This window comes from Arthrobacter sp. L77 (assembly GCF_000816565.1).
In the GTDB taxonomy this organism is placed as follows: domain Bacteria; phylum Actinomycetota; class Actinomycetes; order Actinomycetales; family Micrococcaceae; genus Arthrobacter_D; species Arthrobacter_D antioxidans.
Map to the genome: position 1 here is coordinate 169644 of NZ_JWSU01000004.1, position 112086 is coordinate 281729.

General features: G+C 70.4%; 112 protein-coding genes (2 of these 112 running past the window's edge). 77 read left to right on the forward strand and 35 right to left on the reverse strand.

What is annotated here, in order from left to right:
* Positions 1-320: the beginning of a transglycosylase domain-containing protein gene (locus tag RY94_RS03320; RefSeq protein ID WP_052273885.1), read on the reverse strand. 1942 nt of this gene lie to the left of the window's left edge; 320 of the gene's 2262 nt are visible here — the first part of the coding sequence; it begins with the start codon at positions 318-320; the stop codon falls past the left edge of the window.
* 35 nt (positions 321-355) lie between these two features.
* On the opposite strand from RY94_RS03320, the gene RY94_RS17620 reads away from it, so the two are divergent.
* The 4 genes from RY94_RS17620 to RY94_RS17095 all read left to right on the forward strand — a co-directional run bounded on the left by RY94_RS17620 (position 356) and on the right by RY94_RS17095 (position 2982).
* Complete coding sequence (locus tag RY94_RS17620) at positions 356-511, forward strand: DUF4177 domain-containing protein (protein WP_137370103.1); 156 nt, start codon at positions 356-358, stop codon at positions 509-511.
* A gap of 2 nt (positions 512-513) precedes the next feature.
* Positions 514-996, forward strand: a complete 483-nt coding sequence (locus tag RY94_RS03325) for a RidA family protein (RefSeq protein ID WP_043441791.1) — start codon at positions 514-516, stop codon at positions 994-996.
* Positions 997-999: 3 nt separating this feature from the next.
* Positions 1000-1914: an NUDIX hydrolase gene (locus RY94_RS03330; protein ID WP_043441794.1), complete on the forward strand. Its 915-nt coding sequence runs from the start codon at positions 1000-1002 to the stop codon at positions 1912-1914.
* A 141-nt stretch (positions 1915-2055) separates the two neighbouring features.
* Positions 2056-2982: a hypothetical protein gene (locus tag RY94_RS17095; RefSeq protein WP_043441796.1), complete on the forward strand. Its 927-nt coding sequence runs from the start codon at positions 2056-2058 to the stop codon at positions 2980-2982.
* A gap of 316 nt (positions 2983-3298) precedes the next feature.
* Here RY94_RS17095 and RY94_RS03340 read toward each other — a convergent pair whose 3' ends face one another.
* A complete protein-coding gene (locus tag RY94_RS03340) occupies positions 3299-3976 on the reverse strand; it encodes a Crp/Fnr family transcriptional regulator (RefSeq protein WP_043441798.1) in 678 nt (225 codons plus the stop codon).
* 231 nt (positions 3977-4207) lie between these two features.
* On the opposite strand from RY94_RS03340, the gene RY94_RS03345 reads away from it, so the two are divergent.
* The gene (locus RY94_RS03345) at positions 4208-5407 is read left to right on the forward strand and encodes a MarP family serine protease (RefSeq protein WP_231554396.1); all 1200 of its coding nucleotides are present in this window, start codon (positions 4208-4210) and stop codon (positions 5405-5407) included.
* Here RY94_RS03345 and RY94_RS03350 read toward each other — a convergent pair.
* Positions 5404-6429 carry a DUF2332 domain-containing protein gene (locus tag RY94_RS03350; protein WP_043441802.1) on the reverse strand — a complete coding sequence of 342 codons (1026 nt, stop codon included), beginning with the start codon at positions 6427-6429 and terminating at the stop codon, positions 5404-5406. The genes RY94_RS03345 and RY94_RS03350 overlap by 4 nt on opposite strands.
* Positions 6430-6636: 207 nt before the next feature.
* Here RY94_RS03350 and RY94_RS03355 point away from each other — a divergent pair, with 207 nt between their 5' ends.
* From RY94_RS03355 to RY94_RS03365, 3 genes are all read left to right on the forward strand, one after another.
* Positions 6637-8331, forward strand: coding sequence for an ABC transporter substrate-binding protein (locus tag RY94_RS03355; protein ID WP_052273886.1), 1695 nt, complete (start codon positions 6637-6639; stop codon positions 8329-8331).
* Positions 8332-8427: 96 nt separating this feature from the next.
* Positions 8428-9432 carry an ABC transporter permease gene (locus RY94_RS03360; protein ID WP_043441809.1) on the forward strand — a complete coding sequence of 335 codons (1005 nt, stop codon included), beginning with the start codon at positions 8428-8430 and terminating at the stop codon, positions 9430-9432.
* Positions 9429-10370 (forward strand): ABC transporter permease, encoded by a 942-nt coding sequence (locus tag RY94_RS03365; protein WP_043441812.1) that lies wholly within the window; start codon positions 9429-9431, stop codon positions 10368-10370. Before RY94_RS03360 ends, RY94_RS03365 begins: the two co-directional genes overlap by 4 nt.
* Positions 10371-10436: 66 nt before the next feature.
* Here the strand turns inward: RY94_RS03365 and RY94_RS03370 are convergent, their stop codons facing one another.
* A complete protein-coding gene (locus tag RY94_RS03370) occupies positions 10437-11393 on the reverse strand; it encodes a DUF5996 family protein (RefSeq protein WP_231554397.1) in 957 nt (318 codons plus the stop codon).
* A gap of 290 nt (positions 11394-11683) precedes the next feature.
* On the opposite strand from RY94_RS03370, the gene RY94_RS03375 reads away from it, so the two are divergent.
* Positions 11684-13159 carry a reverse transcriptase family protein gene (locus RY94_RS03375; RefSeq protein ID WP_082046022.1) on the forward strand — a complete coding sequence of 492 codons (1476 nt, stop codon included), beginning with the start codon at positions 11684-11686 and terminating at the stop codon, positions 13157-13159.
* Between the two features lie 6 nt (positions 13160-13165).
* Here the strand turns inward: RY94_RS03375 and RY94_RS03380 are convergent, their stop codons facing one another.
* From RY94_RS03380 to RY94_RS03395, 4 genes are all read right to left on the reverse strand, one after another.
* The gene (locus tag RY94_RS03380) at positions 13166-14986 is read right to left on the reverse strand and encodes a dipeptide ABC transporter ATP-binding protein (protein WP_043441817.1); all 1821 of its coding nucleotides are present in this window, start codon (positions 14984-14986) and stop codon (positions 13166-13168) included.
* Between the two features lie 56 nt (positions 14987-15042).
* On the reverse strand, positions 15043-15525 hold the full coding sequence (gene aroQ, locus RY94_RS03385) for a type II 3-dehydroquinate dehydratase (RefSeq protein WP_043441820.1): 483 nt from the start codon (positions 15523-15525) through the stop codon (positions 15043-15045).
* 7 nt (positions 15526-15532) lie between these two features.
* Positions 15533-16858 (reverse strand): MFS transporter, encoded by a 1326-nt coding sequence (locus RY94_RS03390; protein ID WP_231554398.1) that lies wholly within the window; start codon positions 16856-16858, stop codon positions 15533-15535.
* Positions 16859-16974: 116 nt separating this feature from the next.
* The gene (locus RY94_RS03395) at positions 16975-17556 is read right to left on the reverse strand and encodes a TetR/AcrR family transcriptional regulator (RefSeq protein WP_043441822.1); all 582 of its coding nucleotides are present in this window, start codon (positions 17554-17556) and stop codon (positions 16975-16977) included.
* 105 nt (positions 17557-17661) lie between these two features.
* On the opposite strand from RY94_RS03395, the gene RY94_RS03400 reads away from it, so the two are divergent.
* Complete coding sequence (locus RY94_RS03400; protein ID WP_043441824.1) at positions 17662-18084, forward strand: organic hydroperoxide resistance protein; 423 nt, start codon at positions 17662-17664, stop codon at positions 18082-18084.
* 63 nt (positions 18085-18147) lie between these two features.
* Here RY94_RS03400 and acs read toward each other — a convergent pair whose 3' ends face one another.
* A complete protein-coding gene (gene acs, locus RY94_RS03405) occupies positions 18148-20106 on the reverse strand; it encodes an acetate--CoA ligase (protein ID WP_043441826.1) in 1959 nt (652 codons plus the stop codon).
* A gap of 287 nt (positions 20107-20393) precedes the next feature.
* On the opposite strand from acs, the gene RY94_RS16595 reads away from it, so the two are divergent.
* The 3 genes from RY94_RS16595 (at position 20394) to RY94_RS03420 (ending at position 23604) form a co-directional block, all read left to right on the forward strand.
* Positions 20394-21965, forward strand: a complete 1572-nt coding sequence (locus RY94_RS16595; protein WP_052273888.1) for a hypothetical protein — start codon at positions 20394-20396, stop codon at positions 21963-21965.
* A gap of 55 nt (positions 21966-22020) precedes the next feature.
* Positions 22021-22824 carry an endonuclease III gene (gene nth, locus RY94_RS03415; RefSeq protein ID WP_043441829.1) on the forward strand — a complete coding sequence of 268 codons (804 nt, stop codon included), beginning with the start codon at positions 22021-22023 and terminating at the stop codon, positions 22822-22824.
* A 96-nt stretch (positions 22825-22920) separates the two neighbouring features.
* Positions 22921-23604, forward strand: coding sequence for an NUDIX hydrolase (locus RY94_RS03420; protein WP_043441832.1), 684 nt, complete (start codon positions 22921-22923; stop codon positions 23602-23604).
* Positions 23605-23693: 89 nt separating this feature from the next.
* On the opposite strand, the gene RY94_RS03425 is transcribed toward RY94_RS03420, so the two are convergent.
* The gene (locus RY94_RS03425; protein ID WP_043443433.1) at positions 23694-25388 is read right to left on the reverse strand and encodes a bifunctional 3'-5' exonuclease/DNA polymerase; all 1695 of its coding nucleotides are present in this window, start codon (positions 25386-25388) and stop codon (positions 23694-23696) included.
* Positions 25389-25493: 105 nt separating this feature from the next.
* Here RY94_RS03425 and ssd point away from each other — a divergent pair, with 105 nt between their 5' ends.
* The 14 genes from ssd to RY94_RS17105 all read left to right on the forward strand — a co-directional run bounded on the left by ssd (position 25494) and on the right by RY94_RS17105 (position 37795).
* On the forward strand, positions 25494-26567 hold the full coding sequence (gene ssd / locus RY94_RS16600) for a septum site-determining protein Ssd (protein ID WP_052273889.1): 1074 nt from the start codon (positions 25494-25496) through the stop codon (positions 26565-26567).
* Positions 26564-28108: a TadA family conjugal transfer-associated ATPase gene (locus RY94_RS03435; RefSeq protein ID WP_442853432.1), complete on the forward strand. Its 1545-nt coding sequence runs from the start codon at positions 26564-26566 to the stop codon at positions 28106-28108. The genes ssd and RY94_RS03435 overlap by 4 nt, the downstream gene beginning before the upstream one ends.
* Positions 28105-28887: a type II secretion system F family protein gene (locus RY94_RS03440; protein ID WP_052273890.1), complete on the forward strand. Its 783-nt coding sequence runs from the start codon at positions 28105-28107 to the stop codon at positions 28885-28887. Before RY94_RS03435 ends, RY94_RS03440 begins: the two co-directional genes overlap by 4 nt.
* Positions 28884-29552 carry a hypothetical protein gene (locus RY94_RS18305; protein WP_052273891.1) on the forward strand — a complete coding sequence of 223 codons (669 nt, stop codon included), beginning with the start codon at positions 28884-28886 and terminating at the stop codon, positions 29550-29552. Before RY94_RS03440 ends, RY94_RS18305 begins: the two co-directional genes overlap by 4 nt.
* A 520-nt stretch (positions 29553-30072) precedes the next feature.
* Entirely contained in the window at positions 30073-30276 is a 204-nt protein-coding gene (locus tag RY94_RS03450) for a hypothetical protein (protein ID WP_043441835.1), read from the forward strand.
* Positions 30277-30318: 42 nt separating this feature from the next.
* Positions 30319-31746, forward strand: coding sequence for a recombinase family protein (locus tag RY94_RS03455; RefSeq protein WP_082046026.1), 1428 nt, complete (start codon positions 30319-30321; stop codon positions 31744-31746).
* 278 nt (positions 31747-32024) lie between these two features.
* Positions 32025-32234 carry a hypothetical protein gene (locus tag RY94_RS17625; RefSeq protein ID WP_156135000.1) on the forward strand — a complete coding sequence of 70 codons (210 nt, stop codon included), beginning with the start codon at positions 32025-32027 and terminating at the stop codon, positions 32232-32234.
* On the forward strand, positions 32231-32359 hold the full coding sequence (locus RY94_RS18545) for a hypothetical protein (RefSeq protein WP_269429726.1): 129 nt from the start codon (positions 32231-32233) through the stop codon (positions 32357-32359). The genes RY94_RS17625 and RY94_RS18545 overlap by 4 nt, the downstream gene beginning before the upstream one ends.
* Entirely contained in the window at positions 32352-34631 is a 2280-nt protein-coding gene (locus RY94_RS16605) for a hypothetical protein (protein ID WP_156135001.1), read from the forward strand. Before RY94_RS18545 ends, RY94_RS16605 begins: the two co-directional genes overlap by 8 nt.
* 782 nt (positions 34632-35413) lie before the next feature.
* Positions 35414-35620 (forward strand): hypothetical protein, encoded by a 207-nt coding sequence (locus RY94_RS03465; RefSeq protein ID WP_043441837.1) that lies wholly within the window; start codon positions 35414-35416, stop codon positions 35618-35620.
* Positions 35617-35952, forward strand: coding sequence for a hypothetical protein (locus RY94_RS03470; RefSeq protein WP_043441840.1), 336 nt, complete (start codon positions 35617-35619; stop codon positions 35950-35952). Before RY94_RS03465 ends, RY94_RS03470 begins: the two co-directional genes overlap by 4 nt.
* Positions 35953-35954: 2 nt before the next feature.
* The gene (locus RY94_RS03475) at positions 35955-36431 is read left to right on the forward strand and encodes a hypothetical protein (RefSeq protein WP_043441842.1); all 477 of its coding nucleotides are present in this window, start codon (positions 35955-35957) and stop codon (positions 36429-36431) included.
* 394 nt (positions 36432-36825) lie between these two features.
* Positions 36826-37185 (forward strand): hypothetical protein, encoded by a 360-nt coding sequence (locus RY94_RS03480; RefSeq protein WP_043441845.1) that lies wholly within the window; start codon positions 36826-36828, stop codon positions 37183-37185.
* 169 nt (positions 37186-37354) lie between these two features.
* Positions 37355-37795, forward strand: coding sequence for a helix-turn-helix domain-containing protein (locus RY94_RS17105; protein WP_197060582.1), 441 nt, complete (start codon positions 37355-37357; stop codon positions 37793-37795).
* A gap of 106 nt (positions 37796-37901) precedes the next feature.
* Here RY94_RS17105 and RY94_RS17110 read toward each other — a convergent pair whose 3' ends face one another.
* The gene (locus RY94_RS17110) at positions 37902-38108 is read right to left on the reverse strand and encodes an HNH endonuclease (RefSeq protein WP_197060583.1); all 207 of its coding nucleotides are present in this window, start codon (positions 38106-38108) and stop codon (positions 37902-37904) included.
* A gap of 185 nt (positions 38109-38293) precedes the next feature.
* Positions 38294-39115 (reverse strand): phage major capsid protein, encoded by an 822-nt coding sequence (locus RY94_RS03490; RefSeq protein WP_043441846.1) that lies wholly within the window; start codon positions 39113-39115, stop codon positions 38294-38296.
* 199 nt (positions 39116-39314) lie between these two features.
* Between RY94_RS03490 and RY94_RS17630 the strand changes: the two genes are divergently transcribed.
* The 4 genes from RY94_RS17630 to RY94_RS03500 all read left to right on the forward strand — a co-directional run bounded on the left by RY94_RS17630 (position 39315) and on the right by RY94_RS03500 (position 40936).
* Positions 39315-39869 carry a hypothetical protein gene (locus RY94_RS17630; protein WP_156135002.1) on the forward strand — a complete coding sequence of 185 codons (555 nt, stop codon included), beginning with the start codon at positions 39315-39317 and terminating at the stop codon, positions 39867-39869.
* A gap of 65 nt (positions 39870-39934) precedes the next feature.
* On the forward strand, positions 39935-40048 hold the full coding sequence (locus RY94_RS17115; RefSeq protein WP_082046139.1) for a DUF4244 domain-containing protein: 114 nt from the start codon (positions 39935-39937) through the stop codon (positions 40046-40048).
* A 77-nt stretch (positions 40049-40125) separates the two neighbouring features.
* Positions 40126-40548, forward strand: coding sequence for a TadE family type IV pilus minor pilin (locus tag RY94_RS03495; protein WP_231554399.1), 423 nt, complete (start codon positions 40126-40128; stop codon positions 40546-40548).
* A complete protein-coding gene (locus tag RY94_RS03500; protein ID WP_052273894.1) occupies positions 40541-40936 on the forward strand; it encodes an Rv3654c family TadE-like protein in 396 nt (131 codons plus the stop codon). Before RY94_RS03495 ends, RY94_RS03500 begins: the two co-directional genes overlap by 8 nt.
* A 77-nt stretch (positions 40937-41013) precedes the next feature.
* Here RY94_RS03500 and RY94_RS03505 read toward each other — a convergent pair whose 3' ends face one another.
* Together RY94_RS03505 and RY94_RS03510 are read right to left on the reverse strand one after the other, a co-directional pair.
* On the reverse strand, positions 41014-43500 hold the full coding sequence (locus RY94_RS03505; protein ID WP_082046029.1) for a DEAD/DEAH box helicase: 2487 nt from the start codon (positions 43498-43500) through the stop codon (positions 41014-41016).
* Positions 43501-43547: 47 nt separating this feature from the next.
* Complete coding sequence (locus RY94_RS03510; RefSeq protein ID WP_043441849.1) at positions 43548-44198, reverse strand: GNAT family N-acetyltransferase; 651 nt, start codon at positions 44196-44198, stop codon at positions 43548-43550.
* An 84-nt stretch (positions 44199-44282) separates the two neighbouring features.
* Here RY94_RS03510 and trhO point away from each other — a divergent pair, with 84 nt between their 5' ends.
* From trhO to proC, 6 genes are all read left to right on the forward strand, one after another.
* A complete protein-coding gene (gene trhO / locus RY94_RS03515; protein ID WP_052273895.1) occupies positions 44283-45209 on the forward strand; it encodes an oxygen-dependent tRNA uridine(34) hydroxylase TrhO in 927 nt (308 codons plus the stop codon).
* Positions 45209-47020: a DUF7059 domain-containing protein gene (locus RY94_RS03520; RefSeq protein WP_052273896.1), complete on the forward strand. Its 1812-nt coding sequence runs from the start codon at positions 45209-45211 to the stop codon at positions 47018-47020. Before trhO ends, RY94_RS03520 begins: the two co-directional genes overlap by 1 nt.
* Positions 47021-47140: 120 nt before the next feature.
* Positions 47141-49888, forward strand: coding sequence for a type I DNA topoisomerase (topA, locus tag RY94_RS03525; RefSeq protein WP_043441853.1), 2748 nt, complete (start codon positions 47141-47143; stop codon positions 49886-49888).
* Positions 49889-49948: 60 nt separating this feature from the next.
* Positions 49949-50962, forward strand: coding sequence for a Ppx/GppA phosphatase family protein (locus tag RY94_RS03530; RefSeq protein WP_043441856.1), 1014 nt, complete (start codon positions 49949-49951; stop codon positions 50960-50962).
* Between the two features lies 1 nt (position 50963).
* Entirely contained in the window at positions 50964-51761 is a 798-nt protein-coding gene (locus RY94_RS03535) for a sugar phosphate isomerase/epimerase family protein (RefSeq protein WP_043441859.1), read from the forward strand.
* A 235-nt stretch (positions 51762-51996) separates the two neighbouring features.
* Positions 51997-52851, forward strand: a complete 855-nt coding sequence (gene proC / locus RY94_RS03540; protein ID WP_043441862.1) for a pyrroline-5-carboxylate reductase — start codon at positions 51997-51999, stop codon at positions 52849-52851.
* On the opposite strand, the gene RY94_RS03545 is transcribed toward proC, so the two are convergent.
* From RY94_RS03545 to RY94_RS03555, 3 genes are read right to left on the reverse strand one after another with little or no spacing between them, the layout of a single operon-like run.
* Positions 52820-54133 carry a glycosyltransferase 87 family protein gene (locus tag RY94_RS03545; RefSeq protein ID WP_052273897.1) on the reverse strand — a complete coding sequence of 438 codons (1314 nt, stop codon included), beginning with the start codon at positions 54131-54133 and terminating at the stop codon, positions 52820-52822. The two genes, proC and RY94_RS03545, sit on opposite strands and share 32 nt — an antisense overlap.
* Entirely contained in the window at positions 54117-54785 is a 669-nt protein-coding gene (locus RY94_RS03550; RefSeq protein ID WP_043441864.1) for a potassium channel family protein, read from the reverse strand. The genes RY94_RS03545 and RY94_RS03550 overlap by 17 nt, the downstream gene beginning before the upstream one ends.
* Positions 54778-56190 carry a TrkH family potassium uptake protein gene (locus RY94_RS03555; protein WP_043441866.1) on the reverse strand — a complete coding sequence of 471 codons (1413 nt, stop codon included), beginning with the start codon at positions 56188-56190 and terminating at the stop codon, positions 54778-54780. Before RY94_RS03555 ends, RY94_RS03550 begins: the two co-directional genes overlap by 8 nt.
* Positions 56191-56326: 136 nt before the next feature.
* On the opposite strand from RY94_RS03555, the gene RY94_RS03560 reads away from it, so the two are divergent.
* From RY94_RS03560 to RY94_RS17120, 4 genes are all read left to right on the forward strand, one after another.
* A complete protein-coding gene (locus RY94_RS03560) occupies positions 56327-57529 on the forward strand; it encodes an acetoin utilization protein AcuC (protein ID WP_043441869.1) in 1203 nt (400 codons plus the stop codon).
* 59 nt (positions 57530-57588) lie between these two features.
* Positions 57589-58134, forward strand: coding sequence for an ArsR/SmtB family transcription factor (locus RY94_RS03565; protein WP_043441872.1), 546 nt, complete (start codon positions 57589-57591; stop codon positions 58132-58134).
* A gap of 171 nt (positions 58135-58305) precedes the next feature.
* Positions 58306-58518, forward strand: coding sequence for a helix-turn-helix domain-containing protein (locus tag RY94_RS03570; protein ID WP_043441875.1), 213 nt, complete (start codon positions 58306-58308; stop codon positions 58516-58518).
* A 193-nt stretch (positions 58519-58711) separates the two neighbouring features.
* Positions 58712-58810 (forward strand): 30S ribosomal protein bS22, encoded by a 99-nt coding sequence (locus RY94_RS17120; RefSeq protein ID WP_003792170.1) that lies wholly within the window; start codon positions 58712-58714, stop codon positions 58808-58810.
* A 127-nt stretch (positions 58811-58937) separates the two neighbouring features.
* Here RY94_RS17120 and RY94_RS03575 read toward each other — a convergent pair whose 3' ends face one another.
* Positions 58938-59750 carry an HAD family hydrolase gene (locus tag RY94_RS03575; RefSeq protein WP_043441878.1) on the reverse strand — a complete coding sequence of 271 codons (813 nt, stop codon included), beginning with the start codon at positions 59748-59750 and terminating at the stop codon, positions 58938-58940.
* Between the two features lie 78 nt (positions 59751-59828).
* On the opposite strand from RY94_RS03575, the gene RY94_RS03580 reads away from it, so the two are divergent.
* Together RY94_RS03580 and RY94_RS03585 are read left to right on the forward strand one after the other, a co-directional pair.
* Entirely contained in the window at positions 59829-60092 is a 264-nt protein-coding gene (locus tag RY94_RS03580; RefSeq protein WP_231554400.1) for a glutaredoxin family protein, read from the forward strand.
* Positions 60093-60256: 164 nt separating this feature from the next.
* Positions 60257-60964, forward strand: a complete 708-nt coding sequence (locus RY94_RS03585) for a redox-sensing transcriptional repressor Rex (protein ID WP_043441884.1) — start codon at positions 60257-60259, stop codon at positions 60962-60964.
* A 23-nt stretch (positions 60965-60987) separates the two neighbouring features.
* Here RY94_RS03585 and RY94_RS03590 read toward each other — a convergent pair whose 3' ends face one another.
* Entirely contained in the window at positions 60988-61587 is a 600-nt protein-coding gene (locus RY94_RS03590; protein WP_043441887.1) for a hypothetical protein, read from the reverse strand.
* A gap of 199 nt (positions 61588-61786) precedes the next feature.
* Positions 61787-62344, reverse strand: a complete 558-nt coding sequence (locus RY94_RS03595; RefSeq protein ID WP_043441890.1) for a YceI family protein — start codon at positions 62342-62344, stop codon at positions 61787-61789.
* A 151-nt stretch (positions 62345-62495) separates the two neighbouring features.
* On the opposite strand from RY94_RS03595, the gene RY94_RS03600 reads away from it, so the two are divergent.
* The 5 genes from RY94_RS03600 to ccsB are packed head-to-tail and all read left to right on the forward strand — an operon-like array spanning position 62496 to position 67449.
* Positions 62496-63173, forward strand: coding sequence for a histidine phosphatase family protein (locus tag RY94_RS03600; RefSeq protein WP_043441892.1), 678 nt, complete (start codon positions 62496-62498; stop codon positions 63171-63173).
* A 39-nt stretch (positions 63174-63212) separates the two neighbouring features.
* The gene (locus tag RY94_RS03605) at positions 63213-63833 is read left to right on the forward strand and encodes a TlpA disulfide reductase family protein (protein WP_043441894.1); all 621 of its coding nucleotides are present in this window, start codon (positions 63213-63215) and stop codon (positions 63831-63833) included.
* A 57-nt stretch (positions 63834-63890) separates the two neighbouring features.
* Positions 63891-64646 carry a cytochrome c biogenesis CcdA family protein gene (locus tag RY94_RS03610; protein WP_043443461.1) on the forward strand — a complete coding sequence of 252 codons (756 nt, stop codon included), beginning with the start codon at positions 63891-63893 and terminating at the stop codon, positions 64644-64646.
* A 56-nt stretch (positions 64647-64702) separates the two neighbouring features.
* Entirely contained in the window at positions 64703-66424 is a 1722-nt protein-coding gene (resB, locus tag RY94_RS03615; RefSeq protein ID WP_231554401.1) for a cytochrome c biogenesis protein ResB, read from the forward strand.
* Positions 66424-67449 (forward strand): c-type cytochrome biogenesis protein CcsB, encoded by a 1026-nt coding sequence (ccsB, locus tag RY94_RS03620; protein ID WP_043441897.1) that lies wholly within the window; start codon positions 66424-66426, stop codon positions 67447-67449. The genes resB and ccsB overlap by 1 nt, the downstream gene beginning before the upstream one ends.
* A 227-nt stretch (positions 67450-67676) precedes the next feature.
* Here the strand turns inward: ccsB and RY94_RS03625 are convergent, their stop codons facing one another.
* Positions 67677-68123: a PLD nuclease N-terminal domain-containing protein gene (locus tag RY94_RS03625; RefSeq protein ID WP_082046030.1), complete on the reverse strand. Its 447-nt coding sequence runs from the start codon at positions 68121-68123 to the stop codon at positions 67677-67679.
* A 30-nt stretch (positions 68124-68153) separates the two neighbouring features.
* Here RY94_RS03625 and RY94_RS03630 point away from each other — a divergent pair, with 30 nt between their 5' ends.
* Positions 68154-68459, forward strand: coding sequence for a DUF4229 domain-containing protein (locus tag RY94_RS03630; RefSeq protein WP_043441901.1), 306 nt, complete (start codon positions 68154-68156; stop codon positions 68457-68459).
* Positions 68460-68607: 148 nt separating this feature from the next.
* Here the strand turns inward: RY94_RS03630 and RY94_RS03635 are convergent, their stop codons facing one another.
* From RY94_RS03635 to RY94_RS03650, 4 genes are read right to left on the reverse strand one after another with little or no spacing between them, the layout of a single operon-like run.
* Positions 68608-69495 (reverse strand): 1,4-dihydroxy-2-naphthoate polyprenyltransferase, encoded by an 888-nt coding sequence (locus tag RY94_RS03635; RefSeq protein WP_043441904.1) that lies wholly within the window; start codon positions 69493-69495, stop codon positions 68608-68610.
* Positions 69496-69545: 50 nt separating this feature from the next.
* Entirely contained in the window at positions 69546-70676 is a 1131-nt protein-coding gene (locus tag RY94_RS03640) for an AMP-binding protein (RefSeq protein ID WP_082046031.1), read from the reverse strand.
* Positions 70677-70683: 7 nt separating this feature from the next.
* Complete coding sequence (locus tag RY94_RS03645) at positions 70684-71637, reverse strand: 1,4-dihydroxy-2-naphthoyl-CoA synthase (protein ID WP_043441907.1); 954 nt, start codon at positions 71635-71637, stop codon at positions 70684-70686.
* Positions 71638-71686: 49 nt separating this feature from the next.
* Positions 71687-72124, reverse strand: a complete 438-nt coding sequence (locus RY94_RS03650; RefSeq protein WP_043441910.1) for a VOC family protein — start codon at positions 72122-72124, stop codon at positions 71687-71689.
* Positions 72125-72222: 98 nt separating this feature from the next.
* Here RY94_RS03650 and RY94_RS03655 point away from each other — a divergent pair, with 98 nt between their 5' ends.
* Positions 72223-73056, forward strand: coding sequence for a tyrosine-protein phosphatase (locus RY94_RS03655; RefSeq protein WP_052273898.1), 834 nt, complete (start codon positions 72223-72225; stop codon positions 73054-73056).
* Here RY94_RS03655 and RY94_RS03660 read toward each other — a convergent pair.
* Both RY94_RS03660 and RY94_RS03665 read right to left on the reverse strand, forming a co-directional pair.
* Entirely contained in the window at positions 73053-73919 is an 867-nt protein-coding gene (locus tag RY94_RS03660) for an SGNH/GDSL hydrolase family protein (protein WP_052273899.1), read from the reverse strand. The genes RY94_RS03655 and RY94_RS03660 overlap by 4 nt on opposite strands.
* Positions 73916-74287 (reverse strand): hotdog fold thioesterase, encoded by a 372-nt coding sequence (locus RY94_RS03665; RefSeq protein WP_082046142.1) that lies wholly within the window; start codon positions 74285-74287, stop codon positions 73916-73918. Before RY94_RS03665 ends, RY94_RS03660 begins: the two co-directional genes overlap by 4 nt.
* Positions 74288-74816: 529 nt before the next feature.
* Between RY94_RS03665 and RY94_RS03670 the strand changes: the two genes are divergently transcribed.
* The 5 genes from RY94_RS03670 to RY94_RS03690 are packed head-to-tail and all read left to right on the forward strand — an operon-like array spanning position 74817 to position 80558.
* Positions 74817-76109 carry an ABC transporter substrate-binding protein gene (locus tag RY94_RS03670; protein WP_043441914.1) on the forward strand — a complete coding sequence of 431 codons (1293 nt, stop codon included), beginning with the start codon at positions 74817-74819 and terminating at the stop codon, positions 76107-76109.
* Positions 76110-76112: 3 nt separating this feature from the next.
* Entirely contained in the window at positions 76113-77102 is a 990-nt protein-coding gene (locus RY94_RS03675) for a carbohydrate ABC transporter permease (protein WP_043441917.1), read from the forward strand.
* Positions 77099-78013 (forward strand): carbohydrate ABC transporter permease, encoded by a 915-nt coding sequence (locus RY94_RS03680; RefSeq protein WP_043441918.1) that lies wholly within the window; start codon positions 77099-77101, stop codon positions 78011-78013. Before RY94_RS03675 ends, RY94_RS03680 begins: the two co-directional genes overlap by 4 nt.
* Positions 78010-79479, forward strand: coding sequence for a glycoside hydrolase family 1 protein (locus RY94_RS03685; RefSeq protein WP_043441920.1), 1470 nt, complete (start codon positions 78010-78012; stop codon positions 79477-79479). Before RY94_RS03680 ends, RY94_RS03685 begins: the two co-directional genes overlap by 4 nt.
* Positions 79479-80558, forward strand: coding sequence for a LacI family DNA-binding transcriptional regulator (locus RY94_RS03690; RefSeq protein WP_043441922.1), 1080 nt, complete (start codon positions 79479-79481; stop codon positions 80556-80558). The genes RY94_RS03685 and RY94_RS03690 overlap by 1 nt, the downstream gene beginning before the upstream one ends.
* On the opposite strand, the gene RY94_RS03695 is transcribed toward RY94_RS03690, so the two are convergent.
* Positions 80489-82684: a S9 family peptidase gene (locus tag RY94_RS03695; protein WP_043441924.1), complete on the reverse strand. Its 2196-nt coding sequence runs from the start codon at positions 82682-82684 to the stop codon at positions 80489-80491. The genes RY94_RS03690 and RY94_RS03695 overlap by 70 nt on opposite strands.
* 168 nt (positions 82685-82852) lie before the next feature.
* Here RY94_RS03695 and RY94_RS03700 point away from each other — a divergent pair, with 168 nt between their 5' ends.
* The 4 genes from RY94_RS03700 to paaZ are packed head-to-tail and all read left to right on the forward strand — an operon-like array spanning position 82853 to position 87850.
* Positions 82853-84061, forward strand: a complete 1209-nt coding sequence (locus RY94_RS03700) for a thiolase family protein (protein WP_043441926.1) — start codon at positions 82853-82855, stop codon at positions 84059-84061.
* The gene (locus RY94_RS03705; RefSeq protein WP_043441929.1) at positions 84061-84801 is read left to right on the forward strand and encodes an enoyl-CoA hydratase/isomerase family protein; all 741 of its coding nucleotides are present in this window, start codon (positions 84061-84063) and stop codon (positions 84799-84801) included. Before RY94_RS03700 ends, RY94_RS03705 begins: the two co-directional genes overlap by 1 nt.
* Positions 84798-85748, forward strand: coding sequence for a 3-hydroxyacyl-CoA dehydrogenase family protein (locus RY94_RS03710; protein ID WP_052273900.1), 951 nt, complete (start codon positions 84798-84800; stop codon positions 85746-85748). The genes RY94_RS03705 and RY94_RS03710 overlap by 4 nt, the downstream gene beginning before the upstream one ends.
* A gap of 14 nt (positions 85749-85762) precedes the next feature.
* Positions 85763-87850, forward strand: a complete 2088-nt coding sequence (gene paaZ / locus RY94_RS03715) for a phenylacetic acid degradation bifunctional protein PaaZ (protein WP_043441932.1) — start codon at positions 85763-85765, stop codon at positions 87848-87850.
* Positions 87851-87965: 115 nt separating this feature from the next.
* Here the strand turns inward: paaZ and RY94_RS18310 are convergent, their stop codons facing one another.
* Positions 87966-88334, reverse strand: coding sequence for an endonuclease domain-containing protein (locus RY94_RS18310; protein ID WP_052273901.1), 369 nt, complete (start codon positions 88332-88334; stop codon positions 87966-87968).
* A 365-nt stretch (positions 88335-88699) separates the two neighbouring features.
* Complete coding sequence (locus RY94_RS03725) at positions 88700-89311, reverse strand: TetR/AcrR family transcriptional regulator (RefSeq protein ID WP_043441934.1); 612 nt, start codon at positions 89309-89311, stop codon at positions 88700-88702.
* A gap of 141 nt (positions 89312-89452) precedes the next feature.
* On the opposite strand from RY94_RS03725, the gene RY94_RS03730 reads away from it, so the two are divergent.
* The 7 genes from RY94_RS03730 to RY94_RS03760 all read left to right on the forward strand — a co-directional run bounded on the left by RY94_RS03730 (position 89453) and on the right by RY94_RS03760 (position 94860).
* On the forward strand, positions 89453-89905 hold the full coding sequence (locus RY94_RS03730) for a helicase associated domain-containing protein (protein WP_043441937.1): 453 nt from the start codon (positions 89453-89455) through the stop codon (positions 89903-89905).
* Between the two features lie 301 nt (positions 89906-90206).
* Entirely contained in the window at positions 90207-91187 is a 981-nt protein-coding gene (gene paaA, locus RY94_RS03735; RefSeq protein WP_043441940.1) for a 1,2-phenylacetyl-CoA epoxidase subunit PaaA, read from the forward strand.
* On the forward strand, positions 91188-91535 hold the full coding sequence (gene paaB / locus RY94_RS03740) for a 1,2-phenylacetyl-CoA epoxidase subunit PaaB (protein WP_043441943.1): 348 nt from the start codon (positions 91188-91190) through the stop codon (positions 91533-91535).
* Positions 91532-92356 (forward strand): 1,2-phenylacetyl-CoA epoxidase subunit PaaC, encoded by an 825-nt coding sequence (gene paaC / locus RY94_RS03745; RefSeq protein ID WP_043441946.1) that lies wholly within the window; start codon positions 91532-91534, stop codon positions 92354-92356. Before paaB ends, paaC begins: the two co-directional genes overlap by 4 nt.
* A 21-nt stretch (positions 92357-92377) precedes the next feature.
* Entirely contained in the window at positions 92378-92890 is a 513-nt protein-coding gene (gene paaD / locus RY94_RS03750) for a 1,2-phenylacetyl-CoA epoxidase subunit PaaD (protein WP_043441951.1), read from the forward strand.
* Positions 92890-94020 carry a 1,2-phenylacetyl-CoA epoxidase subunit PaaE gene (paaE, locus tag RY94_RS03755; protein WP_043441953.1) on the forward strand — a complete coding sequence of 377 codons (1131 nt, stop codon included), beginning with the start codon at positions 92890-92892 and terminating at the stop codon, positions 94018-94020. The genes paaD and paaE overlap by 1 nt, the downstream gene beginning before the upstream one ends.
* Positions 94021-94080: 60 nt before the next feature.
* Positions 94081-94860, forward strand: a complete 780-nt coding sequence (locus RY94_RS03760) for an enoyl-CoA hydratase/isomerase family protein (RefSeq protein ID WP_043443476.1) — start codon at positions 94081-94083, stop codon at positions 94858-94860.
* A gap of 22 nt (positions 94861-94882) precedes the next feature.
* Here the strand turns inward: RY94_RS03760 and RY94_RS03765 are convergent, their stop codons facing one another.
* Both RY94_RS03765 and RY94_RS03770 read right to left on the reverse strand, forming a co-directional pair.
* On the reverse strand, positions 94883-95542 hold the full coding sequence (locus RY94_RS03765; protein WP_043441955.1) for a dihydrofolate reductase family protein: 660 nt from the start codon (positions 95540-95542) through the stop codon (positions 94883-94885).
* A 55-nt stretch (positions 95543-95597) separates the two neighbouring features.
* Positions 95598-96041 carry an Lrp/AsnC family transcriptional regulator gene (locus tag RY94_RS03770; protein WP_043441957.1) on the reverse strand — a complete coding sequence of 148 codons (444 nt, stop codon included), beginning with the start codon at positions 96039-96041 and terminating at the stop codon, positions 95598-95600.
* Between the two features lie 241 nt (positions 96042-96282).
* Between RY94_RS03770 and pdhA the strand changes: the two genes are divergently transcribed.
* The 5 genes from pdhA to RY94_RS03795 all read left to right on the forward strand — a co-directional run bounded on the left by pdhA (position 96283) and on the right by RY94_RS03795 (position 103308).
* Positions 96283-97452, forward strand: coding sequence for a pyruvate dehydrogenase (acetyl-transferring) E1 component subunit alpha (gene pdhA / locus RY94_RS03775; RefSeq protein ID WP_052273902.1), 1170 nt, complete (start codon positions 96283-96285; stop codon positions 97450-97452).
* A complete protein-coding gene (locus RY94_RS03780) occupies positions 97449-98519 on the forward strand; it encodes an alpha-ketoacid dehydrogenase subunit beta (protein ID WP_043441959.1) in 1071 nt (356 codons plus the stop codon). The genes pdhA and RY94_RS03780 overlap by 4 nt, the downstream gene beginning before the upstream one ends.
* Before the next feature lies 1 nt (position 98520).
* Positions 98521-100218 carry a dihydrolipoamide acetyltransferase family protein gene (locus tag RY94_RS03785; protein WP_043441961.1) on the forward strand — a complete coding sequence of 566 codons (1698 nt, stop codon included), beginning with the start codon at positions 98521-98523 and terminating at the stop codon, positions 100216-100218.
* A 69-nt stretch (positions 100219-100287) separates the two neighbouring features.
* Positions 100288-100671, forward strand: a complete 384-nt coding sequence (locus RY94_RS17645) for a hypothetical protein (protein WP_156135005.1) — start codon at positions 100288-100290, stop codon at positions 100669-100671.
* 90 nt (positions 100672-100761) lie between these two features.
* Entirely contained in the window at positions 100762-103308 is a 2547-nt protein-coding gene (locus RY94_RS03795; protein ID WP_052274096.1) for an excinuclease ABC subunit UvrA, read from the forward strand.
* 28 nt (positions 103309-103336) lie between these two features.
* Here the strand turns inward: RY94_RS03795 and yczR are convergent, their stop codons facing one another.
* A complete protein-coding gene (gene yczR / locus RY94_RS03800) occupies positions 103337-104749 on the reverse strand; it encodes a MocR-like transcription factor YczR (RefSeq protein ID WP_043441970.1) in 1413 nt (470 codons plus the stop codon).
* 61 nt (positions 104750-104810) lie between these two features.
* Here yczR and yczE point away from each other — a divergent pair, with 61 nt between their 5' ends.
* Together yczE and RY94_RS03810 are read left to right on the forward strand one after the other, a co-directional pair.
* Positions 104811-105431 (forward strand): membrane protein YczE, encoded by a 621-nt coding sequence (yczE, locus tag RY94_RS03805; protein WP_043441972.1) that lies wholly within the window; start codon positions 104811-104813, stop codon positions 105429-105431.
* A gap of 234 nt (positions 105432-105665) precedes the next feature.
* On the forward strand, positions 105666-106526 hold the full coding sequence (locus tag RY94_RS03810) for an MBL fold metallo-hydrolase (protein WP_043441973.1): 861 nt from the start codon (positions 105666-105668) through the stop codon (positions 106524-106526).
* 13 nt (positions 106527-106539) lie between these two features.
* Here RY94_RS03810 and RY94_RS03815 read toward each other — a convergent pair whose 3' ends face one another.
* Positions 106540-107808: an FAD-binding protein gene (locus RY94_RS03815; RefSeq protein ID WP_043441975.1), complete on the reverse strand. Its 1269-nt coding sequence runs from the start codon at positions 107806-107808 to the stop codon at positions 106540-106542.
* A gap of 145 nt (positions 107809-107953) precedes the next feature.
* Here RY94_RS03815 and RY94_RS03820 point away from each other — a divergent pair, with 145 nt between their 5' ends.
* The 4 genes from RY94_RS03820 (at position 107954) to RY94_RS03835 (ending at position 111852) form a co-directional block, all read left to right on the forward strand.
* Entirely contained in the window at positions 107954-108970 is a 1017-nt protein-coding gene (locus RY94_RS03820) for a LacI family DNA-binding transcriptional regulator (protein ID WP_043441980.1), read from the forward strand.
* A gap of 43 nt (positions 108971-109013) precedes the next feature.
* The gene (gene arfA / locus RY94_RS03825; RefSeq protein WP_043441982.1) at positions 109014-110525 is read left to right on the forward strand and encodes an arabinosylfuranosidase ArfA; all 1512 of its coding nucleotides are present in this window, start codon (positions 109014-109016) and stop codon (positions 110523-110525) included.
* Positions 110522-111439 carry an aldose 1-epimerase family protein gene (locus RY94_RS03830; RefSeq protein WP_043441985.1) on the forward strand — a complete coding sequence of 306 codons (918 nt, stop codon included), beginning with the start codon at positions 110522-110524 and terminating at the stop codon, positions 111437-111439. The genes arfA and RY94_RS03830 overlap by 4 nt, the downstream gene beginning before the upstream one ends.
* A 152-nt stretch (positions 111440-111591) precedes the next feature.
* Positions 111592-111852 carry a DUF2630 family protein gene (locus RY94_RS03835; protein WP_043441989.1) on the forward strand — a complete coding sequence of 87 codons (261 nt, stop codon included), beginning with the start codon at positions 111592-111594 and terminating at the stop codon, positions 111850-111852.
* Positions 111853-111872: 20 nt separating this feature from the next.
* On the opposite strand, the gene RY94_RS03840 is transcribed toward RY94_RS03835, so the two are convergent.
* Positions 111873-112086, reverse strand: the final stretch of a protein-coding gene (locus RY94_RS03840; RefSeq protein ID WP_043443480.1) for a polysaccharide deacetylase family protein. It continues 737 nt past the right edge of the window; only the last 214 of its 951 coding nucleotides appear in the window; its start codon lies beyond the right edge, outside the window; its stop codon occupies positions 111873-111875.

Consider the following 112086-nt stretch of genomic DNA (forward strand, 5'->3'; position numbering starts at 1 on the left):
ATCGAGATCAGGGCGTCCTGCATGGTCGGCGACACCTGGTCGAGGGTGATCGGCTGACGGTTCTCCTCGAACAGCGTCGCGATGAGCGCCCCGTCCGCGGCCTCGATCCTGGTCGGCTGCGCCAGCGCCTCGCGCTCGAGCTCGGCCGGCAGTTCCTCGAAGAACTCGATCGACGCGGAGGCCCCCGTTCCTGCCGCGGCAGCCACGGGCACGAGGAGACCTGCGGCGAGCACGCCGGCAAGGCAGCTGATTCCGAGGAACGCGATGATCTTGCCGAGAGTGGTCGCCGTGTCGAACAGGGGTGATTTGCGCGCAGCCATTATTCCAGTTTACAAGCACGCGCTAGGCTTTCTTCATGACGAAATGGGAGTACTCCACGATTCCGCTCATCATCCACGCGACGAAGCAGATCCTCGATCAGTGGGGCGACGACGGATGGGAGCTCGTCCAGGTGGTTCCCGGGCCCGACGGCAACGGGCTCGTCGCCTACCTCAAGAGGGAGAAGAGCTAGCAGTGTCTGCAGGGAATCCGGTGATCTCGGGGGTCGAGGCACGTCTCGCCGACCTCGGGATCACCCTGCCCGCCGTCGTCCCGCCGGTGGCCTCCTACGTTCCCGCCGTCGTGAGCGGCAACCACGTCTACACCTCGGGGCAGCTCCCCTTCATTGACGGCAAACTCCCAGCTTCGGGCAAGGTCGGTGCGGGTGTCGACGCCGCGACCGCCACCAGCCTCGCGGCGATCTGCGCAGTCAACGCCCTGGCCGCGATCAAGAGCGAGATCGGCGACCTCGAGCGCATCACGCGGATCGTGAAGGTGGTGGGCTTCGTCGCCTCGGACCCCTCGTTCACCGGTCAGCCGGGCGTGGTCAACGGCGCGTCGGACCTCCTCGGTACCGTGCTCGGCGACGCCGGCGTGCACGCCCGCTCCGCCGTCGGAGTGGCCGTCCTCCCCCTCGACTCGCCCGTCGAGGTCGAGATGATCGCGGAGTTCGTCTAGGCCGTGGACCGTCTCAGCACCAGGTTCTTCCCCGTCCACCCGGACCAGCGGTCGGCAGCGGAGAGCTGGGTCGAGCACGGGGAGCGCACCCCCCTCAAGGCCCGCTCGGCGTCGTCCGTGGTCCTGTTGCGCGACAGCGCGATCGGCACCGAGACCTACCTGTCCTACCGGCGTGGGCAGTCCCCGCTGGGCGTCATCGGCTTCCCGGGCGGCAGCGTCGAGGAGTCCGACGACGACGAGATCCCCTGGTACGGCCCCACGCCGTCCATGTGGGCGAAGACACTGGGCGTCGAGGACCACCGGGTGGCGCGGCGCCACGTGCTGTGTGCCATCCGTGAGCTCTTCGAGGAGACCGGCGTGCTGCTGGCCGGACCCGATGCGTCGTCGATGGTCGAGGGCACCCAGGCCAGGGAGTGGATGAAGGCGCGCGAGGCCATCAACGAGGGGGAATGCCGGTTCACGGACATCCTCACCCGCCGCGGCCTCGGCGTCAGGACCGACCTCATCAAGCCGCTCTCGCACTGGGTCACCCCTGACTTCGCCCACCGCCGGTTCGACACCCACTACTTCGCGGCCGCGCAGCCCGTGAACCAGGAACCGAGCATCCTCGAGAGCAAGGGCGTCTGGGGCGAATGGCGCTGGGCCGCCCAGGAGGTGGCCGACCGCGACACCACGCGGCTCGGTGACGAGGTGAGCCAGCCGAACACCGTGGGCTGCACGCTCAGTGAGCTCGCGGTGCCGGCCGTGGAGATCATCCTCGAGAAGATCGGTTCCTCACGCGGCTGCATCGCCTACCTCTCCCACAAGCGCCCGGTGAAGCTGTACCACCCGGAACTCTCCGACCAGGACGGCCGCCTCATGCTGCAGGTCGAGTGCCCCAAGCTCACCGAGGGCGGGTCGGTTCAGCGCGGGCGCTGACGGTTCCGTCCCTGGGCCTCTCCTCGGCCCGTTGGGCACGTGGGGTGGGTGTCGTCGTCGTGGACCGACCGTACCTGCGCACTCACCGCGTTCGCCTGTGGACAATCACCTACGGGCGGGAGCCCGTAGTGGACTGGGGCGATGACCCGCCGCACCGCTCTGCCGCCGTCGATCAGTGGTGTGTCCTTCGCCCTCGTCGCGGCGTCGGACGTGCCGCGCAGCCGGACCCGCTGCGCCGACCTGATGACGCCCAGCCGCGGCATCCGGCACCCGCGCGCAGGCGGTGAGGGCTATGCCGATTTCTGCCGGCCGTACCTGCTGGTCACAGGGGACAGCTGCCTGAGCCATACGTCCGCGGCCCGTCTGCACGGCATTCCGTTGCCTCTCGAACTCGAGCAGGACCAGCGCGTGCACCTTGCGCGGCCCCGTGGTGCGGCCAGCCCGCGTCGCCGGGGAGTGGTGGGACGGCGGTTGTCGATCGACGACGACGAGATCGTCGGGGTCGAGGGCCTCAGGGTGACGTCACCGGCGCGGACCTGGCTCGACCTGGCGGCGATCGTCGATCCCGTCCACCTCGTCGTCGCCGGAGACTATCTGGTGAGCCTGCATCGGCGATCGTTCGGGGCCTGGACCGACCCGCTCGTTCCGATCGACGAGCTGCGCACCTACATCGAGGGCCACGGACGCGTGCGGGGCCTCGCTCCTGCCCGACGTGCACTCACCCGCCTGCGCGTCGGCGTCGACTCGCCGCCGGAAACCCTCCTCCGCCTCATGCTCGACGACGCGGGCCTCCCGGCGTTCGAGGTCGACTGCCCGATCCTGGGGCCGGACGGCGTCGCCGCACTCTGGCCCGATCTCACGAACGAGCAGTACAGGGTGGCCATCGAGTACGACGGCGCCCATCACCTGACGCCGGAGCAGCAGATGCGGGACATTTACCGCGACGCGCTGACGGCCGAGCTGGGATGGGTGCAGGTCAAAGTGAACCGCCTGGATCTCAAGCAGGGCCAGTGGTGGGTCGCCGCCAAGGTCGGCCGCGTACTCAGGCGACACGGCTGGCGGCCCTGACGGGCGTCGTCGCACGGGCATCACCCACGGCAGCGCCTCGAGTGCGCACGTGTGGTGGGTCCTGACGTTCAACACCCGCCACGGCTGCGCACTCAGGGAGGGGGAGGAGCGGCGCGCGAGAGGGGCCCGGTTTAGTGCGCACGTGTGGTGGGTCCTGACGTTCAACACCCGCCACGGCTGCGCACTCAGGGAGGGGGAGGAGTGGCGCGCGAGAAGGGCCCGGTTTAGGGCGCACGTGTGGTGGGTCCTGGCGCCGGACACCCACCACGGCTGCGCACTCAGGGGAGCGGAAAGGCGCCCAGGGAGACGCCGACGCTCAGCGGCTGCGCTGGCGCAGCCGCTGGATGTCGAGGATGACGACGGCGCGGGCCTCCAGGCGGAGCCAGCCGCGCTGGACGAACTCGGCCAGGGCCTTGTTGACCGTCTCGCGGGAAGCACCCACGAGCTGCGCCAGTTCCTCCTGCGTGAGTTCGTGGGCCACGAGGATGCCGTCCGTGGCGGGCCGGCCGAAGCGGTCCGCGAGGTCGAGCAGGGCCTTGGCCACGCGCCCCGGCACGTCGGAGAACACGAGGTCGGCCAGTGATTCGTTGGTGCGGCGGAGGCGGCGGGCCAGGGCCTGCAGCAGCTGGGCCGAGACCTCGGGGCGCGTCTCGAGCAGCGCCCGCAGGTTCTCGTTCTTCAGTCCGGCCAGGCGCGTCTCGGACACGGCGGTCGCGGTCGCGGTGCGCGGGCTCGGATCGAAGAGCGCCATCTCACCGAACAGCTCTCCGGGGCCGAGGATCGCGAGGAGGTTCTCACGACCGTCCTGTGCCGTGCGCCCGAGCTTGATCTTGCCGGAGACGATGAAGTACAGCTGATCGCCCTGATCGCCCTCGCGGAAGACCGACGACCCGCGGGGCAGATCGACTTCGATCAGCTCGTCCGTGAGTGCGGCGAAGACGTCGTCTCCCAGTGATGCGAAGAGGGGTGCCCGGCGCAGTACCTCGATGTCCATTAATTCTCCTGATGCGTCTATAGTGCGTCGTTCCGCGGCGGTCCCCGCTGTCTTCCCCTGTCCATCTTGCCGTACCTGAGCGGTTGTGACGACTGATACACCCCTTCCGGTCCGTATTGCGGGCCGGAAGGGGTGGGACTCCCCGCCTTCTCCCAAACTTCGCAGCTAGAATCGCACGCAGTGCCGGGACCTGCGCAGCCGTCCCGCGGCCATAGCCAGGGGAGAATGTACGTGCCGGAAGTCAGCCTCGGGGAGTTCACCCTCCTCGACATCATCCTGGTGGTGGTCCTCCTCGGCTATCTGGTCGCCGGGCTCCGCAACGGATTCCTCGTCACCCTCGGCGGGATCGCCGGCTTCGTCGCCGGAGCCGTTGCCGCCTTCTTCGCCGTCCCCCTGGTCAGCGGGTGGGTGCCGGACAATCCATGGCGCCTGATCGCGGTCATCGGCACGGTCATCGTCCTCATCATCGTGGGACAGGGCGTCGGCTCCGCCCTCGGAGCGTCCATCCGCCGCTGGTCCGACTTCCCGCCCCTGCGCCTCATCGACCGCATCCTCGGCGGGGTGGTGAACGTCGTCGTCGCCGCCCTGGTCCTGTCGATGCTCGCCTTCAGCGTCGGGACCCTGGGGGTCCCGTTCCTATCCCAGCAGCTCGCCTCCTCACAGGTCATCCGGACCATCGACACGGCCACGCCCGGGCCCGTCCGCACCTGGATGGCCCAGCTGCGGTCCATCGCGGTCGACGACGGCATCCCCACCATCCTCGAGAGCGTGGGACCTGCCACTCCCGCCGAGGTGCCCGACGCCTCGGTGGACACGCCCGAACTCGCCGCCGCGGGGGCCTCCGTGGTCCGCATCACCGGCACGGCCTTCCAGTGCGGGCAGAACCAGACCGGCTCGGGCTTCGTCATCGCGCCCGGGCGGGTCATCACGAACGCGCACGTCGTCGCCGGCGTCGACCGCCCCGTCGTCGAGGTGCCGGGCGGCGGCGCGCTGCCGGGCCGGGTGGTGCAGCTCGACACCGTGCGGGACGTCGCCGTGATCGCCGTCGACGGCCTCCAGGCCCCTGCGCTGACCCTCGGGGAGGAGCTCGCGAGCGGGGCGACGGCGGCGTTCGCCGGCTACCCCGCGGGCGGCCCCTACCGGATCCAGCCGGCGAGCGTGCAGGGCATCTCGCCCGTGCTCGTCAACAACATCTACGGCGCGGACCCCCGGCCCCTGCAGATCTACAGCCTCGCCGCCAACGTCCAGCAGGGGAACTCGGGCGGTCCGCTGCTGGACCTGCAGGGTCGTGTGGCGGGCGTCGTCTTCGCGAAGTCCACGGCGGATGCGCCCGTGGGCTACGCGCTCTCCCTCGCGGAGCTGCGCCCCATCGCCGAGAGCGCCGGGACGCTGGACGACACCGTCTCGGCAGGTCAGTGCACGCGCGGCTAGGCACCTGACCCGGACGGCTGGAGCCAGGCGATGGACTGCCCGTGCGGACCGGTCCGGGCCACCGACCGGCCGTTGTGCTGCAGCACGAACAGTCCGTCCTGCTCGCCGGGCGCCGGCTGCATGGCGCCGGGTACTCCGGTGAGTGTGCGATGGCCTTCGTGCGACAGCCAGTGGACCGGGCGGGTCCGGTCCGCCGCCAGCCCCAGCATGGTCCCGGCGAAGCGGTCACGGCCCGCCTGGTCGAGGTAGGCGAGCACCGCGCTGTGGAACACGACGACGACGGCGTCCCGCGGAGCGCGCTCGACGAGCGGCCCGATGTGCTCGTTCAGGTCACCGCGGACGAGCAGCGGCGGATCGGCGCGGACCACGCCGAGGGCGGCGCGGAGCCGCTCGGCGCGGAAGCCGTGCTCCGGCCAGACGAGCGCCTCGAGCCACCGGACGTCGTCCTCGTTCCGGGCATCGAGCGGATTCAGGTCGATCCCGGCCCGCCAGACGACCTCCGGCAGCCGCGCGGGCAGCGGCACGTCCCCCGATACCGCGCACTCGAGGGGAGGGACCGGCGAGCCGGTGTTCGGTGCGAGCACCGGCCCCGGGGTGTACGAATACGCGTACCGATCGGGGTAGAGGCAGGCCCCGGCGGAGGCGCCGACCTCGATGAGGGCGAGCGGCCGGCCCTCCTCGGCGCTGATGGCGGCGAGGAGGGGGAGCAGGACGGCGCACCGTCCGGCCTCGTTGGTCTGGGTGGTCCGGCTCTCCATGACCGCACGGATGGACGCCCACTCGGCGAGGACGAAGGAACGGAAGGCGGAGTAGCCGCCCAGCGGCACCCCGACGAAGCGTGCGGCGCCGAGGAACAGGACCGGCTGGCGGCGGTGGGGCGGCAGGGTGTCGAGGCGGGCGAGGACGTCGTCGTCGCCGCTGATCCCTGTGCACCACTCGTCGTACAGCGGCGAGTAGCCCCGCGCCTCCACCTCGGCGAAGCGGCGGTAACGCTCGGCGGTGGTCGCTTCCGTCTCCGTCATGGGTCCTCCTGGTCCGCGGGCACAGCCCGCCGGCGGGGTCGGCCCGACGCGCCGACGATACCAAATCGTAACCACCGCGACCCCCGAAATACTGTTTGCGCCCCATCCGGAAGTTAGGCTCGTCACACCTATCAGCGCGATCGTCGTCGTGATCCTCCGGGATGCCGGCACTTCCGCCAGGAATCACTCGTCACCAGGGAGTACTACATGTCTAACCGAGGCACATCCGTGCGCGGCGCAGGTTTCGCGAGGAAACGCGCTGCGCTCACCGCGGGAATCTCCATCGCCGCACTCCTCCTCACCGGCTGCGTCCAGAGCCAGCGCGAGGAGGACACCGGCGCCGAAGGCGACTCCGCCATCGACTCCACCTTCGTCTTCGCCGCGTCCTCCGACCCGAAGTCGCTCGACCCCGCCTTCGCGAGCGACGGCGAGTCCTTCCGCGTCAGCCGGCAGATCTTCGAGGGCCTCGTGGGCGTCGAACCCGGCACCGCCGATCCCGCCCCGCTGCTCGCGGAGTCCTGGGAGACCGCCGAGGACGGCCTGTCCACGGTCTTCCAGCTCAAGGAAGGCGTCACCTTCCACGACGGCACACCGTTCAACGCGGAGGCCGTCTGCTTCAACTTCGACCGCTGGTACAACTGGACCGGCATCCAGCAGGCCGAGACGACGTCGTACTACTACGGATCGCTGTTCCGCGGCTTCGCGGACAGCCCCGAGAACGCCGTCTACGAGTCGTGCGAGGCCAACGGGGACAACGAAGTCACCATCAACCTCGCCACGCCGTTCGCCGGGTTCATCGCCGCACTCTCGCTGCCGGCCTTCGCCATGCAGAGCCCGACGGCGCTCGAGGAGTTCGCGGCCGACGAGATCGGCGGCACCGCCGAAGCCCCGTCGCTGAGCGAATACGCGCTCGGCAATCCCGTGGGCACGGGCCCCTTCAAGTTCGATTCGTGGAACGTCGGCCAGCAGCTCGAGCTCTCGATCTACGACGACTACTGGGGCGACAAGGGCCAGATCACCAAGACGATCTTCCGCATCATCGACGATCCGCAGGCACGCCGCCAGGCCCTCGAGGCCGGGGACATCGACGGCTACGACCTCGTGGCTCCCGCCGACACGCAGTCCCTGAAGGACGCCGGCTACAACATCACCGCGCGCGACCCGTTCACCATCCTGTACCTGGGCATGAACCAGGCCATCCCCGAGCTCGAGGACCCGAAGGTCCGTGAGGCCATCGCCCACGCGATCGACAAGGAAGCCCTCGTGGCGCAGACCCTGCCGGAAGGCACCAAGGTCGCCACACAGTTCATCCCCGACGTCGTCGACGGGTACAACGAGGACGTCACCACCTACGACTTCGACCCTGCCCGCGCCAAGGAACTGCTGGCCGAGGCCGGGTACCCCGACGGCTTCGAGGTCACGTTCAACTACCCGACGAACGTCTCGCGTCCGTACATGCCCACCCCGGAGCAGGTCTTCACCAACCTGCAGGCCCAGCTCAGCGAGGTCGGCATCACGGTCACCCCCGCTCCGGCGGCCTGGTCCCCGGACTACCTGAACCAGGTCCAGGGCACCCCCGACCACGGCCTGCACCTGCTCGGCTGGACCGGCGACTACAACGACACCGACAACTTCATCGGCGTCTTCTTCGGCCAGGAGAAGCTGGAGTTCGGCTTCGACAACCCCGAGCTGTTCGCGGCCCTCGACGAGGCCCGCGGCATCAGCGACCGCGAGGAGCAGACCGAGCTGTACAAGGAGATCAACGAGCAGATCGCCGAGTTCAACCCGGCCATCCCGCTGGCCCACCCGGCTCCCTCGCTGGCGTTCGCGCCGCGCGTCACCTCCTACCCGGCGAGCCCCGTCAACGACGAGGTCTTCACGGACATCGAGCTGAGCGAGTAGCAGCAGTACGCAGCGCGGGCCGGCCACTGATCCCGGTGGCCGGCCCGCCCTGTCCTACCCCCGCCCGGCATCCCGGTCCATCCGGAAGGATCCCCAGTGTTACGCGTCATCGGTAAGCGGCTAGCCCTGCTCATCCCCACCCTCTTCGGCCTGTCCATCCTGCTGTTCCTGTGGGTACGCAGCCTCCCCGGCGGGCCGGCGACGGCCCTCCTCGGGGAGAAGGCCACCCCGGAGGCCATCGCCCGGGTCAACGAGCTGTACGGGTTCGACCGCCCGCTGATCACCCAGTACCTGACCTACATCGGCAGGCTGCTCCAGGGCGACTTCGGAATCTCCATCAACACCGGGCGGCCCGTGCTCGAGGAGTTCGCCACCCGGTTCCCGGCCACCGTCGAACTGACGATCATCGCCCTGATCTTCGCCATCGGCGTCGGCGTGCCGCTCGGGTACCTCGCGGCGCGGCACAACGGCCGGTTCATCGACCACAGCTCGGTGGTCCTCAGCCTGATCGGCATCACGGTGCCGGTCTTCTTCCTCGCGTTCATCCTCAAGTACCTGTTCGCGATCCAGTGGTCGCTCCTGCCCCCGGACGGGAGGCAGGACCCGCGGATGGATGCCACGCACTACACGCAGTTCTACGTGCTCGACGGGCTGCTGACCGGTGAGTACGACGCCGCGTGGGACGCCTTCCTGCACCTGATCCTGCCGGGGATCGCCCTCGGCACCATCCCGCTCGCGATCATCGTCCGCATCACGCGCGCCTCGGTCCTCGAGGTGCAGAACGCGGACTACGTGCGCACCGCCCGCGCCAAGGGGCTCAGGGAAAGCACCATCCGCAGCAGCTTCATCCTGCGGAACGCGATGCTCCCCGTCGTCACGACCATCGGCCTCCAGCTGGGCCTGCTCATCTCCGGCGCGGTGCTGACCGAGACGGTCTTCGCCTTCAACGGGATCGGCAGGTTCCTGCGGGACGCCATCTTCGGGCTCGACTACCCGGTCCTCCAGGGCTTCATCATCTTCATCGCCGTCCTCTACGCGCTGATCAACCTGATCGTCGACCTCTCCTACTCCGTCATCGACCCGAGGGTGCGTGTGCAATGAGTACCATCCTGCCCCCCGCCGCCGGCGGTTCCGTGGCCCCGAACGATCCCGCCATGGACACCGGGCGCGGCACGGGCCTGTGGAAGGACGCCTACCTCCGGCTGCGCAGGAACCCGCAGGCGATCGTGGGCGCCGTCATCATCGGGCTCTTCCTGCTCGTGGCGATCCTCGCGCCGATCCTCGCGCCCTACGGCGGCGACGAGCTCCCCGGACGCACGTCGATCACCCCCACCACCATTCCCGGTCCGGGCGAGATCGACGGATTCCCGCTGGGACTGGACCGCTTCGGCGGGGACGTCCTCAGCAAGCTCATCTGGGGGGCCCGGGCATCGCTGCTGATCGGCGTCGTCTCGACGGCGCTCGGTCTCGCGGGCGGCATGCTGCTCGGCGTCCTGGCCGGGGGCCTCGGCGGCTGGGTGGACAGCGCGATCATGCGGTTCGTGGACATCCTGCTGTCCGTCCCCAGCCTCCTCCTCGCCGTCAGCATCGCCGCGATGCTGGGCCAGAGCACCTACGCGATCATGATCGCCATCGGTGTCTCGCAGATCCCCATCTTCGCGCGGCTCCTGCGCTCCACGATGCTGTCCCAGCGGGGCGCCGACTACATCCTGGCGGCGCAGACCCTGGGCCTCAGCCGCCGGACAATCACCATGAGCCACCTGCTGCCCAACAGCATGGGTCCCGTGATCGTGCAGGCCACCCTCAGCCTCGCCACCGCCGTGATCGACGCCGCCGCGCTGGCCTTCCTCGGCCTCGGTGGCGGTCTGCCGCAGACCGCGGAATGGGGACGCATGCTCACCTACGCGCAGGCGGAGCTCGGCGTCGCACCGCAGCTGGCCTTCCTCCCGGGTGCATGCATCGTCATCACGGCGCTGGGCTTCACCCTGCTGGGCGAGTCGCTGCGCGAGGCGCTCGACCCGAAGACCCGCAGGAAGTAGCCGGGTCCCCTGCGGAAGCGGCCGTCGGCCCCTCGGGCCGGTGGCCGGGTCCCCTGTCCCGGCCGCTCAGCGGGCGTGCACGTCCAGGCGCCGGGGGTCCGTCAGGAGGCCGGCGTCCCAGCCGCCCGTCGTCGCTGCCGCGGCGTAGGTGGCCCGCAGGAAGGCGAGCAGTACCGCATCCGGGTCGGCAGCCGTCCGGACGGCTTCGTAGGGCAGCAGGAACTGGCGGAACTCGGCACTGTAGAACGCGCCCCCGACGTCGACGGGCGCGTCCCGGTAGCCCTCGGGTTCGGGGTAGGCGTACGAGTAGAACGCGCCCTCCTCGCCGCCGCCGGGCCAGAACCCGCAACTCGAGAGCTCGTGGGAGTAGCCCTCCTCCATGACCCAGTCCGCGCAGTTCGGGGCGCCCCCGGGGTGGGTGGGCGCGGGGCGCCCGGAGAACCGGGTGCAGGCGAGGTCCATGCCTCCCCAGAAGAAGTGCACGGGGCTCACCTTGCCGAGGAACACGGCCCTGAAGCGCGTGAGGACCCGCTCGGCCTGGATGAGCTGGCGCCAGAACGCCGTCACGGCGGCGGGATCGTAGGAGGCGTGGTCGTGGTCCTCGGCGAAGGGCACCGCCGGTTCCACCTCCGTGGGGACCGGCCGGATCGGGGCATCGATCCCCACGCCGGCCAGCGCCGCCATGGTCCGTTCGTGGAACCGGGCCACGGACTGCGGCTCGAGGGGGACGCTGCGGTCCTCACCCGCACTGGTGCGCACCAGCAGGCGGTGGTTCACGACGTCGAACTCCAGGTCGAAGAGGCCGTTGCCGTAGGGGATCGACGACGTGCCCCAGCCGCGCGGCGTCACGTAGAACGGCACCTGCCACCAGTGGTTGACGAGGGGAGCGTGGGCCATCCGGATCTTGCCGACGACCTGGCACCACATGTGCAGCGTGGCCCGGGTGTCCTGCCAGTCCTCGACCCGGAGCGCGGGCCAGCCGCCCGCCGTCGTCGTGCCGCTCATGGTGCCGTGCCCGCTCATGGTGACCCCCGTCGTCGTGTGCCGCCAATCTATGCGCCGGGCGGCGGCCGGTCCAGGGACGGGCCGGGACCGCTTGCTAGGGTGGCAGCGACGGACCCCGGCCGAGGCGGGACGCGTACGCAGTGCGCGTTCCTCTCCGGGGCAACCCCGGGGCACGCAGACCGACCAGCACAGGGCGCCTCAGGCGCCCGCCTGCGCTCCGCGCAGCTCAGCGCCCGAACAGAGGGACAGGTCGGCCGGGGTCCGTCGCACCACCGCGCGGCGGCCCGCGCGGGTTCAGAGGGGGAACCATGGACAGGACCGACCCGACGACGGGCGACGACGACCCGACGCGTCCCGCGACGCGCGATCGCGGCGCGCGTGGAACGCCGTCTCCACGGCCGACGCCGGCCTCGGCCACGCTGGCCCGGGAGCCGGCACCGGGCGTCCCGGGTCTCTCGCTCCTGCTGGCCCATGCCTTCCTCGCCGCTCCCCGGTGGCGGCGGCAGGAGCTGATCGCGGCGGGTGCCGCCCTCCTGGGCGCGCGACGGCGCTGGCTAAGTCCTCTCGTCCGCGGCGTCCTCTCCGGTCACCCCAGGCCGCCCGACGGCGCGCCCCGGGAGCTGGCCCGCTGGATCGCCGCCCAGCCCGCGTTCACGGAGGCGGTCGCCAGGGCATCGGCCCGCGGCACGCCCCTCCGTCCGGTTCATCATCTCCTTGCGGTCCCGGAGGCGCAGGCCCCGGCCGGGTCCACCGCTGCGGAGGGCGCCGCCGGGACGCAGGGGACGAGGGACCTCGCCTGGCTCGCGCGGGAGCTGCGGCTCACGCCCGGGGAACTCGACTGGTTCGCTGACACCCGGCACTGGAATCGGCGTGCCGCGCAGCGGGCGCTGCACCACTACCGGTACGAGTGGCGCGTGCGGTCGGGACGCGTGCCGCGGCTCCTGGAGATCCCCGGGATCCGCCTGCGGACGCTGCAGCGCCGCGTGCTGGACCACATCCTCGCCCCGATCCCGCTGCACGATGCGGCGCACGGCTTCGTGCCGGGACGCAGCGCGCGGACGGGCGCGGCGGTCCATACGGGGACCGACGTCGTCATCGCCCTCGACCTGGTGTCCTTCTTCGCGCGCGTCCCGCCGGGCCGGGTGTTCGGTGTCTTCCGCCAGACGGGCTTCCCGGAAGCGACCGCCCACGCCCTCACGGGACTGTGCACGCACGCGGTCCCGGACGCGGTGCTGCGGTCGATGCCCGACGGCGGCAGTGCCGGCGAACGCTTCGCCCTCCGACAGGCACTGCGGGCGGCGCATCTGCCGCAGGGGTCGCCGTCGTCGCCGGCCGTCGCCAACCTCGCCGTCCGGCGCCTCGACTCGCGGCTGGCCGGCTGGGCCGCCGCCGCCGGAGGCAGCTACACGCGGTACGCCGACGATCTCGCGTTCAGCGGCCCGCCCACCCTGGCCAGACGCGCCGACGCGTTCGTCCGCGGCGTCGAGCGCATCGTCGTCGACGAAGGCCACGCCGTGAACCGGCTCAAGACCCGGGTCAGTGGAGCCCCGGTCCGGCAGACCGTGACCGGCGTCGTCGTCAACGTGCGCACCAACGTGGCGCGGACGGACTACGACGCCCTCAAGGCGATCCTCCACAACTGCCGCGTGCACGGGCCGGAGTCCCAGCGGCGCGGGCAGGCCGACCTCCGCGCGCACCTCGCCGGGCGGATCTCCTGGGTGGAGTCCCTGAACCCGCAGCGGGGACGCCGGCTCAGGGACGCCTTCGAACGGATCAGCTGGTGAGGGACGTCAGGAGGCCAGCTCGCCGATGTTGAGCTCGTTGCCCGGGATGGACGCGAGCAGCTTCCGCGTGTACGGGTGGCGGGGGTTCTGGAAGACCTCCTCCGAGCTGGCCGCCTCGACCAGTTCGCCGTCCTTCATGACGCACACGTAGTCCGAGATGAGGCGCACCACCGCGAGGTCGTGCGAGATGAACAGGTAGCTGAGGCCGAGCTCCGACTGCAGGTCGCCGAGGAGCTTCAGGATCTGCGCCTGCACCAGCACGTCGAGTGCCGAGACCGGCTCGTCGCACACGATCAGTTCCGGCTTCAGCGCGAGGGCGCGTGCGATCGCGACGCGCTGCCGCTGCCCGCCCGAGAGTTCCGCCGGGTACCGGCGCAGGGCGTTCTGCGGCAGCGAGACCTGGTCCATCAGTTCGCGGACCCGGGCCGCGCGCTCCTTCTTGGACCCCCGCTTGTACGCGTTGAGGGGTTCCTCGACGATGCGCTCGATCGTGAACATCGGGTTCAGCGAGGAGTAGGGATCCTGGAAGATGGGCTGCACGCGCTGCCGGAAGTCGCTCAGCTGCGCCTTGTCGAGGGTCGCGACGTCCAGGCCGTCGAACGTCATGGTGCCCGACGTCGGTTCGATGAGCTTCAGCAGCATGCGCGCCGTCGTGGTCTTGCCCGAGCCGGACTCGCCGACGATCGCTACGGTCTGCCCGCGCGGGATGTCGAGGGTGACGTTCTTCGCCGCGTAGAAGTCCTCCTTGCTCCCACGCCGCCTGTACACCTTCGTGAGGTCGCGGATCTCGACGGCAAGATCCTCCGGGCCCTCGACAACCCGCTGCACAGGACCGGCGGTATCACCATCCTGCACGNGACCGGAGGTGTGGGGACTCGCCACGGCGGGTCCGTCGTCGGACCCGGTGCCCTGCTCCGCGAAGACGGTCTCGGCGAGCTTCAGCCGGCTCGCGGCGTCCGCGGTGAAGGCCCCCGGGCTCAGGCGGACGGCGGCGACGCTGGGGGCTGCGCGCACCAGCGACTGCGTGTAGGGATGCTGCGGGTCGTTGAGCAGCTGGTCGGCCGGTCCGGCCTCCACGACCCGCCCGCGGTGCATGACCACGAGCTGCGAGGCGCGCTCGGCGGCGAGGCCGAGGTCGTGCGTGATGAGGAGCACCGACGTGCCGAGCTGCTCCGTCATGGTCTCGATCTGGTCCAGGATGGTGCGCTGCACCGTCACGTCCAGGGCCGACGTCGGCTCGTCGGCGATCAGCAGGCGCGGCTGGCAGGCGAGGCCGATCGCGATGAGCGCCCGCTGGCGCATGCCGCCCGAGAACTCGTGCGGGTACTGTTTGGCGCGTTCCCCGGCGTCGGGGAGCCCTGCCGCGGTGAGGACCTCGATCACGCGCTGCTTGACGTTCTTCTTCGTGGCCATCCCGTGGACGAGGAGGGTCTCGGCGACCTGTGTGCCGATCTTCGTCACCGGATTCAGGTTGGACATCGGGTCCTGCGGGACGAGGCCGATCGCCCGGCCGCGGATCGAGCGCATCTTCGCCTCGGGCAGGCTCGTGAGGTCCTGGCCCTCGAACAGGATGCTGCCGGAGGTCACCCTGCCGTTGCCCGGCAGCAGGCCGATGCAGGCCATCGCCGTCGTCGACTTCCCCGAGCCGGACTCGCCGACGATCGCGAGGGCACTGCCGCGCCGGAGGGTGAAGCTGGCGTCCTCGACCGCATGGACCTCGCCGTGCGTGGTGCGGAAGCTCACCGCGAGGTTCCTCACCTCCAGCAGGGGTGCGTCGGGGTCCTCGGGCAGTGCGGCCGTGCTTCCGGCGGGAGTGATGTCCGTCATAGGACCATGGTGCCTTATGGGTCGGGTGATCGGCGTCGTGGCGGGACGGGCCCGCGCTAACTTTCTGGTGCCGGTGCGGCGTCGGGCGCCGCCGCGGCGAGCGCCGAGGCGAGATGGTCGACGGCGAGCCGGTAGCCGTCGATGCCCGCGCCGACGATCACGGCGTCGGCCACGCCGGAGATGTACGAGTGGTGCCGGAAGGCCTCGCGGCGGTGCACGTTGCTGATGTGGACCTCGACCACGGGCAGGCCGACGCCCGCGAGCGCGTCGCGGATGGCGATCGAGGTGTGGGTGTAGGCCCCGGCGTTGATGACGATGCCGTCCGCCGTCGCGCGCGCGGCGTGGATGGCGTCGATGATCTCGCCCTCGTGGTTGGACTGCAGCGCGCTGAGGGCACAGCCCCGGTCCCGCGCGGTCTCCGACGCCAGGCGGACGACGTCGTCGAGCGTCGCCGTCCCGTAGACGTCGGGTTCGCGTGTGCCGAGCAGGTTGAGGTTGGGTCCGTTGATCACGAGGATGCTGGGCGTGCGCGGGGTCATGCCCTAACTATGCCGCACCTGCGGCGGAGTCGGCCGGATCCGTGGGCCGCGACCGCAGGCGCACCGCGCCGAGCGCCCCGGCGGCCGTGACGAGGCTCATCGCGGCGAGGACCACGCCGGGGTGCCACCATGCGCCGTCGGTGGCGATACCGAACTGCTGCGTGATCGACGGCGCGAAGCCGGCGACGATCGCGGCGATGCTGTAGGCGAAGGACAGCGCGGTGAACGCCGTCGCGGGCTTGAAGATGTCCGCCATGAGTCCGCCGAGCGCCGCCCAGCTGGCGGTCGGGAGGATGCCGCCGAGGATGATCGCCGCGATGTACACCGGTTCGGTGGCGATGCTGATGACCCAGTACAGCGGGAAGGCGATGAGCGCCGTCCCGAGCGCTCCGCCGGCGACGACCCGGGCGGACCCGATGCGCATCGCCAGGTAGCCGAACGCGGGGATGGTCACGAGCTGCAGGACGGAACCGACGAGCGCCGCGTTCAGGACCGTCGCCTGGGACAGGCCGAGGGTCCCGGTGCCGTACGCCTGCGTGTAGGTGACCATCAGGAAGTAGGAGCCGATCCCCAGCACGGCGGAGGCGATGGCGACCACGATGGCGGCAGGCTGGGACCTCAGGACCTCGAGGAAGGGGGCGCGGGGGAGGGCGCGCTCCCGGCTCGTCTCCCTGAAGACGGGCGTCTCGTCGATCGCGAGCCGCAGGTAGATCGCGACGGCGAGGAACGGGAACGCGAGCAGGAACGGGATGCGCCAGCCCCAGGTGGTCATGACCTCCGGCGCCACGACGGCGAGGGCCAGGAAGATGGCGGAGATCAGCATGGTGCCCACGGGTGAGCCGAGCTGGGGGATGGAGGCGTAAAGCGCCCGTTTGCGCGGTTCGGCGTGCTCGGTGGCGATGAGGATGGAGCCGCCCCACTCGCCGCCGAGCGAGAGTCCCTGCAGGAGGCGGAGGACGGTCAGGATGATCGGCGCCCAGATGCCGATGGTGGTGTAGTCCGGCAGGAGGCCCACCGCGCCGGTCGCCAGTCCCATCAGCGTGATGGTCCAGATCAGCGTGCGCTTGCGGCCGATCCGATCACCGAGGTGGCCGAAGAGGATGGCCCCGAGCGGCCGGGCGACGAAGCCCATCGCGAAGACCAGGAACGCCGAGAGGGTGCCCGCCAGGGGGTCCTGCGCGGTGAAGAAGACCGTGTTGAAGACGAGCGCCGCCGCCGTGCCGAACACGTAGAAGTCGTAGGACTCGAGGGCCGTCCCCACGAACGAGGCGCCGGCGACGCGGCGGGCCATGCGTGGATTCGTGACGGGAGGCTGCTGCAGGGTTGTGGACACGATGGAATCATCCTCTCGCCGCAGGGCCTCAGCCACCTTTCAGGACGAACGTCACACCCGTCGTCGCCCGGACCGAGCCCGGACCGAGCCCGGACCGAGCCCGGACCGAGCCCGGCTCAGGCGGGCAGGGGTGTACGGCGGCGGGCGTCGATGATCGCCCGTCCGGCCGTGGTGAGGGACCCGGTCACGGCTGCCGGGTCTCCCATGAAGCCGTGCACCATGGCGCCGTCGCGCAGCATGATGAGCTGGTCGGCGACGACGTCGGGTCCCTCCACCGCGAGCTCGGTCAGCAGATCGGTCACCACGGCGTGCAGCCAGGTCCGGTACTGCCCGACGGCGTCCCGCACCAGCGAGCCCTCCGCGGGGTACTCGGCGGCCGCGTTGATGAACGTGCACCCGCGGAAGCCCGGCCGGCACGCCGCGTCGCCGTTCGCGGCGGCCAGCCGGAGCAGGACCCCGCAGGCGTCGGCGCCCTCGGCCCGCTCGCGGTCGACCGCAGCCTGCAGCCGGCGCAGCTGGTCCTCGAGGTACGCGACCACGAGGTGGTCCTTGGTCGGGAAGTGGCGGTAGAAGGTCACCTTCGTGGTCCCGGCGTCGGCGATGACCCGGTCGGCGCTGACCGAGCGGATACTCGTGGCGTCGAACAGGCGGGTCGCCGACGCGAGGATGCGCTCGCGGACGGGAGGGACGGTCATCATGCTCCATTCTGCGGCCGTCGTGCCGATTAGGCGGATGTAGAGTTACTAGTTAGTCTACATACTCGGTAAGGGCATCCGGCCCCCACGATGAAAGGAATCGACACCATGAGCGCTCTCTACACGGCAGTGGCGACGGCGACCGGTGACGGCCGCAACGGCAAGGCGCGGACCGACGACGGGCAGCTCGTGGTGGACCTCGCGGTCCCCACGGAGATGGGCGGCGCGGGCGGCGCGACCAACCCCGAGCAGCTCTTCGCCGTCGGCTACGCGGCCTGCTTCCACAGCGCCCTCAAGCTCGTCGCGGCCCGTGGCAAGGCCACGATCAGCGAGACGGCGGTCACCGCGGAGGTCAGCATCAACCCGGTCGACGGCGGCGGGTTCCAGCTCGCCGTCGCCCTGCACGCCGAGATCGGCGGGGTGGACCAGGAGACCGCGGACCGGCTCGTGGAGCAGGCGCACCAGGTGTGCCCCTACTCGAACGCCACCCGCGGCAACATCGAGGTCACGGTCGACGCCACGATCGGCTGATCGGTCCCGGGACGAGGAAGGCCCCCGCAGGTGCGGGGGCCTTCCTCGTCCTGGTCCGGGCTGCTACTTCCGCAGCGACACGGCGATCTGCTGCATGATCGTCGGATCGGACAGCGTGGTGGCGTCACCGACCTCCCGGCCCTCCGCGACGTCCTTGAGCAGGCGCCGCATGATCTTCCCGCTGCGGGTCTTCGGCAGTTCGGGGACCACCAGGATGTTCCGCGGCTTCGCGATCGGGCCGATCTCCTTGGCCACGTGGTTGCGCAGGGTGGTGACGATGTCGTCGTCGTCCTTCGCCGAACCGCGCAGGATCACGAAGGCGACGATCGCCTCGCCCGTCGTCTCGTCGCTCGCCCCGACGACGGCGGCCTCCGCCACCGAGGGGTGGCTGACCAGGGCCGACTCGATCTCGGTGGTCGAGAGGCGGTGGCCCGAGATGTTCATGACGTCGTCCACCCGGCCGAGGAGCCAGATGTCGCCGTCGGCGTCCTTCTTCGCGCCGTCGCCGGCGAAGTACATGTCGTCGAAGCGCGACCAGTAGGTGTCCTTGAAGCGCTGGGGGTCACCCCAGATACCGCGCAGCATCGCGGGCCAGGGCTCGCGGATGACGAGGTAGCCGCCGGCGCCGTCCGGGACGGACTCGCCCATCTCGTCGACGACGTCGATCGCGATCCCGGGCACGGCGACCTGCGCCGAGCCTGGTTTGGTGGCGGTCACCCCCGGCATGGGGGCGATCATGTGCGCCCCGGTCTCGGTCTGCCACCAGGTGTCCACGATCGGCGCCTTGCCTCCGCCGATCACGTCCCGGTACCACATCCAGGCCTCCGGGTTGATGGGCTCCCCGACGGAGCCGAGCACGCGGATCGACGAGAGGTCGTACTTCTTCGGGATGTCACGCCCCCACTTCATGAAGGTGCGGATGGCCGTCGGCGCCGTGTACAGGATGCTCACCTTGTACTTCTCGATGAGTTCCCACCAGCGGCCCTGGTGCGGGGTGTCCGGCGTCCCCTCGTACATGAGCTGGGTGGCGCCGTTCACGAGGGGCGCGTACGTGACGTAGCTGTGCCCGGTGACCCACCCGATGTCCGCGGTGCACCAGAAGACGTCGGTCTCCGGATGCAGGTCGAACGTGTTGCGGTGGGTGAACGCGGTCTGGGTGAGGTAGCCACCGGTCGTGTGCAGGATGCCCTTCGGCTTCCCCGTGGTCCCCGAGGTGTAGAGGATGAACAGGGGGTGCTCGGCGTCGTGCGCCACCGCCGTGTGCTCGTCCGAGGCGCCGTCGACGACGTCGTGCCACCAGAGGTCGCGCCCTTCGGTCCAGGTGACGGGCTCGTTGTTGCGGCGGACCACGACGACGTGGGAGACGGTGTGGCCTTCCCCCTCGAGGGCGCCGTCCACGGCCGGCTTGAGGGCGCTCGGCTTGCCGCGGCGGTACGTGCCGTCGGCGGTGACCACGAGCTTGGCCTCGGCGTCGTCGATGCGGCTGCGGAGCGCCTCGGCGGAGAAGCCGCCGAAAACCACGGAGTGGACGGCGCCGATCCGGGCGCAGGCGAGCATGGTGACGACGGCCTCGGGGATCATGGGCAGGTACACGGCCACGCGGTCGCCCTTCTGCACGCCGAGGGATTCGAAGGCGTTGGCGGCCTTCTTCACCTCGCGGGTGAGCTCCGCGTACGTGATGGTGCGCGTGTCCCCGGGTTCGCCCTCGAAGTAGATGGCCACGCGGTCGCCGAGGCCCGCCTCCACGTGCCGGTCCAGCGCGTTGTAGGCGGCGTTCACGGTGCCGCCGACGAACCACTTGGCGAACGGCGCGTCCGACCAGTCGAGGGTCTGGGTGAAGTCGCGGTCCCAGGTGAGCAGCTCGCGGGCCTGCCTGGCCCAGAACTCGGTGCCCTGTTCACGGGCCTCGTCGTAGAGCGACGGCTGTGCGATCGCCTGTGCCGCGAACTCGGCGCTCGGCGGGAAGCGGCGCTCCTCGTTCAGCAGGTTCTCGAAGGCGTCGCCTTGTCGTTCGGCGGTCATGATCTACCCCTTTGTGACGTGGTCGGTAACGGACAGAAGAAGCGGGGTACGCCCTTCCGGCGCACCACCACGTGCTCTACGGGAACCCTACCGAGTTCTCCCCGGCCCTGTGTGCCCGCGGTCACACGGCCTAGCCGAACTGCGGCGATTGTGCGATGAGCGGCGCGGTGCCGGTGCCCGTGCTTGCTGGAGAAGGTCTGGGCCGGTGGCTAGGGTGGAGGGAGGCAATCGACGTCGGAGGCCGCTGGTGCTCCGACGGACACCAGCGCCATGAACGGGAGTACACCATGACCGAAGCATCCGAGGAACATCGCAGCACGGACCACGGGACGGCGGACGGCGCGGAGCGGTCCTCCTCGCCCGCCCAGGCGGCGGGATCGGACGGGACCTCCACCGAGACCCGGCCCGTCGGCCGGAGCCGGGCCCTCGTCGGACCGTTCACGCTACGGGAAGTGCTGTTCGGCGGCGGAGTGCTGCTCGTCTTCATCGGCACCCTGCTGCCGTTCATCGACGGGATCGTGCGCTCCGAGAACTTCTGGAACACCGCACCGCTCTTCTTCGTCGGGATCGGCATCCTGCTGCCCGTGGTGTCCCTAGCCCTCGTCGCGGGACGCCGCCTGGGAAGCTCGGGGCTGCGCGTCGGCTCGCTGTCGGTCGACCAGTTCGCCTCGGTCTCGGCGGTGCTCGCCACCACCTACTTCTTCCTGCAGACGGTGACCCAGTTCCACCTCGGGCCCCTGGTGGCCCTGATCGGCGCGCTCGGCATGCTGACCGCGACCGTCCTCGCGCCGTTCCTGCCCGTCCTCAAGGACGATTTCGCCGACCGCCCCGAGGTACCGGCCCACCCGGTGGCGCGCTCCATCACGGCGGCGCAGCCCCGCCCCGCCAAGCCCGCGAAGCCCGCCCGCGAGAAGCAGGCGCTCACGACGACGGACACCGGCGCACTCGATGCCCCGGGGACCGATACTGCTGCGACGGGCACTGCCGCGTCGGACACTGCCTCATCGGCTCCCCGGTTCGGCCGGAAGGAGAAGTCCGGGGTGAACCCCGCCGCCGCGGCCGTCCTGCAGAACGGCGCCGGCCTGTACGGAGCCGGGGGGGCGGGCGCCGTGGGTGCTGGCGCCGCCGCCTCGGGCCAGTCCGGGATGGAGCCCGGCACCGCCAGGACGTCCGCAGCATCCGCCCCGGCAGCCGACGACACGTCCGGCAAGGCAGCCAACGACACGTCCGGCAAGGTGGTCGGCAACGCGTCCGGCGCGGCCGACGGGAAGGTCACCGCGTCCGGCGCGGCCGACGGGAAGGTCACCGCGTCCGGCGCGGCCGACGGGAAGGTCACCGCGTCCGGCGCGGCCGACGGGAAGGTCACCGCGTCCGACACCCCTGACGACGCGTCCGCCCGTGGAGCGGAGGGCTCGGCCCGCACGTCGGGCTCGTCCGTGGGTGGTGCCCACGCCGTCGAGGGTCGCGACGCGGCGCGTGGCGGCACCGATGAGGAGGAATCCTCCACCGCGGTCCACACGGCGTCCTCGAGCGAGACCCGGATCCAGGAGGTCGTCCGGGACGGGTCGACCCTGACCGACACCGCGCAGCCCGCCGAGGAGCCCCATCGCCAGGAGCCGATCACCGCGACGCGGTCGGCGGAGGAGGAGCCCGTCGTCGAGGCGTTCTGGTTCGCCGTCGGGTCGCCCCGGCCGGTCTTCGACGAACAGACGGGCCGCGAGGTCTTCACGCTGCAGCCCGGCGACTGGGAGGTCGGCATCGAGGACCGCGGCACCGATTTCCTCGTCCAGGACAAACGGACGGGCTCGGTCGGCATCCTCCGGGACCTCCGCAACATCGAACGCGCCCCCCAGGACTGACACCCCCCTGCCGCGGCGCAGCCGGCGGGCATCAGCATCGGAAGGAGACACGCGAGTGGCAGGCAGGAAAGCGCAGGTCGACGAGGAGTCACCCGTCGCCCTGAAGCGGCGGGCCCGGAAGATCAACCGGATCCTGGGTGAGACCTACCCGTACGCGGTGGCCGAACTCGATTTCGGGAACGCGTTCGAACTGCTGATCGCGACGGTGCTGTCCGCGCAGACCACGGACGTGCGCGTGAACCTCACGACACCGGCGCTGTTCGCGCGCTACCCCGACCCGCGGGCGTTGGCCGAGGCCGAGGAGAGCGAACTGCAGGAGCTCATCCGGCCCACGGGGTTCTACCGTGCGAAGGCCACCAGCCTGCTCGCGCTGTCCCGGCGGCTGGTCGACGAGTTCGACGGCCAGGTGCCGGGCACCCTGGCCGATCTGGTGACCCTTCCCGGGGTCGGTCGGAAGACGGCCAACGTCGTCCTGGGAAACGCCTTCGGCATCCCCGGTATCACGGTGGACACGCACTTCGGTCGGCTCGCCCGCCGCTTCCGGTGGACGGCGTCGGATGATCCGGTGAAGGTCGAGCAGGACGTGGCAGCACTGTTCGAGCGCAGGGACTGGACCATGCTCTCGCACCACGTGGTCTTCCACGGCCGTCGGATCTGCCATGCCAAGAAGCCCGCATGCGGCGCCTGTCCCGTGGCCGCGCTGTGCCCGTCCTATGGTGACGGGGAGGCGGACCCGCTGAAGGCGGCGAAGCTGCTGAAGTACGAACTCGCGCCCGGTCGGGAGGACCTGCTCGAGTCGATGCGCGCCGGACGAACCCGTGCCGAGCTCCGCGAAGCCGGGCACGGGCTGGGTGCTTAGGACCGCCCGCCCGCGGCCCGCGCGGGAACGCCGTGGCGGGCGCCGGGCCCGGACGGGCCGGAACGCGGTCGCCGCGCGACCCCCGGAGACCCGGGCATGACGGCGCGCGACGAGCTCGCCCATTGGGTGAGGTCCCTGCAGGTGACGACGACACCCCTCGTGCGCACGGACGGCTGGCAGTTCGCGACACTCGATCCCGCGAAGAGCCGCCGTGCCGCCGTGCTCATCCTGTTCGGGGCGAGGAACGATGTGCCGCCCGCCTCCCCGCCGCGGCCCGCACCCGACGACGTCGACCTCCTGTTCGTGATGCGCGCCAGTTCCCTGGCCCACCATCCCGGGCAGGTGGCATTTCCCGGCGGGACCATCGACCCCGAGGACCAGGACGAGGGCGCGGCGGCGCTGCGCGAGGCGCGCGAGGAGACCGGCGTGGATTCCGGGGGCATCGAGATCCTGGGCATGCTGCCCGAAGTCGGGCTTCCGGTCAGCAACTTCATGGTCACGCCCGTCCTCGCGTGGTGGACGGAGCAGTCGCCGGTCCATGCGGTGGACACGGCGGAGTCGGAGCTCGTCTTCCGGTGCGCCGTGGGCACGCTCCTCGACCCGTCCCGTCGGAGGACGGCCGTGGTGCGACGGAACGGATTCGTCAGCAGGACCCCCGCCTTCCTCACGCCGGACGCCGTGATCTGGGGGTTCACGGCGATGCTCCTGGACGCGATCTTCGACGGGCTCGGCTGGACGAGGCCGTGGGACCGGTCGCTGGAGATCCCTGCACCGTTGTGAACCGATCGGGCTCGTAGCGCCGGCGGTTCGGCCGCTGGCCCGGCTGCTGAAGGGCCGGGTGGACGACGCGGACGGGCGGCCCGGTGCCGCTACTTGGCGTCGGCGTAGGAGGTGACGGTGACCGTCGAGATCGAGAACTCGATCGGGATCTCCCCGAACATCAGCCGGGTCGCGGCGCGCGCTGCGTCGGCGAGGATCGTCGTCGCCTCGGCGCCCTGGTCCTCCGGGACGTGCAGGACCACTTCGTCGTGCAGGAAGAACGCGATCGTGCCGCGTGGCTCGGGGATGGCGCTCTCGGCGAGCCGCCTCCGGATCTCCGCGAGCCAGCACAGCGCCCACTCCGCCGCTGTCGCCTGGACCACGAAGTTCCGGGTGAAGCGTCCGCGGGCCCGCGCCGCGCCGTCGGCGCGGCGCTGTTCCTCCGCCGTCGTCGTCCGTTGCCGGGCACGCCACTCCTCCGAGGCGGGAGGGCAGCCCCGGCCGAGGTGGCTCGTCACACCGTCGCCCGATTCGCCGGCCCGCGCGGCCGCCTCGACGACGCCGATGGCCCGCGGGTACGCGCGCGTCAGCTGGGGCATCAGGCGCCCCGATTCGCCGCTCGTCGCGCCGTACATGGCCCCGAGCATGGCGAGCTTCGCCTGCGAACGGTCACCACCGAAGCCCTGGTCGGCGATGCCCTGGTAGAGGTCGCGGCCCCGGGCCGCCGCGGCGAGCGCCGAGTCCTGTCCGAGGGCGGCGAGGACCCGGGGCTCGAGCTGGGCGGCGTCCGCGACGACGAAGACGTGGCCCGCGTCCGGGCGGACGGCGTCGCGGACCTGCCGCGGGATCTGCAGGGCGCCGCCGCCGCGGGAGGCCCACCGCCCGGACACGCTTCCGCCCACCACGTACTCCGGTCGGAAGCGCCCGTCCCGGATCCACGCGTCGAGCCAGTTCCAGCCGTTCGCGGTGAGGAGCCGCGACAGCTTCTTGTAGGCGAGCAGCGGCCTGATGGCCGGGTGCTGCTGCTGCTCGAGCTCCCAGGACCGCGTGGTCTTCACCTCGACGCCCGCCCGGTGCAGGGCCCTCAGGACCTCCTGGGGGGAATCAGGGTTGAGTGCCGGACTGCCCAGGGTCCGGCGCAGCTCACCGGCGAGGTACTCGAGCTTCGCCGGCCGGACGCCCTCGGCGGGCCGCGGTCCGAGGGTCCGTTCGAGGAGGTCCTCGTGCACGTCCCGGCGCCAGGGCAACCCCCAGTGCTCCATCTCGGACGCGATCAGCGCGCCCGCGGATTCGGCGGCGACGAGGAGGTTCAGGCGCCCGGGGTCCGTGGCGCCGGCGATGGTGGAGAGCTGCTGGGTGAACTCCTCGACGACGTCGTCGAGGAGGGGTCCCGTGGCCTCGTGCGGCTCGTCGAACAATGAGTGCTGGTTCGGCGGAGGCGGGGGTGGGAGCAGGGTCCGGGGAGGTTCGGTGCCGTCCGCCGTGAGGGCCGCGGCCCGGATCGACGCCAGATACGGCGAGGGAGCGCAGGACGGGGCGTTCGCGAGGAGGGCGCGGGTGAGGCCGATGTCGCGGCAGCGGTCGACGTCGACCCCCGCCGCCAGCAGATCCGGGTACCAGACCCTCGTGCCCGCCCAGACCCAGACCGGCCGTCGTGCCCCGGCCTGCGCGACGGCGGCGGGGAGCCGGTCGCGGTCCACCAGCAGCGGCTCGCCGATGCGGCCGCCGACGGCGTCCAGGGGCTGGAGCGCGACGGCGACGCGGCCGCCGCGGGTCGACGGCCCCTGCCCCATGGCGATGTACATGTCCATATCATCGGTGGCGCCGGTGTCATTCCTGCAATCCGCAGCGTTGTCCACATACGGGGAATCGGACTCGCCGCCCCCCTCCCTCCCGGGGATGCTTCAGGGATGACCCAGCAGACGTGGACCCCGGAGGGACGACGGCCCGTGGTCCTGGCCGGCGGTTCCCAGTTCGTCCAGGACCAGGTGGCGCGTGCCTGCGCCGCCGCGGGGGTCGCCCCGCACTTCGCGGTCGACCTCGCGCGGGCCCTTCCCCTCGAGCCTGCCGTGCTGCTCCTCGGCGCTGACCAGGCCGCGGGCGGGCTGCCGGGCCATCGTGACGTCATCGTCGTCGGTGCGGCCGACGACGAGACGCGGGCGTGGGCCGCCGCGGCGAACCTGGCGTCCTCCCGGGTGGTCATCCTGCCGCAGGGTGCGGGCTGGCTCGCGGAGCACCTCGGCCGGCGCCTCAACCCCGCTGCCTCCGGAGCCGTGGTCGGCTTCCTCGGGGCCGCCGGCGGGGCGGGCGTCAGCACGTTCGCGTTCTGGTGTGCACGCCATGCCGCCGGTCGGGGGACCTCCACGCTGCTGGTGGACGGGCACCCCCTGGGGGGAGGCCTCGACCTGGCGCTCGGGATCGAGGAGCGCCCGGGCGTGCGCTGGGGCGACCTCCGCGACCTCCGGGGGACCCTCAACGCGGAGCAGCTCGTGGCGGCGCTGCCGTCCGACGGGCGCCTCGCCGTGCTGTCCCATGCCGCGCACTCCGAGGGGTCCGGTCCGCACCCCGGTCATGGAATGGAATCCGCCGGAGCCGTCCTGGACGCCGCCCGCGGGGCGTTCGACCTGAGCGTCGTCGACCTCGGCAGCGCCGGCAGTGCCGGGATCCAGTCCCTGGTGCCGTTGTGCGACCAGCTCGTCCTCCTCGTTCCCTCCAGGCCGCGGAGCGCCGTCGCGGTGACCCGCATCCTGGAGGCCTACAGCCCACTGCCGACCACCGTCGTACTGCGCGGTCCGGTGCTCGACGGACTGGATGCATGGCTGGTCGCGGACCTCGCCGGGCGCGCCGGTCCGCTGCCGTACCTGCCCTTCGTCCGGGGGTCCTCGGCGGCGGAAGCCGGCGGCAGGGCCCTGGACTTCCCGCTGCCCCGAAAGGCCCGGAAGCTCGTCGAATCGGTCGTCGCCGGTCTGGAGAAGGCGGGATGACCAGGAGCGGTGAGAACGGGATGGCCCCGCATCGACCGGAGGACTGCGGGGCCTCGACAGCGCCCACCAGACGCGAGCGGCGTGCGGCCGATCGGAGGGCGTCGACCCACCCGACCACGGCGGGCCCGGCGGCGGAGGCGGTCGCCGGCGATGATCCGGGAGCCGCCTCGATGGTGGAATCGGTCCGCAGGGCCGTTCTTGCCGGGGACGTCCCGGCGACCGGAGCGGCCTTCGCGGACGCCGTCGGGGCGAGTGGCAGGCTGCTCGGGTCGGAGGGCACCCTGTCGGCGCTCGATCGCGTCCGTGCCGAATTGAGGGGACTGGGCCCGCTCGAGCACCTCCTCGCCGAGGAATCGATCACGGACATCCTCGTCAACGGGCCGGACGACGTGTGGATCGACGGCTCGACGGGCCTGCGCCGCATCGGGGGCGCCTTCGTCTCCGAGGCGGACGTGCGGGCATTGGCCGTCCGCCTGGTGGCGGCGGGGGGAAGGCGCCTCGACGACGGCTGCCCCGCCGTCGACGTCCGGCTGGGGGGCCTTCGGGTGCACGCCGTCCTCCCGCCGATCTCGACGGCCGGGACCCTGCTGTCCATCAGGATCCGGCGAGTACGGATGTTCTCGCTCGGGGACCTCGTGGGCAGCGGGACGGTCGCGCCGATGATGGCAGAGGCACTCCGGCTGATGATGCGGCGCCGCCTGAACTTCCTCATCAGCGGGGCGACGGGGACGGGCAAGACCACGCTCCTGGCCACCCTGCTCGGCCTGGCCGCACCCCACGAGCGCGTGGTCCTCGTCGAGGACGCCGCGGAGCTGAACCCCGAGCACCCGCACACGGTCGGGCTGCAGGCACGGCACGGCAACCTCGAGGGGGCGGGCGTGCTGGACCTCACCGAGCTCGTCCGGCAGGCGCTGCGTATGCGGCCGGACCGGCTCGTGGTGGGGGAGTGCCGGGGCGCCGAGGTCCGCGAACTGCTCGCGGCGATGAACACGGGACACGACGGTGGCGGAGCGACCGTCCACGCCAACTCCGCCGAGGCGGTGCCCGCGCGGCTCAACGCACTCGCGGCGCTCGCAGGGCTCGGCCCGGAGGCCGTGGCGCTGCAGGCGGCGAGTGCCCTCGACGTGGTGGTGCACGTGGTGCGCGATGCGCAAGGCAGGCGTGTGGAGAGCATCGGCAGGCTGGAGCGGACCGCCACGGGGGAACTCACCGTGGTGCCCGTCCTCACGGACGCCGGAGCGGGGTGCCGGCGCGCTCCGGGCTGGGAGGGCTTCGCGCGCCGGGTGCGCCGGCCCGAGGACGGCCAGGACGGCGGGGATGACGGGGATAACCGGGATAACCGGGAGGACCGGGATGGCAGGGATGGCCGGGAGGACCGGGAATCCGGGGTTGGGCTTGGGGTTGGGGTTGCGTCAGGGGCAGGGTCAGGGCCGGGGTTGAGGCCGGGCTCCGAGGCCGGTCGGGCACAGCGCCTCGACCACGACGACGGGCCGGGGCCAGGGCACGCGGCCGACCCCGGGCGTGGACGGCGGGCGTCGTGACCGGGATCGCGGTGGCCCTCCTGCTGGCCCTTGCCGGCATCACCCTCGCCCTCCCGCGGGCCGGCCGGCGAAGCGGCGTGACGCCCGGGGTGGGGGCGGGACGGATCCCGGCGTCCGGACCCGCGCAGCAGTCCCGGAGGATCCCCGACGACGGCCCGTGGCGGTCCGCTGCACGCCGGACCGTCGACCTGCATGAGCTCCCGCTGTTCGTGCATCAGCTCGCCGGGCTTCTCCGCGCAGGCCGCCCTCCGCAGGTCCTGTGGGAGGACATGGAACGGGTCCACGCTGACGGACGCACCGCCTTCGCGGTGACAGCGTTGCCGGTGATCGCGACGGCCCGGCGGGCTGCCGAGCTCGGGTTGAGCGTCCCTGATGCTCTCCGCCAGGCGCTGGACAACACCCCGGGCCCGACGAGGCAAGGCATGGCCCGCAGCCGCGTCGACCGGCTGTGGGTCGACCTCGCCGGGTGCCTGACCGTCGCGGAGCGCAGCGGTGCGCCCCTCACCGGGATCCTCGAGCAGTACGCTGCACAGCTCGACGCCCAGCTCGACGGCCTGTCGGCGCGGGAGACGGCGCTCGCCGGACCACGTGCCACGGTCGTGCTCCTGGCCTGGCTTCCCGCCCTGGGGCTGGTGCTGGCCTTCGCCCTCGGCGTGAATCCGCTGGAGGTACTGTTCGGGTCCTCCCCCGGACGGCTGGCGCTGGCCGGCGGCGTCCTGCTCATGCTCGTGGCCCGCCTCTGGTCCCGCCGCCTGGTCGCGCGGGTCGACGCCGCATGATGGCAGGGCTGATCGTGTCCCTCCTCCTCGCCGCGGGAGCACTGGTCCTGACGGCGCCGTCGGGTCGCCTGCAGCGGGTCACGGTAGCGCCCACGGATCGGGTGCTGCGCGGCGGTATTCGGGACGGCCCCCTCATCCTCGACCTGCTGGCTGCCGTGCTGTCCGCGGGAGCGTCCGTCGAGAGCTCCCTGCTGGTCGTCGGGGAAGCCTGTGATCCGTCCGTCGGCTCGGTGCTGACCCGGGTACGTGCGGCTCGCCTCCTCGGGGCCTCCTGGGATGCGGCGTGGGAGGCGGGGTCAGCGGATGGGCGCCTGTCCACCGACGACCCGTCCACCCGCCACCCGCCACCCGATCTGCGGGCGACCGATCGACAGGCGTCCGGCCGGCGAGAGGCGCGCGGGCGGCGGACCCGGCAGCCCGACCCGCTGCCGATCATCGAGGACGTCCGGCAGGGTCTGCGGTTCGGCACGGCCACCGGAGCGCCGTCCGCGGCACTCCTGCATGCCCATGCCGCCCAGCTCCGACGGCGACACAACCGCGAGGTGGACAGGAGGGCCGCAGCGCTCGGCGTCCAACTCGTCCTGCCGCTCGGCCTGTGTTCCCTGCCGGCGTTCATCTGCCTGGGCGTGGTGCCCGTCGTCCTGGGCCTGCTCCCCGACCTGTAGCCCGGCCGGTCGTCGTTCCCGTCATCCCAGGCCGTCCGCTCCCGGCGCCGACCGTTCCCGGCACGGACGGTCGCTTCGGAGACGGTCCGGTGATGGCCGGTCCCTGTCCGGCCAGGTCTCGTGCGTTCTGCACGATCACGGCGGTTCCCGATCAAGGGACCCTCCGGTTATCCACTTAGCGACTCCTCCGCCCCGCGGCCGACCGCCGGATCGACAGAGTTGGTGCAGCGACATCCGTCGCTCACAGCACGTGGGGAAAGCCCCACCGACGAAAGGGCATGCCATGTCGATTCAGACGCAGCGTTTGGAGGGGAAGGGGTCGACCTTCGAGGCTCCTCAGGTGGAGCCCGGGAGCCCCAGCCACGGTCGAGGCAGCGCGACCACGAACGCAGTCGCGGACGGAGCTCAGGGTGAGTCGCCGAGGAACGGGCCGCGTGAGCGGGAGCCGCTGAGCGCGATACTCCCGATGCCTCCGATGCCCCGACGGCCCCCACGTGGTGAGGACTGCCCGGCGACCCCCGTGTCCTTCATCCGGTGGTCGCGGTCCGTGGAGGCCCGACCCGCAGCCGAGCTGGAGGGGGCCGGTGACAGTGGACCCGTCCAGTTCGCGGACAGGGCCACGCGACGGGCCGACGCACGGCGGCAGCGCGCCAATAATCGGGTCATCAGGCAGGGCCGGGGCCGCAGCCTGGACCAGGAGGCCGGCATGGCCACCGCGGAGTAGGCGGTTACTAACTCAGGTTACTTGCACTGGTAAAGTTGGTTTATGGAGTCAGATAACAGAAAACGGGCGGCGATATACACCCGCATCAGCCGCGACACTGAAGGCCAAGGGCTCGGTGTGCAGCGTCAGCTTGACGACTGCCGGGCGATGGCTGACCGGCTGGGCATGAACGTTGTGGCGGAGTACAGCGATAACGACATTTCAGCATTCAGCGGGCGCAAGCGGCCCGACTACGAGAATCTGCTCGACGCCATCCGCCAGAACCGCGTGGATGTGGTGCTCTGCTGGAACATTGACCGGCTGCTGCGGCAGACCAAGGAACTAGAGCAGTTCATGGACCTGTGTGAGCCGCGCAGTGTCGCGACCTACGAGGTGACAGCGGGCCAGCTTGACCTTGCCAGCCCGTCGGGCAGAGCAACGGCGAAAACTCGCGGCGCATGGGCTCAGTTTGAATCCGAGCACAAGGCTGAGCGCATCAAGCGGCAGAAGGCTCAAGCAGCGAAGGCCGGGAAGTGGCTGGGCGGCCCGATGCCGTTCGGCTGGCACAAGGTGGACGGCGAGATACAGCCGGACCCCGTCGCCGCCGAGCTTATCCGCACGGGAACAGACTCGATCATTGCTGGACGGTCGCTGATCAGCGTCACACGAGACTGGGCCGACGCTGGTGCCACCAACGGCGGTGGCAAGCGCCGCAACACGACCGAAGTACGGCGAACCCTGCTGCGACACCGCAATGCGGGGCTCATGACGTTCCACGGTGAGATCGTCTCCGACGGATGGCCAGCGATTGTGTCGCTGGACAAGTTCCGGAAGTGCGAGGCAATCCTGACCAGTGGCGACCGGCCCAAGCAGTCGGAGAACAAGTTCAAGTACCTGCTGTCCGGTATCGCCAAGTGCTACTGCGGCCTGTACGTGACCGGCTTCGGTGCCGAGTCGCGGCGCTCGTACAGGTGCAAGGTCCATCAGGAGGGCGGGCGGTACATCCCCGGCCATGCCAACCGTGCGATGGGACCGCTGGATAGCTACGTGAGGCAGGCCGTCGCCGCCTACCTAGACCGTGAGGACGTGAGGGCAGCGCTGCTGGCCGCGCTGCAACAGATCGAGGACGACAGCCAGCCCGTGCAATCCGCGGACATAGCGGACCTGCTGGACCGGAAGCATTCGCTGGTGCGGCTGTACGCCCAAGGGGCCATAACGGAGAGCCAACTGGTTGAAGGCACCCAGGAAATCGTCTCCAGGATCAGCGCCTTGGAATCAATGGCCGTCGCCAACGGTGGGTCCCGCGCGGTCACCGGGATGCTGCTGGACGACAACCCCGGCGCGGCATTCCTCGGGGCGGCTGTTGACCTCCAGCGGGAGGTGTTGCGGGCGCTGGTCAGCATTGAGCTACAGCCGACCGGGGCGTACCGGGGGCAGTTCGATCCTGAGTCCCTGAAAATCGTTTTCGGCCTCGTTGGGAACCCCCAATGAGGCCCTGACAAGGCCCTTTACTACTACAGAGCTCGCTAATGGCTGATTGGTGCGAACCCGGAGCGGCGGCACTTGCACAAGTGGTCCAGGTAGTGCTTGAGTTCTTGTAGCCAAAGCGTTCGCCACGTGAAGCTTAGCGAGAGCCTAGAACACTCTCGCCGGACATAAACCGATAAACCGTTTGGCGCTTTTACCAAAACCGACATGCCCCGGACCTGCATTTTCTAGGAAGCCGCTCAGGGGAGCCACGGACCCAACTTTCCTCATGGAGAGAAACCGTGGCTACCACTGTAAACAATCCTGTCGTTCAAGCCCGCAACCGTCTGGCCTGCGCCGCCCGGATGCACGATCATGAGGGCGCTGCTCGCGCCCGGCTTGCCCTCACCGCCGCCAAGCTGGAGCGGGCCATCACTGAGGCCCTTGCTGCCGGTATCTCGGACGAAGACCGCGAAGGGCTCGCCCGCCTGCTCAACGGTGATGCCAAGTGAAGCAGCAGGCATCCCTCCAGGACTACATCGACCGAATGGTCGCCGCCGCTCCACCACTAAACGATGAGCAGGCCGCGAAGATTGCCGCGCTGCTGCGAGCTGGCGGTGATGGCCAACATGGCTGAGCACGACGAAGGCCCCCAGATCGCTCCAGAGGCCCTCATCCAACAAGAAGTAACCGGGTACCAAGCGGCCACGAGGTCAAGGGTAACTCCGGGTGCCGACAATCCGCTCGCTATCTCTATCGGTAATCGGCCCGGAACCGATTCCACGACTTGGTCGAACAAGACCGTCACGTGGGGTGGGTTCTGCGACGGGCTGAAAGAACCCGCTGACCGGAAGGGTTGCGGCAGTTACGTACTCGGGGCGCTGGCTGACGGCAAGCGCAACAAGAAGTCCGTACTCAGCCGCTCGGCTCTCACGCTGGACGTGGACAGCCCCAAGGCTGATTTCCTGGACCGGTTGGAAGAGTTCATGACCGGGCGTGCCTACGCATGGCATACGACGTACAGCAGCACAGCCGAGGCCCCCCGCTACCGGGTGATCATCCCGCTAGTCGCTGCGCTGTCCCCTGCGGACTACCGGGCGGCTGCGGGTGAAATTATGCGCCGAGTATCCCCGGACGGCGGGGAGTTCGATACCAGCTCCGATGAGCCCGAGCGATTGATGCTGAAGCCCTCGGCGCAAGCAGGACACAAGGATGCTTACCGTCACGGTGCCCCTGTGGGCGACTGGATGGACGCCGCTCCCTATGTGGAAGCGGGCAGGCCGCCAGCCAAGGTTCCCGAGGCTGACCCGGTGTTGCCCACCGACGGCAAGCCGGTGGACGGAAAGGCTTACTTCCTCCGAGCGGTCAACGATGAAGCAGACTTGCTGGCCTTCCACCACGAGGGTGACCGCAACAGCGGACTCAACCGGGCTGCCTTCAAGCTGGGGCAACTGGCGCACCTGTGGCTAGAGAACTCCCAGGAAGAGCCGGAGGACTCCGCACGGGAGAAGTTGCTGTGGGCATGTAGAGAGAACGACTTCATCGAAAATGGGGAGGAGGGGGAGTTTCACCGCACCTTCGGCAACGGCTGGCGGGACGGGCTGGCGACACCCCGCGACGCAAAAGCGGCCCCTGTGGGCGAGGACAGTGACATCTTCCAAGCCACGCCGATACTCCAGCAAATACAGCAGGCCGCGTACTGCCGGGTCGTGTCGGCCTCCGCACTACTGGCCTATGTGCTGGTGCGAGTACTGGCGGAGGTCCCGCCCGGCACCACCCTTCCCCCGGTGGTTGGTAGTGCCGCTTCGCTGAACTTCGCAGTGGCTGTGGTCGGGCGTTCAGGTGAGGGCAAGTCGGCGCTCCATGAAGTCTCGCGCCAGATGTTCGGCCTAGAGGGTGCGATGCAAGGGGAGATCGAGCGCAATGTCGGGTCCGGTGAGGGGCTGGCGCAGACCTTCCTTCACTACAACAAGACAACCCGCGAAAACGAACTGGTCGAGTACCCCCACCGCATCATCACGGTTGATGAGATCGACCAACTCGGGGCCACGCAGGACCGAAGTGGAGCGACTATCGCGCCCATGCTCCGCACCGCGCTGACCGGTGGGCGGCTGGGGCAGGAGAACGCCAAAGCAGAGAACATTCGCCGCGTCGCTGCTGGGACTTATCGGCTAGTGATGGTCGTCGGCGTGCAGCCAACCCGATCCGGGACACTCCTGAACGAGAGCGATGCCGGTACGCCGCAACGCTTCCTCTGGGTGCGAGCCACCGACCGCAACATGCCCGACGAGCCCGCACCGTGGCCCGGCCCGCTTGATTGGGAGATGCCGAACCTCGTCGGGCTGGACTGCATCGACTATCCCGATGACGTCAAAGCTGAGATACGAGCGGTGCGGCTAGTGCAGGTCAGAGGCGGTGGCGACCCCAATGACGGCCATCGGATGCTCACCCGGCTGAAGGTCGGTGCTGCACTGGCGCTGCTGCACGGTGGCACGTTCATCACGCATCAGTGGTGGGAGCTTGCCGGGGAACTCGTGGCCGCGTCCATGCGGGTCCAGGACGAGTGCAGAAGCGAGCTTGCCCAGGAAACAGAAATGCAGCGGCGCAACCAAGGGCGGCAAGACGGCATCCGTCAGGCCGGTGCAGCAGAGTTCCGCAACGAGCGTGTGACCAAGGCCGCCGAGGCTATCGCGAGGACAGTTCGGCGGCATATGGAGGGCACCAACGAACAGAAGCACGCGCCGAATGACGGATGCACGACCCGGTGCTTGTCAAAGGCCGTGCAGAACTTTCACGACATCAAAGGCAGCCCAGACCTGAAAGATGCCACGGTGCGGCACGCCGAGGATGCCGAGTGGGTCCAGAAGCGGGAGGGCCGATGGATCGCCGGCTCATCCCAGCCCGCCTGATGGCGCTCCGGCTGGGTGCCGGGGGTACTGGGGTACTTCAGTACCCCCGGGCCCCGAGGGAGAGAGGGAAAAACACTTCAAGAAAATTGACTACTTCTCTCTTATATAGAGGGTTCTCGCCCCTTTTCGGGTGCTTCGGGCTTCCCCCTCCACCCGACCAGTACCCCAGTACCGCAGTACCCCAGACGCCCTTTCCAACTCCTACACCCGAGGACAGAGAAATGAAATGTCATTCAGTACCATCCCGCCCGAAGTCTGGGACGGCCCGCGCCGGAAGCCCCAGCCGGAACCCAACCTGACCAGCGTCCCCTACTACCGCCCCGGCAAGCCAAGACCAGAACAACTCCTTACCTACTGGCAGGCACGAGCGCTGCGGGCCGAAGCCGAAGTCAGGCTTTGTCGCCAACGAGACCAAATCAGAGAAGGGAAGAAACAACGATGACACCGGAAACATGCCCTGAGTGCGGAGCCCGCAGAGTGCGGAACTGGGTCTACGACCACCGCCGCGCGAACCCTGCGTGCAGTATCGGCAACCGGGAGGACGCCACCCAAGCCGCTGACCACGAGAGGTTGAGGGCGGGCGGGCGCTGGATGCCTGCCTTCCGCACGCCAGCAGAGGCATCCAGTAACGAGGCGGCTCTTGTCCCCGGCTTCCTCAGGCCATCGACCGCCGCCGAACTGGCCTTGGCAGGGATAGCCGAGCCAACCGGCGACGAGGAAACCCATGTCCGCAAACGAGTCGATGGCATTCACCATCGCGTAATCGCAGGAGTAGATGCACGGTGAACCGCACAAACCAGATCGCGAACCGAGTCCTGGACGACCCGACCTATGCCACCGAACCGGGCGTGCGGGATGACATCGAGTACCTGCTGAGGACCGTCTACGAAGTGCAGACCGCACTCCCCAACCTCATCGAGCAGTTTGAAGCCAAGCTGCGTCAGTTGCAGATCGTGCAGAGCAATCAGGCAGGGCGGGAGAACCGATGACCGAGCCACAGGTACAGCGCAAGCGGGGCGAGCACCGGATAGGGACCCTGCGGCGGCAACTGCGGGCCACGCGGCAGCAGTTGGCCGCCTGCCACGAGCTGATCAAGCTGTTCTCGGCCGAGCTCAATCGGCGGGTCATGGGCGGGCATCAGGGAGACGAGTCCTGGGGCGTCGTGTGGCGCAGGGTGAACAGCACCTTTGACGACTCCGAGTGGTTCCCGGCCGACCACGGTCACGGAGCAGCAACCCTCTACGAAGTTCTCGCCAAGGACCCATCCGTCAGCGCCGTCGCGCTGCAAAAAGTAATCACCATCAAGCACAGGGAGAACTAGTCATGACTACCAATGAGCAGCAGGAGCCCCAGCAAGACGTCCCCGAGGTAAACACCCCGACGACGCCCCAGCAGGACGGTACGCCCGACCAGCCGGACGCCACGGGTGACGGCAAGGGCACCGGCAACAAGGAGGCGGCCAAGTACCGCCGTCAGCTCCGCGAGACGGAAACTGAGCGGGATGCCTTGGTCGAAACCGTGGGCGGGCTACAGCGGCAGATCGTGGCGGGCAATCTGCCGCACGGGTCCAAGATGAACGCCGACGCGCTGTGGACGGCAGGCCGGAAGCCCGGCGACTTCTTCGACGAGAAGGGGCTGCTGGACACCGGCAAGCTGACCGCCGCCGTGCGGGAAACTCACGTCGCGCTGGGCGTCCATTTCGGCCCTGAACCAGTAACCGATTCCGGCAAGGGGACCGGCACCGGGCTTCGGGAAGAACGGGCGACGCTGGCCAGCGAAGCACGGAAGCGGCAGGGCTAACCACCCTCAGGCGAGGCCCCGGGAGTCCGTGCTCCCGGGGCTTTTCCATGCCCAGAATAGGTCGAGCGGAGTTTTCCCGAGCGCGCGGGGGTACGGCTATTCGCTTGTGTTGCGGAGTAATTCGTCTCGAATAAATAGATGCCGCTATGCCTAGGGGGGCGGGCGCACGCGGTGGGGAGGGTCTACCCCCCACCCCCTTTCTAACCTAGATATGAACAGCCCTGTGAATAGGGTTATGAACCATTTGGATTGGGTTCTGAACGGCTCTAAAGCGGTTATGAACAGGGCAATACCTCTGCCCTAATTCCTTTCCACAGAATTAGTTGCTCATTTTCCACAACGGGGAGTAGCTTGAGCCCCTCAACCACCCATCCGTACCGTTAGGAACCAGAAAATGACCACCATGACCAGCACCAAGCCAGCCGCTTCCACCACCATCAAGGCAGCAGCACCCAAGGCCGTCACCACGGCAGCAGCACTCAAGGCGACGGGCACCACCAAGGCAGCACCGAAGGCCAGCCCTGCCAAGACGGCACCCACTGGTGAGCTCCGCAAGAACGCGGCCCGTAACGCAGACCGCTCGCCCGATCTGGGCTCCTTCAAGGCTGGCGACAAGGTGGCCACGGCGGATGGCCGCGAGTGGACGGTGGTCGGCCCGGCGCAGGGCAACACCACCCTGAAGCTGACCCGTGAGCAGGACGGCAAGAAGCAGTCGGTATTCCGCTTCGCCCGCAATATCACGACCGTGAAGTAAGCCGCAGCCGAATTGGCCCCGTCGCCCCCTAGGGCGGCGGGGCTTTTTCATGCTCCGTGGGCGGTCCTTACTCAGTCCCGCAAGTGCCACCCGCCCGTGGGGGTCGGGCCGGTCTTGGGGAAGCCGTGGCGAACTAGTTGTAACTGAGAAAACTTGGCACGATCAGGGCATGACATCGAAGAGCGAAGCTAAGAAGTATTTTGGTCGGCTGATCAGTCAGGGGCTACAGGATGCGGGGCTTACGCAGGCTATGGCTGCTGAGAAGTTAGGGACGTCGCGGCGTTCGGTTTCGAATTGGGCTGCGGGTGATGCATGGCCGACTGCGAAGGTTCGTGCTGAGCTGGAGCAAATCCTGGGTTGGAAGGCGGGTGCGCTTCAAGAGGCGTTTGCTGCGTCTTTGGGTGAGCATGGGGTCCCGTTGTCGACGTTCACTGACGCTCACATGAGAGGTCAGGGTTCGTCCGAAACGTGGCCGCAGGCGTCAACGGAGGCGTTGGTGTCGGAGTTGCTGAGGAGGTATCAAAGGCAGGAGGACGTGATCACGGCGTTAAATCGTGAGTTGGCTTCGGTGAAGTTGTTCTCGCCGCCCAAAGCGCCAGATCGTTCCTAGCCTGAAATCCGGTAGATCGGCTCCGTGTGTGGTCCGTAGGTGGCTCCGTAGGCGCTGGCCGCCCGTGTGGGTCAGGCTGGCAACTGCGGAGCCGCTGGCGGTCCGCCTACCAGCGGCGGCTGGTCTTCAGCGGCTTGGGCGGCACGGGTGCCGGGCGGGGCGCGGACTTCGGCAGGAAGCCGTTGCCCTTGCTTTGATTGCAACGACGACAGATGACCTGGAGATTATCCAGCGTGTCCCTACCCCCGCGAGCAAACGGAATGATGTGGTCCGGCTCTGCGCTGTTGGGCTGACGACTGACGTCGTAGTCCATCACGACATTGCAGAAGCGGCACCGGCTTAGCCCTTGCGCTCGGGCCTGCCGTAGAGCGATCTTGGACCGCGTCAACCATGTGGTCGTACCGGTGCGGCTGCCTGCCATGACTACCCCCTTGAAGAGTGAGAAGCCCTGCCGCGCATTGGTTCGGGATCAATGCGCGGCAGGGCTGGTCGGCGTGGTTACGCAGTGACCGTGATTCGGTTGATGACGAGCGGCTTCGGGAAGCCGAACCCGATGCGGGCAGTCGAGCGGATGGCGATCCGGTCGCTGGTGAAGTACGCGTCCGCGCTGATGGCCAGTTCCAGGTCCTCGCGGAGAACCGTGATGGCGGTAGCGGCGTCAACACCCCACGCCGTCCCCTGCGGGACGTTGGAGTTCACGAAGACCGGGCGGCCAAGGATTTCCCGTGGCGTCTGGGTCAGCGTCTGGTTGCTGCCACTGCCCGTCTTCAGGGTTGCCACCGTGAGCGCCTCAGCAGGGCTGAGAACCCATCCGGTGATGGTGCCACCGGCGCTCTCGGCTTGGGCCACGGCTACCGCGAACGGGTCCAGGTTCTGCAGACCGCCAGCAGCAGTGATTACCTGCGACGCATTCAGCGAAGCGAGACCCTTGGGCGCGGGGCCTGCGAGGTTGCCCAGCCATGCGGCGTTGATCTGCCGCACGATGGACCGCGCCAGCCCGTCGGCCACGATCTGCTGAGCGTCCGGGCTGGAGTCCATAGCGAGTTCGCGGGAGATGATCGTGAGCCCGGCGGCCTTGGCAGGCGTGACGGGCAGTTCGCTGAGCGTGGGGTCGTCCGGGGTGATCTCGCTTCCCTCCGCGACCCACGATGCTGCGGCGTCTTCATCCACGACGGGGATGTTGAACGTGGCGCGGTTGGTGGTGACCAGTGTTGCGAGCGCGGGATTGAACGCCAGTGCTTCGGCGGCGATGGCCTTGATGACCAGATCGCTGTATTCCTGGGGGAGAATGCCGGTTGCTGCGGCTTCAAGAAGAGTCATAGCGGTATGCCTTTCAAAGAGAAATGGATTGTTTTCTCTGGAAAGGCACTGCCGTTTTCCAGCTGCCCCACTGGGGCGGCTTGACGCTGGAATAGGCCACGGACCATAAACTCTGCGTCGATTGAAGGTTAGCTCATTCTCAGATGACGCGCCGCCCCTGTCCGGCTCATTCGTCACCGAACCTCGCTACGGTTGACTCATGGAAACAGAGACACTCCACCTCATCATTAGTAACGTGGCGGTACTGCTCGCTGGGTTGCTAGGAGCTGGAATAACTGCCTTCTTCGCCCAGAGAACTACCCGAGAGGATAGAAGGGCGGCCATCGAAGCTGAAGAGAAGCGCTGGTTACAGACTCAGCAGGCCGAACACCGGGTATGGGCTAGGGGAGAGAAGCTACGGGCTGTTGTCGCTTTCCTCAATGCAATCGATGAGAGTTACACGGAGATACTGAACGAGAATGCATCGCGGTCCCGCGAGCTTCCTGCCGAAGCTTCAACCTCTTGGCTGGACCGCCAACGGGACGTCACCCAATGCCTCGGTGGGATCGTTCTAGTGGCCCCCGACGTGAAAGACGGAGCGCGCGCGGTCTTCGACGCTTACTACCCTCTGCTGACATTCCTCAGTGACCACCCGGGAGAGCTAACAGAGGAGCTAGATGCGAAGTTTGCGTCTTTGCGGCGCACGTTCAATCAGGCCCGAGGGGCCTTCATGTATGACGCTGGCGAAGCTGTGGGCACGACAACCAGTCAGTAAGCCCCCGCGCGGTTGGTGGCTGATCTCTTACTTGCTAGTAACTTTAGTTAGCATCCGCTTACGCCATCGCCACCCTCGCGGCCGTCGGATTCGCCGCCCTCCTCGTCGCCGTCCTGTCCAGCGGCGAGATCAAGGGACTCCTCATGTCCCTCATCACGTCGGCGTTGAACTTCGGCTGATGCGGACCGGCCAGGGCGGGGCGACGCCCGACGGAGGGAAGCCCTCGACACCGTCACGGACGGGCAGGTGTCCCTCTGTGCCGCGTTCCGGGGTGCTCGCCGGGGCCTTCGACGCGGGGGCCTTCGACGTGGGGGCCATGCGACGGGAACGCGCGGTGGGTTCGCAGCGGGGATCCGTGACTGCCGAGGTCGCCGTCGTGCTCCCCGCCCTGGTCGTCCTGCTGGCGCTCCTGCTCGCGACAGCCCACGTCGGGACCGTGCAACTGCGACTGGAGGAGGCCGCACGGGCCGGGGCCCGCGAGGTGATGCGGGGCGAGAGCAGCGCGAGCGTCCAACAGACCGTGCAGCGCCTCGCCGGGGACAACGCCACGGCGCACATCGCGTCGACCGGGGAGTGGACGACCATCGAGGTGCGGGCGCGGGTGGAGGGCCCCCTCGTCGAACTCATGGACCTCGAGCTGCGTGCTTCGGCAGCGGGGAGGAAGGAACACGATGGGTGACGTGCAGGGTGACGCGGTGCTGCCGGGGGATACCCACTCCGAGCGTGGCGCCGGCACCATCCTGATGGGGGCACTCGCCCTCCTGGCGCTGCTGCTGGTCGCGTCGGCGGCACTCCTGCTCCAGGCCGCGTCGGCAGCCTCGAAGGCAGCGACGGCGGCTGACCTCGCGGCGCTCGCCGCCGCGGATGCCGCCCGGGGGCTGTCCTCAGGGGACCCCTGCGCGGCGGCCTCGACGGTGGCCGAACAGCACAGTGCCGTGATCGAGACCTGCGAGATCGGCGAGATCGGCGGGACCGGCGCGGGGACCGCCGTCATCCGGGTATCCGTGGGTGTGCCCGGGGTGCTCCCGGACGCCGTCGGTGCGGCACGGGCCGGACCACCGCCGTGACGGCTGTGGGACGAGGGCCGCCAGGCGAGAGCGGTCCAGCGACCGCAGCCTGACGGACGCGACCACCGCCCGGATCGTCAGACCCCGCCGGCCCCCGCTCCGGTGTCCAGCTCCGACGGCGCGTGGGATCCGGCGGGGTCGGGGTCGACGCCGGACGCGCCGGGATCGACGCCGGACACGCCGGGATCGACACCGAAATGGCCACCGGCATCGACGCCGGCGAGGGTCGGGCCGGGAGCGACGCTGCCGGCGGCCTGCTGCAGGATCAGGGACAGCACCGCCACGGCACCGCCCTTGCTCAACGGGTTGTTCCGGTTGCCGCACTTCGGGGACTGGACGCAGGAGGGGCAGCCGGACTCGCACTCGCACGCCTCGATGGCGTCGCGGGTCGCCGACAGCCAGGTACGGGCGGCCTCGAACCCCCGCTCGGCGAACCCGGCGCCCCCGGGGTGTCCGTCGTACACGAAGATCGTCGGCAGGCCGGTGTCGGCATGGAGTGCCGTCGACACGCCCCCGATGTCCCAGCGGTCACTCGAGGCGACGAGTGGCAGCAGCCCGATCGCCGCGTGTTCGGCGGCGTGGAGCGCCCCCGGGAGCTCCTCGGCGAGGATGCCCTCGGCCTCGAGCAGTTCCGGGCTGATCTCGAACCACACGCTCTTCGTGAAGAGGTCCCGTGCTGCCAGTTCCAGTGGCTCCTCGCCGAGGATCTCGTTCGAGGAGAAGGCCTTGCGCTGGAAGGACACCACCTGGGTCGTCACCTTCACGTCGCCGAAACTCGCGAGGACGCCGCCCCACAGCGCGCTCACGTCCCGGTCGATGACCTCGATCTGCGTGACGTCCCGTGCCTGCGTGTAGTAGTCCGGGGACGCGCGGGCCACCACGGCGCAGTGGTCCTGCTCGTCGAGGTCCTGGACCACGTACGTCCGGCCCTGGTGTACGTACACGGCGCCGGGGTGGGCCTGGTAGTGGCTCTGCGGCGAGTCCATCGTCCCGAGCAGGGCGCCGGATCCTTCCTCCACGATGTTGATCGGGCCACCGCCGTCGGCCCGCAGGTTCACCATCCCGGCCGCACTCTGGGGGTGGGTCCAGAACCAGCCGGCAGGGCGGCGCCTCAGGAAGCCCTGCTCGCACAGAGTGCCCAGCAGGTCCTCCGAGGTGGGACCGAACGTGCCCAGGTCCTTCTCGGTCAGCGGCAGCTCGGCCGCGGCGGCGCAGAGGTGCGGGCCGAGCACGTACGGGTTCGACGGATCGAAGACCGTCGCTTCGACGGCGAGGTCGAACACCGCTTCCGGGTGGTGCACGAGATAGGTGTCCAGGGGGTCGTCGCTCGCCACGAAGGCCGCGATGGCGTCCTGGCCGGAGCGGCCCGCCCTGCCGATCTGCTGCATCAGGGACGCGCGGGTGCCTGGCCACCCCGCCACGAGGACGGCATCGAGGCCGGAGATGTCGATCCCGAGTTCCAGGGCCGAGGTACTCGCCACACCCAGCAGCTCACCGCTGCGCAGCGACGCCTCGAGGGCGCGCCGCTCCTCTGGCAGGTACCCGGAACGGTAGGCGGCGATGCGGTGCGGCAGGCTCGGATGCACGTCCTCGAGCATCCGCCGCGAGGTCTGCGCGATGCTCTCCGCGCCCCGCCGGGACTTGATGAACGCGATGGTCCGCACGGAGGAGGAGACGAGGTTGGCCAGGAGGTCCGAGGTCTCGGCGATCACGGTCCGCCGGGTGGGTGCCCCGTTCTCGCCCTTCTTGCCGGTGAGCTGCGGCTCCCAGAACGCGACCGTCGTGGAGCCGTGCGGCGAGCTGTCCCGGTCGACGGCGCGCACCGGGGCGCCGATCAGTTTCCCGAAGGACGCGGCCGGCTCCGCCGACGTCGCGGACGCACCGATGAACACGGGATCCGCGCCGTAGCTCGCGCAGATGCGCCGAAGGCGCCGCAGGAGATTCGCGACGTGGGACCCGAACACACCCCGGTAGCTGTGGGCCTCGTCGATGATCACGTACTTCAGCCGGCGGAAGAACCTGGCCCACCAGGTGTGGTTGGGCAGGATGCCGTAGTGGAGCATGTCGGGGTTCGCGAGGACCAGGTTGGCGTGGTCGCGGATCCAGCGGCGGGCACCCGACTCCGTGTCGCCGTCGTAGGTCTCGGCGCGGACGGTGGGGATGCCCAGTGCGTTGATGGCGGACAGCTGGTCGGCGGCCAGTGCCTTCGTGGGAGCCAGGTACAGGGCGACCGACCCGGTGGGCGCCAGCGTGGCGCGGTCCAGCAGCTCGCTGCGGTGGATCTCGTCGAGCACCGGCAGCTGATAGCAGAGGGACTTCCCCGAGGCCGTCCCCGTCGCGATGATGGTGTGCGCGCCGTCGTGGGCGGACGTGGCACCCTCCACCTGATGACGCCACGGCTGGTGCACGCCGCGCCGGGTGAAGGCTCCGACGACGTCGGGGTGCGCCCAGGCGGGCCACGGCGCGTTCTCCGCGGCGCGGGCGGGAATCTCACGGACATGCAGCAGCTGCTCGGGGTCGGGTCCACCCCCGAGCAGGTCGATGAGGGAATCGCGCGCAGCCACCGGGCCATTCTCCCATCGGTGCACGGACCGAACCGCGGAAACGCGCCTTATCCTCTGATGACGAACACGTCGGCGAGGTGCTCCCAGCCGAGGAACGCGTAGAGTGCCCGGCCGTCGGCCGAGGCCATGAGCAGGCCCGTGGTGACGTCGTCCTCCAGGACCCCGGCCGTGAGCGCGCGCATGACGAAGCTGCCCAGGCCCCGCCGCCGGAAGGCCTCCTCCGTGATGATGCGGTCGTAGACCGCGTAGTCGTCGACGGCCGCCACCGACCCGCGGGCCGCGAGTTCCCCGGACGCCCGCACCAGGACGCGGCGGCATCCGCCGTCGATGGCACGCTCCAGCGTGTAGTCGTCACCGGGAGGGCGTGGATCCTCGACGTCCTGGCCGCTCATGTCGACGCTCATCAGGGCCTGCTGACGGTCCGTGATCCGCATGCCGAGCGGGTGGGCCGCGTCGATCAGCTCCCGCATCCGGTTGGTGACCACCGTCAGGACACGCGTCGGGTCCCGCTTCGTGTCGGCTGCCAGCTCGAGGAACTGCTCGGTCGTCGGCTCGAACAGGAAATGCTCCGTCTGGTTCTGCTGGTCGGTGAGCAGGACGGAGGTGCTGCGTCCGTCATCACGACGCTCGTAGCCACGACATCTGGACCATCCCGTAATCCAGGTCTGGAGAAGTTCGCTGTCTGCATGGGCGTTCATGTGCTGACGATAGTTCTCCGGCGCCGCCGATGATATAGGCGGCCGCGAGGTGACGGTTATGAGTCGCGAAGTAGGCTGTGAACCGTGTCGATGAACCGGATTGCCCTGTATTACGTGTTTGCGCCCCTGCCCGATCCCGAAGCCATCAGGCTGTGGCAGCGGGCCCTCTGCGAGAAGTGGGGGCTGCGCGGCAGGATCATCATCTCGAAGGACGGGATCAACGGCACCGTGGGTGGCGAGATCGGCGCGGTGAAGCAGTACGTCAGGACCACGCGCGAATACCCGGCCTTCAAGGGCCTCGAGATCAAGTGGTCCGACGGCGGTGCGGAGGACTTCCCGCGGCTCAGCGTCAAGGTGCGCGACGAGATCGTCTCCTTCGGCGCCCCCGGTGAGCTGAAGGTCGACGGGAACGGCGTCGTGGGCGGCGGCATCCACCTCGCCCCGGAGGAACTGCACGCGCTCGTCGACGCCAGGCACGCGGCGGGGGAGGAGGTGGTCTTCTTCGACGGGCGGAACGCGCTCGAGGCGCAGATCGGCCGCTTCAAGGGCGCCGTGGTCCCCGACGTCCGGACGACGCACGACTTCGTCCGCGAACTCGATTCGGGCAAGTACGACGACCTGAAGGACAAGCCCGTGGTCACCTACTGCACGGGCGGCATCCGCTGCGAGGTGCTCTCCAGCCTCATGGTCAACCGTGGCTTCCGGGAGGTCTACCAGCTCGACGGCGGGATCGTCCGCTACGGCGAGAAGTACCGGGACGCCGGACTGTGGGAGGGCTCGCTGTACGTCTTCGACAAGCGGATGCACCTCGAGTTCAGCGACGACGCCGTGACGATCGGCAAGTGCGTGCGCTGCCAGGCGCCGACCAACACGTTCGAGAACTGCTCCAACCAGTCCTGCCGCAACCTCACCCTGTACTGCACCGCCTGCGCGGCCGACCCCTCGACCCTCCGCTGCCCGCAGGGCTGCGAGTCGGACGAGGCCGAGGCGACCGCCGCGGGTGCCGCGTGATGCCGGCGGAGGCCCCGGCCTGGCCGGAGTTCGACGACGACGTCGCGTCGGCGCCGTCGAGCCGCGACCTCGCTGCGCTCCTGGCGCTGGCCGCTGACCTGGCGGCCCTCGACTACACGGTCGACGGCGTCGAGGCGCTCCTCGGCGCGTCGGCGTACGCGGCCCTCGGCCGGGACCAGCTGGTCCCGGCACTGCTGGCATGCCGTCGCTTCGCCGACGGCGGATCCGGATCAGGGGCCACCGCAGGAGATGCCGCACGAGCCGTTCCCGTGCTGCTATGGCTGCTCGGCGAGACCGTGACGGAGCAGGAGCTCGGGCAGGCCTTCCCCGGCAGCGGCGTGGCGGGCCTCGAGCAGCTGAGGCTCATCGAGCGCACGCCGGACGGCGCCGGAGACAGCCCCGCAATCAGCGCCGCGGAAGGCCCCGCAAACAGCCCCGCAGGCGGCGCCGAGGGAGGGGCCGCGGAGCACGCCGCGGCCCGTGCTGTCACCGAGCATGTCACCGAGCATGTCACCGACACCGACACCGACACCGACACCGACACCGACGCCCGCCGCTGGCGTGCCGCCGTCGAGCTCCGCCCCTACGGCTCGGACGTCGGCGGGAACCTCTGGGTGGCGAGCGACCTCGGGGCGGAGCAGCGTCCCGGCCCCCTGCCGCACGACCACGTCCTCGGGATCGGCGGAGCCTCATTGACCCTCGCCCAGACCGTCATGAGGACGCCGGTGGATCGGGCGCTGGACCTGGGGACGGGGTGCGGCATCCAGGCCTTCCACCTGCTGGCGCACGCCGGGCACGTGACGGTGACCGACATCTCGGACCGGGCCCTCGCCTTCGCCCGCTTCAACCTCCTCCTGAACGCGCCGGCGCTCGGCATCGACCCCGTGCGGCCCGGCACGCGGGTCAGCCTCCGGCTCGGCAGCCTCCTCGAACCGGTCCGCGGGGAGGAGTTCGACCTCGTGGTCTCCAATCCTCCCTTCGTGATCACGCCCCGTACGGGCGGACCCGGCGAGGCATACACCTACCGCGACGGCGGCCTCGCGGGCGACGCCATCGTCAGCACGCTCGTGCGGGAGCTGCCGGGAATCCTCGCGCCGGGCGGGGCGGCGCAGCTGCTCGGCAACTGGGAGATCTCCGAGGGGACGCCGTGGGATCGCCGCATCCGCGGGTTCGTGCCTCCCGGCGTCGACGCCTGGATCATCCAGCGTGAGCAGCTGACGCCGATGCAGTACGCGGAGACCTGGCTGCGGGACGCCGCCGAGAACCGCGACCGCGAGGGCTACGTGGCGAGCTTCGCCGCCTATCTCGCAGACTTTGCCGGCCGGGACGTCGAGGGCATCGGCTTCGGGTCCGTCTGGCTGAGGCGGCCCCGGCACCCGAGCGACCTCGTCCGGGTGACGCTCGAGGAGATCACCCATGACATCGAGCAGCCCGTGGGACCGCACCTCGCCGCGGCGATCGGCCGCAGCGACTGGCTCGCCGCCCACACCGAGCAGGCCGCGTCCGGGATCGGCATCGCCGACGAGTTCCTGCTCGTCGCCGAGGACGTCACCGAGGAACGCCACCAGCGGCCCGGCGCCGAGCACCCCGGCGTCATCCTGCTGCGGCAGGGTGCGGGCCTGCGGCGGACCAGCCTGCTCAGCACCGCACTGGCCGGGTTCGCGTCCGCCTGCGACGGCGATCTCACGGCCGGGCAGATCGCGGGAGCCCTCGCCATGCTGCTGGACCGGCCCGACGCCGCGTTCACCTCGGAACTGCTGCTCGATGTCGAGCAGCTCGTCCGGGAGGGCTTCCTCCTTCCGGCCCCCTGAAACCTGCCATTAGTCTTGTGCAGGTACTCATGGCGCATACTGTGAGGTGACCCCGGCAGCGGGATCCGGACCGGATACCCAGGATCTGCCGCGGCATTCACCCGTATATATAGGAGAGAAGTGCCGACCAAGGCCACGGACAAGAAGCACGGCAAGAAGCTCGTCATCGTTGAGTCCCCCAGCAAGATCAAGAGCATCTCGGGCTACCTCGGCGAGGGTTTCCAGGTCGCCGCGTCCATGGGGCACATCCGCGATCTCCCCCAGCCGTCCGACCTCCCTGCCGAGCTGAAGAAGTCCTCGGTGGGCAAGTTCGCGGTGGACCTCGACAAGGACTTCGAGCCCTACTACGTGGTCTCCCCGGAGAAGCGGAAGACCGTCGCCGAGCTGAAGGCCGCCCTGAAGGACGCCGACGAGCTCTACCTCGCCACCGATAACGACCGCGAGGGCGAGGCCATCGCCTGGCATCTGCTGCAGGTCCTGAAGCCGAAGGTCCCCGTCTACCGGCTGACCTTCGGCGAGATCACCAAGGAGGCCGTGACGCGCGCCATGGGCGAGCTGCGCGACGTCGACATCCCCATGGTCGACGCCCAGGAGACCCGGCGCATCCTCGACCGCCTGTACGGCTACGAGATCTCCCCGGTGCTGTGGCGCAAGGTGGCCCGCGGCCTGTCCGCCGGCCGCGTGCAGTCCGTGGCCACCCGCCTCGTCGTGGAACGGGAACGTGAGCGCATGGCGTTCCGCACGGCGTCGTACTGGGACCTGACGGGCACGTTCACGCCCGAGGACGCGTCCAAGGGCAGCACCTTCCCGGCCAAGCTCGTGGCCGTCGACGGCAGCCGGATCGCTTCCGGCAAGGACTTCTCCGATCGCGGCGAGCTGAAGGCGGCCACCGTCGTCCGGCTCGACGAGGAGGCAGCACGCTCGCTCGTCACCGGCCTCGAGAGCGCTGCCTTCGCGGTGCGCTCCGTCGAGACCAAGCCCTACACGCGCCGTCCCGCCGCACCGTTCACGACGTCGACCCTGCAGCAGGAGGCGGCCCGCAAGCTGCGCTTCAGCTCCAAGGTCACCATGCAGGTGGCGCAGCGGCTGTACGAGAACGGCTACATCACGTACATGCGTACCGACTCGTCGGCGCTCTCGGACCAGGCCATCAACGCCGCCCGCCGCCAGGCCTCCGAGCTGTACGGTCCCGAGTACGTCCCCGAGTCCCCGCGCGTCTACAAGGGCAAGGCCAAGAACGCGCAGGAGGCCCACGAGGCCATCCGCCCCTCCGGTGATTCCTTCAGGACCCCCGCCCAGGTGGCCCAGTCCCTGCGCGGCGACGAGTTCCGCCTGTACGAACTGATCTGGAAGCGCACCGTCGCCTCGCAGATGGCTGACGCCAAGGGTTCGACGGCGTCCCTGCGCCTCGGCGCGAAGAGCGCGGACGGCCGGGACGCGGAGTTCGCGGCCTCCGGCACCGTCATCACCTTCCGCGGCTTCATGGCCGCCTACGAGGAGGGCCGCGACGCGGGCCGCAACGAGGACACCACGGACGACGACGCCCAGGGCACGCGCCTGCCGAACGTCGCCAAGGGCGACACGCTGGGCGCGACGGCGATCGAGGCCCTCGGCCACGAGACGTCGCCGCCCCCGCGCTACACGGAGGCCTCGCTCGTCAAGGTCCTCGACGAGCGTGGCATCGGCCGCCCGTCGACGTACGCCGCGACGATGTCCACCATCATGGACCGCGGCTACGTCCGCACCCGCGGGCAGGCCCTCGTGCCGAGCTGGATCGCGTTCTCGGTGGTCCGCCTGCTCGAGGAGCACTTCAACGACTACGTCGACTACGACTTCACCGCCGAGCTCGAGGAGGACCTCGACCGCATCTCCCGCGGGGAGGCCGGCCGGGTGGAGTGGCTCAACCGGTTCTACTACGGCGACCGCAAGGACACCGGGCTGCACACCATCGTCAACGATCTCGGCGAGATCGACGCGCGGCGCATCAACTCGGTGGAGATCGCCGAGGGCATCACGCTGCGGGTGGGCAAGTTCGGGCCGTACCTCGAGAAGCCCCTGCCGGAAGACGCCCCCGAGGGCACGGAGCCGCAGCGCGCCAACGTCCCCGAGGATCTCGCTCCGGACGAGCTGACGGCGGAGAAGGCCATCGAGCTCATGGAAGCCCCGACGTCACAGGAGCGCGTCCTCGGCACGGACCCGGAGACCGGCCGGACCATCGTGGCACGCGACGGCCGCTACGGACCGTACGTGATCGAGCTGATCACCGAGCCGACGGCGGAGGAACTCGCCAGCCAGCCCGTCGAGTACTACAAGAACGGCAAGCCCAAGCCGCCGAAGAAGCCCGCGAAGGTCAAACCCCGCACCGGCTCCCTCTTCAAGTCCATGTCCGTGGACACCGTGACGCTCGAGGACGCCCTCAAGCTCATGAACCTGCCGCGGGTCCTCGGCACGGACGAGGAGGGCAAGGAGGTCACGGTGCAGAACGGCCGGTTCGGTCCGTACCTGAAGAAGGGCAGCGACTCCCGCTCCATCGGTTCGGAGGAGGAGATCTTCACGATCACCCTCGAGCAGGCGCTGGAGATCTACAAGCAGCCCAAGCAGCGTGGCGGCCGCGCCGTCACGCCGCCACTGGCCGAATTCGGCGACGATCCCGTGAGCGAAAAGCCGATCGTGGTGAAGGACGGCCGCTTCGGTCCCTACATCACCGACGGCGACACGAACATCACCGTGCCGGGCTCGATGGCGATCGAGGAACTGACGCGCGAACAGGCGATCGACATGCTCGCCGAGAAGCGCGCCAAGGGTCCGGCCCCCAAGAAGACGACCCGCCGGGCACCCGCGAAGCGCAAGGTCGCCGCAGGGAAGTAGCCCGGAGGGCGCGGCAGGTACACACACGTTGGCGGGGGATGAGCTGGAAGCGCGGGAACAATGCGGCTAGGCGTACTGGACATAGGGTCGAACACGGTTCATCTGCTCCTCGTGGATGCCCACCCCGGGGGGAGGCCCGTCCCCTTCGCGAGCCACAAGAGGCCCCTGCAGCTCGTGGCCTACCTGGAGGAGGACGGCAGCATCTCGCGGCGGGGGCAGGACGAGCTGGTCGGCTTCGTCCGCGAGGCCCGCGCGTTCGCCGCAGGACACGACGCCGAGGACTTCCTCGCCTTCTGCACCTCCGCGATCCGGGAGGCCGCCAACGGCCGCGAGGTCCTCGACCGCGTACGCCGGGAGACCGGCGTCGACCTCCAGGAGCTGTCCGGGGACCAGGAGGCCGCGGTGACCTTCCAGGCCGTGCGCCGCTGGTACGGCTGGGGCTCGGAGTCCATCCTCAACCTGGACATCGGCGGCGGCTCGTTCGAGATGGCGATGGGCACGGACGAGCTGCCCGAGGTGGCCCTCTCCGTCCCGCTCGGCGCGGGGAGGCTCACGCGCGACTGGCTGCACGGGGATCCGCCGTCGGCCAAGAGCGTGAAGGAGCTCCGCCGGTACATCCGGGCGACCCTCCGCGAGGCCGTGCCCTCCTTCGCCCACCTCGGCACGCCGCACCTGGTCGCGGGCACGTCGAAGACCTTCAGGTCCCTGGCCCGGATCGCGGGGGCCGCACCGTCGGCCGCCGGGCCGTTCGTCCGCCGTGAGCTGCGCCTCGAGGACCTCAGCCTGTGGACGAAGCGACTCGCCGCCATGACCGTGGAGGACCGCACCCACCTGGACGGCGTCTCCGAGCTCCGCGCGCCCCAGGTGCTCGCGGGCGCCCTCGTCGCCGAGTCCGCGCTCGACCTGTTCGGCGTCCCGTCGATCAGCATCTGCCCGTGGGCGCTGCGCGAGGGGCTGCTGCTGCGGCGCTTCGACACCAAGATGTTCGACGCCGACGAGCCCCTCCCGGGAGCCGGGGTGGGCCACACCCAGCTCGACGCGACAGCGCGCACCCCCGCCGGGCGGGGAGCCTGACGTGTCCCGCGCCAGCAGCCTGCCCTCCATCCCCGTCGCCCTCTCCAGTGCGTCGGTCTACCCGCTCGCGGTCCACGACGCCTTCGCGCTGGCCCAGGACCTCGGGTACGACGGCGTCGAGGTGATGGTCACCAACAACTCGGTCAGCCAGGACCCGAACCAGCTGTCCGCGCTGAGTGAACGCTACGAGCTCCCGATCCTCGCCATCCACGCCCCGACCCTGCTGCTCACCCAGCAGGTGTGGGGCAAGGCCTGGACGAAGATCGAGATGTCCGCGGCCATGGCCGCCGAGGTGGGCGCCGCGACCGTCGTGACCCATCCGCCGTTCCGCTGGCAGACCGGGTACGCCGAGGCGTTCCCCGAGGGCATCGCGCGCATCGCGACCGAGTACGGCGTCGACATCGCCGTCGAGAACATGTACCCGTGGAAGGTCCGGGGCCGCGAGGCGAAGGCCTACCTGCCGCACTGGAACCCGATCCCCGAGCCGTACGAGCGCATCACCTGGGACTTCTCGCACGCCGCGATCGCCGGCATGGACTCCTACGAGGAGATCAGGACGCTCGGCAGCAGGCTCGCCCACGTACACCTGACGGACGGCACGCCCAACGGCAAGGACGAACACCTGCTCCCCGGCCAGGGGCAGCAGCGGTGCGCGGAGGCGCTGGGGCACCTCGCGGCGTCGGAATGGGACGGCGTGGTCGCCGTGGAGGTCAGCACGCGTCGCGCCCGGGCCGCCGGGGAGCGCGAGGACTGGCTCGCGGAGACGCTGCGTTTCGCCCGGGAGCACCTGGGCCACTGACGTCCCGCTCCGTCGGGTCGGGGACCGGACGGCGCAATAACGAGGAATGGCGCCGGTGGACGGTCCGGATGGTGGGGGAATCCATCCGGTGCCACCGACGCCGGGCCGGATCAGGAAGTTCCGGCCGCATCACTCGCACCCTTATGAGGTAGCTCCCACACTAGGGCTCCTCCTTGTGCTGCAACACCACACAGGCTGGGAGTAGCCTGTGAGACCCCCATGGCAGGATGGGATCATGACTACCCCGGGCGCCCCGCGCATCGCCTTCCTCGGCTGCGGATCCATGAACGAGTCCATCCTGGCCGGTCTCCTCGCCGCCGGCCTCGACCCCCGACGGGTCACCGCCACGGTCCGACGCACCGGGCGCGCCGAGGAACTCCGGCAGCGGCACGGCGTCACGGCCCTCGCCACCACGGACGACGACGCCGCGAACACCACCGCCGTCCGGGATGCCGACGTCGTCATCCTCGGGGTCAAGCCCGCCGGCACCGTCGCGCTCGCCCGCGGGATCGGACCGTCCCTGAAGCCGACCGCCCTCGTGCTCAGCGTCGCCGCGGCCGTGACGATCGCGATGATCGAGGCGGTCCTCCCCGAGGGGCAGCCCGTCATCCGGTCGATGCCCAACACCCCGTCGCGGCTCGGCAGGGGCGTGCTCTCGATCTCTGCCGGGACCGCGGCCGGCCCCGGGCAGATGGCGCAGGCCCGGGAGCTCCTGGCGTCCGCCGGGACGGTCGTCGAGATCCCCGAGGACCAGGTGGACGCCCTCTCCGCCGTCAGCGGGTCCGGGCCGGCGTACGCGTTCTACCTGGCGGAGGCGATGGCCGCCGCCGGCGTCGGTCTGGGCCTCGACGCCGGCCTGGCCGCGCTGATCGCCCGGGAGACCGTCGCGGGCGCGGGCTTCATGCTCGCCGAGGAGGGAGCGGACGCCGCCGCCCTCCGCCGTGCCGTCACCAGCCCCAACGGGACCACGCAGAGCGCCATCGAGGCCTTCGAGGAGCTGGGCCTTCCCGGCATCGTCGCGGACGGCGCCCGCGCCGCCACGGCCCGCGCGGCGGAGATCACCCGGGAACTGACGGGTCCGGCCGACTGACGGGACGGAGCGACCACAGGACGAGCAGTGCGACGGGCAGGACCACGCCGAGGGCGGTGAAGAGCCGGAGCGGCAGCGGCCCCTCGCCGGAGACCGCGCCGGTGAGCGTGAGGGTGACGGTGATCGAGGAGAACATCATCACGGGCACCAGGAGCGCGAGCAGCGCCCGGCCCGCCGCGCGCGGGGCGCCCGCCTGCTGCCGGGCGAGGACCCAGCCGGCCGGGAACACGAGGGCGATCCACACCCAGTGGTGGAACCACGAGATGGGTGAGATCGCGAGCATGACGACCGCGTTCGCGGCGATCGCCCGCACGGTATCGCCGTCGTCGTCCGCCCGGCGGATCGCCAGGTAGCCGACCGCGACGACCGCCAGGGACGCCACGACCCACACGGGCCGCTGCAGGTCCTCGGCCAGGCCCGACTGCGCCACGATCGAGTTCAGGGACACGTTGTAGAGATCGGCCGTCACGCCCACCCGCGAGGCGTCGAAGAGCGCGTCCAGCCAGAAGATCGCCGACTCGCGGGGCGCGAGGACCCAGCCCACGCCCACCGTTCCGGTGAAGGACGCCGCCAGCCATGCCAGGGACCGCCAGTCACGGCGTGCGAGGAAGACCAGGCCGAACGCGAGGGGCGTCAGCTTGATCCCGGCGGCGATCCCGATGAGCACGCCCGAGGGAAGCCTGGTGGAGCGCAGCAGGTCGGCGAGGATCAGCACCATCAGCAGGGCGTTGATCTGGCCGAATCCGAGGCCCTCACGCCACGGCCCGCTGACGCCGATGAGCAGCATGGCGGCGAGCACGGCGGCCGGCCCCCGCCAGCCGGCCCGTGTCCCCGCCCCCGCCACTCCCGCCGCGCGCAGGTAGCGGACGACGACGAACGCCACGCCGACGAGGCACGCGCACGTCAGGGCGGTCACGATCCCGAGGGCGAGGGCCTCCGGGACGAGCGCGAGGGGCACGAAGAGGAGGGCGGCGAAGGGCGGGTAGGTGAAGGGCAGGCCGCGCGTGTCGGTCTGGATCAGGGCGTCGTCGTACAGGTCCTTCCCGCCTGCGCGGCCGGTCAGGGCGAGGGCCCCCTCGCGGTACACCGACAGGTCCAGGCCGTGGATCCCGGCGGCGAGCAGGACGACGGCGAGCACGAGGGCGCCGCCGAGCCCGGCGGTCCACCGACCGACCGCCGGACGAGCGGCGGGGGTGGGTGTCCGACGGCGGGATCCGCCGGAGCCGCGCCTGCGCCGCACCGGCGCCCCGGTCTCCTCCGTGCGGTCAGGGGCGGCCGGCAAAACGCTCCAGCAGGTCCACGTGCCCGGACACGATGAGCATGTCGCGGCTGGACACCTTGGTGTCGGGGCGTGCGTAGGTGAAGTCCTCGCCCGGCGACTTCACGCCGACCACGGTGACGCCGTACTTCGACCGCACCGAGGACTCCGCGAGCGTGAAGCCCTGGGTCTCCTTCGGCGGGTACATCTTCACGATCGCGAAGCCGTCGTCGAACTCGATGAAGTCCAGCATGCGGCCGCCGACGAGGTGCGCGGCGCGCTGGCCGGCATCCGCCTCCGGGTAGATCACGTGGTTCGCGCCGATGCGCTTGAGGATCTTGCCGTGCGAGGGCGTGATGGCCTTGACCCACAGGTGGTCGATGCCGAGGTCCACGAGGTTGGCGGTGATCAGCACGCTGGATTCGATCGAGGTGCCGACCCCCACCACGGCGGCCGAGAACTCCTGGGCGCCGAGCTGGCGGAGGGCGTCGAGGTTCGTCGCGTCGGCCTCGACCACGTGGGTGAGGATGCCCGAGAACTTCTGCACGAGCTGCGGGTCCCGTTCGATCGCGAGGACCTCCCGTCCCTGGCGGACGAGCTGTTCCGCGGTGGCCGCGCCGAACCGGCCGAGGCCGATCACGAGGACGGGTGCGTTGTGGGCGGGTCTTTCAGCCAATGATCGGCCTCTCGTCGGGGTAGCGGTACAGCGTGCTGCGTTGCCTCAGCGCGAGGGCCGAGGCGAGGGTGATGGTGCCCATGCGCCCGGCGAACATCAGGGCGGACAGGACGTATTTTCCTTCGGGTGGAAGCTCGGCACTCAGGTTGGTGCTGAGTCCGCAGGTCGCAAAGGCGGAGATGACCTCGAAGACCACCTTGTCGAGCGGCTCGTCCGTCATACGGAGGAGCAGGCCGCTCCCGATCAGGACGAGGGTGGCACCCATGAAGATCACGGAGATCGCGACGCGCATGACGCCGGAGGGGATGGTCCGCCCCCACGCCCGGACGTCCGAGTCGCCGCGGGCCTCGGCCACGATGGCGAGGAACATGACCGCGATGGTGGTCACCTTGATGCCGCCGGCCGTGGACGCGGAGCCTCCTCCGGCGAACATGAGGGCGTCCGTCAGGAGCATCGTCGTCGTCGTCATGTCGTTCTGGTCCACGAGGTTGAACCCGCCCGAGCGGGTCATGACCGAGGCGAAGAGGGCATGGATCATCCGGTCCGAGACGCTCAGCGTGCCGATGGTGTCGGGGTTGTCCCATTCCAGCGCGCCCCAGGCGAACGTCCCGGCCACGAGCAGGATCAGCGACACGGACACCGTGAGCTTGGCGTGGAGCGTCCACTTGGTGAAGCGGTGGCGCACCTGTACGAGGACCATGATCACCGGGAAGCCGAGGCTCCCGAGGAACACCCCGACCATGAGTGGGGTCAGGATCCAGGGGTCCGTCTCGTAGGGGACCAGGCCGTCGCTGTGCGGGGTGAATCCGGCGTTGTTGAAGGCGGAGATGGAGTAGAAGATGCCGTGCCAGAGAGCCTGCCACCAGGGCTCGCCCAGCAGCATGAAGCGGGGGACGAGGACGACGGCGAGGACGATCTCGATGACCACCGAGGTCGTGATGACGATCCGCAGCAGCGTACCGATCTCGCCGAGGCGACTCGCGTTGTTGAGTGCCTCCTGGGCCAGCAGCTTGCCGCGCACCCCGAGCCGCTTGCTCACGATCAGCGCGAGCAGCGAGGCCAGCGTGAGCGTGCCGAGCCCACCGATGAAGATGCCTAGCAGGATCACGAACTGGCCGAAGAAGGACCAGTGGGTGGCCGTGGACACCACGGTGAGGCCCGTGACGCACACGGCGGACACCGCCGTGAAGAAGGCATCGTGCAGAGGGGTCACGGTGCCGCTGCTGGCGGACATCGGCAGGCTCAGCAGTGCGGTGAACACCAGGATCACGGCGGTGAAGATGAAGAGGGCCAGGCGCGCGGGTGAGCTGTTGGCGAAGGAGTCGGCGAAGTCGCGGATCGAGGCCAGCAGCCTGATGTACCCGCGGCGATCGTCCGTCAGCCATCGCGGCTGTTGACCTACCATTGACGTCCGCTCTGCCCTGTCCGCTGGTCCGACCGCCGCACCGGCGCGCAACCAAGCCTGATTTGTCCCTTGCAGTAGTAAAGCATCTCACCGGTGTGCGTCGTCGGAATATCCCGCATCGCGTAGCCTTTCAGGAATGTCTACGCACTCAAGGTCGGCGGTGCCCCTCCAGGTCGCCTGGGACGAGTCGATGCTGGCCTACAACTTCGGCGGCCAGCATCCCATGAACCCGGAGCGGCTGCACCTGACGGCCCGGCTCGCGCGCGACTGCGGGCTGCTGGACCTCGACGGCGTGACGGTCGCCGCTCCCGGCGTGGCCTCGGACGAGGACCTGGCGGCGGTCCACAGTCCGGACTACATCAGGGCGGTCCGCCAGGTCAGCAGCAACCCGGACACCTCGGATGCCGCCCGTGGCCTCGGCACGGAGGACACGCCCGCCTTCGCGGGGATGCACGAGGCCAGTGCCCGGCTCGCCGGCGGGTCGCTCGACGCGGCCGAGGCGATCATCCGGGGCTCCGCGGTCAGGGCCGTCAACTTCGGCGGCGGCATGCACCACGCGGCCCGCTCCAGGGCCAGCGGCTTCTGCATCTACAACGACGCCGCGGCCTCCATCCAGCGACTGCTCGACCGCGGCGTCCAGCGCGTCCTCTACATCGACGTCGACGCGCACCACGGCGACGGCACCCAGAGCATCTTCTGGGACGACCCCCGCGTCATGACGATCTCGCTGCACGAGACGGGTATGAGCCTCTTCCCGGGCACAGGCTTCGCCAGCGAGACCGGGGGACCAGGGGCGGAGGGGTACGCGGTGAATGTCGCGCTGCCCACCGTCGCCGGCGACGCCGCGGTACTACGGGCCTTCCACGCCGTCGTGCCGCAGCTCGCCGGGGCCTTCGCGCCCGAGGTCATCGTGAGCCAGCACGGCTGTGATTCCCACCGCGAGGACCCCCTCACGAACCTGCGGGTCAGTGTCGACGCCCAGCACGCGCTGATGCTGGGCGTCCGGGAACTGGCGGACCGCCTGTGCGGGGGGCGGTGGATCGCGACCGGGGGAGGCGGTTACGCCCTGGCGAGCGTGGTGCCGCGGTCGTGGTCGTTGCTCGTCGCGGTGGCCGCCGGCGCACCGGTGGGCCCGGCGACGCCCGTCCCGGCCGTCTGGCGGGAGTACGTGCTGGAGCGGCACGGCGTCGAGGCGCCCCGCCTGATGGGCGACGGCGCAGACATCTGGTGGCGCTCGTGGGAGATCGGCTACGACCCCAACGACGACCTCGACCGGACGGTGATGGCGACCCGGAAGGCCCTGTTCCCGCTCCACGGACTGGACCCCTGGTTCGATTGACCGGGACCCGCCGGTCACGTCAGGATGCCGCGTGGCGTATATGTCGCTAGGGTGGGCGAATGGGAATCGATGATGTATTCGCCGTCATCGCCGAAGGAACGCGCAGGCAGATCCTCGAGAAGCTGCGCGACGGCGACAAGGCGGTGGGGGAGCTCGTGATCGAACTGCAGGTCAGCCAGCCGACGGTGTCGAAGCACCTGAAGGTGCTGCGGGAGGCGGGCCTGGTGAGCATGCGGGCGCAGGGGCAGAAGCGCTACTACTCGCTGGACACCGCGCCGCTCGGCCTGGTGCGCGACTGGCTCGCCGGGTTCGAGCCGAGCGCGGGCCCGGTCTCCGCCGCGACCTCCGGGGGTGAACGTCCGGAGGGGGAGTCCTCCGAGGTGATGACGGTGGCGGACGTCGTCGCGGTGCTCGAACCGGAGACGACCGCTGCGCCCGTCACCGAGGACACGACGGCGCTGGCCGCCGCGGTCCTGGTGGCGCCTCCGGCGTCCGGCGGACCGGACGCACCGCGTCCGCCGATGGGCCGGACCATGGGTCGGGCGGCGGAACGCGCCGCGGACCTGCTGTCCCAGCTGCGCCGGCGCCGCGATCCGTCGTCGTAGTCCGGCGGGTCGGCCGTCTTTCACTCCAGTCACATCTGCCCCTAGAATGGATCCTTAGGCGGATTATCCTTTTGCTTCAAGGCGACACGCCGAACGGTCACCCTCCGGATAGGTCTCCGGTGCCGATCCCAGGGTGAAGTGCAAGCCTCCATGCAAAGGAATAGTGGTGAGATGGCAGACGGGAACAACGTCTCGGATGTGCAGTTCCTGACGGTCGCGGAAGTCGCGGGACTCATGCGCGTGTCGAAGATGACCGTGTACAGGCTCGTGCACGCAGGAGAGTTGCCGGCCGTCCAGTTCGGCCGCTCCTACCGTGTCCCCGAGTCCGCGGTGGAGGACTTCCTCCGCCAGGCGCAGGTCGACGGGCAGTCCGAGACCGCCTGATCGCCGGTCGTCCGTGGGGTCCGCAAACGGATGTACCCTGTTAAGGAGCGTTTTGGGCGGGTTTCGAGCCTGCTCGACTTATTGCATCAAACGGGCAACTGCCACCAGGCATGCGCCTTTCGTCATCACCAGGGCGTGCCCGAGGCTCTTCGCCGCAGTCCGCCCTGGCAACACAACAGTTTGTGAGGACTCTATGGGTTCAGTAATCAAGAAGCGCCGCAAGCGTATGGCAAAGAAGAAGCACCGCAAGCTGCTTCGCAAGACCCGTCACCAGCGCCGCAACAAGAAGTAGGCAGGCGCCCGGCCCAGAGCCGGAGCGTGCCGACCGGCCCGGATTCCCGCCTTCTCGGCGTGGAAGCCGGGCCGTCGTCGTCTGGCGGACTCTCCGTCGTCGGCCGGGCCCCCGGCCCCGTCCGGGGTCAGTGGCTCCTGAACCGTGAGTACCCGCGCCACAGCCCGTAGACGGATCCGACGACGGTCGCCGCGCGCAGGCCCAGGGTCGCGGCCCGCCGTCCGCTGCGGAAGTCGTAGACGGGCCAGTTGTTCGCCCGGGCATGGCGGCGGAGCCGGGCGTCCGGGTTGATGGCCACCGGATGCCCGACGGCGGTCAGCAGCGGGATGTCGTTGTAGGAGTCGCTGTAGCCCCAGCACCGCGAGAGGTCCAGGTTCTCCCGCTGCGCCAGTTCCAGCACCGCGACGGCCTTGGCCGGCCCGTGGAGGAACTCGCCGACGAGTCTGCCGGTGTAGAGGCCGTCGGCGACCTCCCCCACGGTGCCGAGGGCCCCGGTGAGCCCGAGGCGGCTCGCGATCACGCCGGCCACCTCCACGGGGGTGCCGGTCACCAGCCAGACCTGCCGGTGCGAGGTGAGGTGCTGTTCGGCCAGGGCGCGCGCGCCGGGCCAGATCTTCGACGCGATCATCTCGTCGTAGACCTCCTCGCCCAGGGCCAGGATGTCCTCGTGGGCGATCCCGATGGCGAAGGCGAGGGCGGCGTCGCGCACCGAGTTCACGTCCGTCATCGTCTCGCCGCGCATGATGAAGCGGAGCTGCTTCCACGCCAGGCCCGCGGCGAAGCGCAGCGTGAAGGCCTTGCGCTGGTACATCTTGCGGCCCACATGGAACAGGCTGGCGCCGCGCATCAGCGTGTTGTCCACGTCGAAGAAGGCTGCTTCGCCCGCGACGGTCGCCGAAGGCTGGAGGATGGGGTGCGTGACCCGGGCGGCGTCCGGCATGCTCCGAGTCTAGTTCTTCGGTTCCGCCCCCCGACGGCCTCTGCTGCCGGCACCGCGCGGGCGCAGTACCGTGGAGGGATGCAAACCCCTGCGGAGATGCCCGGCACCGGCGTGGTGCTCCTCACTCGACCCGGGTGTCATCTCTGCGAGGATGCCCGCGCCGTCGTGCGGCGGGTGACCGACGACCTCGGCCTGGGCTGGCGCGAGGTGAGCGCCGCCGAGGTCCCCGCGCTCGGTGCACGCTTCGCGGAGGAACTGCCCGTCCTGTTCATCGACGGCGTCCAGCGGGACTTCTGGTCGATCGACGAGGCGAGGCTGAGGCGGCTGCTGGCCGGCGCCTGACGGGCCCCGACCGGCCGCCCCTCCGGTCCCCCCACGATGCCCATCGCCCGGCTTGGAGGCCCCGCGTCGTCGGCATACAGTGGGTGGTACTTCCGCCCCCGACGCCGAGGGACCCCGGAACCGCAGCTCCCGGACCGGGCGCGGCGGTGCTAGCAACGGAGCCGATGACAGTGACAACGCCGGACAGGCCAGGCCTTCACCCCGTGGACGAGGCGGCGCGCCACATCCCTCCCGCATCGGTCGCGCGTCTCACCATCTACTTGCGGGCGCTGAATTCCCTGCTCGCCGAGGGCATCGAACGGGTGTCCTCCGAGGAACTCGCGGATGCCGCCGGAGTGAACTCGCCCAAACTCCGCAAGGACCTCTCCTACCTCGGGTCCTACGGCACCCGGGGCGTCGGGTACGACGTGCAGTACCTCAACCGGCAGATCTCGGTGGCCCTCGGGCTCACGCTCGACTGGCGTGTCGCGATCCTCGGCGCGGGCAACCTCGGACGGGCCCTCGCCGGCTACTCGGGGTTCGGCTCGCGCGGGTTCGAGATCGTGGCGCTCTTCGACGCCGACCAGCTGGTCGTCGGGTCCGAGGTGGGCTACCTCCGGGTCAGCGCGGTCGACGACCTCGAGGCGGTGCTGGAGCGCACCCGCACCAACATGGCGGTGCTCGCGGTTCCCGCAGCAGTCGCCCAGGAGCTGTGCGACCGCCTCGTCGCGGCCGGGATCTCCAGCATCCTCAGCTTCGCGCCCGTGGTGCTGCAGGTGCCGCCGCACGTCCAGCTGCGCAAGGTGGACATGTCCACCGAGCTCCAGATCCTGGCCTACCACGCACAAAGGGCGCAGGAGCCGGACCTCGGTCCGGTCTCCCGCGCCCAGTAGGCGGGGTCACGAGCGCCTGCGCCTCAGTACCCGAGCTTCTGCGGGGCGAAGTACGGCCGTGCCGGCTTCAGGTAGGTCAGGACGACGCCTGCCACGCCCAGGAGCAGGACGATCACACTGAGTGTGATCGACAGCCCGGAGACCGGCACCGCTTCCTGGCCTGAGGCCTCGACGGCCTGATTGGCGAGCGGCAGGAGCAGCAGGCCGCCGACGGTCACCAGCACATTGAGGGCCGCGAGGACCGTCGCGGTGATGCGGGCCCAGTTGCGGCCCCGCCGGATGAAGATCGCCAGGACCACGTAGACCGCGGCCGCGAGGGCCGCGAACAGCAGCTGGGACACCATCTGGACCGATGATCCGGCGCCCTCGGGGATCTCCGTCACCCCGACGACGGAGGACAGGAAGTGGAGGACGCCCGCAGCGAGGATGAGGTAGTACGCCCGCTGGACCTCCTTCGGTGCGGGCCCCTTCTCGGCGAGACCCGGCGCGCCCGACGCCGGGTAGGCGTAGTTCGGGGACGGGGCCTGCTGGGAAGAGGGGTTCCGGCCGGTGCCGCCCGCTCCCGGGGCGTTCCAGGCGGGCCCGTTGTCCTGCCCGTTCGGGGTGTCCTGTGGTGTGCTCATCGTCGCGTCCTTCGCTGATCAGGTAGTGGTCATCCGGCCGGTGGTGCCCCCCATGGACGCGGCCCCCGTGGATGTGGTCACCGTCAGCCTAGTTCGTGGGCTCCCCCCGAAGGCGGGACGAAACGCCGACGGCCGGCGTCGTCGGGAGGACGACGCCGGCCGTGGGGGCCTGCGGGCGGGCGGTGGCCCGGGTGGCGGATCAGACCGTGGCGACCGCGGGGGCCACGAAGGCGGCCTCGATGGTGATGGTCACCTTGTCGCCGACGAGGACGCCGCCGGCTTCGAGGGCCGCGTTCCAGGTGAGGCCGAAGTCCTTGCGCGAGATGCTCGTGGAGGCCGAGACGCCGGCGCGGGTGGCGCCGAAGGGGTCCACGGCCACGCCGTTGAACTCGGCGTCGAGGGTCACGGGCTTGGTGATGCCGCGGATGGTGAGGTCACCGTTGATCCGGTACGTCTCGCCGGAGCCCTCGTGGGAGGTGGAGACGAAGGTCATCTCGGGGAACTGCTCGACGTCGAAGAAGTCGGCGCCCTTGACGTGGCCGTCGCGGTTCTCGTCGCCGGAGGTGAAGGATGCGGTCCTGATGGTCGCGGAGATGCTCGAGTCCTCGAGCGACGAGCCGACGGCGAGTGCGGCATCGACGTCCTTGAACGAGCCGCGGACCTTGCTGATGCCTGCGTGGCGGACGCTGAAGCCCACCTCGCTGTGGGAGGGGTCGAAGGACCAGGTGCCGGAGGTGAGGCCTGAGGGGACAGTCATGGGGAACTCCTGAGAAGGGTGGCTGGCGGATGCTTACAGGGACTAGAAGCATGCATATGCATGTTTTATTCCATGCATCAGTAAAACGTTCAACAAACCCCCGCGCAAGTATCGATTGGCCGTCGCACGCAGCATGCGTGAAACTGGAAGGATGCAGCGATCAACCGTCCACCTGGTGCGCCACGGTGAGGTCCACAACCCCGAGGGAGTCCTCTACGGACGGCTCCCCGAGTTCCATCTCTCCGATCTCGGCCGTCAGATGGCCGCGCAGATGGCCCGGTACTTCCAGGCACGGCGCGACGACGGCGCCGACATCGTGCACCTCGTGGCCTCGCCGCTCGACCGTGCACAGGAGACGGCGCAGCCGCTCGCGGACACCCTCGGGCTCGCGATCGCCACCGACGAGCGCATCATCGAGGCGGAGAACCGCTTCGAGGGCATGTCCGGGATCAAGAGCAGGCTCCGGCAGCCCCGCAACTGGCCGTTCCTCGTCAATCCCCTCCGCCCCTCCTGGGGCGAGCCCTACCGCCTGCAGGTCGAACGCATGATGGCGGGAGTCCACGACGCGCGGCGGCTGGCCCTCGAGCTCGGTGCCGACAGGGGGGAGGGCCGCCCCGCGGAGGCCATCCTCGTCAGCCACCAGCTCCCGATCTGGGTGACGAGGCTCGCCGCCGAGCACCGCCGGCTCTGGCACGACCCGCGTCAGCGTGAATGCACGCTCACGTCCGTCACGTCCCTCGACTTCGACGGCGAGACCATCCGGCGCGTCCGCTACGCGGAGCCGTGCGCCGACCTGCTGCCCGAGGCGGCGAATGTCCCCGGCGCGTAATAGAATTACTACACGTCGTAGAAATCAACGGAAGAAGCCGTGATCACACCCGTCCGTCCCGCACCGCGCCGCCGCCTGCTCACGCTGCGTACGGCGCTGGCCTTCGCCGTGCCGGTCTCGCTCGCGCTGACGTCCTGCGCGGCGGAGGATCCGTTGGCGCAGCAGGCCGCGGCAGGGGACGGCAAGAACTACATCGCGGGTGACGGCTCCGTCACCGAGTACGCGGCGAGCGACAGGGGAGAGCCCGTCGAGGTGTCCGGCACCCTGTTCGACGGCACCTCCGTGTCGAGTGCCGAGTGGGAGGGCCAGGTCACCGTGCTCAACTTCTGGTATGCCGCCTGTGCCCCCTGCCGCGAGGAGGCACCCGACCTCGTCTCGCTGCACGACGACTACGCGCCGCAGGGCGCCGCGTTCTACGGCGTGAACATCCGCGACGAGAAGGCCACGGCGGAAGCCTTCGAGCGCAGCTTCGACATCCCGTACCAGAGCTTCGCCGACAAGGACGGCGGGGTGCTGCTGGACATGACGCAGTACGTCCCGCCGCAGGCTGTCCCCACCACGATCGTGCTGGATCGCGAGGGGCGCGTCTCGGCTCGGATCCTCGGACTCGCGGACCGCAGCACGCTCAAGGCCCTGATCTCCGATGCCCTCGCCGAATAGCGCGCCGCGCCGGGCATGCCGATGACGGGGCCGCTGGCCGCGTCGATGCCTCTCGCCGTGGGCAACGCCTTCGCCGACGCCGTCCTGAACGGCTCCATGCTCCTGGCGCTGCCCGTCGCCCTCCTGGCGGGCCTCGTCTCCTTCGTCTCTCCCTGCGTCCTGCCCCTGGTCCCGGGCTACCTCGGGTACGTGACGGGACTGACCGGCGTCGACCTGGAGAAGCAGAGGAAAGGCCGCATGCTCGCCGGGATCGGCCTGTTCGTGGTCGGCTTCTCGGTGGTCTTCATGGCCTACGGGACGCTCTTCGGCCAACTGGGAGCCTTCCTGCGGGTCTCGCAGGGATGGCTCCTCCAGGTGCTGGGCGTCGTCGTGATCCTCCTCGGCATCATCTTCATGGGCGGGTTCTCCTGGTTCCAACGGGAGAGCCGCCTCCATGCGCGGGTCCCGGCGGGGCTCCTGGGCGCTCCGCTGCTGGGGGTGACCTTCGGGCTCGGCTGGGCGCCGTGCATCGGGCCCACCCTGGGCGCGGTGCAGCTGCTCGCCATCTCCGGCAACGACGCCACAGCGCTGAAGGGCGCCGTGCTCACCTTCGTGTACTGCCTCGGGCTCGGTCTGCCCTTCCTGCTGATCGCACTCGGCGTGCGGCGCGGCATGGGTGCGCTCGCGTTCTTCCGGAAGCACCGGCTCCTGCTGCAGCGCTCCGGGGGAGGGCTCCTGGTGCTCGTGGGCGTCCTCATGGTCACGGGCGTCTGGAACCTCTGGATCACCCAGTTGCAGGATCTCCTGATCGGCAACGTCGTCCTCCCGATCTGATCGGCGGACGCGCACGGCACGGCACGGAATCGAATCGACTTGATGGAAGGCCCACAGTGAAGCAGGACGTCACACAGGACACGAGGGACAGGCCGGGCGCCTCGACGGCCCGGTCCGACGTCGTCCTGCCCTCCCTCGGATTCCTCGGGACCCTCCGGTGGGCCTGGACGCAGCTCACGAGCATGCGCACCGCACTCTTCCTGCTCCTGCTGCTCGCCGTCGCCGCCGTTCCCGGCTCGCTGTTCCCGCAGCGCCCGGCCAATCCCGCCATCGTCACGCAGTACATCCAGGACAACCCGGACACGGGGCCCGTCCTCGACTGGTTCCAGCTCTTCGACGTCTACTCGTCGGTCTGGTTCTCCGCCATCTACCTCCTGCTGTTCGTCTCCCTCATCGGCTGCGTGATCCCCCGCGCGATCGCGCACTTCAGGGCGGTGCGCTCCACCCCGCCGCGCACGCCGAAGCGGCTCTCGCGCCTGCCCGTCCACGGCACGCTCGAAGTGCCGTCGGACCAGGCCCGCGGGGCGGGGCTCACCCCCGCCATCGCCGCCGAGCAGGCCGCGGCCATCCTCCGGAAGCGCGGCTACCGCGTGGACGTGCGGGACGCCGACACCGACCGCCCCTCGGTGGGTGCCGAACGCGGACTCGCCAAGGAACTCGGCAACCTCGTGTTCCACACCTCCCTCATCGGGGTCCTGGTCTCGGTGGCCGTCGGAGGGCTGTTCGGCTACAACGGCCAGAAGGTCGTGGTCGAGGGCGACAGCTTCGTCAACACCCTGATCGGCTACGACTCCTTCAACCCGGGCTCCAACTTCTCCGACGACCGGCTCGAGCCGTACTCCCTCCGGCTGGACTCCTTCGACGTCCGCTTCGACCGCGACCAGGAGAGCCATTACGGCCAGCCGCTGGACTTCACCGCCGAGGTGACCACGCAGGACGGCCCCGGCGCGGCCGAGGAGTCCCAGGTCCTCAAGGTCAACGCACCGATCACGATCGGCGGGACGAACGTGTACCTCGTGGGCAACGGCTACGCGCCGGTGGTGACGGTCCGCGACGGCGAGGGCAACATCGCCTCGGAGGGGCCCGTCGTCTCGGTACCGTCGGACGGCCTCTACACGTCGCTGATCGTCATCAAGGCCCCGGACGCCAAGCCGGACCAGCTCGGGTTCGTGGGCTTCTTCCTCCCCACGGCGTTCGTGGACGAGCAGGGTGTGTCCTTCTCCCGGGACCCGGACCCCTTCAACCCGCAGCTCAACCTCAACTCCTACTACGGGGACCTCGGGCTCGACGACGGCACCCCGGAGAACGTGTACGTCCTGGACACCGAGAACCTGACGGAACTGAACAGCCGCTCCAGCGACGACGGCGGGATCGTACTCGGCGTGGGCCAGACCTACGACCTGCCCGAGGGCAAGGGGTCGATCACGTTCGACGGGCTGAAGCGGTACGCGGCCCTCGACATACACCACGACCCCGGGGAGGTCGGCGCGCTCGTCTTCTCGACGCTCGCGCTGCTCGGCCTGACGGCGTCCCTGTTCATCGGACGCCGCCGGCTTTGGGTCCGCACCGGGCAGCACCCCGACGGCCGCCTCATGGTCGAGTACGGGCTGCTCGCGCGCGGCGAGGACCACCGGCTGCCCGCGGAGGGCCAGGCCGTCGAGAAGCTGCTCACGGACCGCTGGGCGGTGCCGGGCGGCACGGGAGAGAATAAGGTGCCGGAGGCCGCGTCGTCGGCAGCAGGCACGGGGCAGTCGCACCACAACTCAAAGGACAACTGATGCCACAACCAGTCAACGCAGAGCTCGGGCAGGTCAGTGAGCTCTTCATGCTGCTGGCCTCCATCGCCTACGTGGCGGCCCTGATCTTCTTCGTGCTCGACCTCGTGCGCTCGAGCACGACCATCGGCTCGCTCGAGACCCGGCTCGCCCAGGAGAAGGCCGCCCCCGCCCTCGCCGGCGTCGGTGCGCGCGGAGGCTCGACGTCGGCCGCCGCGCCGACCGCTCCCGCCACCGCCGACGACTCGATGGACTACGGTTCCGGTCCGCGGCGTGGCGCCGCGCGCATCGCCGTCGCGCTGACGGTGCTCGCCGCCGTCATCCACGGTGCCGCCGTCGTCACCCGCGGCATCGCCGCGAACCGCGTGCCATGGGGCAACATGTACGAGTTCTGCACCACGGGTGCGTTCCTCGTCGCCGCGATCTTCCTGATCACGCTCACCCGCAAGGACCTCCGCTTCGTCGGGTCCTTCGTGGTCGGGCTCGTCGTCGTCATGCTGTGCGCGGCCACCGTCGGCTTCCCCACGCCCGTCGCACGGCTCATCCCCGCGCTGCAGAGCTACTGGCTGATCGTGCACGTCTCCATCGCCGTGGCCTCCTCCGCGCTGTTCACCATCACGTTCGCGATGTCGGTGCTGCAGCTCCTCCAGTCCTCGCGGGAGGCCAAGCTCGTCGCGGGCAAGGCGGACACGGCGAAGTTCCTGCGCCTGGTGCCCTCCGCGCTGAGCCTCGAGAACCTCGCCTACCGCCTCAACGCCATCGCGTTCGTGGGCTGGACCTTCACCCTCATGGCCGGTGCCATCTGGGCCGAGCAGGCCTGGGGCCGGTACTGGGGCTGGGACACCAAGGAGGTCTGGACCTTCGTGATCTGGACCGTCTACGCGGGCTACCTGCACGCCCGCGCGACACGCGGCTGGACAGGGACCCGCGCCGCATGGCTCTCGATCGTCGGCTACCTCTGCATCGTCTTCAACTTCACGATCGTGAACATCTACTTCTCGGGCCTCCACAGCTACTCGGGGGTCTGACGCCCCAGCTCCGAGAATCGGCTGAGGCCCCCCGGACACAGGAGAGCCCCGCAGCTCCTGCTGCGGGGCTCTTCCGTGTCCGAACGCTGGTCGGGTGCCGCGGCGCTTCGTCCCGGTCCGCGCCGTCACGGAGTGGGAGGGTTCGAACATTCCCACTCCACGGCCTCGTCCGGTGGGAGCAAGTGCGGTGAGGGTGACGTCATGGCCACCTCCGCACGGCATGGCCGTCAGGGCTGGTGGGCTCCCGTGGGGCCGGACCCGGCGTCGTCGTTGCCGTCGCCGTCGTGCTTGTCGTCCTGCGCCGGCTCGTTCTTCCCGGCGTCGCGGGCCTTGGCCTCGCGCTCCTTCTGCTCCTGCTCGCGGCGGCGCCTCTCCTGCTCGCGGGCCTGCTGCCACCGCTGGGTCTCGAGGTTCTGCAGGAAGGCGGGATCGTCGTCGGGGGCCGTCGGCTGGCGGGGTGCCGGGCGGCGCGGGCCCGGGGGCCGCTCGCTGCGTGGGCGGCCGAGGAGGAACCACATACCCGCCCCGATGAGCGGGAGGATCAGGATGGTGATGAACCACGCGGTCTTCGAGATGCTCCGCACTTCGTGTTTTCGGCTCATGACGCAGTCGATCAGCGCGTAGATGATGACGGCGACTCCGAGGATCGCGGCGAACAGCAGGAGGCGGGGCATGCGCCAATTGTAGGCGAGTAAACTTGGAGCGTGGCCTTCCTCAAATTCACCGCCCTCCGACTCCTCCTGATCGTCGTCTTCTACGTGGCGTGCGTGCTGCTGGGCCTCGGGCTCTTCCTCTCGGCGGTCGTGGCCGCCATCCTCGCCTGGTGCGTGACCTACCTGTTCGCCCGGGATCTCCGGGATGCCGCCGCGGCCACCCTGCAGCGCCGCATGGCGCCGGGCGCCCCTCCGGTCCGGACCGCCGTCGAGCTCGACGACGCCGCCGCCGAGGACGCCCTCGACCCCAACATGCCCGTCAACGCCGACCGCAAGCCGCGCCGCGACGCCGCCTGAAGCGCATCCCGCTGTCGCCGCAGCCGCCGGAAGCACGGAGCGCCGTACCGTGAGGGGCGAGCACCAAGCGGCTGCGCACCGGTCGTACACGCACGCGACCGGTCGCCGAACCCCGGCGGCTACCGGCCGGTAGCCGCCGGGAGCACTGCTAGCCGAGGGCCCGCGTGATCACGATGCCCGCCGCGAACAGGATGCTGAACGCCAGGTTGATCAGCCCCGTCTGCTTGAGGACGGGGATCAGGCTCGTGCGCCGGGTGCCGGTGAGCATCAGCCGGCTCGGCGCGAGGCAGGCCGGGACGAGCAGCAGGACGAGCAGCATCCATGGATACTCGCCGCTCAGGAACAGCGGCAGCAGGACGGCGGCGGCGAGCATCACCACGTAGCTGATCCGGGCGGCGGTGTCGCCGAGCCTCACGGCCAGGGTCTTCTTCCCCACGGCGGTGTCGGTGGGGATGTCTCGGACGTTGTTGGCCATCAGCAGGGCCATGGCGATGAGCCCCGTGCTCACCGCACCGATCCACGCCGCGGCGCTGAGCTGGCCGGCCTGCGTGAACGTGGTGCCGAGGGTGGCGACCAGCCCGAAGAACACGAAGACGAACACGTCGCCCAGCCCGCGGTACCCGTACGGGTTCTTGCCGCCCGTATAGCCCCAGGCGGCCGCGATGCAGCCCACGCCGACGAGCAGCAGGATCCACGAGGCCTGCGACAGCAGGATCAGGACCAGCCCGGCCAGCATGGCGAGGCCGAAGCAGGCGAAGGCGGCGAGCTTCACGTGCCGGGGCTGCGCTGCCCCCGAGCCGGTCAGGCGCAGCGGTCCCACCCGGACGTCGTCCGTCCCGCGGATGCCGTCGGAGTAGTCGTTGGCGTAGTTCACGCCGACCTGCAGGAGCACCGAGACGACCAACGCCAGCAGCGCGTGGACGGGCTTGAAGGATCCGAGCCCGACGGCCGCAGCACTGCCGACGATCACGGGGGCGAACGCCATCGGCAGCGTGCGGGGGCGGGCTCCTTCGAGCCACTGGGCGGCAGTCGCCACGGGTCAGTCCTTCAGGTCGGGTGCGTCGGTGCGGGATCTCCCCGAAACGGCTAGGCGCGTTCGAGGAGCGTGTGGATGGTCCGGCGGTCGGGCTTGCCGCCCGGCAGCAGGGGAAGGGCGTCGAGCGTCACGATGGCCTTGGGGACGGCGTGCGCCCCCAGTTCCACGTGCACCGCCTGCCGGACGACGTCGGCGTCGATGTCGCCCACGATTGCCGCGGCGACCGCCGTGCCCCACTCCTCGCTGCGGATCCCGAGCACCATGGCCTGTTCGACACCGGGCAGCGCCTGGATGACGTCGGAGACCCTCGTCGCGGAGACCTTGAGCGCCCCGGTGATGATGACGTCGTCGAGCCGGCCGTGCACGGTCACGGAACCGTCCGTCGCCACCTCCCCGGCGTCGTCGGTCACGAACCAGCGCTGACCGGAGTTGAAGACGAACTTCTCCTCGGTGAGCCCGGGCGCGTCGAGGTAGCCGGCGGCGAGAACGGGGCCGCCGATGCGCAGCCGGCCGTCCACGGAGCGGAGCTCGACGCCGTCGAGCGGTGTGCCGTCGTAGACGCACCCGCCGCAGGTCTCGCTCATGCCGTAGGTCTCGACAATTGTCAGGTCCTGGCTGCGGGCGAGGGACCGCAGGGACGCCCCGGCCGGGGCTCCCCCGAGCAGGATGGCGTCGAAGCGGCGCAGGAGGCGGAGCGTCTCGGGCGACGGGTCGGCCAGCAGCCGGTGGAGCTGCGTGGGCACCAGGGAGGTGAGCCGGACGCGGTCGGTGAGTTCGGCCGCGGCATCGGTGAAGGCCTGCGGCGTGAATCCCGCGGAGGTGTCCATGACCCACGGCTGCGTCCCGGCATACAGGGAACGCACGAGGACCTGGAAGCCCGCGACGTAGTGCACGGGCAGCGTGAGGAGCCACTGCCCCTCCGCCTTCAGGGCGAACGCGGTGCCCATGGCCGAGGCCGCGAGCGCGTCGACGCTGAGCATGGTCTGCTTGGGGGTCCCCGTGGATCCCGAGGTGCTGATGACCGCTGCGATCTCGTCATTGGGCAGTTCCCGGCCGAACACCTGGTCCGACCTCACGTGGGGGGCGACGGCGGGACCCTCGCCGGCGAGGGCCGCGGCGAGGGGCTTGAGCAGCCCGAGGGCGTCGAAGCCCTCGGGGGTGTGCACGGGGAGGAGTTCCACGCCGCTCCTAGAAGTAGTAGGGGAACGAGGACCAGTCGGGGGCGCGTTTCTCGAGGAACGCCTCCTTGCCCTCCACCGCCTCGTCCGTCATGTACGCGAGGCGGGTCGCCTCGCCTGCGAAGACCTGCTGGCCGGCGAGGCCGTCGTCGGCCAGGTTGAAGGCGAACTTGAGCATCCGGAGGGCCTGCGGGCTCTGCCGGGCGATGTCCGCCGCGTACGCGAGCGCGGTCACCTCCAGCTCCCCGTGGTCCACGGCCTCGTTGACCGCGCCCATGTCCACCATGTCCTGCGCGGAATATTCACGGGCGAGGAAGAAGATCTCCCGCGCCTTCTTCTGGCCGATCTGGCGGGCCAGGAGGGCGGAGCCGTAGCCGGCGTCGAAGCTGCCCACGGTGGCGTCCGTCTGCTTGAACCTGCCGTGCTGCGCCGACGCGATGGTCAGGTCCGCGACGACGTGCAGGCTGTGCCCGCCGCCGGCGGCCCACCCGTTGACGACGGCGATGACCACCTTCGGCATGGTGCGGATCAGCCGCTGCACCTCGAGGATGTGGAGGCGTCCGGCCCGCGCGGGGTCGATCGTCTCCTTCGTCTCGCCCTCCGCGTACCGGTAGCCGTCCCGGCCTCGGATCCGCTGGTCGCCGCCGGAGCAGAAGGAGTGACCGCCGTCGCGCGGGCTGGGCCCGTTGCCCGTGAGCAGGACGGTGGCGACGTCCGGCGTCATGCGGGCGTGGTTGAGGGCCCGGTACAGCTCGTCGACGGTCCCGGGCCGGAACGCATTGCGCACCTCGGGGCGGTCGAAGGCGATCCGCACGGTGGGCAGGTCGCGGACGATCCCGCCGTCGGCGTCGCGCTCCACCTGGCGGTGGTAGGTGAGGTCCGTGAAGTCCTCGAAACCCGTCACGACCCGCCAGCGGGTGGGGTCGAAGATGTCGGATACCTTGGCGGGGAGCTCTGAAGTCACCCGTCGAGTCTAGCGGCGCGGGCCCGGCCGGGCCCGCGGCCCTCGCCGGTCAGGCGATGCAGAACTCGTTGCCCTCGGGATCGAGCATGACGTACCAGGCGTACGGGCCCTGGGAGTGCTGCTCCACGTAGCGCGCGCCCCGCGCCTCGAGCCGCGCCCGCTGGGTGTCGCGGTCGGCGCCGGCCAGGTCGACGTCGAGATGCACGCGGTTCTTGGTGGTCTTCGGCTCCGGGACCGGCTGGAAGAGGATGCGCTCGCGGCCCGGACGGCCGACGTCGTCCGCCCGGCAGATGCCGGCGCCGGTCCTCCAGACGCGCGAGCCGTTGTGCGTGACGACGTCCGATTCCCGCGCGTGGCCCTGCGCGATCATCCGGTCGATGAACGCCTCGTCGGTGGGTTCGACGACCCAGCCGAGCGTCTCCGCCCACCAGTCCGCCTGGGCGTGGGCATTGCTGCAGTCGATCGAGACCTGGATGGAGAAGGGCATGACGGCAGGGTAGGCCCCCCGGCACGGGAGGGGAAGAGCCCGACCGCACGCCGCGCGGACGGTGGGGAGGCCCCTGCGGCGGTTGCTACGCTTCGGCCATGGACGCTACCCCGCTCTCCGGCAGCGACACCACGGCCGACATCACGGGAACCGCCGCCACCACGGGAACCGCCGCCACCACGGGAACCGCCGCTATCGGACCGGCGGCGGGAGCCGTCCGCTGGGATGGCGCTGTGAATGCACGGGACCTCGGGGGTGTCGGGGGATCCGTCCAGCCGGGTCGGCTCTACCGGATGGGCCGGAACGAGTGGCTCACGGAGGCGGGCTGGCGTCAGGCCTGGGAGCAGGGCGTCCGGACCGTCGTCGATCTCCGGCATCCCTTCGAGCGCGGTCGCCGGGGAACGGATCCGCTCGTCGGCGCGCACGCCGTCGAGCGGTTCGAGTTCCACAATCTCCCGACGGAGGACCAGTCGGACGGGGAGTTCATGGCGCTCTGCGGACCGTATCTCAGCTCGCCGGAGCACTACGGGGAGAACCTCCGGCGGTGGCCTGAGAAGTTCGCCCGCGTGGCCCGGGCATTCGTGACCGCTCCTGCCGGGGGAGTGGTGGTCCACTGCGCCGCCGGGAGGGACCGCACCGGGCTCGTGGTGGCCGTGCTGCTCAGCGCGGCGGGGATAGGGCCTTCGGCGATCATCGCCGACTACGAGCGGGCCGTCACCGCCATGAACGAGCGCTACCGCGGCCAGGAGACGCCGCACGAGACGCCGAGGACGGACGACGAGCTCGCGACGTGGCTCACGGGCGCGCGGAGGCAGCTCGGGGACCTGCTGTCATCGCTCGACGCCGCGCGCTATCTCCGCGACGCCGGCCTGGCGGCGGAGGAGCTCACTGCCCTGGGAACGCGCCTGACGCACCCCGCCTGGCCCCTCTAGCGCTGCAGCCGGGAGAAGTTCACGGAGCTGCGCACGGCGGGGAAGTAGCCGGACCGGTAGCCCTCGTCCGTCGGGTGCAGGTTGTCCACCGCGCCGGGCCGGAAGGTGATCCAGGGATCCGCGGATCCGAGCCCGTGCCCCTCGAACTTCCGCACCAGGTCGACGAACGTGAAGCCGTGCGCCTCGGCCCGGCTCCTGATCACCGCGTTCACGGCGTCCGTGCCGTCGTTGAACGCGGCCTGCGAGGCGACGGGCAGCAGGACGGGAGTCCCCGCCTCGGGGGAGAACAGGTGCGGATAGCCGGTGACCACCACGGTGGCATGGGGCGCCGCGGAGCCGATGGTGCTGTACAGCGCGTCGAGCGTGCGTCCCAGCATCGGCAGGGCCGTGGCGTTCTGGGCGGCGATGAACTGCTCGCACTCCGCCGTGGGACGGGTGGCGCACACTCCGGCGACCTGCCCGAAGCCTGCGTCGTTCCCGCCGGCGGAGATGGTCACGAGGTCCGTGGACGGGGAGAGGGCGCCGGAGGTGACGACGCGTCCCACCTGTTCGGGCAGGTCCAGGGCGCCCCCGGCCTCGGTGGCCGCCTTCGCGCCGGCGCAGGTGGCATCGGCCACCAGCTCCACCTGCTTCTTCGTGTCGAGGATCCCGGGCAGCCCCAGGGGCGTCTGGCCGCACGCGTTCACGTAGGACCCGGCGCCGAAACCCGAGGCGTACGAATCCCCGAGCGCCACATAGGACAGCGGTGCCGGCGGTGCGGCTGCCACGGGGCCTGCGGTGCCCCCGATCAGGGCTGCCGTGGCTGCTGCGGCAAGGGCGATCAGCCTGGGCCGGATCCCGGTGGAGTGCTTCGTGTGGTTCATGGGCTCACCGTACCGGGGATCGGCCGGTCCAGCAGCAGGTTCGTGATGCGCAGCGTGCACAGGCGCCGTCCCGCGTCGTCGGTGATCAGGACCTCGTGCGTGGTGAGGGTCCGGCCGAGGTGGATGGGCGTCGCCGTGACGGTGACGGTGCCTTCCCTCACGCTCCGGTGGTGCGTCGCTGACACGTCGACGCCCACCGCCGTCTTCCCGAGGGTTGACGCATGGATCACGGCGGCCCACGATCCCACGGCCTCTCCGACGGCGAGGGACGCTCCGCCGTGGAGGAGCCCGAAGGACTGGCGGTTCCCCTCCACGGGCATGGTCGCCACCACCCGCTCGACGGACTGTTCCTCGATGGCGACTCCCATCCGCTCGTCGAGCTCTCCGAGGGTGATCGTCCAGGGGGGAAGGGATTCATGCGTCACGGCGGGCTGCTCCTGCGGATGGGGTCGGGGGTCGTCCGCCACTGTAGCGCCCGCGCGCCCGGCCCACGGGAGGTGCGTTCCATAACGATCCGATGACGGGATCCTCGCACTTCCTGCGCTGACCTGCGGCGATGCTGACCTCCGCGTCGTTCCGGTGCCCGTGGAAGCGCTCCCACTTGACAGTGTCCTACGTCACAGTCAGGATGGAGGCTCAGCGTGAGAGCGCTCCCACCGGGGTCGTCACAGAGTGTGTCACAGGTGGGAACGCACCCCTCGCCGGTACCACACCCTGCACCCGCGGAAGGCTCATTCGTGCGCTCCCGCGTCCCGTCGGCGTCTTCGACCTCCTGAAGAAGGCGCACCAGTCGACCGTTCCGGCCTGCGTCCTCCAGCGGACGCGGAGACCACCAGGAAGTTCCACCCAGAATCCGCTGCGGACGCAGTGTGATCCGAATTGACAAAGGAGTCACCCGTGCAGAACCGAGCACGAATCACCGCCCTCTCGGCCGCGGCCGCATGCCTCGCACTCACCCTCGCCGCCTGTGGTTCGGGCGGCGAGGAGAACGCCGGAGTGGAGGGGGAGACCGGCACCGAGGAGGTCACCCTCTCGGTCGGCACGTTCAACGAATTCGGCTACGAGGAGCTCTTCACCGAATACGAGGAGCTCAACCCGAACGTCACCATCGAGCACAAGAAGGCAGCCACCTCGAACGAGGCCCGCGACAACCTCACCACGCGGCTCGCCGCCGGATCCGGGCTCTCCGACATCGAGGGCATCGAGATGGACTGGCTGCCCGAGCTGCTCGAGTACTCCGACCAGTTCGCCGACCTCAGCGACCCCGCCGTCGAGGGACGCTGGCTCGACTGGAAGAGCGCTGCCGCCACCACCGAGGACGGGCAGCTCATCGGCTACGGCACCGACGCAGGGCCCCAGGCCGTCTGCTACCGCGCCGACCTGTTCGAGAAGGCCGGGCTCCCCAGCGACCGCGAGTCCGTCGCGGACATGCTCGACGGCTCCTGGCAGGACTACTTCGACGCCGGCAAGAAGTTCGTCGCCGCCAGCGACGGCACGGCCTGGTTCGACTCCGCCGGAGCCACCTACCAGGGCATGATCAACCAGGTCGAGAACGCCTACGAGGAGGACGACGGCACCGTCATCGCGACCGAGAACCCCGAGGTCAAGGACATCTACGAGCAGGTCCTCCAGGCCTCCGTCACCGACGGCCTCTCCGCCCACCTCACCCAGTGGGAGGACGACTGGACCGCCAGTTTCCAGTCCGACGCGTTCGCCACGAAGCTCTGCCCGGGCTGGATGCTCGGCATCATCGAGGGCAACGCCGAGGGCATCGACGGATGGGACATCGCCGATGTCTTCCCCGGCGGCGCCGGCAACTGGGGCGGGTCCTACCTGACCATCCCCACCCAGGGCGCCAACCAGGCCGAGGCCAAGAAGCTCGCCGAGTGGCTCACCGCCCCGGAGCAGCAGATCAAGGCCTTCGAGTCGAAGGGCAACTTCCCCAGCCAGGTCGACGCGCTCGAGAGCGAGACGCTGCTGGGCCAGACCAACGCGTTCTTCAACGACGCCCCGACCGGTGAGATCCTCGTCAACCGCGCCAACGCGATCGACGTCAGGCCCTTCAAGGGCGCCAAGTACTTCCCCATCAACGATGCGATGCAGCAGGCCCTGACCCGTGTCGACGTCGACGAGACCGACGACCCCGCCTCCTCCTGGGAGAAGTTCGTCACCGCTGTAGGCGCTCTGTAGCCCATGGCCGTCACGGACCGGGTCCAACCCCCACCTCCCGACACGAACCCGCGGGCCTCGCGCGGGACGAGCGTCAAGCGGCTGGCCTTCTCCCAGAAGGTGTCGAAGTGGGACGTCAAGCTGTCCCCGTATCTCTACATCTCGCCGTTCTTCCTCCTCTTCGCCATCACCGGACTGTTCCCCCTGCTCTACACGGCGTGGGTCTCGCTCCACTCCTGGAACCTCATCGGAGGCCAGGGCGACTTCACGGGACTGGAGAACTACGCGTTCGTTCTCGCGCAGCCGTTCTTCTGGAACGCGGTAGGCAATACGTTCAGCATCTTCCTCCTCTCATCCGTCCCGCAGGTCGTCCTCGCCATCGCCATCGCGGCGGTGCTCGATGCGAACCTCCGGGCCAGGACGTTCTGGAGGATGGGCGTCCTCGTACCGTTCGTGGTGGCCCCCGTGGCCGTCGGGTTGATCTTCAACAACCTCTTCGCCGACCAGGCAGGCCTGGTCAACGAGATATTGACGGGGATAGGGCTGGACCCGGTCCGCTGGCACTCCGACTCGCTCGCGAGCCACGCGGCCATCGCCACGATGGTCAACTTCCGCTGGACCGGCTACAACGCGCTGATCTTCCTCGCCGCCATGCAGGCCGTCCCCAGGGACGTCTACGAGGCGGCGACCATCGACGGCGCGGGACGGCTCCGCCAGTTCTTCTCCGTCACCGTCCCGATGCTGCGGCCGACCATCATCTTCGTGGTGATCACGGCGACCATCGGGGGGCTCCAGATCTTCGACGAGGCCAGGGTCTTCGACCAGGCGGGCCTCGGTGGGGCGGACCGGCAGTGGCAGACCCTCACCATGTACATCTGGGAGCTCGGCTGGGGGCAGCGCAACTTCGGCAGGGCCTCGGCGGTCGCCTGGCTGCTGTTCCTGATCATCGTGGTCATCGCGATGGCCAACTTCCTCATCACCCGCCGCATCGCCACCCAGGGAGGCCGACGATGAGCTCCATCCCCATGATCGAACAGACCGCGGGCAAGGGGGCCGCCCGTGCCGCCCAGCGGGGCCTCGGCTCCCGGCGCCGCGGCGCCCCCGGCGGCACCGCGCGCCGGCCGGGGTTCCTGACCTACGGCTTCCTGGCGGCGGTGATCCTCGGCTCGGTGTTCCCGCTCTGGTGGTCCTTCCTCGTAGGGACCCATGACAGCTCGGTCATCAGCAAGGGCGTGCCCCTCGTACCGGGCGGCAACTTCCTCGCGAATGCGGCCAGTGTGCTCGACACCATCCCGTTCTGGAAGGCGCTCGGCAACAGCGTCCTCGTCTCGACCGTCACGGCGTTCTCCGTGGTCCTGTTCTCCACGCTGGCCGGGTTCGCCTTCGCCAAGCTCCGGTTCCGGGGCAGCAAGGCCCTCCTGGTGTTCGTGATCGCCACCATGGCGGTGCCCACCCAGCTCGGCGTGGTGCCGCTGTTCATCGTCATGGCGAAGCTGGGCTGGACCGGGTCGCTCTGGGCGGTCATCGTGCCCGGCGTCGTCACGGCGTTCGGTGTCTTCTGGATGACGCAGTACCTCCGGGACGCGCTGCCGGACGAGCTGATCGAGGCCGTGCGCATCGACGGGGCGTCGATGATCCAGGCATTCTGGTACGTGGGACTGCCTGCGGCGCGCCCGGCGGCGGCTATGCTCGCCCTGTTCACGTTCGTCGCCACCTGGACCAATTTCTTCTGGCCCTTCATCGTGCTGGACCCGTCCAACCCCACCCTCCCGGTGGCACTGCAGCTGCTCCAGGCCGCGCACTTCGTCGACTACTCGATCGTGCTCGCCGGAGCCGTGCTCTCCACCATCCCCCTGCTGCTCCTCTTCGCAGTCGCGGGACGCCAACTCGTTTCAGGAATCATGCAAGGAGCAGTCAAAGGATGAGCAGTACCGAGATCACCTTCCCCGAGGGCTTCCTCTGGGGCGCGGCGACCGCCGCCTACCAGATCGAGGGCGCAGCGCGCGAGGGCGGACGGGGGCCGTCCATCTGGGACACGTTCTCCCGCGTCCCCGGCGCCGTCGCGGACGCCCACAACGGCGACGTCGCCTGCGACCACTACCACCGCTCGGCCGACGACGTCGCGCTCATGAAGAGCCTGAACCTGCAGGCGTACCGCTTCTCCACGTCGTGGTCGCGCTGCATGCCGGACGGCGTGACGCCGAACGTCGAGGGCATCCGCTTCTACTCCCGCCTCGTGGACCAGCTGATCGCCGCCGGGATCAAGCCCTGGCTCACCCTGTACCACTGGGACCTCCCGCAGGCGCTCGAGGACGAGGGCGGCTGGACCAACCGGGACACGGCCTACCGCTTCGCCGAGTACGCGGCGGTGATGCACGAGGCCCTCGGTGACCGCGTCCGCATCTGGACCACGCTCAACGAGCCCTGGTGCGCGGCGTTCCTCGGCTACGCCGCCGGTGTGCACGCGCCCGGCCGGCAGGAGCCGACGGCGGCGCTCGCCGCCGCGCACCACCTGCTGCTGGGGCACGGACTCGCGACGCAGGAGCTGCGCCGCCGCGACCCCGGGGCGACGCTCGGCATCACCCTGAACCTCACGGTCCCGGATCCCCGCGATCCCGCCAGCGAGGCGGACCGCGACGCCGCCCGGCGGATCGACGGGCAGTTCAACCGCATCTTCCTCGACCCCGTGCTGCGGGCCGCCTACCCCGAGGACGTCCTCCGCGACGTCGAGCATCTGGGGCTGGCGGACCACATCCGCGCAGGCGACCTGGACATCATCGGCACCCCCATCGACGTGCTGGGCGTGAACTACTACCACGGCGAGGCCGTGACCATGACGCCGGCGGCCGAAGCCGCGCCGCAGGAGGCCCACGCCCCGCTCGAGCGTCCGGTCTCCTCGCCCTACGTCGCCGCGCACGGTGTCCGTTCCGTCCCGCGGGGTCTGCCCGTGACGGCCATGGACTGGGAGGTGCAGCCCGAGGGGCTCCGCCGCCTGCTCAACCGGCTGCAGGACGAGTACACGGGGCCCGCCGGCATCCCGATCTACGTCACGGAGAACGGCGCCGCCTACGACGACGTCGCGGACGCCGACGGCTTCGTGGACGACCAGGACCGCCTCGGCTTCTTCGACGCCCACGTCCGGGCCATGAAGGACGCGATCGACGACGGCGTGGACCTCCGTGGCTACCTCGCGTGGTCGCTCATGGACAACTTCGAATGGGCCTGGGGCTACCACCAGCGCTTCGGCCTGGTGCGGGTGGACTACGAGACGCTGCAGCGCACCCCGAAGGCGAGTGCCCTCTGGTACGCGCGCCTGGCCGCCTCGAACACCGTGCCGGACATCGGTTCGACGCAGGACGCCGGGACGGCGGGTGTCGTATTGTCGGGATGATGAACACGTCCCCGCCCAGGTCGATACGCCGGACCGCAAGCCGCCCGAGTCCCACGCTCGAGGATCTTGCGCTGGCGGCCGGGGTGTCGCGGTCCACTGCGTCGCGCGCCATCAACGGCGGGGACCGCGTCAGCCCCGAGGCCCAGGCGGCGGTGGACCGCGCCGTCGTCGCCCTCGGATACATCCCCAACCGGGCGGCCCGCAGCCTCGTGACGCGCCGGACGTCCTCGATCGCCCTGGTCATCCCTGAGCCCGACGTCCGCGTCATGATGGATCCCTTCTTCGCCGTCGTCATCACCGGCATCACGGAGGCCCTCCGGGAGACCGACGTGCAGCTGGTGCTGCTGATGTCGCGGACCGACGACGACTCGTCCCGCACGCTGCGCTACCTGCGCGGCGGACACGTGGACGGTGCCATCGTGGTCTCGCACCACGAGGCCGACTCCTGGGCGAGGTCGCTCGCCGAAACGGGCCTTCCCACCATCTTCATCGGCCGTCCATGGGACACGGGATACGACGTCACGTATGTGGACTCCGACAACGTGGGCGGTGGCCGGCTGGCGGCCCGGCACCTCATCGGACTCGGCCGCCGCCGCCTCGCGACCGTCGCCGGTCCGGCCGACATGACGGCAGCCGTCGACCGACTGCGCGGCTGGAACGAGGGGCTCGCCGCGGCGGGGCTGCCCGCATCGCCCGTGGTGCACGGCGACTTCACCACCGACGGCGGCGCGTCGGCGGTCCGGAGGCTGCTCGCCGACCACCCGGACATCGACGGCGTCTTCGCGGCATCGGACCTCATGGCGCTCGGCGTGATCGAGGCCGTCCAGGCCACGGGGAGGACCGTCCCCGGGGACATCGCGGTGATCGGCTACGACAACCATGCGGTCGCCGGGACGGCGCCGACGCCCCTCACCACGATCACGCAGCCCATGGTCGAGATGGCCGTCAGGGCGGGGACGATGCTCCTCGAGGAGATCGAGGCCCCGGGCTCGCACCCGGAGCCCGTCATCTACTCGACGGAACTCGTCGAACGGGCCAGCACCGCCGTCGCACCCACCGCGTCCGCCGCGAACGCGTAGTCCCAGGCGATGTCGCGCCAGCGCGAATAGCGGCCGCTCGCCCCGCCGTGGCCGCCGTCCATCTCGGTCTTGAGGACGATCGGCTCGGTGCCCGTGGTGGTCTCGCGCAGCTGGGCCACCCACTTCGCGGGCTCCACGTAGAGCACCCGCGTGTCGTTGAAGCTGGTCACCGCGGCGATGCGCGGGTAGGCCACGGGGCGCACGCTCTCGTAGGGCGTGTACTCCTTCATGTACCGGTACACCGCCGGGTCCGTGATCGGGTTGCCCCACTCCTCCCACTCGAGCGCCGAGAGCGGCAGGTGCGGGTCGAGGATCGTCGTGAGGGCATCCACGAAGGGCACCTGCGCCACGATCGCCCGGTACTTCTCCGGGGCCAGGTTCGCGACGGCTCCCATGAGCAGCCCTCCCGCGGACCCGCCCATCGCCGCGATCCGGTCGGCGTCCACCCACCCCGAGGTGCCGAGGTAGGTCGTGGCGTCCACGAAGTCCGTGAACGTGTTCTTCTTCGCCAGCTTCTTGCCCTGCTCGTACCAGCTGCGGCCCATCTCGCCGCCGCCGCGGATGTGCGCGACGACGAAGACGATGCCCCGGTCCAGCAGGGAGAGCCGGGCGATCGAGAACGCCGGGTCCATGCTGACCTCGTAGCTGCCGTACGCGTAGATCATGCCCGGATTGGTGCCGTCCTGGGCGAGGTCCGCACGGCGGATCACGGACAGCGGGATCAGCGTCCCGTCCGCGGCCGGTGCCCAGTGCCGTTCGGCGACGTAGTCGGCGGGGTCGTAGCCGCCGCGCACCTCGGTCTCCTTCCGCAGCTCCAGCGAACCGTCCTCGAGCACGTAGTCGTAGACGCGCGGAGGGGTCAGATAGGACGTGTAGGAGAGCCGGATGATCGGGGAGTCGAACTCGGCATTGGCGAGGTTGCTCGTGAACAGCTCCTCGTCGAAGTCGGGCTCCGCGGGCACGCCCTGCCCGGATGTCCCGAGGCCCGCCAGGGGCAGGACCTGCACGCGCTCGATGGTGTCCTTGCGGACGGACAGGACGAGGTGGGTGCGGGTGACGGTGGCGCCCTCGACGCGGACGGCGTCGTCGTGCGGGACGACCGTCGTCCAGGACTGCTCGGCCAGCGGCTTCGCGAACTCGCCCGCGGCCACGAGGCTCACCATCGAGTTCTTCGCGCCACGGTCGTGGGTGAGCAGGTAGTACGACGCGCCGTCGAGGGTGAGGGGCTCGACGTCGTACAGGATGCGCTCGTCGCGGGAGAGCAGCGTGGTCAGGCCGCGTTCCGGCGCGGCGAGGTCCAGGACGCGGTACTCGCTGTACTCGGAGCAGCCGATGCTGATGAGCAGCTGCGTGCGGTCCGCGGAGACCTCGAATCCGGTCCACAGGGCCACGTCGTCCTCCTGGAAGACGACGGCGTCCTCCTCGACCGGGGTGCCCAGCGTGTGCGCCCGCACCTGGTAGGGGCGCCAGGAGTCGTCGACGACGGTGTAGTAGACCCGCGCGCCGTCCGGGGAGAAGGCCAGGCCGTAGAAGACGTTCGGCACGGCGTCCGGCAGCAGTTCCCCCGTCAGGAGGTTCTTGATGCGCAGCGTGAAGCGCTCGTCGCCGGCATTGTCCTCGCTGTAGGCGAGCAGCGTGCCGTCCTCGGTGACGGACAGGCCGCCCAGGGAGAAGAACGGCTTGCCCTCGGCGAGCTCGTTGCCGTCGAGCATGATCTGCTCGCCGGGGACGGGCTGCCCGGGGACCACCACGGGCGGCGTCCAGTCGCGGCTGGGATCGCCGGTGTCCCGGGCGGCCACCCGGCACTGGATGCCGTACTGCTTGCCCTCCTCGGTGCGGGAGTAGTACCACCAGCCCTTCTTCCGGGCGGGCACGGACAGGTCCGTCTCCTGCGTCCGGTCCCTGATCTCGCTGAAGATGGCCTCGCGCAGCGGTGCCTGGGAGCGGGTGACGGCCTCGGTGTAGGCGTTCTCGCGATCGAGGTGCTCGATCAGCTCCGGGCTCTCCTTGTCGCGCATCCATTCGTAGTGGTCGATGAACGTGTCCCCGTGGTGGGTGCGCTCGGAGGGCACCTTCCGGGCGGGCGAGGGGAGGGGGATCTCGGTCCTGGTGGCGTCAGCGGTCATGGCTTCCATCTTGCCACTGCCGGTCCGGGGCCCCGCTGCAGCGGCCGGTTGACCGTGCTGGGCGGCCGTGCAATTCTGGAGCAGGCCTTTACAGAACGAACGTTCGGTAATTCGTGCTGTAATTCGTTCGGCAGGAGCGGGCCCACCACGACGACGAGGGAGACGAACATGGCCGAGGCTTTCCTGGTGGGTGGTGTCCGCACCCCCGTGGGCCGCTACGGCGGGGCCCTCTCGGGCGTCCGCCCGGACGACCTCGCGGCGCTCGTGCTCTCCGCCGTGGTGCAGCGCGCCGGCGTCGACCCCGCCACCGTGGACGAGGTGATCCTCGGCAACGCCAACGGCGCCGGGGAGGAGAACCGCAACGTCGCACGGCTCGCGTCCCTCCTCGCGGGCTTCCCGGACAGCGTCCCCGGCATCACCGTCAACCGGCTCTGCGCCTCCGGGCTCTCCGCCATCATCATGGCGTCCCACATGGTCAAGGCCGGGGCCGCGGACATCGTCATCGCCGGCGGGGTGGAGTCCATGAGCCGCGCGCCGTGGGTCATGGAGAAGCCCGCCAAGGCCTTCGCGAAGCCCGGCGCCGTGGTGGACACCTCCATCGGCTGGCGCTTCACCAACCCGCTGCTCGCCGCCCGCGACAAGGCCACGTACTCGATGCCCGAGACCGCGGAGGAACTCGCGGCGCTTGACCGCATCAGCCGCGACGACGCCGACGCCTTCGCGCTCCGGTCCCACCAGCGGGCCCTCGCGGCCATCGACGCCGGGCGCTTTGCGGACGAGATCGTCCCCGTACTGGTGAACCGCGGCAGGACCTCGTTCTCGGTGGACACCGACGAGGGGCCGCGGGCCGACACCACGCTCGAGGTCCTCGCCGGGCTCCGCCCCGTGGTCCGCCCGGACGGCGTCGTCACCGCCGGCAATTCCAGCTCACTGAACGACGGCGCATCCGCCGTCATCGTCGCCTCCGAGGCGGCCATCGAGCGGTACGGACTGACGCCGCGCGCCCGCATCCTCGACGGCGCGTCCGCGGGCGTCCCGCCGGAGATCATGGGCATCGGCCCGGTCCCGGCCACGCAGAAGGTGCTCGGGCGCACCGGGCTCACCGTCGCCCAGCTCGGCGCCGTCGAACTCAACGAGGCGTTCGCCACGCAGTCGCTCGCGTGCATCCGCCGGCTCGGGCTCGACGAGGGGATCGTGAACCGCGACGGCGGTGCGATCGCGCTCGGCCACCCCCTCGGATCCTCGGGCGCCCGGATCGCCGTCACCCTGCTCGGCAGGCTCGAGCGCGAACTCGCCGGCCCGTCCCGGGGGCTCGGCCTCGCCACCATGTGCGTCGGCGTCGGCCAGGGCACGGCCCTGCTCGTCGAGGCCGTCTGATGCCGTCGTCGCTGACGCTCACTGACGCACCCGGCCGCCTCGTCGTCGCCCTGGACCGGCCGGAGGCCCGCAACGCGATCGACCGCCGCATGGTCGACGAGCTGCACGCCGTGTGCCGGGACCTCGAGCAGTCACCGCGCACGCTCATCCTCACCGGGTCCGACGGCGTCTTCGCCTCGGGCGCCGACATCGCCGAGCTCCGCGAGCGCCGGCGCGACGACGCCCTGGCCGGCATCAACTCGACGCTCTTCGCGCGCATCGCCGGACTACCCATGCCCGTCATCGCGGCGCTCGACGGGTTCGCGCTCGGCGGGGGCGCGGAACTCGCGTTCGCGGCGGACTTCCGTCTCGGGACACCGCGCCTCAGGATCGGCAATCCGGAGACGGGCCTCGGCATCCTGCCCGCCGCCGGCGCCAGCTGGCGGCTCAAGGAGCTCGTGGGGGAGCCCCTCGCCCTCGAGATCTTGCTCGCCGGGCGCATCCTGTCCGCAGAGGAGGCCCTGGCCGCGCGCCTCATCACCGAGATCCACGCGCCGGAGGACCTCCTGCCGGCGGCCCACGCGCTCGCCGACCGCATCGCGCGGCAGGACCCGCTCGCGGTCCGCATCACCAAGAGCGTCTTCCACGCGCCACGGGACGCGCACCCGGTGATCGACCAGCTGGCGCAGGCCGTCCTCTTCGAGTCCGACGCGAAGTTCGACCGCATGCAGCGGTTCCTCGACCGGAAGAAGGACTCATGAGCGGCGACCCCACCAGCATCCCGACCGGCATCCCTGCCAGCATCCCCACCGGCATCCCGGCGCGCGTCGGCGTCCTCGGCGGCGGACGCATGGGCGCGGGTATCGCCCACGCGTTCTGCCTCGCCGGATCGAGTGTCGTCGTCGTCGAACGGGACGACGCCGCGGCGCAGGCAGGCCTCGGCCGCGTCACCCGGGCCCTCGCCGGCAGTGTCGAGCGCGGGACGACCGCGGCCCCGCTCGCGGACCTCGAAGCCCGGATCGCCGTGTCCACGGACTACGCCGACTTCCGCGGGTGCGGCCTCGTGGTGGAGGCCGTCCCCGAGGACCCCGCCCTGAAGCGGCAGGCGCTGCGGGCCGTCGAGGACGTGCTCGACGACGGCGCCTGGCTCGCGACGAACACCTCGTCCCTCTCCGTCGACGCACTCGCGGGCGCCCTGCAGCGACCCGCCCGGTTCTGCGGGCTCCACTTCTTCAACCCCGTCCCGGCATCGGCCCTGATCGAGGTGGTCCTCGGCACGGGGACCTCCGCCGAGCTCGAGGACGCCGCCCGGTCCTGGGTCGCGGCGCTCGGCAAGACGCCCGTCGTCGTCCGCGACTCCCCGGGGTTCGCGAGCTCGCGGCTCGGGGTGGCCATCGCCCTGGAGGCGATGCGCATGCTCGAGGAGGGCGTCGCCACGGCGGAGGACATCGACGCCGCCATGGTCCTCGGCTACCGGCACCCCGTGGGCCCGCTGCGCACCACGGATCTCGTGGGCCTGGACGTCCGCCTCGGCATCGCCGAGTACCTCGAGGCCACCCTCGGGCCCCGCTTCGGTCCGCCCGCGATCCTCCGCGAGAAGGTGGCGCGCGGTGAGCTCGGTCGCAAGAGCGGCCGCGGTTTCTTCACCTGGGGCGACGCCCCGCCGTCGGCCCCCACCGACCAGAACCCATCCCGGCAGCACCAGTGAAAGGCGAGCGGACCATGACAACCGCCCCGGAACGAGTACGGATCGACGTCGTCCCCAGCTTCCTCGAGGACGCCTGGTGGACGCCCGACCTGACCGCCGCGCAGGGCGACGGTATCGTGGTGCGCGACGCCAGCACCGGTGAGGACCTCGCCATCGTCAGCACGGCCGGCATCGACACCGCCGCCGCCGTCCGCTTCGCGCGGACCACGGGCCAGGCGGCCCTGGGCCGGTTCACGTTCCACGAGCGCGCGCTGAAGCTCAAGGAGCTCGCGCAGTACCTCAACGCGCAGCGCGAGCCGCTGTACGAGCTGTCGGCGAAGACCGGTGCCACGAGGGTCGACTCGATGGTGGACATCGACGGCGGCATCGGTGTGCTCTTCACGTTCGGGTCGAAGGGACGCCGCGAGCTGCCGAACTCGCACGTGATCGTGGACGGCCCGCCCGAGGTGCTGTCGAAGGACGGCTCCTTCCTCGGCACGCACATCCACACGCGCATCCCGGGTGTCGCGGTGCAGATCAACGCCTTCAACTTCCCCGTATGGGGCATGCTCGAGAAGCTCGCCCCCGCGTTCCTCGCCGGGGTGCCCACGATCGTGAAGCCGGCCACACCCACCGGCTTCCTGACGGCCGCCGTCGTGAAACTCATCGTCGGCTCCGCGATCCTCCCCGAGGGGTCCCTGCAGCTCGTCTCCGGGCCGGCCCGCGACATCCTCGACCATCTGGACTACCGCGACCTCGTGTCCTTCACCGGCTCGGCGTCCACCGCGAACCACCTGAAGTCCCACCCGTCCGTCGAACGCGGCGGCGTCCGCTTCACGTGCGAGACCGACTCCCTCAACGCCGCGATCCTCGGTCCGGACGCCGTGCCGGGGACCCCCGAGTTCGAGGCCTTCATCAAGTCCCTGGTCACCGAGATGACGGTCAAGGCCGGCCAGAAGTGCACGAGCATCCGCCGGTCCATCGTGCCGCAGGACCTGGTCGACGACGTCGTGCGTGCCGCGGGGGAGCGGATCCGTTCACGGGTGATGCTGGGTGACCCGAGGGCTGACGGCGTCACCATGGGCGCGCTCGCGTCCCTCGCGCAGCTCGAGGGTGTGCAGGGTGCCGTCCGCGAACTGCTCGACGGCGGAGCCTCCCTGGCCTTCGGCTCATTGGACGCGCCCGACGTCGTGCTCGCCGACAACACGACCGGGAAAGCGCCCGACGGCGCGTTCATGGAACCGGTGCTGCTCACGTGGAAGGACGTCGAGGCCGGCGCCCTGCACTCCGTGGAGGCGTTCGGGCCGGTCGCGTCCGTCATCGGCTACGACGACCTCGCGCACGCCGTCCGTCTCGCCGCCCTCGGTGCGGGCTCCCTCGTCGCCACGGTGTGCACCAACGACCCCGCGGTGGCGCAGGAACTCGTGCTCGGGATCGCGGCGCACCACGGCCGCGTCCTCATCCTCAACCGCGAGGACGCCCGCAGTTCCACGGGCCACGGCTCGCCGGTCCCGCACCTCGTGCACGGCGGCCCCGGGCGCGCGGGCGGCGGCGAGGAGCTGGGCGGCATGCGCTCGGTGCTGCACCACATGCAGCGCACCGCCGTGCAGGGCTCGCCGAACATGCTCACGAGCATCACGGGGGAGTGGCACACGGGCGCGGACCGCCGGTTCGACGACGTCCACCCGTTCCGGAAGGACCTGGCGACGCTGCGTATCGGCGACGCCGTGCGGTCGGGGCTGCGCCGGGTGGCGCTCGAGGACATCGAGGCCTTCGCGGAGACCACGGGGGACACCTTCTACGCGCACACCGACCAGGAGGCGGCGGCCGCGAACCCGTTCTTCCCGGGGATCGTGGCCCACGGGTACCTGCTGCTGTCCTGGGCCGCCGGCCTGTTCGTGGACCCCGCTCCCGGGCCCGTGCTCGCGAACTACGGCCTGGAGAACCTCCGGTTCATCACGCCGGTGGCTGCAGGGGACTCCATCCGCGTGACCCTGACGGCCAAGCGCATCACCCCGCGCGAGACGGACGAGTACGGGGAGGTCGCCTGGGACGCCGTCCTGCACAACCAGGACGACGAGATCGTGGCGACCTACGACGTCCTGACCCTCGTGCGGAAGTAGCGGGCGACACCCGGGTTCGGTCCCGCCACGGTCCGCTGATCCCACGGTTTCGCCGACTCCGCCCACCGACCGGCGGGCCTCGGTGGGCATCAACCTTCATGCCCACCGAGACCCCTCAGTCGCCGGGCCGGCGTGCGGCGACGGCGGCCCGCACGAGTGTCAGGAACTGATCCGGTTGACGGGTCAGCAGGTCATGGGTCACACGAAGGATCGGGATTCCCCGAGTGGTGAGCAGGTTCCAGCGGCGGCGGTCCTCCTCGAACGCGCGGCGGTCGCTGTGGTACTGCCGGCCGTCAGCTTCGATGCCGAGAATACCGTCGACATACAGGTCGAGTCGGCCCACGCCCCGGACGTACACCTGCGACTGCGTGCTGAACCCTGCGGATCGGAGGTGGTAGCGGGCCACCGTCTCGATGAGGGACTGGGAATACGGATCGACGAGACCGACGATCCGGCGAAGGGCCCCGTCTCTCCGTCCTCCCACAGCCTCCCGCAGCCGGGCGAGCGGGAGGCGGCCCAGTACGACGGCGCTCTAGGGCGAGCCTGAGCCGGTGCGTGCTGACGCCCGCCCCCAGGAGCTGCTTGCTGCGGGCTACACCGCCGAAGGCCGTCAATGCATCGCAGGGGTTCATGGAGGGACCCTGACAGCATCTTCGAGCCGCCGGCACATAAGAGCGGCGTATGTGGACGAGGCGCTCGCGGTCCTGCCCGTCGACACCGGCTCACGCGGTCAGGACATTCGCGGTCCTGCCCACCGGATCGGACGAGTCGATGGGCATGACCGAGGATGCCCATCGAGCGCAGCACTTCGGCGGGCAGAATCGACGTCCAGGCAAGGGCAAGCGCCGGTCAGCGCCGGTGCAGGCCGTCGAACACCATGTGGATGACGTCGTCGGAGAGTTTCTCGGCGGTCAGGGGTCCGCCCGGTTTGTACCACTCGACGATGGAGTTGATGGTGCCGAAGATCAGGCGCGTGGTGGTCCTCGGGTCGATGTCCTTCCGGATGGAGCCCTCGTGCCGCGCGGCATCGACGAGTGCCGCAACCTCGCGATCGAAGGCCCTGCGCCGCTCCAGCGCCTCCCGTTCGATCTCCGTGTTGCCGCGAAGCCGCAGCAGCAGGGTGACGAAGGGGAGGCGTTCGGTCAGGACGGCGATGGTCCCCCGCAGCACGAACTCGAGCCGGGCATCCGCGGGACCGGCATGCGCCCCCGGATCCTGCAGCACCGCTTCCAGGCCGCCCAGCGCATGATCGAGGGCCAGCCGCAGGAGATCCCCCTTGGACGGCACGTGATGGTAGATCGCGGACTTGCTGAGGCCGAGTTCCTCGGCGAGCATGCCCATCGACGTCGCCTCGTAGCCGTGCCGGTTGAAGGCCGCGACCGCGACGGTCAGGACCGACTGCTGGTCGTACCCGGGACGTCCGCGCCGGGCGGCGGCGGGGCGGGTTCCATCGACGGTCATACGCTCATTTTTGCATGACTGTCCCGCTGGTCGAACGGCAGGGGAACGGCGGAAGATCACTCTTAACGGGTGATAGTTAGCCTGCCTAGTAGGTAGTAGGCTTATCATTATCACCCGTTCCATTCCGAAAGGGCGCTCCCCGTGCTAACGACCTCCTGGGATCTCCGCCTGCGGGCACTCATCACCTTCCGCGACAGCGAGGGCCGCGATCCGTACTTCAGGGCGTCCACCCCGGGGGAGCACCGTCTGGCCATGTGGCTCGACGAGCAGCGCAAGGCCGCCCGTGCCGGCCGCCTGACACCCGAACACCGTGCCAAGCTCTGCGCCGCGGGGGTGCTCTCCGAGGAGCCGGTCGAGCATCAGCGCACCGGGGCGGCCTGGCTCAAGGTCGACAGCATCTCCGAGTTCCTCCAGGACGAGGGCAGGCTGCCGTCGCTCACGTCCCCCGCGTGCGCCGGGGAGAAACGGCTCGCCGCCTGGATGAACGCCCAGCTCTCCTCCCGGGCCGTGGAGAACGGACCCGCCCGGGCGCTGCGGGAGATCCTGGCGGGGAGCCAGGACAGCCGGGACGCGCCGCTGGCCCGGGCAGGCTGACGCCGGGCTCGACCGCCGCACCCCGTCCACGAGCCGTGGACCAGTGACACCTCCAGCCATCGCCGCCCCCGAGGCGCGAACCCGTCGCCGCACCAACTGTTCCGAGGCGCGAATCCAGTCGCCGCCCCGAGGCGCGAACCTGCTGCCGCCCCAGCCGCCCCGCGCCGCCGCCCCCGAAGTGGCCCGATGCCGCACAGGCCGCCCCTGGCCGTCCGACCGTTGACCGTCCTCCTGCCCCCTCCCTATACTGAACGAACGGTCGGTAAATAAACCGGACGTCCGGACGAGCGAGGCAGGCACCATGACGGCTACAGCGATCGACACCCGCGCGGACCACGACGCCGCGGGCGAGAAGGTCTTCGACGACCTCATCGCCCGGGACTCCCGGATCGAACCGCGCGACTGGATGCCCGCGGACTACCGCAAGTCCCTGACCCGCCAGATCTCCCAGCACGCGCACTCCGAGATCATCGGCATGCAGCCGGAGGCCAACTGGATCACGCGCGCGCCGTCCCTCAAGCGCAAGGCCGTCCTCATGGCCAAGGTCCAGGACGAGGCCGGGCACGGACTGTACCTGTACTCCGCCGCGGAGACGCTCGGCACCCCGCGCGAGCAGATGACCGAGGACCTCATCGCCGGCAAGGCCCGCTACTCGAGCATCTTCAACTACCCCGTACTCACCTGGGCCGACATCGGGGCGATCGGCTGGCTCGTCGACGGAGCAGCCATCTGCAACCAGGTGCCCCTCTGCCGCGCCTCCTACGGCCCGTACGGGCGCGCGATGGTCCGCATCTGCAAGGAGGAATCGTTCCACCAGCGGCAGGGCTTCGAGATCCTCCTCGAGCTGGCCAACGGGACCCCCGAGCAGCGCGCCATGGCCCAGGACGCCGTCAACCGCTGGTACGCCCCGTCGCTCATGATGTTCGGTCCGCCGGACGAGGACTCACCCAACTCGCAGAAGTCCATGGAATGGAAGATCAAGCGCTTCTCCAACGACGAGCTGCGGTCCCGTTTCGTCGGCATGATGGTCGAGCAGATCACGGTCCTCGGACTCGACCTGCCGGACAAGGATGTCCGCTTCGACGAGGAGACCGGCCGGTGGCAGTACGGCCCCCTCGACTGGAACGAGTTCAAGGAAGTCCTCGCCGGCCGCGGCCCCTGCAACGCCCAGCGCATGGAACGGCGGCGGGAAGCGCACGAGGACGGTGCCTGGGTCCGGGAGGCCGCCACGGCCTACGCCGCCCGGCAGGCCGCGAAGCACACGACGACGAAGGCGGCCTAGATGACCGGCGGAGCGACGACGGGCGACGACGGCGCGACGGCACCGTCGTCGGGCCTCCATGAGGAACGCGCGGCCTGGCCGCTCTGGGAGGTCTTCGTGCGGTCCTCGCGCGGGCTCTCGCACGTGCACGCGGGATCGCTGCACGCACCCGACGCCGAGATGGCCGTCCGGAACGCACGTGACCTGTACACGCGCCGCAACGAGGGCGTGAGCCTGTGGGTGGTCCCGGCGTCGTCGATCATCACGAGCGATCCCGACGCGAAGGACGCTTTCTTCGAGTCGCCCCAGGGCAAGGACTACCGCCACCCCACCTACTACACGAAGAGCGAGGGGGTGAAGCACCTGTGAGCGAGGCGAACGCCAGTGCCACCCGCATCACCCCGGGCAACGCACTGCGGCCCGAGGACATCGCCCTCCGGGACGCGACGCCCGGCGACGCCGTGGCCCGGTACGCGCTGGGGCTCGGCGACGACGCCCTGATCCTCGCGCAGCGGCTCGGCTGGTGGATCTCCCGGGCGCCCGAACTCGAGGAGGACGTGGCGCTGGCGAACATCGCGTTGGACCAGATCGGCCACGCCCGCTCGTTCCTGACCTACGCCGGCCGTGCCTGGGACAAGACCGAGGACGACCTGGCCTACTTCCGCCGCGAGCCCGAGTTCCGCTCCGTGCACCTCGTGGAGCAGCCGAACGGGGACTTCGCCCGCACCATCGCCCGGCAGTTCGTCGTCGCGCTCTACCAGTGGGAGCTCTACTCCCGCCTCGTGCATTCGAGCGACCCGACCCTCGCCGCGATCGCCGCGAAGGCCGTCAAGGAGGTGGACTACCACCGGGACCACGCCACCCAGTGGGTCCTGCGCCTCGCGCTCGGCACCGAGGAGTCGCGCCGCAGGATGATCGCCGGGCTCCGACTCACCTGGCCCTATGTGGAGGAGCTGTTCACGGACTACCCGCTCATCGACGAGGTGGGTGGTGCCGGCGTGCGCCCCAGCGAGCTCCGCGCGTCCTTCGACAGCGCCGTCGGCGAGGTCCTCACTGAGGCCGAACTCGAGGTCCCGGCGGTGCCGGGCGCCGTGGGGGGCGGACGCCTCGGGCGCCACAGCGAGCACCTCGGGTACATGCTCGCCGAGATGCAGGTCCTCGCCCGCGAATTCCCGGGCGCGTCCTGGTGAGGACGTCCTGATGGGGCCGTCATGGTGACCGGGACGGAGCTGCGGCCCTCGGCGGCGCCCGACGCGGCGGCCTGGGACGTCGCTGCGACGGTCTGCGACCCCGAGATCCCGGTGCTCACCATCGAGGACCTCGGGGTGCTGCGTGCGGCGCACGTGGCGCCGTCGGGCCGGGTCGAGGTCGCGATCACCCCCACCTATTCGGGCTGCCCGGCGATGGACGCCATCCGCGACGACGTCACCTCGGCACTGCACGCGGCAGGCTACGACGACGTCGCCGTCCGGCTCGTGCTCTCGCCCGCCTGGACCACGGACTGGCTGAGCGACGACGGCAAGGCGAAGCTCGCGCAGTACGGCATCGCGCCGCCCACGGGCAAGGCCGCCGCCGGCCCGGTGCGCATCGGCCTCAGCGTCAAGTGCCCCCAGTGCTCGTCCCTGAACACCCGCGAACTGACCCGCTTCGGGTCCACCTCCTGCAAGGCGCTCTACGTATGTAACGACTGCAGGGAACCCTTCGACTACTTCAAGGTGCATTGATGGCCGTTGTCCTCGCCCCCTCCACCAAGCGGCGGAGCGCCTTCCACACGCTCACCGTCCGCAGCGTCCGCCGGCTGACGGAGGACGCCGTCGAGGTCACCCTCGACGTCCCTCCCAACCTGCAGGACCAGTTCGGGTACCTGCCCGGGCAGTACGTCGCGCTGCGCACCACCCTCGACGTCGACGGCGTGCCGAAAGAGGTCCGCCGCAGCTACTCGATCTGCGCCGACCCGCGCCCCGGGGAGCTGCGCGTCGCCGTGAAACGCGATCTCGGCGGCGTCTTCTCCACCTGGGTCAACGAGTCCCTGACGGCGGGGGACACCCTCGAGGTCATGAGCCCGCTCGGGCAGTTCACCCCGCGCACGACGCCGGGAGAGCAGTCGGTCTCGTTCGTCGCCGTCGCCGCGGGGTCCGGCATCACCCCGGTGATCGCGATCGCCCGGTCCATGCTCGCCGGCGGCCCGAACGTGCGCTTCGACCTCGTGTATGCGAACCGGGCCGCGATGGACGTCATGTTCCTCGAGGAGCTCGCCGACCTCAAGGACCGCTACCCCGCCCGCTTCGCGCTGCACCACGTCCTGTCCCGAGAGCAGCGCATCTCGCCGCTGCTCTCGGGCAGGATCGACGCCGACAAGCTGGAGAAACTGCTCGGCACGGTCATCGACCCGGCCCGCGTGGACGAGTGGTTCCTCTGCGGGCCGTTCGAGCTCGTCCAGCTGTGCCGGGACTTCCTCACCGAACGCGGCGTACCCACGGAGAAGGTGCGGTTCGAACTGTTCACGACCGGCGAGCCCACCCGGCCCGAGGGCAGCCACGGACACCCCGTGACGCCGGCGGACAACGGGGAGAACTACACCATCTCCTTCAACCTGGACGGTCTGCAGGGCTCCGTCCAGAGCCCCACCCACGCCCGCGAATCGATCCTCAACGCCGCCCTCAGGGTGCGGCCCGACGTGCCGTTCGCCTGTGCCGGCGGGGTGTGCGGGACGTGCCGCGCGAAGCTCGTCCAGGGGACGGTAGCGATGGACGAGAACTACGCGCTCGAACCCGACGAGATCGCCGCAGGATTCGTCCTCACGTGCCAGGCCCACCCCACGAGCGACGCCGTCGCCGTCGACTACGACGCCTGAGAGGCAGCCATGACCACCCCCTCCACCGCGACGCCGTCGAGCAGTGACCCTTCCGCCGGCATGATCCGCCTGAGCATCGACGGCGGGATCGCCGAGGTGGTGCTGGACGCGCCACACCGGCTCAACGCCGTCGACGAGCAGGCGCTCTCCGCGCTCTCCGACGCGTACGACGCCGCAGCGGCCGGGGTGCGCGACGGCACCGTCCGTGCGCTCGTGCTGCGCGGGGAGGGGCGTGCGTTCTGCGCGGGCCGGAACCTCGGTCCGATCGAACCCGGGGCCGACGACGCCTTCGCGTTCCTCGACGCCACGCTCACCCCGCTGCTGCGGAAGATGGCGGACTTCCCGGCCCCGACCTTCGCGGCGGCGCAGGGCGCCTGCCTCGGCGTCGGGCTGGGCCTGCTGCTCGCGACCGACGTCGTGTACGTCGCGGAGACCGCGAAGATCGGCTCGCCGTTCGCCGCCCTCGGGCTGGCGCTGGACTCCGGGGGGCACTGGCTGTTCACGGAGCGGCTCGGTCCGCACCGGGCCCTGGACCTCATGTACACGGGTGACCTGATGACGGGGGCGGAGGCAGTGGCCGGCGGACTCTTCAGCCGTGCCGTGCCCGCCGGGGAGCTGCTCGACTTCACCCGGGCCAAGGCAGCGCGGGCGGCGGCGGGTCCGCTGCAGGCACTGGTCGCCTCGAAGCAGCTCGTCGCGCGGATCCGCGACGAGCGGCTCGGCCTGTGGCAGGCCATCAGCGGCGAGAACGACGTCCAGGGGGTGCTCGGGGCCTCGGACGACTACCGCGAGGGCCTCGAGGCGTTCCGGGAGAAACGGGCACCGCGCTTCGGCGCGTGACCCCACGCCGCGGCCGTCGGGCCTACCGGGCGGTGCGGCGCGTGAGGACCAGGTGCACGACCCCCGTCGGGGAGGGCGCCGCCTCGATCTCGAAGCGCTCCTCGAGCCCTTCGAGGCCGTCCCACAGGCGTTCGCCCCGGCCCAGGACGATCGGCACGACGACGACGTGCAAGTGGTCGATGAGGTCGGCCTCGAGGAACTGTCGCACCGTGATGGCGCCGCCGCCGATCCGGACGTCGAGGCCGCCGGCCAGGGCTCGGGCCTGCTCCAGCGCGGACGCGGGGTCGGCGTCGACGAAGTGGAAGGTCGTCCCGCCCTCCATCGCGAGGATCGGCCGGGGATGGTGCGTCAGGACGACGACGGGGGTGTGGAAGACCGGGTTCCCGCCCCACCAGCCCTTCCACTCCTCGTCCTCCCAGGGGCCGCGGTGGGGGCCGAACTTGTTCCGCCCCATGATCTCCACGCCGATCCCGGGCCCCCACGCGGCGGCGAACGCATCGTCGACGCCGAAGGACCCCGGCCCGTCCCCGTGAAGGCCCATCGCGCGGAAGGTGCGCGTCCCGATCGCCCACTCCATGAGCCGTGAGCCCGCGTGACCGAACGGGGCGTCGAGGTGCTGGCCCTCACCCGTGCCGAAGCCGTCGAGGGAGACGGAGAAGTTATGGACGCGGACGAGGGACATGGGATCTCCTTGTGCAGTTCACGATCACCGGACCATGACCATGCTCCCCGGGGTCTCAGCGCGTGTCGAGGTCCTCGAAGACCAGGAACGTCTGCGTATCGAGGACGCCCGGCATCGACTGCAGCTGGTCGAAGATCACCCGCCGCAGCCCCACGTTGTCCTCGGCCCGCACCAGGAGGATGACGTCGAAGTCCCCGCCGACCAGCGCGATGTGGTGGATCTCCGGAACGCTGCGCAGCCTGTCGCGGAGCTCGCGCCAGGAGTGCTGCCGCACCTTGAGCGTCACGTAGGCGGAGGAGCGGAGGCCGGCCTTGGCCGGGTCGATGATCGCCGTGAACCGCGTCAGTACGCCGTCCTCGGTCAGCTTCGCGATGCGGGAGTAGGCGTGCGCCCGCGAGATATGCACGCGTTCCGCCACCGAGGTCACGGACTGACGCCCGTCCCGCGTGAGTTCGGCGAGGATCTTCCGATCGACGTCGTCGAGCACTCCGTCCACCACGTGTCCACGCTCCTTCGCGTAATGCAGGTCACACTGCCGATTCGTCCAAAGAATACCGCCCTCTCCGATCGAATATCCACACTTCGTCGACTCCATGGATACAAAAGTTGCCCGGTGCCCATACTGGTCTCACACAGCATCCAGTGCCGGGGCTACCGCTCCGCGCCGGAAACGGGAGGCCGCTGCAGCGGCTGGTGATGGAGGCGGAATGAGTACGGCAACGAATGAAGGCCGCGACAGCATGCTGGGCGGCGCACCCGACGGCGGACCATACGACGGCGGCACCACGCCGGACGGCGTGCTGCTCCCGTCGGCGGAGCCCGTGCAGCTGGTGGACCCGGACGGCCACCATCACACCGACGGGCGCTACCTGCTCCCCGACGGCGATCGGCTGCTCGACGCCTACGGCCGTCTCATCGCCGGTCGCCGCATCAACGACCAGGCCAATGCCCTCGTCCGCCAGGGCCGGATGGCCGTCTACCCCTCATCCCACGGTCAGGAGGCCTGCCAGGTCGCCGCCGCCGTGGTCCTCGGCGCCGAGGACTGGCTCTTCCCGACCTACCGGGACACGGTCGCGGTCATCACGCGCGGCGTCGACCCGCTCCAGGTCCTCACGCTGCTCCGCGGCGACTGGCACAGCGGCTACGACCCGCACGAGCACCGCGTCGCCACCCAGGCCACGCCGCTGGCCACGCAACTCCTCCACGCCGTCGGCGTCGCCCACGCCGCCAAGCTGCGCGGCGAACCGACCGTCGTCCTCGCCATGTGCGGTGACGGGGCGACCAGCGAGGGGGACTTCCACGAGGCTCTGAACTTCGCGGCCGTGTTCCACGTCCCCGTCGTGTTCTTCGTCCAGAACAACGAGTTCGCCATCTCGGTGCCGCTCAGGAACCAGAGCGTGGCGCCGTCCCTCGCCCACAAGGCCATCGGGTACGGCATGCCGGGCGAGCGCGTGGACGGCAACGACCTCGCCGCGCTCCTCGCGGTGCTGGGTGCGGCCGTGGACAGGGCGCGCGACGGCGGCGGCCCCACCCTCGTCGAAGCGCACACCTACCGGATGCAGGCGCACACCAACGCGGACGACGCGACGCGCTACCGCTCCGCCGACGACGTCGAACGCTGGGTGCCGAAGGACCCGATCACCCGCATGCGCACCTACCTGCGCGCACTGGACCTGCTGACGGACGAGTTGGAGCAGGCCCTGGCCGACGAGGCGGACGCGATCGCCGCCGCCATCCGGAAAGGACTCAACACGGAGGTCACGGTGAACCCGGCAGAGCTGTTCGAGTACGTGTACACGGAGAAGACGACGCAGCTGCGCGAGCAGGCCGAGCAGCTGCGCGAGGAACTGGCGCGCGACGCCGCAGGCGCAGGAACCCCTGCCGAGGACACGAAGGCGGAGCGACGATGACGCAGACCACGGAGGCACCCACCGGGGGCGTGGCAGCCCGGCCCGACACCGCGCCGGGCGGACGCGTGACGTCCACCTTCGCCAAGGCCCTCAACGCCGCCCTCGCCGACTCCATGGCGGCCGACGCCTCCGTGCTCATGTTCGGCGAGGACGTCGGGACGCTCGGCGGCGTCTTCCGGATCACGGACGGGCTGACGGCCCGCTTCGGCGAGGAGCGCTGCTTCGACACGCCGCTCGCCGAAGCAGGCATCATGGGCATGGCCATCGGCATGGCGATGAACGGCATGAAGCCCGTCGTCGAGATGCAGTTCGACGCCTTCGCCTATCCGGCCTTCGAGCAGGTGGTGAGCCATGTCGCGAAGATGCCCAACCGCACGAAGGGCAAGGTCCGCCTGCCCCTGGTCATCCGGATCCCGTACGCCGGAGGCATCGGCGGCGTGGAACACCACTGCGACTCCTCCGAGGCCTACTACGCGCACACCCCCGGCCTGACGGTCCTGGCCCCCGCCACCGTCCGCGACGCCTACTTCATGCTCCGCGAGGCCATCGCGTCACCGGACCCCGTGGTGTTCCTCGAACCGAAGAAGCTGTACTGGTCCAAGGAGGAGGTGGACCTCACGGAGCTGCGCAGGACCTTCGAGGCAGGACAGGCACCCCGGCGCATCGGCAAGGCCGTCGTGGCCCGCCCGGGGACCGACGCGACCCTCATCAGCTACGGACCATCCGTGCCGACGGCGCTCGCCGCGGCCGCGGCGGCCGCCGAGGAGGGCCGGTCCATCGAGGTCATCGACCTCCGCTCCATCGTCCCGTTCGACGACGAGACCGTGTGCGCCAGCGTCCGTCGGACCGGCCGCGCCGTCGTCGTCGCGGAGGCTCCCGGCTTCGTGTCCGTGGCGTCCGAGATCGTGGCCCGCGTGCAGGAACGCTGCTTCCATTCCCTCGCAGCCCCCGTGCTCCGCGTGACCGGGTTCGACATCCCGTACCCCTCGCCGAAGCTCGAACATTTCTACCTGCCGAGCGTCGACCGCATCCTCGACGCCGTGGACGACCTGCAGTGGGAGGACTGACATGAGTGCACCCGCCGTCGATTCCGGGTTCCAGGTGTTCACCCTCCCCGACCTCGGAGAGGGCCTGACCGAGGCAGAGCTGGTGTCCTGGCTCGTCGCCGAGGGCGACACCGTGGCCGTCGACCAGCCGATCGCGGAGGTCGAGACCGCCAAGTCGGTGGTCGAGGTCCCCTCGCCCTTCGCGGGGACCGTCGCAGTGCTGCACGGCAGGCCCGGCGAGATGCTCGACGTCGGGGCGCCGTTCCTCTCGGTCCGGCCCGAGGGCGACGGGCCTGCGGGCGCCGGATCCGCCGACACCACGCCGGCGGTTGCGGGGCCGGCAGCCGACGCCACCGGCACGATCACCGGCGCAGGCGTCGAAGCCGCCGCGGCGGAGCTCCGCGAGGAGGCCGGCGTCCCTGCCGCCGCCACGCGGGACGACGATGCGCCGGCGGTCGACGGCGGCTCGGGGAACGTGCTGATCGGCTACGGCACTCCCGGTGGTCTCACCGGTGGTCGCACCCGGCCCCGCAAGGGCGCGACGGCGGGAGCTGCTGCGTCGCCGGCGGCATCCGCTGCGCCGGCCGCTCCGGCCGCTCCGGCCACCCTCCTGCCCGCCGCTCGGACGACCCCGTCGCCGGCCGCTGCCGTCGCAGAGCCCGCTGCTCCGGTCGGGGCGACCGACGGCACGACCTCCGCTCCCGACACCGGAACCGCAGCGTCCGCCGCCGGCACGGCACCGACGTGTGTCTCGCCCCTGGTCCGGAAACTCGCGCGGGACAACGGGGTGCGGCTCACGGACCTCCGCGGGTCGGGGGAGCAGGGGCTGATCCTCCGCCGCGACGTGGAGCAGGCGATCGCCGCGGCGACGGTGCGGGACGTCGGGGCCACCCCCGGATCCGGCGTGGACGCCGCTGCGGGCGCAGCGACGGCGACCCTCGACGCGGTGGCCCGCCCCGCGCTGGGCGACGCCCCTGGAGCCGCCGACGTCCCGCTCGACTCCCGGTCGGGCCTCGCGGTCCTCGAACGCAGTCCGCTGAAGGGGGTCCGGCGGACGATCGCCGATGCGATGACCCGCAGCCGGCGCGAGATCCCCGAGGCCACGGTCTGGGTGGACGTCGACGCCACCGCCCTCGTGGAACTGCGCGAGGCGATGAAGCGCAGGACGCCGGACGCGGTGCCCGGCCTGCTGGCCTTCGTGGCGCGGTTCGTCGTGGCAGGCCTGGCCCGCTACCCGGAGCTGAACAGCCGGATCGCGACGGGCGCCGACGGTGCGCAGGAGATCGTGCGGGTCGACGGCGTGAACCTCGGGATCGCAGCGCAGACGGATCGTGGCCTCGTGGTACCGAGCGTCCGTCGGGCGGACACCCTGTCCGCCCGCGGGCTCGACGCCGAGATCCGTCGCCTCGCCGCCCTGGCACGCGAGGGCAGGGCCACGCCGTCGGACCTGTCCTCCGGTACCTTCACCCTGAACAACTACGGGGTGTTCGGCGTGGACGGCAGTGCGGCCATCATCAACTACCCGGAATCGGCGATCCTCGGGATGGGCCGGATCATCGACCGCCCGTGGGTCGTGGACGGCGGGCTGGCGGTGCGCAAGGTGACCGAGCTGACGCTCGCGTTCGACCACCGCGTGTGCGACGGCGGGACGGCGGGGGGCTTCCTCCGGTTCGTGGCGGACGCGATCGAGAACCCGGGCGGGATGCTCGCCGACCTGTAGGCGTGCGGTCCGCCGGGTTCCTCGAGGACCCGGCGGAGTAGACTGAGGCTCCCACGATGAATCAGGTGCATGATGAAAATCCGCCGGAATCACAGGAAGCACGACCAGCAGTCGGCCAGTCCGTCCCCCGTGGCGTCGACGGCCGCCGGTGGGCCCGTCCAGGAGCCGCCGCACGCGGAAGCGCACGCCCACCGGTCCTTCTTCAACGGGCTCGACACCGCCGCGCGGACCTTCCTCGGACCGGCGGCGCGCAGTGACGGGGGCACGCCGGTCGTGCACCGCCACGACGCCGCCGAGGAGCAGTCGGACAGCACCCTGCTCTCCATGGAGATCCATACGGACTCCCTCGGGCACCACTACGCGGTGCGGAAGCACCAGACGGAACCGCCCGCGGCCACACAGCCGGAGGAGCGGGAGCAGCCGGACGAGCCTGCGGGGCCCGGGAAGCATTAGGGCACCGGGCTGGTAGCACGATCCCCGTCCGGGCGGCCCGGGCGGTCCGGTCCCGCACGCCCATCGGAGAACCGTAGGGTTGGGGTGGTGATCGAGTCGCCGAACAACGCCCCTGCCCACCCCGCCATCGCCCGGGACGGCTTCGTCAGCGTCCGGGGAGCCAGCGAGAACAACCTGCGGGGCGTCGACGTCGACGTTCCGCGTGACGCCGTGGTGGCCTTCACCGGGGTCTCGGGGTCGGGCAAGTCCTCGCTGGCGTTCGGGACGATCTACGCCGAGGCGCAGCGCCGCTACCTGGAATCGGTTGCCCCCTACGCGCGGAGGCTCATCCAGCAGGGGCATTCGCCGCACGTCGGTTCGATCACCGGGCTCCCTCCCGCCGTGGCGCTCCAGCAACGGCGTGGGACGCCGAGCGTGCGCTCGACCGTCGGGACGCTCACCACCCTCTCCAATTCGCTCCGGATGCTCTACTCCCGTGCGGGCACCTACCCGGCGGACGCCGTCGAACGCCTGGAATCCGATGCCTTCTCGCCCAACACCGCCGCGGGAGCGTGCCCGCGGTGCCATGGCCTGGGCATCGCGAGGGATGTGACCGAGGAGACCCTCGTCCCCGATCCGGACCTGACCATCCGCGAGGGCGCCATCGCCGCATGGCCGGGCGCCTGGCAGGGCAAGAACCTCCGTGATGTCGTCGTCGAGCTCGGTCACGACATCGACGTGCCCTGGCGGACGCTGCCGAAGCAGGCGCGGGACTGGCTGCTGTTCACCGAGGAGCAGCCCGTCGTCGAGGTCACCCCCCAGCGGGACCGCGTGGCCAAGCCCTACAAGGGGCGCTTCTGGAGTGCGAAGAGCTACGTCATGCACACCCTCCGCGACTCCAAGAGCCAGCAGATGCGCGACCGCGTGCTGCCCTTCATGGAATCCGGCCCGTGCGGCGTGTGCGGCGGGAGCGGCCTGCGTCCGGAGGCACTCGCCGTGACGTTCGCCGGGCTGTCGATCGCGGAGGCGAACGCCCTGCCCCTGGCGGACCTCGCCGTGCACCTCGGGCCGGCGGCCACGCTGGAGCACCCGGTGGCCGCGCACCGGTCGTGGACCTCGGGGGAGGGGACGGAGGTGTCGGTCACCATCAGCCGCGACCTCGTGCAGCGCCTCCACGTCCTCGTGGACCTCGGCCTGGGCTACCTCAGCCTGAGCCGCGCCACCCCCACGCTCTCGCCGGGCGAGATGCAGCGGCTGCGCATCGCCACGCAGCTCCGCTCCGGCCTGTTCGGCGTCGTCTACGTGCTGGACGAGCCGTCCGCCGGGCTGCACCCCGCCGACGTCGAGCCGCTCCTCGCCGTCCTCGAAGCACTCACGGACGCCGGGAACTCGGTGTTCGTCGTCGAACACAACATGGACGTCGTGCGGCGCTCGGACTGGATCGTCGACGTCGGCCCGCTCGCCGGGGAAGGCGGGGGCGGCATCATCTACAGCGGCCCGGCCGACGGGCTCGCGGATGTCCAGGCCTCGCTCACTGCGCCGTTCCTGGCCCGGGCCGCGCCGACGGCGCCGGTGGACGGCGCAGCCCGCGAACCCTCGGCCTGGCTGCGCCTCGAGGGCATCCGGCGCCACAATCTCGAGGGACTCGACGCCGCCATCCCCGTGGGCGTGCTGACCGCCGTGACGGGTGTGTCCGGATCGGGGAAGTCGACGCTCGTCAGCAAGGTCCTCGCGGAAGCCGTCGGCGCGCACGTCCGCGACGACACCCCCGCCGACATCGAACCGGTCGACGACGGGACGGCCCCCGAGACTGACGCCGGCGCCACCGTGGCGGGCATCAGCGGACTGGAGGCCTTCGACCGCCTGGTCAGCGTGGACCAGAAGCCGATCGGGCGGACACCGCGCTCCAACCTCGCGACCTACACGGGACTGTTCGACGCCGTGCGGAAGGCATTCGCCGCGACGCCCGCCGCGAGGTCACGGGGGTTCGGGGCCGGCCGGTTCTCCTTCAACGTGCAGGGCGGACGCTGCGAGACGTGCCAGGGCGAGGGCTTCGTGGCGGTGGAACTCCTGTTCCTGCCCGGGAGCTACGGCCCCTGCCCGGCCTGCGCCGGGTCCCGCTACAACGAGGAGACCCTCGAGGTCACGCTGGACGGGCGCACCATCGCGGATGTCCTCGGCCTGACCGTGGACGACGCCGCGTCCGCCCTCGGGGACATCCCTGCTGCCGCTCGCTCGCTCGCCACGCTGCAGGAGGTGGGCCTGGGGTACCTGCGGCTCGGGCAGCCGGCCACCGAGCTCTCCGGGGGAGAGGCCCAGCGCATCAAGCTGGCCACCGAACTGCAGCGGGCCCGGCGCGGCCACACCCTCTACCTGCTGGACGAGCCGACCACCGGACTGCATCCCGCGGACGTGGTGCTGCTCCTCGCGCAGCTGCGGAAACTGGTCGAGGCCGGCAACACGGTCGTCGTCGTCGAACACACGATGGCGGTCGTGGCGGCCGCCGACTGGGTGATCGACCTCGGCCCGGGCGGAGGTTCTGCCGGCGGCAGGATCGTGGCCGCCGGGACGCCCGCGCACATCGCCGGCCTCGCGCCCGACGTGAGCGCGACGGCACCTTACCTCGCGGAGCACCTCGGAGCCCGGGGCGGGTCCTGACCGGCAGTCCTGCCCCTGATGCGCGGTCCTACACCAGGGCCGGCGCGAAGTCGTCCCTGACGGGGACCCGGGTGTCCAGCGACCGCCAAGCCGCGGCGAGGATGCCCACCGCGCGGCGGGTGTCCTCGGCCGGGTAGCCGAAGGGGACGCGGAGGAACCGCTCGAACACCCCGTCCATCCCGAAACGCGGGCCCGCGCCGAGCAGCAGGCCCCGGTCCCTGGCAGCGAGCGCCAGCTGCGAGCTGACCGGCGCCCCCAGATTGACCCAGGTGCAGAGTCCGCCCCGGACGTGGGGGACGTCCCACGCGGGCAGGGCGTCGTGGAGGAGCCCCTCGAGGTGGCTGCGGCCCTCGGCCAGCTGCCTCGAACGGAGAAGCAGCAGTTCGTCGTACGTGCCCAGCATCTCGAGGGCGATGAGCTGCTCGAGGATCGGCGTCCCGAGGTCCTGCGCATACCGGGACTGGACGAGCCGGTGGATGAGGTCCTCCTCCGCACGGATCCATCCGATCCGCAGCCCGCCCCACACGGTCTTGCCCATGGATCCGACCAGTACGGCGGGTCCGAAGGCGGCAAGGGGAGGCGTTGGATCGGCGTCGATCCGCAGCTCCGCCATCGTCTCGTCCGCGACGACCACCGTGTCCGGTCGTGCGGCCGCCGCCATCAGCCGGTCGCGCTGCGCAGCGGGCATCACCGCCCCGGTGGGGTTGTGGAAGTCCGGCATGACGTAGGCCAGCGTGGGCCGCCCCCGCCGGAACGCCTGCTCGAGGCCGTCGTCGTCCCAGCCGTCACGGGCATCGACGGCCACCGGCAGGAGACGCCGTCCGGCCGCGCGCAGGGCCTCGTACGCATGCGGGTAGCTCGGTGCCTCGACGAGCGCCGAGTCGCTGCGGCCGAGCAGTGCGCGCGCCAGGAGCGAGATGGCGTGCTGCGCTCCGAGGGTCACCATGATCTGGCCGGGCGCGGTGGGGACGCCCCGCGCCGCATACCGGTCGGCAAGGGCCTGCCGCAGGCGGGGCAGGCCGAGCGGATCGTAGCCGCTGCCGTTCAGGTAGGCGGGAAGTTCCTGCGCGGCCCTCGCGGCGGCCTCACCCACCTGCGGGGCGGCCGGGAGTGCCGCCTTGCTGAGGTCGAGGACCACGCCGGCTCCGCCGTCGTCGTACGCCGGCACCTCCCGGCCCGGCATGGCGACGACGCTGCCCGAGCCGCGCGTGCTCTCCACGTAGCCGGCCGAGCGCAGCCGTGCATAGGCGGCCGCCACGAGGGTCCTGCTGACGCCGAGCTGTGCGGCGAGCTCGCGTTCGGCCGGCAGGCGGGTCCCCAGCGGGATGCGGCCGTCGAGGGTGAGCAGCCGGATGCGGTCGGCCAGGGCCCCGTAGGCCGGGCCCGTGGTGCGCCACGCACCGAGTTCGGCTGCGAGGCGGCGTGCGGGAAGAACCATCATGAAGCCACCATGGCACGATTGGCATCTTGATGTAAGGCCAATTGCCGGTTCTACTGGGACCATGACGTTCCTCGGTGCCCGACGCGGGCTGCAGCTCCTGCTCGGCCTCTTCCTCTACGGTTTCTCGCTCGCCATGATGATCCGGGCCACGCTCGGGGTCTCGCCCTGGGATGTCCTGGGGCAGGGCGGATCGCTCCAGACCGGCATCCCGTTCGGCTTCATGACCAACATCATCGGCCTGATCGTCCTGCTGCTCTGGATCCCGCTCCGGCAGCGCCCGGGCATCGGGACCGTCCTCAACGTCCTGCTCGTGGGACCCAGCGCTGAGATCGGCCTCGCGCTGCTCGGGGAGCCCACCCAGCTGTGGGCGCGGATACTCCTGTTCGCCGGCGGACTGGTACTGCTCGCGGTCGCGAGCGGCCTCTACATCGGCGCCCGCCTCGGGCCCGGACCGCGCGACGGCCTCATGACGGGCCTCCACGCCCGTTTCGGGCTGCCGATCTGGCTCGCCCGCACGGCCATCGAGGGGACCGTCCTGCTGCTCGGGTGGCTGCTCGGCGGGTCCGTCGGCCTCGGTACCGTCGCCTTCGCCCTGCTCATCGGGCCGTTGATCAACGTGACGCTGCCGATCTTCCGCATGCCGGAGCGCGCCCCTCGGGAGCCTGTGGCCGTCGCCGCCTGATCGGACGGCCGCCGTCGTGTGACCGGATCGCCGTCGCCGTCTGATCGGTCCCCCTGGCCGGCCCGCCGCCGTCGTGTGACCGGATCGCCGTCGTCTGACCCGACCGCCGCCGTCGCCGTGTGACGGGACCGCCGCCGTCGGCCCGGACGCCTGCCGACCCTCGGGTGCGCGCCGGACCGCCGGGTCCGGTGGTCCGCCGACCTAGACTGGAACTCCGTCGTCAGAGAGGACCCCATGACCACCCACGTCCCCAGCGAGACCCGCAGCCCGTGGCGTGAGCTCGGACCGGGCATCTACGTACTGCGCACCGCGGGCTTCCGGACGAATGTCGGGCTCGTCGTCGGGTCCGAGCAGGCGCTCGTCGTCGATACCGGGGCAGGACCGCTCGGCGCGGCGGAGGTGTACTCGCACGTGCGGGCCGTCACCGGCCTGCCGCTCGTCGTCGTGAACACGCACGCCCATGCCGACCATTTCTTCGGCAACGACTACTTCGCCGCTCACGGCGTCGAGGACTTCTGGGCGACGTCCCGGTGCAGCGCCGTGCAAACCGAGAACGGCGAGGACCAGCGGGCGCTGGTCGCCGCCATCGAGCCGGCCATGGCAGCGGGCGACGGCGAGCACACCCGGATCCTGGCTGCGAACCGGCTGGTGGAGGGCACGCCGGTCGACCTCGACCTCGGCGACGTGTCCGTGACGCTGTTCCACCTCGGGAGCGGCCACACCGACCACGACCTGCTCGTGGGCGCCGGGAACGTCCTGTTCACGGGAGACCTGGTGGAGGAGGGGTCCGATCCGGTCTTCGAAAATTCGTTCCCCGTGGACTGGGTGAGGACGCTCGGCAAGATGGCCGCCCTCGAGGACCTCTACGACGTGTTCGTGCCCGGCCACGGCGAGCCCGTGGCTGTCGGGGACGTCACCACGCAGATGAACACCATGCGGAGTGCCATCCGGGTGACCCGCGTGGCCATGGACGAGGCCTCGGTGGACATGACCAAGGCCATCCCCATCCTGCCGTACGGCCCCGAGCAGTCCCGGGCACTGCTCGTCCGTCTGCGCACCCTCGCGCACTGGAAGTGGCTGACGCGCAGGCACTGAGGCCGGTGTGCTCCTAGGCCCCGAAGACCGTGCGGTCGAGGAAGTCGTTGCGGAACTTCCCCTCGGGGTCCAGGCGCCCGGCGAGGCTCCGGAAGTCCTCGAAGCGGGGATAGAGCGGCGCCAGCCGGGCGGCGTCGGCCGCGAACAGCTTTCCCCAGTGCGGGCGGGCACCCAGGGGGAGCAGGGCCGCCTCGAGCTCCGGCAGCAGGGCTTCGACCTCGGCCTGCAGCGGCTTCCAGGTGAAGTGGAGGCCGATCCCGTCACGACGGTAGTTGCTGCTGAGCCACAGCTCGTCCGCCGCCATGGAGCGCACCTCCGAGACCAGCAGCAGCGGCGCGATCCTCGGCGCGAGGGCGCGCACCGCCTGGATCGCCTCGACCGCGTGGTCGCGGCCCACGAGGTACTCGGTCTGCAGCTCCTGCCCGTTGCTGGGGGTGAACGCGAGGCGGAAGTGGGCCAGCCGGTCCGACCACGGTCCCGGAACGCCGAGCTGCTGTGTGCAGTGGTCCGCGGCCACCCCCGGCACCGGGTGGTGGGCGCGGTCCGCCGGCGTCCCGCCGTAGAACGCGTCGGGGGCGGGGCGGGCGGCGTCGATGCGGCTCTTCAGCCACGCCTGGCCGATGGTGTCGCCCGACCAGTCCGTGAACAGGCTGACGCTGTAGGCCGCGGAGGTGGCGGCGTCGTAGTCCGCGAGCACCGCGTCCCACGGGACGTCCGTGAACACGTCCTGGCGCACGTCGAACGAGGGCTCGATGCGCAGGGTCGCACGGTGCACGACGCCGAGGGCGCCGAGGCCCACGACGGCGCCGTCGAAGTCGTCGTCACCCGCGGCGAGGGTGAGGGCGTCGCCGGAGGCGGTCACGAGTTCGAGCCCGACGACGGCGGTGGCCAGGTTGCCGTTCGCGTCCCCGGAGCCGTGGGTGGCCGTGGCGATCGCGCCTCCGACCGAGATGTGGGGGAGGGAGGCGAGATTGTGCAGGGCGAAGCCGCGCCGCTGCAGGTGCTCGGCGAGGACCCCGTACCGCACGCCCGCGGCCACCGTGACGGTGAGTGCCTCCTCGTCGATCTGCACCCCGGGATCGAGCACGTCCAGGCAGACGAGGGTCCCCGCGCTGTCCGCGAGGTCGTTGAAGGAGTGCCGTGAGCCGAGCGCGCGGACCAGGGTGGCCTTCGCGACGGCCCGCTGGAGATCGGCGAGCGAGGTGGGGTGCAGGATCGTCCGGGCGCGGTACTCGTAGTTGCCCGCCCAGTTGAGCCTGTCCCGTACGTGTTCCTCGAGCATGGTGGTCCTTGTCTGGCCGGTGTCGCGGCGGCGGACGTGGAGGCTGCGGCGGCACGATCGGAGGGGTGCCCGCCCATCCTACAACGTTGTAGAATCTGCTCACGCGTGACGTGCAGGGCATCACGACAGGACCCGAGGGGGCGGCATGGCGGCCACACTGAAGGACGTCGCGCTCGCAGCCGGCGTCTCGATCAAGACCGTCTCCAACGTCATCAACGACTACGAGCACATCCGTGCCGACACCAAGCAGCGCGTCATGGACGCCATTGCCGAGCTCGGCTACAGCCCCAACCTCTCCGCGCGGAGCCTGCGCTCGGGCCGCACCGGGGTGATCGGGCTCGCCGTCCCCGAACTCTCGCTGAGCTACTTCGCGGAACTGGCCGGCTCGATCATCAGGGCGGCGGAGCGGCAGGGGCTGAAGGTGCTCGTCGAGCAGACCGGCGGCGACCGCTCCCGCGAGCTCGAGATCCTGTCCGGTCCGCGGCTGCAGATGACGGACGGGCTGCTGTTCAGCCCGCTCGGCATGTCCAACGAGGACGCCGAGCACCTGAACGTCGACTTCCCCCTCGTGCTGCTCGGCGAGCGGATCTTCGGTGGGCCCACCGACCACGTGACCATGAGCAACGTCGACTCCGCCCGCGCCGCGACCGAGCACCTGATCTCGCGGGGCCGGCGCCGTATCGCCGTCGTCGGCGGCCACGAGGGCGAGGTGATCGGATCGGCCGGCCTGCGCCTGCGCGGGTACCGGCAGGCTCTCGACGCCGCACGCATCCCGTTCGACCCCGACCTCGTCGCCTATACGACGCTCTGGCACCGGGCCAACGGGGCCACCTCCATGCGCGAGCTGCTCGCGTCCGGCGTCGAGTTCGATGCGGTCTTCGGCATGAACGACACCCTGGCGCTCGGCGCCATGCGCGTGCTGCAGGAGGCGGGGCGGAGGATCCCCGAGGATGTCGCCGTGATCGGTTTCGACGATCTCGACGAAGGCAGGTACTCGCTGCCGACGCTGTCCACGATCGACCCGGGCAGGGACGAGATCGCGGACACCGCGGTGCGGGTACTGCAGGAGCGCATCGTGGGGCGCGGCGGCGAGGTCCCGCCGCGCGAGTTCGAGGCGCGGTTCCAGGTCATCGAGCGGGAATCCTCCGCGCTGTCCCGGTGAGGACCAGCCCCGGCCCCACCCACCCCGAGCAGAAAGCAGCCCCATGCAGAGCGCACGCCTCACACTGGACCCCCACTTCGCGGTCGGGCCCATCAACCGCAACATCTTCGGCGGCTTCGTCGAACACCTCGGCCGCCACGTCTACGACGGCATCCACGAGCCCGGCCATGCCACGGCCGACGACGAGGGCTTCCGCCAGGACGTCATCGATCTGGTCCGCGAGATGGGCGTCTCGACCATCCGCTACCCCGGGAGCAACTTCGTCTCGGGTTTCCGGTGGGAGGACAGCGTGGGGCCGCGTGAGGAGCGCCCCACCCGGCTGGACCTGGCCTGGCACTCCACCGAGACCAACCAGGTGGGCCTGCACGAATTCGCATCCTGGCTGCGGAAGGTCGACAGCGAGCTCATGCTCGCCGTGAACCTCGGCACCCGCGGCACCCTCGAGGCCCTGGAACTCCTCGAGTACTCGAACCTGCCCAAGGGCACCGCCCTCGCCGACCAGCGCATGGCCAACGGCCGGCCCGATCCGTTCGCCATCAGGATCTGGTGCCTCGGCAACGAGATGGACGGCCCGTGGCAGCTCGGCCACCGCTCCGCCGAGGACTACGGCAAGCTGGCGTCCCGCACCGCCAAGGCGATGCGGCAGCTCGACCCCTCGATCGAACTCGTGGCCTGCGGCTCCTCCAGCGCGCACATGCCCACGTTCGGCGAGTGGGAGCGCGTGGTCCTCTCGCACACGTACGACGACGTCGACTACATCTCCTGCCACGCCTACTACGAGGAGAAGGGCGGCGATCTCGGCTCCTTCCTGGCGTCCGCCGTCGACATGGACCACTTCATCGAGTCCGTCGTCGCGACCGCCGACCACGTCAAGGCCGTCCGCGGCAGTACGAAGACCATCAACATCTCCTTCGACGAGTGGAACGTCTGGTACATCAGCCGCTTCGAGGCCGTCGACAGGATCGAGGGACTCGACAACTGGCCCGTCGCCCCGCGCCTGCTGGAGGACTGCTACTCGGTGGCGGACGCCGTCGTGTTCGGCAACCTCATGATCTCGCTGCTGAAGCACGCCGACCGCGTCACCTCGGCGTCGCTGGCGCAGCTCGTCAACGTGATCGCCCCGATCATGACCGAGCCCGGCGGCCCCGCGTGGCGCCAGACGACCTTCTTCCCGTTCTCCATCACCTCGAGGCTCGCGCGGGGCTCTGTCCTCGAGCTCACGCTCGACGCCGGCACGTACACGACCGGCGAGTACGGCGTCGTCCCGCTCGTGGACGCCGTGGCGACGCACGACGACGCGACGGGCGCCACCGCCGTGTTCCTCGTCAACCGGTCGCAGACAGAGGAGACGACGGTGACCATCGACGTGGCGGCGCTCCCCGGGATCACCGGGGTCACCGCGGAGTCGCTGTACGATACGGACGTATATGCCAGGAACACCCTCGAGGAGCCCGACCGCGTGACCATGAGACCGAACACCTCCGCCAGGCTCGACGGCGGCGCCGTCACCATCACGCTTCCTCCCGTGTCCTGGACGGCTGCAGCCCTCGCATGAACCGCACCGATCCCAGCGAATACAGGATCGAGGGTGGCGGATACACGGCCGTCGTCCTCGCGCTCGGCGCTGCAGTCCGCGAACTCACCCACGACGGCCGTCCGCTCGTGGTCGGCTTCGGTGCGCAGGAGGCGATGCCGAATTTCCGCGGCGCCTTCGTGGCACCGTGGCCCAACCGCATCGAGGACGGTCGCTACGCGTTCGACGGCGTCACCCATGAGCTGCCGGTCAACGAGCCCGAGCGCGGCACGGCCCTCCACGGGCTCGTCTTCGACGTCCCCTGGACGCTCGTGGAGCACACCGGTTCCTCCGTCACGCTCGCGTGCACCATCGAACCGGTCGCGGCCTACCCCTTCGAGGTGGCCCTCGAGGTACGCTTCGCCGTCGACGCGCAGGGCTTCCGGACGTCCATCACGGCGACGAACGCCGGCTCGCTGCGTGCCCCCTACGGCGTGTGCCCGCACCCGTACCTCGTCGCCGGGCCGTCGCCCCTGAACGACTGGGTGCTCGAACTCCCCGCCGCCACGGTCCTGACGGTCACGCCGGACCGGCTGCTGCCCGTGGCGAAGGAGGCCGTCGCCGGGACGCCGTTCGACTTCCGGACGGCCCACGCGCTCGGCGACGTGCAGATCGACCACGCATTCACCGATCTGGAGCGCGACGGCGCCGGCCGGGCCACGGTGCGGGTCACCGACCCGATCCACGGCACCGGGACGGCCATGGTGTGGGACGGCAGCTGCCCCTGGGTCCAGATCCACACGGCCGACCTGCCGCTGAAGCCGGAGAGCACGCGCCTCGGCCTCGCCGTCGAACCCATGACCTGCCCGCCGGACGCCTTCAACACCGGCGAGGACCTGATCGTCCTCGACCCCGGGGCGACGCACCGGACCGGCTGGACCATCTCGGCACTGTGACCCGGGCCGGCCCCTTCCCGGTCGGGAGGCCGGAGAGGATCGCCCACCCGCCCCGGGCGCGGTCCTTTCGCGCCCTCTCGCCGCCGCGGGAGCTCTGGTCCAGTCCGGCGTTCGCGGGTACGGTACCCCCAGGAACGGTGAGGAGGCCCGGCATGGACGACCAGGACATCCTGTCCACCATCCGCTCCCTCGTGGAGGAGGAGCACCGGCTCCGGGAGCATACGGCCGGCAGTGTCCGGGGCCACGAGAACGAGGGACGCCTGCGCCGCATCGAGGAGAGCCTGGACCAGTGCTGGGACCTGCTGCGGCAGCGGCGGGCCAAGAAGGAGTACGGCGAGAACCCGGATGCCGCGTCCGTCCGCCCGGTCAGCCAGGTGGAGGGCTACTGGCCCCGCTCGAGGAGCCGTTCCTAGGGTTCCGCTGCCCGAGGTCCTCAGCCGCCCACGAGCTGGTCGAGGGTGACGAAGCCATAGCCGGCGCTGCTGATCCGATCGATGACCTGGGCCAGTGCGTCAGCGTCCAGGGTGCTGCCGTCGTCCGGGTTGGACCCGGCATGCATGAGGACGATCTCGCCGGGCTGGAGTCCGCCCAGCACACGGTCGGTGACCGTCTGCGTGCTGATGCCACCGCTGGTGCCCTTCCAGCCC

What these genes read in the sequence shown, in the direction of transcription:
- RY94_RS17620 (WP_137370103.1), top strand. Translation starts at nt 356, where the DNA reads ATGACGAAATGGGAGTACTCCACGATTCCGCTCATCATCCACGCGACG.
- RY94_RS17095 (WP_043441796.1), top strand. Translation starts at nt 2,056, where the DNA reads ATGACCCGCCGCACCGCTCTGCCGCCGTCGATCAGTGGTGTGTCCTTC.
- RY94_RS03340 (WP_043441798.1), bottom strand. Translation starts at nt 3,976, where the DNA reads ATGGACATCGAGGTACTGCGCCGGGCACCCCTCTTCGCATCACTGGGA.
- RY94_RS03350 (WP_043441802.1), bottom strand. Translation starts at nt 6,429, where the DNA reads ATGACGGAGACGGAAGCGACCACCGCCGAGCGTTACCGCCGCTTCGCC.
- RY94_RS03355 (WP_052273886.1), top strand. Translation starts at nt 6,637, where the DNA reads ATGTCTAACCGAGGCACATCCGTGCGCGGCGCAGGTTTCGCGAGGAAA.
- RY94_RS03365 (WP_043441812.1), top strand. Translation starts at nt 9,429, where the DNA reads ATGAGTACCATCCTGCCCCCCGCCGCCGGCGGTTCCGTGGCCCCGAAC.
- RY94_RS03370 (WP_231554397.1), bottom strand. Translation starts at nt 11,393, where the DNA reads ATGAGCGGGCACGGCACCATGAGCGGCACGACGACGGCGGGCGGCTGG.
- RY94_RS03375 (WP_082046022.1), top strand. Translation starts at nt 11,684, where the DNA reads ATGGACAGGACCGACCCGACGACGGGCGACGACGACCCGACGCGTCCC.
- aroQ (WP_043441820.1), bottom strand. Translation starts at nt 15,525, where the DNA reads ATGACCCCGCGCACGCCCAGCATCCTCGTGATCAACGGACCCAACCTC.
- RY94_RS03395 (WP_043441822.1), bottom strand. Translation starts at nt 17,556, where the DNA reads ATGATGACCGTCCCTCCCGTCCGCGAGCGCATCCTCGCGTCGGCGACC.
- RY94_RS03400 (WP_043441824.1), top strand. Translation starts at nt 17,662, where the DNA reads ATGAGCGCTCTCTACACGGCAGTGGCGACGGCGACCGGTGACGGCCGC.
- acs (WP_043441826.1), bottom strand. Translation starts at nt 20,106, where the DNA reads ATGACCGCCGAACGACAAGGCGACGCCTTCGAGAACCTGCTGAACGAG.
- RY94_RS16595 (WP_052273888.1), top strand. Translation starts at nt 20,394, where the DNA reads ATGACCGAAGCATCCGAGGAACATCGCAGCACGGACCACGGGACGGCG.
- RY94_RS03420 (WP_043441832.1), top strand. Translation starts at nt 22,921, where the DNA reads ATGACGGCGCGCGACGAGCTCGCCCATTGGGTGAGGTCCCTGCAGGTG.
- RY94_RS03425 (WP_043443433.1), bottom strand. Translation starts at nt 25,388, where the DNA reads ATGTACATCGCCATGGGGCAGGGGCCGTCGACCCGCGGCGGCCGCGTC.
- ssd (WP_052273889.1), top strand. Translation starts at nt 25,494, where the DNA reads ATGACCCAGCAGACGTGGACCCCGGAGGGACGACGGCCCGTGGTCCTG.
- RY94_RS03435 (WP_442853432.1), top strand. Translation starts at nt 26,564, where the DNA reads ATGACCAGGAGCGGTGAGAACGGGATGGCCCCGCATCGACCGGAGGAC.
- RY94_RS18305 (WP_052273891.1), top strand. Translation starts at nt 28,884, where the DNA reads ATGATGGCAGGGCTGATCGTGTCCCTCCTCCTCGCCGCGGGAGCACTG.
- RY94_RS03455 (WP_082046026.1), top strand. Translation starts at nt 30,319, where the DNA reads ATGGAGTCAGATAACAGAAAACGGGCGGCGATATACACCCGCATCAGC.
- RY94_RS16605 (WP_156135001.1), top strand. Translation starts at nt 32,352, where the DNA reads ATGGCTGAGCACGACGAAGGCCCCCAGATCGCTCCAGAGGCCCTCATC.
- RY94_RS03470 (WP_043441840.1), top strand. Translation starts at nt 35,617, where the DNA reads ATGACCGAGCCACAGGTACAGCGCAAGCGGGGCGAGCACCGGATAGGG.
- RY94_RS03475 (WP_043441842.1), top strand. Translation starts at nt 35,955, where the DNA reads ATGACTACCAATGAGCAGCAGGAGCCCCAGCAAGACGTCCCCGAGGTA.
- RY94_RS03480 (WP_043441845.1), top strand. Translation starts at nt 36,826, where the DNA reads ATGACCACCATGACCAGCACCAAGCCAGCCGCTTCCACCACCATCAAG.
- RY94_RS17105 (WP_197060582.1), top strand. Translation starts at nt 37,355, where the DNA reads ATGACATCGAAGAGCGAAGCTAAGAAGTATTTTGGTCGGCTGATCAGT.
- RY94_RS17110 (WP_197060583.1), bottom strand. Translation starts at nt 38,108, where the DNA reads ATGGACTACGACGTCAGTCGTCAGCCCAACAGCGCAGAGCCGGACCAC.
- RY94_RS03490 (WP_043441846.1), bottom strand. Translation starts at nt 39,115, where the DNA reads ATGACTCTTCTTGAAGCCGCAGCAACCGGCATTCTCCCCCAGGAATAC.
- RY94_RS17630 (WP_156135002.1), top strand. Translation starts at nt 39,315, where the DNA reads ATGGAAACAGAGACACTCCACCTCATCATTAGTAACGTGGCGGTACTG.
- RY94_RS03500 (WP_052273894.1), top strand. Translation starts at nt 40,541, where the DNA reads ATGGGTGACGTGCAGGGTGACGCGGTGCTGCCGGGGGATACCCACTCC.
- RY94_RS03510 (WP_043441849.1), bottom strand. Translation starts at nt 44,198, where the DNA reads ATGAACGCCCATGCAGACAGCGAACTTCTCCAGACCTGGATTACGGGA.
- RY94_RS03520 (WP_052273896.1), top strand. Translation starts at nt 45,209, where the DNA reads ATGCCGGCGGAGGCCCCGGCCTGGCCGGAGTTCGACGACGACGTCGCG.
- RY94_RS03530 (WP_043441856.1), top strand. Translation starts at nt 49,949, where the DNA reads ATGCGGCTAGGCGTACTGGACATAGGGTCGAACACGGTTCATCTGCTC.
- proC (WP_043441862.1), top strand. Translation starts at nt 51,997, where the DNA reads ATGACTACCCCGGGCGCCCCGCGCATCGCCTTCCTCGGCTGCGGATCC.
- RY94_RS03555 (WP_043441866.1), bottom strand. Translation starts at nt 56,190, where the DNA reads ATGGTAGGTCAACAGCCGCGATGGCTGACGGACGATCGCCGCGGGTAC.
- RY94_RS03560 (WP_043441869.1), top strand. Translation starts at nt 56,327, where the DNA reads ATGTCTACGCACTCAAGGTCGGCGGTGCCCCTCCAGGTCGCCTGGGAC.
- RY94_RS03565 (WP_043441872.1), top strand. Translation starts at nt 57,589, where the DNA reads ATGGGAATCGATGATGTATTCGCCGTCATCGCCGAAGGAACGCGCAGG.
- RY94_RS03570 (WP_043441875.1), top strand. Translation starts at nt 58,306, where the DNA reads ATGGCAGACGGGAACAACGTCTCGGATGTGCAGTTCCTGACGGTCGCG.
- RY94_RS17120 (WP_003792170.1), top strand. Translation starts at nt 58,712, where the DNA reads ATGGGTTCAGTAATCAAGAAGCGCCGCAAGCGTATGGCAAAGAAGAAG.
- RY94_RS03575 (WP_043441878.1), bottom strand. Translation starts at nt 59,750, where the DNA reads ATGCCGGACGCCGCCCGGGTCACGCACCCCATCCTCCAGCCTTCGGCG.
- RY94_RS03580 (WP_231554400.1), top strand. Translation starts at nt 59,829, where the DNA reads ATGCAAACCCCTGCGGAGATGCCCGGCACCGGCGTGGTGCTCCTCACT.
- RY94_RS03585 (WP_043441884.1), top strand. Translation starts at nt 60,257, where the DNA reads ATGACAGTGACAACGCCGGACAGGCCAGGCCTTCACCCCGTGGACGAG.
- RY94_RS03590 (WP_043441887.1), bottom strand. Translation starts at nt 61,587, where the DNA reads ATGAGCACACCACAGGACACCCCGAACGGGCAGGACAACGGGCCCGCC.
- RY94_RS03595 (WP_043441890.1), bottom strand. Translation starts at nt 62,344, where the DNA reads ATGACTGTCCCCTCAGGCCTCACCTCCGGCACCTGGTCCTTCGACCCC.
- RY94_RS03600 (WP_043441892.1), top strand. Translation starts at nt 62,496, where the DNA reads ATGCAGCGATCAACCGTCCACCTGGTGCGCCACGGTGAGGTCCACAAC.
- ccsB (WP_043441897.1), top strand. Translation starts at nt 66,424, where the DNA reads ATGCCACAACCAGTCAACGCAGAGCTCGGGCAGGTCAGTGAGCTCTTC.
- RY94_RS03625 (WP_082046030.1), bottom strand. Translation starts at nt 68,123, where the DNA reads ATGCCCCGCCTCCTGCTGTTCGCCGCGATCCTCGGAGTCGCCGTCATC.
- RY94_RS03650 (WP_043441910.1), bottom strand. Translation starts at nt 72,124, where the DNA reads ATGCCCTTCTCCATCCAGGTCTCGATCGACTGCAGCAATGCCCACGCC.
- RY94_RS03655 (WP_052273898.1), top strand. Translation starts at nt 72,223, where the DNA reads ATGGACGCTACCCCGCTCTCCGGCAGCGACACCACGGCCGACATCACG.
- RY94_RS03660 (WP_052273899.1), bottom strand. Translation starts at nt 73,919, where the DNA reads ATGAACCACACGAAGCACTCCACCGGGATCCGGCCCAGGCTGATCGCC.
- RY94_RS03665 (WP_082046142.1), bottom strand. Translation starts at nt 74,287, where the DNA reads ATGGGAGTCGCCATCGAGGAACAGTCCGTCGAGCGGGTGGTGGCGACC.
- RY94_RS03675 (WP_043441917.1), top strand. Translation starts at nt 76,113, where the DNA reads ATGGCCGTCACGGACCGGGTCCAACCCCCACCTCCCGACACGAACCCG.
- RY94_RS03680 (WP_043441918.1), top strand. Translation starts at nt 77,099, where the DNA reads ATGAGCTCCATCCCCATGATCGAACAGACCGCGGGCAAGGGGGCCGCC.
- RY94_RS03685 (WP_043441920.1), top strand. Translation starts at nt 78,010, where the DNA reads ATGAGCAGTACCGAGATCACCTTCCCCGAGGGCTTCCTCTGGGGCGCG.
- RY94_RS03690 (WP_043441922.1), top strand. Translation starts at nt 79,479, where the DNA reads ATGAACACGTCCCCGCCCAGGTCGATACGCCGGACCGCAAGCCGCCCG.
- RY94_RS03695 (WP_043441924.1), bottom strand. Translation starts at nt 82,684, where the DNA reads ATGACCGCTGACGCCACCAGGACCGAGATCCCCCTCCCCTCGCCCGCC.
- RY94_RS03700 (WP_043441926.1), top strand. Translation starts at nt 82,853, where the DNA reads ATGGCCGAGGCTTTCCTGGTGGGTGGTGTCCGCACCCCCGTGGGCCGC.
- RY94_RS03705 (WP_043441929.1), top strand. Translation starts at nt 84,061, where the DNA reads ATGCCGTCGTCGCTGACGCTCACTGACGCACCCGGCCGCCTCGTCGTC.
- RY94_RS03710 (WP_052273900.1), top strand. Translation starts at nt 84,798, where the DNA reads ATGAGCGGCGACCCCACCAGCATCCCGACCGGCATCCCTGCCAGCATC.
- paaZ (WP_043441932.1), top strand. Translation starts at nt 85,763, where the DNA reads ATGACAACCGCCCCGGAACGAGTACGGATCGACGTCGTCCCCAGCTTC.
- RY94_RS03725 (WP_043441934.1), bottom strand. Translation starts at nt 89,311, where the DNA reads ATGACCGTCGATGGAACCCGCCCCGCCGCCGCCCGGCGCGGACGTCCC.
- paaA (WP_043441940.1), top strand. Translation starts at nt 90,207, where the DNA reads ATGACGGCTACAGCGATCGACACCCGCGCGGACCACGACGCCGCGGGC.
- paaB (WP_043441943.1), top strand. Translation starts at nt 91,188, where the DNA reads ATGACCGGCGGAGCGACGACGGGCGACGACGGCGCGACGGCACCGTCG.
- paaD (WP_043441951.1), top strand. Translation starts at nt 92,378, where the DNA reads ATGGTGACCGGGACGGAGCTGCGGCCCTCGGCGGCGCCCGACGCGGCG.
- paaE (WP_043441953.1), top strand. Translation starts at nt 92,890, where the DNA reads ATGGCCGTTGTCCTCGCCCCCTCCACCAAGCGGCGGAGCGCCTTCCAC.
- RY94_RS03760 (WP_043443476.1), top strand. Translation starts at nt 94,081, where the DNA reads ATGATCCGCCTGAGCATCGACGGCGGGATCGCCGAGGTGGTGCTGGAC.
- RY94_RS03765 (WP_043441955.1), bottom strand. Translation starts at nt 95,542, where the DNA reads ATGTCCCTCGTCCGCGTCCATAACTTCTCCGTCTCCCTCGACGGCTTC.
- pdhA (WP_052273902.1), top strand. Translation starts at nt 96,283, where the DNA reads ATGCTGGGCGGCGCACCCGACGGCGGACCATACGACGGCGGCACCACG.
- RY94_RS03780 (WP_043441959.1), top strand. Translation starts at nt 97,449, where the DNA reads ATGACGCAGACCACGGAGGCACCCACCGGGGGCGTGGCAGCCCGGCCC.
- RY94_RS03785 (WP_043441961.1), top strand. Translation starts at nt 98,521, where the DNA reads ATGAGTGCACCCGCCGTCGATTCCGGGTTCCAGGTGTTCACCCTCCCC.
- RY94_RS17645 (WP_156135005.1), top strand. Translation starts at nt 100,288, where the DNA reads ATGATGAAAATCCGCCGGAATCACAGGAAGCACGACCAGCAGTCGGCC.
- yczR (WP_043441970.1), bottom strand. Translation starts at nt 104,749, where the DNA reads ATGATGGTTCTTCCCGCACGCCGCCTCGCAGCCGAACTCGGTGCGTGG.
- yczE (WP_043441972.1), top strand. Translation starts at nt 104,811, where the DNA reads ATGACGTTCCTCGGTGCCCGACGCGGGCTGCAGCTCCTGCTCGGCCTC.
- RY94_RS03810 (WP_043441973.1), top strand. Translation starts at nt 105,666, where the DNA reads ATGACCACCCACGTCCCCAGCGAGACCCGCAGCCCGTGGCGTGAGCTC.
- RY94_RS03815 (WP_043441975.1), bottom strand. Translation starts at nt 107,808, where the DNA reads ATGCTCGAGGAACACGTACGGGACAGGCTCAACTGGGCGGGCAACTAC.
- RY94_RS03820 (WP_043441980.1), top strand. Translation starts at nt 107,954, where the DNA reads ATGGCGGCCACACTGAAGGACGTCGCGCTCGCAGCCGGCGTCTCGATC.
- arfA (WP_043441982.1), top strand. Translation starts at nt 109,014, where the DNA reads ATGCAGAGCGCACGCCTCACACTGGACCCCCACTTCGCGGTCGGGCCC.
- RY94_RS03830 (WP_043441985.1), top strand. Translation starts at nt 110,522, where the DNA reads ATGAACCGCACCGATCCCAGCGAATACAGGATCGAGGGTGGCGGATAC.
- RY94_RS03835 (WP_043441989.1), top strand. Translation starts at nt 111,592, where the DNA reads ATGGACGACCAGGACATCCTGTCCACCATCCGCTCCCTCGTGGAGGAG.